Source organism: Prevotella sp. P6B4 (assembly GCF_000619985.1).
Lineage (GTDB): Bacteria > Bacteroidota > Bacteroidia > Bacteroidales > Bacteroidaceae > Prevotella.
The window spans coordinates 173014-284412 of record NZ_JHVE01000002.1 but is presented as its reverse complement, the minus strand read 5'-3'; the positions used below and the strand labels follow the sequence as shown (position 1 = coordinate 284412).

The following is a 111399-nucleotide window of genomic DNA, read 5'->3' as shown; positions in this document are numbered from 1 at the left end:
CATTGAGGGTCGTCATAGACGATGACGTTGATAGGGTGCAGGTGTAAAGACGGTGACGTCAAAGCCGAGCACTACTAATTGCCCGAGCTCTTTCGCTTCATGCTGATATTATCAGATGTAATCTAGTATCTGAAACAAACTTCTACGGAGGTTTCTTGTGTCGACAATGTCAATAACCTATATCAGGTGGTTATTGCAGTGGGGTCCCACCTCTTCCCATTCCGAACAGAGAAGTTAAGCCCACCTGCGCCGATGGTACTGCAATGCAATGCGGGAGAGTAGGAAGCCGCCGTCTTTTTATAACGAAGTAGGAATCACTTTCGAGTGGTTCCTATTTTTTTTGTTTTTTTTATTTGGTATTTTACTCGATTTGCACTATCTTTGCACTAATGAATCAAGTGAAAGGCTGTTTGGTTTGGTTTGGGCGTATTCATCGGTGCCGAGGGTTTGGTATCCAGTCGCCTACCGATTACTCGTTTGTTCGCTATGTGATAAACGAGCATTGGCCTTATTATGCCTATAAGCAACTGGTGGGCGATGATTGGCTTACCAGTAAACTGGGGCGCCTGTATTTCCGTCTGGCCAATTGGCGTCGGCCTTCTACGATGATGCCCGACTGTTACCAGCGTTATTGGCAGGCTGGTTGTCATCAAACGGTATTCGTACCTAATATTAATAAGGTAGAACTAGCCAGAATTACGATTGAGGACCAAGATGGATGGGAGGCTTTGCTATCTAAATGCAATCAGGATTCCGTGGTGGTTGTTGAAGGTATCTGGCGTGATTGGGTGCGCTGGCATGAGATAGAGTCAGATACAAGAACATCGGTAACCTTTGATCTCTATTACTGCGGTATTGTTTTCTTTGATAAAACAAGATATAAGCAAAACTATAAAATTAACTTCTAACTGTTTATGAGAATAACTAAAGTCTATACCCGAGGTGGCGATATGGGTAAAACATCGCTTGTAGGCGGTCAGCGTGTTTCAAAGGCCAGCGCACGGCTTGAGGCTTATGGAACCGTGGATGAACTGAGTAGTCATTTAGGTTTGTTGGCTTCAATGCTATCCGATGGTGAAGATAAGGAGATGATTATCCGCATCCAGAACTGTTTGTTTAATGTATGTACTAACTTAGCAACCGATCAGGAGCAGACCCCCCTATCCACCTCTGCACATCTTCCTGACGGAGAGATTGAAATGGTTGAGCAAAAGATAGACGATATCATGAAGTTGCTGCCCGAGAAACAGGGATTTGTTTTGCCTGGAGGGACACAGAAGGCAGCTCAGGCTCATGTGTGTCGTACGGTGTGTCGTCGAGCCGAACGTCGTATCGTTGCGCTGTCAGAAGTAGCAAAAATCAGCCCCGAAATATTGCAATATGTGAACAGATTGAGTGATTATCTCTTCGTTTTGGCAAAAAAAATAAATTTTAACGCAAATCAGAGTGAAATAGTATGGCAAAATGTTGGTAGATAGGAAATAATTGATTACTTTTGCGACCAAAATTAAAAGAATCAGTTAAACTAACAACTTGAATTATGTATTGGACACTTGAATTAGCTTCAAAATTAGAAGATGCGCCTTGGCCAGCAACCAAGGATGAGCTTATAGATTACGCTATCCGTTCTGGAGCTCCACTCGAAGTGTTGGAGAACCTGCAGGAGATTGAGGATGAAGGTGAGATGTACGAAAGCATCGAAGACATCTGGCCCGATTATCCTACCAAGGAAGATTTCCTGTTCAACGAGGATGAGTATTAAAGAAAAAATGAGGTTTGAATTTTCAAGCCTCATTTCTTCTTTGTAACCATATCGTGAAAGTACTCCCAGATGAATACCATAGACATCGTGTCGAGCTCGCAATAGCGCAGCAGGGCTTGTCGAAGGGCATCGTTCATGCCTTGGCCCTCGCAGAACATCAGCTTGTTGTAAGCTGTCAGGGCGGCACCACCGTTGGCCACTTCGAAGTCTGTATCATTGGTGGATAGCTGTTCCATTTGGTTCATATCTTCTTCACTCATGCCAATCAGTTCACCTACAGAAGGCAACTGGTGGTAAGGACTGTCTACGTGACCGTCGGCTTCTAGCTTAATCCATGCCAAAGGTTCCGTCTCTTTGATGTTGCAGCTTGGGATGATGGAGCCATAGATAGGCTGGCAGTACTTCTGTTTCAGATAGTCGCTACTGTTCAATACGGCTGGCAGAACCTGCTTGATGCTGTTGCTGCCATGCATCTCGTCCAACTGGTAGAAGTAGCGCTTGACCACCTGCAACAGATCCACCATGTCGCGTTCGCCCTGATACACCAGATTGTGGTTCTTGTCCTTTTCGTGGGTGATGCTACGGATGAAGGCAATCAACTCGTCCTTGTCTGGTTCGTCGCTATCGGCCAACTGACCAGCGATAGCACGCAGGATGCTGTTCTCGTGGGTGGCGTAACGGAAGATGGTGCCGTCGTCGTCCTTCAGCTGATGATACAGTTCGCGAACAAACTCGAAGTTGGGGAACTTCGACACGACTTCGTTCAGATACTGACCAGCATGTTTGATATTCCCATTTTGATCGATGGTGTGGTGCGAGAACTGAAAGGCCACCTGCTCGTAGGGCTTCATGCCATTGTAATAAGGTAGGGCTACGGCTGTGGTCTCGAAGTCAATCATGTGGAGTGGGTACTTCCACGTTGCCATTTCTGCGCGCAGACCGTCTACATCCAGATAGACGTTGCCATTCAGATGCTCTTTGAATCGGCTTAGGATGCCTTCGTTCTTCGTCTCCAAACCTATCTGCAGCCATTTGCGCTGGTAATCATCCAAGCCTGGCGCATCAGGTGTCTTCTCGTTATAGGGCTTCAGTTCCGTTTCGGTCAACTGGTCCATGAAGTATTTCCCCTCGCTCACCCATTTTCCACGATTGGTGCTCAGGCTACTGCCGTTCAGGGTGGCGATGAGCGGACGATGATCATAATCGTCTTCTGTTACCTGTGTCAGCCAACATTCACGCTTGCCATCCTTCTTGTCACTATCGGCTATACAATGGAACTCGCATTTCAAACACTTGCCAGCCAGTTCTATTGGTGCAGAACAACGATGGCCATTACAATAGAAATCGGCTGCCCAATGGATAAACGGCACAAAGCGCATCCCCATGCAGGTAGGATTCTTATCTGTTGTCTGCTCAGTGGTTTCGCCAGCAATGATGGTATCGCAGAGTTCATCCACATCGAAAGGTGTTACCACCTGCACCTTACTTTGGGCTATCCGTTGGCGAGCATCGGGCGCCATTACGGCCTCAGCACGACCTTGCTGGTTCTTCTCTATCTTGAACAGTTGGTTCAGACCATCGATATCTGCACGCTTGCTCTTGTCGGCCATCATCAGGAAAGCCTTGACGCTGTAGTCCTCGTTGGGATACAACTCTTTCAGGGCCTTGCACACCACATATTTCTGGAAAGCTACATCATAGACGTAGGGACGAATGCCGCTGGCTACGGCTCCCTTGGGCCTAGAACTGATAAAATTATCCGTTTCAGGATTCCACGACTTAGCCTTCACCTCTATCAGTTCGATACGGTTACCATCTTTCTTCAGGATATCCACACGCACAAACAGATTGCCGAAGCAGAAGGCCGCCTCAGCGATATTCACCTGGTCGCTTTGCATCAGTTCCTGTGTACGTTGCAGCGATTCCTCGTGCCCCATGATGTCCTCCATGTCACAGTCGTCTGGCACATCGCAATAGATCTTTGCCAGTTCACCCACCTGGAAACCGCCTTCAGCCAACGACTCCAAGAACTCGTCGTTGGCATTGGCGTTCTCATACTCGTCAGGCCGTCCGTAGTAATACAGCTTATGCGGACAGCTCAGCGCAATCTTAAACGCTGATTTGGTCAATAATCGAGAGCTGGTAGCAACCATGATGAGGGCCTTTTAACTTTATGAATACGTTCAGTCAGATTACCTATGTGGTATTTGATATCATTATCGCCAAGGCAGTACCAGTCGTCTTCGTCTTCATCGCTTGGTGCGTCGTAATTGATATGATTGCGGTATGTTCCATCTACATCGTCTGCTATCAGCTCAGTCAGCACCTCTTCCGTCGCATACACGATGGGGCCGGCTAATAGCGGATGGTTCTGCGCTAACCAAGGGAAGAAGTTCTCGTCGAGCGCCTCGTCGTTCATATCTCTTAATGGACCGTTTTCAAGAGCATTGCCATAGACATATACGAGTATCGGGAACAATTCTTCTGGCAACATGTCGAGGGTCACATCGTATTTCACACCATTGATGATCAGACTGACATCAAGCGCATCGATTTCCTGATAGCCCTCGTTGATATCCTCATCAACAAAAAACTCCTTCTCGTCGTCTTGCAGCGTGAATGTCAGCATATCCGTTGTGGGGTCTGCAGGTTTGCGACACCCTTCTTTCTCCATCTCATTGGCGTAAAGGGCAAAGAAGTTGGTTTTCAGTGCACGACTAATTCGCCTCAACAACACCGTATCCATCTCTCTGCGTCGTAGGATGTTATATACATTGGTTCTTGATTTGAAGATGCGCCTGCCCAACTCTCCATGGCTTACGCCCTGGCGCTTCATCTCTTCTTCAATGAGTTTTCCAATATTGATTTCCATAAGCGTTGTTGTTTTTAATTATTATTGTTGCAAAAGTAATCAATAAATACCAATCTGCCAAATTATTATCAAGAAAAAGGTATAGGTTTGACTATTGCTTCAATGGTGTTGATGACTTTGGTAAGTTTGTCAACATCGTCAGGATTGTATTTGCGGTCTTGTTCCAGAATGGCTTTCAGTCCTGTCAATGCATCGACAGGTTCCTCAAATGCCATCTTGTGCAAGTGTTCAGGTACTCTCTGGGGGGAATCTGGCATTGAAGCCTCGAGCAGATGATACAGGAACTTGTAGTATAGCATCATTCCCCAGTTGCCGCTTTCAACAGCAACACTGTGCTGATTGCGTACCTGTATCAAAGGAAGGTTACGAAACAAAAGGTCACTGATTTTTCTCTGTCTGTTGTCTTTTGTTGTAGAAAATTGATGTGCCATAATCTTAATTGTTTTTAAAGGGTTCAACTTAAATTTTCCGCTGCAAAGATACGACATTTTTAAATACCCTCCAATCAAAAAGTGTCAATGTTTTGAACAAGTATCGTCTACGTCACTTTAGGGTTGTTCCAACGTCATCTTACGCTGTTTCCGACGTCATCTACGACCCGTTCCGATGATAGTTTAGGGGGGTAAAGTATCATCGAAACAAGTGCAAAGTGCCATCGGAACGGGTGGAAGGAACGTCAGGAACGAGCTAAAAGTGACGTCAGTTGTGACATCGGTTACGGTTACAACTGTAACCATGTAACCTTTTTGTTGTTCAAGCACTAACCGTAAATGCGTAAAGCATTGTGTATTAGCTTGTTATAGTATTTTGGCTTATCTTTCATATCCTCTGCGGTTACATGGTTACACTTGTAACCGTAACCATTTTTGGGCCGACTTAATGCACGCAGCGATTCGTATCGGTTCTAACAAGGATGCGCATTAGTCCTTACAAGGGAAAAAACTAAGTGCAACAGGGAGAAACACGCCTTCTTACCATCGCTCGCCTATACCCAAACGTTCATGCGCCTATTCCCAAACCGTCGCGTGCCTATACCCGTTTTGAATCGTATTTCAAGGTATAGGCTCTCTAATTGGGAGCCCCATTGCTGTACGACGACGGAAAATTACATCAAATCTTTGGCTGTTCAACAAAAAGTTTGTATATTTGCGGTCGTATTACTATTTAACGATATTGCACTATGACGCAACTAACGGAATCGGAGCATAAGGCACAGATGGAAGATATGGCTCAGTTCGACGAACAGATGCCTTGCGTAGGAATCTTCTGGTACGATACGGAAGAGCACAACTTCTTTGGTGTCTGCAAACAAGAGCTGACGCCCAAGATGGTAGAGGATGCAGCCGAAAACGGTCTCCCCTTCATCAACTATCCCAAACTGCATCGTCAGATATGGGCCAAGGAATACTTCCGTGCACAGGCGACGCATGAGGAAACGAAATTCAAGGGTGACTATACGCAGATTCCTCGTGGCCGTGTGGCTTGGAACATCGATAAGTTCATCGTGCTCGTAGGCCATTGGGCCGATCCCATCCAGGACGAACTGACAGAACTGTTAGTGCAGGAGTTCTCGCTGCCCTACTTCGAGTTCGTTTATGACGAGCACTTAATTGAAGAACACCTAATTATGGAAGATAATGAATATTACCTAAAAAAGGAATTTATATCTTATTTAAAGAATGACAGAGAAGACAAATTAAGCCGACCAGATCAAAAAGCAGGCTATATTGTTTCGATAAGGAGAAATGTATTGGAGAAAATAGGTTGCGAAATACTTATTAATGACATTGAAAAAGCTTTTCAATATAAACGAAGCTATAATAAAGTTTTTGATGGATTAGGTGCTATCTATTCCTTTTTAAAAAAGCTGGTATGGATTAAGAATAATATGCAAAATAATGAAAAGATTACTACTTTTTTAAAAAAATATCAATTGAATGAAAATTCGATAAACAATTGGCCTTCGGTTATTGGTGACTATAAAATCTTTTTAGCCAATTATAGTGGTATAAAACCTAAGACCACAGAAAAATATAGGTATAATGTCACACTAACGGGTTGGAACGACGCTATTAAGAATCTCAAAGAGGAAGGAGATAAAATACTTTCAATAAAAGGTACCGATAGTTTGTTGTCAAAGTTTAAAGACGAAAAATCATTTATTAAGGAAGTGTTAAGTAATTCTTACTTTTTTTCGCCAAAACTAGCAATGTCAAGATTCAAAAAAATTGCAGAGGCTTTTAAAAAAGGTGAAGAATTATATGCTCGTAAAAGTACAGACGATAAGATACAAAAAAATAATTATTTTCTTTTTACGAGTGAAATTAACAATAGTACAAGCACAAAACAAATGCCCATTATTGTAGATAAAGACGGCAATACAAAGGTAAAGGAATTAATAAAAGATGAAACAGGGTATACGGTTAGTGCAGGATATGATTGCAATTTCCAGTATTGCATAATATCTCATATTTGGGGAGATGCTTTTGATCCCCGAAATTTTACAAATTATTGGAATCTTGCCATAGTTCCTGCATGGGCTAATTTCCTGTTAGACAAACAAGGCTCTCAAGACGACTTCACAAGAAAGTTCATCAACACCTTTAAAGCAATATGCATAGCTCATTACAATATGAAAAACATGAAATGGGCGGATATTGATAAGTCCTTTAATAATTTGCAACCTGATGGTCAGATAGAGACAGGTAGTTACACCATAAATGTGATAATGGGAAGAGGGAAAAAACAAGATTACGGCAAAATAGAGCAAACAACGATAACAATATGAAACTCCTCCTCGCAGCCCTCTCGCTCCTGCTGTCAATAGCCCTGATATGTAGCCCATTATACTTGGTCTATATTGGCTTCGTGGGTCCGAATGTCAGCTTTGGGGTGAGGGTGTTGCTCGTGGTGATAGGGCTGGTGCTTTGCCGATTGGTGAAGCCCATCTCTATCATCACGGGCAAGGATTGGAAGATATTTTAGAATCCAATCCTACGTATTTTCTTTTCCAATCGCTCTTGAGCATAATGGGTGATGTTGTCAAATATATAGACACTTAATCCTTTGCCTATAAAATAATAGTATGTACCTTTGCAGCCGATAATAGAAACGTTTAACTTAAAAACATTGGTATGATGGCAACAATTCTTATTGGTATCGAAATTAATCAGCAGTTAACCGATCTCGATTTTCAAATAGATCTGGCAGATGATGTTATTGAACAGATTGAGCGTAAGTACAAAAAGGCCCTCGAAGAATCTGGAATGGATGATGACGATTTTGGTCCAACTTATTATGAGCAACTGAAAAAAGAAGATAAGGAGTTAGCTGATAAAATTGAAGATGCTGCATGGGATACTTTATATTATTTATGGGAACAAGATTACATGGGTGATGATTCTCGTATTCAAGCCATGAGAATAGTGGATGAACAAGACGAAGAAGGAAACTGGTATCAGGATTTTGCTATCGGTAATAAATTTGATTTTGACCTTACTGATTTTCCAAGAATTGTATAAGAAGGTTTGTAAGGATTGGAATCTTTTTAGAATCCAATCCTACGTGCCTTCTTATCTAATCGCTCCTGGTCACAATGGGTGATGAGGGATTGCAGGTTGTCGGCTTCTGTGCCATGAAGGATGCTGTCGATGGCGTGGTGACGGGCGATGTTTTCTATTTGACCTCCGCTGAAGTCGTAACGGGCGGCTAATTGGCTGGCGGCATCCACAGAGAGCGAAGGAATCATGCTCTGCCAGATGTGCTGGCGGGCCTCGACGGAGGGCTTGTTGAACTTGATCTTATACAGAAAGCGGCGCTCGAAGGCCTTATCCATGTTCTGCTCCAGATTGGTGGTGGCGATGAGGATGCCATCAAGGGTCTCCATCTCCTGCAGGATGATGTTCTGGATGCTGTTCTCCATTTTATCCACACCCCGCTCAGCCATCTCCTGACGACGGTTGATGATGGCATCGGCCTCGTTGAACAGCAGGATAGGTGTGCGCTTACAGTCCTTTACCTTCTGACGATAGTCGTCAAACAGCGCCTTGATATTCTTCTCAGAATCGCCCACCCACTTGCTTTTAATCTCGCTGACGTTTACCTGCATGATATCACGACCGGTCTGACGAGCCAGCTGCAGCACAGTCTCTGTCTTACCTGTGCCTGGCGAGCCATAAAACAGACAGGTGAACCCACAGCGGAAGCCCTTGTCCTGCAAGCGCTGACGAATCTGCTGATAATGTTCCTCGTTCAGGAGTGAGGCCAGCTCTTCAACCTGATTCTCCACCTTTTCGTCGTAGAAGAGTTGTCGGCAGGTGATATCCTCGTGATGAGTCAATCCCTTGCGCAACACTTCCTCATCGTTGTTCTTGATGTTAAACTCGTTGAAGAGTGTCCGCTTGGCCTGCATCGTCAGGCTATAGGCCTCGCGATTGCCAAAGCCTCCGTCATGGGAAAACTCAATGAGCCCTTTTTCCTGCAGAGGATGCTTGTTGCCAGCCAACTGTTGACGGATGCACGACCATTGCTGACGATTGTTTATCAGCAGAAACATTTGGCGGTTTGAGATGTAATATTCGTTTTCATTGATTAGCTGGTCAGCAAAATACATCAGTAGCATCTGACTCACCTCGTCAAGGTTGTAGGTCTTCAGTTGCTTCACAAGGTGTAGATGGGGATTGCTGGAAAGAAGCGTGTTGAGGCGTCGCATCAAGGCTTCTGTTGACAGCTCATGCTCATCGTACTGGTCGAAAATTGTATTCACCTCGTTCATCAGATCTTCACTCGAAAGGTCTGTTAGTTTGGCTTCTTCGAGAGGTTCGTTTCTGTTGATGGCTTCCAGAACCTCGTAGGGCACACGATATGTGGGACGTCTGCCACTGCGATTGCATATCACATAGCCTCGCTCCTCAAGGGTATCGATATGTTTGAGGTAGGGCAACAGCTGGAGCGACGTACATCGGAGATGCTCTATAAAGTCCGTCATGTCGATGTGTAAATCAGCATAGTGGCCTACCAACAGCGCCAGCATCAATACGGCAGGTTCTTCGAGTTCCAGTCGCTTGCCAAGATATTCAAAAGGCTTCTCCAGATAGTAGAAGATACTATTGTCCAGGTTAGAGTTCCTTGTTTCCTGAATAATGGCTTCAATGGCTTTGAGTAGGGTGGGTTCCTCATTGCCAAAGGAGAACTGGTCTTCCAGTTCCTCGTCATCTTCGTTTGTAGCCGTCAGTTTTTCTACTAGTTCAGTTTCGCCAACCTTCTCAAAGGCTTCAATAATACTGGGGTGAATGTCGAATTTCTTATCCATAAGCATCCTTTCTTTAATTTAACATCTTTGTTTTCGGATGCAAAGGTAATGGAAAAGATTTAGATGGAATCGAAAAAAGTGTCAATCATTTAGACAGTGCTCGAAACTCTCTATTGACCAGACATTTGCCGCATTTCAGTGACCACTCGGCGATGATAGGAGAGGCTTGCCAAAGCTAGAAATTACTGGCACAATAATGGCACAGAGTAGCGTAATTCGCTGATACTTAGTATGTACTTTAATTTTCAACGAGGATGAGTATTGATCATTTAATTCGGCTAAGAAACCGCGTAACGAACTTAAAAAAGCAGCATGGAAAAATCGTTAAGATTTTCCATGCTGCTTTTTCGGTTATTTAAGTTCAAATATGGACTTGCGACAGGAATCAGGGAGGGGGAATTGGTCATGAAAATGTACATATATAGCAACAAATATGCAAAAAAATACAAAAAAGTTTGGATGAAAACAAAATATGTTGTATGTTTGCAAAATCAATGTTATAAGAATGACATTTAGCGTCAGAGAAAAATAACTGTAATAATTAGGCCTATGAAAAAGAAAAGTATTATTATCTTGTGTTCGGTTGTAGCGGTATGCGCCATTGGGTTGATTACCTCTCACTTTGTTGATTGGTCTGTAAATCATGACGAGGCAGATGGCAACATCGGCAAGGCTGCCCGATTCTCTCGTGAGCAAGTTTCCGAGAAACTTTCTAATATGGAAGAACTCCTTCAGACCGACTCAGCTTTCAAGGATGGTATTGTGGCAGCCCAGGTGGTGATGCAGACACGTGCCGCCCAGTTCGGCACGCTGGCTGACATGTCAAATGAGGCAGCCGGCAACATCCCTGCATTTGCCGAGGTGCTCAAGGAGATGAATGCCAACCGTGAGTTGGTGAACAACGTTGCCAATTCACTGGCAGAGTCAGCCGCTAACCTGAATGCCGCCCTTGATGGTGAGGAGTGCCCCGACTTGGCCCAGTCAACCATCAACGCCTCACTGGCATACACCACGCTGCAGAAGCAGAACAATTTGGCCACCCGTTTCATCGAGACCACCGACAAGTATTTAGAGACTGCTCAGGGCGATGACAAACTGAAGCTTGTCCGCGACCAATGGTTGGAGTACCAGCAGATGACTGCTGCCCTCGAGGGTGACAAGGCAAGTGCTGAGGCATTGGCCAAGAAGGGCAACCTGCTTAGTGCTGAAAAGGCTCTTGCAGCCGTGGAAAATCTTGATCTTAATGCTAAGATTGTCGTGCTGCAAAGCTGCGAGCTGGCCCAGAACATGAATGTTGAAACCAAACTGAGTAATGCTATTCCTCAGCAGACACTCGAGAGAATATGCTCAGTATTCCGTAATGCTGCAGAAGTTACTGTTAAGAGCGTAAACGACGGCCTGGCCCTGAATAATCAGGAGGTTGAGAAGATCTTCAGCAACGCCCTCGATGAGGCCATGAAGAACGCTTCAACTGAAGTTGTTGCCAGCATGCAGAAGTTCGGCTTAAACAATGTCCAGAAAATGGCTAATGCCCGGATAGTGGCTAATGCCCAAACATTGGCTAATGCCCAGATTATGAAGATTGGTAGTGCCAGCAATGTGATGTCTGCTTTCAACGCCGCATTAAATAATGCTGGAAAAATTCAAAACCTGAATCAGAACCAGAACTTCAGCCTCAACCAAACGATTGGCAACGTCATCAGTCAGACAGCAGCTGCAAGTAACAGTGAAAAGCTGAACGGCAAAAAGAAGAAAAGAAAAATTGATTCATGATATCGACGACGTACATGCGTAACAGGATTGCTGTTGTTCTGCTGTCATTGATTCCCTGCATATCCTGGGGGCAGACTCAGACTTATTTCCAATATAAGACGGACGAAGCCACGCTGGTGTTCTTCGACAAGAACCTCTCACGTTACATCCCTCACATGATACGCATGTACCAGAACGGCAAAGCACTTCATCAGCAGATATGGACCAGTGATTCCATCTATCAGCCAGAAGCGCCCTTGCTGTTATTGACAGACTGGGAAGACGACGGTAACGGCGGAGCAACGCCGTTACCGCGTTCTCTTATACAGATCGGCATGGCTCCGTTGAACATGTCGTATTACATCAACCCGTCGAGTGAACGATACCGTCAGCTGTTCAAGCACGAATATACGCACATCGTCATGACAGACAAGTACAATCGTCGCGACCTCAACTGGCGCCGCTTCTTCGGAACGAAGGTGGGCACCGACAACTCTCAACCCATCTCTGCCCTATGGAGCTACCTGAGCGTACCCCGTTGGTATGCGCCCCGTTGGTATCACGAGGGTATCGCCTGTTTCATGGAGACCTGGCTCGGCGGTGGCGTCGGACGTGCCTTAGGCGGCTACGACGAGATGTACTTCCGCAGTATCATCGACGGGGGCGACAAACTCTACTCTGTGGTGGGGCTGGAAACGGAAGGTTCCACGATGGATTTTCAGGTGGGCGCCAACGCCTATCTCTATGGCACCCGCTTCGTGAACTACCTCACCAAGACCTACGGCTACGAGAAGATGATCCAATTCTATAACAGAACGGCCGACAGTCGCACCTTTTTCGGAAAGCAGTTTAAGAAAGTCTATGGACAATCCCTCAGAAAAGTATGGAACGACTGGAAGGAGGACGAGAAGAAACATCAGGAAGAGAACCTTGCCGCCATCCGCCAATATCCTATCACAGAGACCAAGCCGCTAACCCAAGAGCCGCTGGGATCTGTGTCACCATTCGTCTATGACCCTGCTACCCAAAAGGCATACGCCGCCATGAATGCACCTGGCGACTTTGCACACATGACGGAGATCGACCTGCAGACAGGCGAGCAGAAGCGGCTGAACGACATCTACGGCATCCAGCTCTATGACCCTGCTTACGTAGCCCTCGACTGCAAAGGACAGCGACTCATCTATACATCGAACAACGCGAGGATGCGTGGCTTGGAGATCTATGACATCCAGCAGGAGAAGGTGGTGAAGAAAAAGAAGTTCCAGCGCATCAACAGTATTGTTTATGACAATACCCACGACTGCCTTTACGGCCTTTTCTCCAATGGCGGTACACAGTCGATTGTGCGCATGGACCGCGACTTAGAGAATCCTGAAGTGATCTATGCCTTCCCGTTTGGTGTCAGCGTGTTCGACACGGATATCAGTCACGACGGCAAATGGCTGTCGCTCACCAGTCAGGGCGACAACGGCGAGCACACGCTTCTGCTGTTTAATACCGAAGAACTGGCTAACGCCATCTTCAAGCCCGTGAAACTGATTACCTGGAAAGACAGCAACTTAGGACAGTTCCGCTTCTCACTCGACGACAAGTACCTGATTGGTAGCTCCTACTATACGGGTGTCTCCAACCTCTGGCAGATCAACTTAGAGACACGCGAGATGGAGATGCTTTCCAATACCGACATCGGCCTTTTTGCCCCATTGGAGATTACGCCCGGTCAGCTGTTGGCGCTCCAGTTCAAGCGCGACGGACTGCAACCCGTCCTGCTTTCCCGTGAGGTGGTGAAGGATGCCAATGCCGTGAAACTCTACGGTCAACTGGCATACGAGAACAATAGGGAGGCGATGGAACAGGTGGGTCTGCTCAGAGACTCACTGCCCAGGAAGAGCTTCGGCGATGTCTATAACAACATCACGTCCTACAATGTCTTTAAAGAGATGAAGTTCGCTGGGGCCTATCCTATCATCAGCGGTTTTACCGATTCCAAGGCGTGGAATCACATGACCCCCGTGTTGGGCTATCGCTTTAACGTGAACGACCCCGTAGGACTGAGCAGCATGAAACTGTCAGTCGGTCTCTCCCCTTGGAGTAACAACGCCTGGAAGAACAGATTCCATGTTGACTTCGACTGGAAATACTATTTCTGGAACCTCAAGGCAGCCTGGAACCATACAGACTTTTACGACCTCTTCGGTCCGATGCGAAAAAGCCGTAAGGGCTATGTGGTGCAACTGGCCTACGACTATTCCAACTCGCTGATTTCGCCGTACGACAAATCATGGGGCTTCTCGGTGGCTGCCTACGGCGACATGGATGCACTGCCCTTGTATCAGGAGATTGAGGTGCAGGATGTCAGGTCGATGCAGACGGCATCGGTTTACGGGAAGTGGTCAAAGACCCGCACCACATTGGGCGGCGTGATGAAAGAACAGGGCTACGAGCTGGGCATTGAAGGCTATGGCTATCTGGCTGACGGACGAGTCTATCCCTCTGTAGAGGCTACAGGTAACTTCGGCACACTGGTGCCCTTTGACAGAAACACCTCGTTCTGGCTCCGTACGGCAGCAGGTCATAACTTTGGCGACGAAGAGTCGGTGTTTGGCAATACCTATTTCGGTGGTTTCCGCAATAACTATGTTGATAATAGGAACGCCTTCCAATATCGTACATCCTTGGCGATGCCTGGTGCCGCCATCGATGCTATCTCAGCACACTCCTATGCCAAGGCAACGGCAGAGCTCAACCTGCGCCCGCTCCGCCTCAATAACTTCGGTGCCTTGTTCTGCTATCCGACGTGGATCCAGTGTTCATTCTTCGGGACGGGGCTCTCCGCATGGAATCCGAACTCATCACACAAGATGTATTACAGCACAGGTATCCAACTGACTACTGAACTGGTGTTCCTGAATTATCTCAAGACGACGTTATCCATCGGCTACGGGCATCTGTTTGCACCATCGGGATTCGATGGTGGAAGGCATGGTAATAATGAATTCATGATTTCACTCAAATTGTTGTAATGTTATTTGTTGCTGCCATCCTCCCGGTTGTCATCTACATCTTTATAGTCTATAAGATTGACAATTTCTCACTCATCAGCGTAAAGAATCTCTTCATGCAGGTGCTGTGCGGGATGGTGGCAGCATTGGTCTGTTTCGGCCTGTTCCAATTGACAGGGTCGATTCTCTCTGAGAACCAGTCTGAATTCTTCAATCCTGTTTGGGAAGAGATCGTCAAGGCCCTCCCACTCCTTTGGTTAGCCACCCGAAAGAAGATAGTATTCTTCATCGACAGTGTCATCTGCGGTGCTGCCGTAGGCGGTGGGTTCTCCATCCTTGAGAACCTGTTCTATCTCCTGTTGGGCAATGAAATGGGCATCGGCACCGTACTGTTCCGAGGCTTGGAGGTGGCATTGATTCACATGGGTTGCAGTGCTATCATTGCTGCCGGACTTATGCTGGCAGTTCGTATCATTGAACGTTCCCATTCTCGATTAAGCATCAAAAAGAGCGATATAGGAATGTCTATATTTCTGTTATTGGAAGCACCTGTGCTGCACGTGTTCCACAATACATTCCTTCTCAATCCCTTCTTACAGTTCATTTTCGTATTCGGCACCATGGGCGGTCTTCTGGTGTGGACTTATTACTACGATGTAGATATGATCCACCGTTGGATTGACAAAGGTCTCGACAAACAGCTCGCTTTGCTTGACTCCATCAAGAGCGGCCAGTTGGACAACACTCAAACAGGCATCTTCTTAGAGTCTATTAAAGAGAAATTTTCTCCTGAGGACTTTTTCGATATTATCTGTTATGTGCAATTGCATGTTGAGTTGTCGGTAGCAGCTAAGAGCAGGGTAATGATTAGGGAATCAGGTCTGGTGAAAGATCTTCCTTTGACGAAGGAAAACAAGGCATTAATTCTTTCTCAATACGAAGAATATAAACTTCTTGAGCAGAGGTTAGGTAAGGCTGCTAGAATGACCGTCGCCCCTATTGTGAAATATTATCCTGCTGATTTCAAAGCCCTCGAAGACCTTCGGACAGAATGCCAAATGTCATCAGATTATCCCGAACTGGGATAATCTCTCAACGAGTGCTCTCTGAGTGGCATCTGACCTTTATTTGCGCTGCAAAGTCAGGAATAAGTGGACATAGATGGGCGAAAAATGTGTCAATCTTACTGAAATTATTGTTTTATAACGTTTGAATTGTATAATACAAACGAGGATTCAACAAGAGTATAAGTGCTTGATTATCAGTGCTTACTGAAATGTATAAGTGTTAGGGGGCTTATACATTTTATATGTATTATAAGTGTGCGGAAGAAATACCCTAACTTTGCACCTGCATTCAGCTAATAAACAAAACAATTTATGACTAAAGATAAATGAAACGGATTTTATGCTTTTTTATGGCGGCTATGTCAGCCATCAACATGCAGGCTGCAATAGAGCCTGGAAAAACGTATCGCATTGTGTCAGCTAATAGAGAGGGTGCATCACTTTTCGTGAAGAATGCCTCCTTGGTCGACAAAGCAGAAGTGGTGATATGGACAAATACGGATGTGCCAGCCCAGCAGTGGACTGTATTGGATGCTGGTAATGGTGAGATGTTGTTTCGTAATGTCTATACAGGCAAGTATCTGGATGCCAGTAATATGTCGTTAACACAGCGTACAGAACCTTGCTCTTGGATGTTGGTGCCTATTGATGAGGCACAGAAGACCTATCAGCTGAAATTGCAGAAGAAATATCTGCGTGTGTTGACTACTACTGATGGCGCACAGCCCCTGACAGGAACTACTGCTCAGGGATGGCGCTTTGAGGAAGTCGAGCCTCAGAATACTTTCGATGTAGCGGCTCGACGCCGAATGATTGATGGATTTCTGGAGCAGTATGTGCAGTTTAAGGGGCAGAACTATCGCACCTTCATGAATGGAGGCTGGGGCGAGGCAGAGACGATGGAAGCTATACTGGACTGTTACGAAGCTACTAAGGAAGCGGAACTGCTGACACTGTATGAACAGTGTTACCGCTATATGCGCTATCATGTGGGAGCGAGCTGGAACGGTGGTACTGTGGTGAGTGGTTACGATTGGTTCGGCTATGATTTTAACGACGATGTGATGTGGCTCATCATTGCTGCTATCCGTGGCTACCAGAATACGGGCAAACAGATGTATCTCGACGATGCAAAACGAAATTTCGACCTGATTTACAGGCGTGCTTACTTAGGTTATGTAGGCATGTTGCGTTGGGCAGAGAACTCTGGCGACCGTAATGGCTCTAACTCTTGTATCAATGGTCCTGCAGAGGTGGCTGCTTGTTATATTGCAGCGGCTTCGGGTGATGAGAGTTATTATGAAAAAGCGCGTGAGTTGTATGAGAACCAGCGACAGTATCTGTTTAATACTGTCACAGGTCATGTTGATGATAGTGTGGTGTTCAATCCTGATAATAGTAAGGTGGTAAGCCGCAATACCTGGGCTTCGACCTACAACCAAGGTACGATGCTGGGGGCTGCAGTTCTGTTGTATCGCCATTATCAGGATAGTCGCTATAAACAGGATGCCGATCGTATTCTGGCTTTTGCAAAGCGTGAGTTATGTAATGAGTTTGGGGTGGTTCATGTATGTCAGAACGCTGATGGTGATTTCCAGGGTTTTAAAGGAATCCTGATGCGCTATGCAGGACTCTACGCCCGTGAGTTTCAGGATAAGGATACTCAGAAATGGCTTATTGGCAATGCATTCCATGCTTATAATAACCTGAACTCCCTCTCGTTTGGTCATTCTGCCTGGCAGACAAAAGCTGCCGAGAACCATCAGTATAATGGAGTAGATTATAGTTCGTCGGCCTGTGCCTTTGGTGCATCTACGGCTCTTTCGGCTGCTTGCGCGGTGCCACTCGACCATTATTATGGCGATGATACGGCGATGCGTGAGTTACCAACTATGGCTGGTAGCAATCAAGTTGGTTGCGATGCGCGATGGTACACGCTACAGGGAACGTCAGTAGAACATCCACAGTCGGGCAGACTTTATATTCATGGTGGGAAGAAACACCTCGTCAGACAATAATAACTAATATTATAGATTCAAATGAAAAGAATAGTTTTCAAACAATCAATCTTAGCAGTCATGTTATTGGCTGCATCGCAGGTTCACGCTTTTGATGCGAACACCTTGAGTTATAAATTATCCTTAAAACAGCCTGGTAACAAAGCTGTTGCATACCAGCTGACAAGAGATGGTAATCGCTTGTCAGCATCTGCTGAACTGCCTGTGACCATTACAGAAATGCAGGTGCCAGAAGGTAAGGATATGCGGCTTGTAGTAACGTTGAAGGCTAAGGAACGTGTATACTTTAACTTGGGTATCAGTGCTTCGACTGATTATCAGACGGATGACTGTGAGTTTTATCTGCCAGGCTTCTGGTATCATAAGAACCTGCGTTCGCCTCGTGAGGCACCTTCATTCCATACTTCGAAGAGTTGGAATTTTCGCGAGGACCGTCTGTCATCGCCTCTTACAGGTGTCTTTGACAGTCGCTCAGGTCGTTCGCTCACTGTACTGCGTCAACTGGAAGATTGTGCAGAAGTACTGACCACTCATCAGGAGGGTGAAATTATCTTAGGTGGACGCACCTCGATAGGCTATCTGGGTTTTGATAATGAGAGTGGACATGCCTCATTGACTTTTGGCTATCCTTGGGTTGAAACCCCAAAACGCTATATCCGCAAGCTTACATTGGTGAATCCTGCTACTACTTTTGCTTGTCTTGAAGCTGGCGAGCAACTGTCGTTAACATGGCTCATCCACGAGCATGAGGCCAAGGACTATGGACAGTTCGTGGCTGACACATGGAGCTATTGTATGGAGCGTATCAATCCGCAGCCTATTGATTCACCCTATTCGTCAGAACAGATGAAGGCGCAGTTGGCTAACTACTTCCGTCAGGCCTATGTGGATAAGTATGCCCTCAAATATCACTCTGGTTCCAATCTGCGTTGCGATGATTGCAAACCTGCCGATCATGTCACTCTGGGGTTCGTTGGCCGTGTCTTATTGAATGCCTTCAATTCATTGGAGTATGGTGAACAGACAGGGGAGAAAGTCTTGGTAGATATGGGGCAGGCCATCTTTGATAGTTGGCTGCAGCATGGAATCACTGCTAAAGGCTATTTTAAGGATGATATGCGCATCAGTCACGGAATTCCTCAGGATCAGGATTTTATTCATAGCATCCGTCAGCAGTCAGAGGCAGTCTATGCCGTGCTACACTATCTGACTTATGAGAAGAAACACGGACGTCAGCATAAGGACTGGGAACAAAAGATGCGTACGCTGCTCAATCAAATGCTACTGTTGCAGAAGGCTGATGGCAGTTTCCCTCGCAAATATCGTGATGATCATAGTGACGTTGATGCCTCGGGCGGTTCAACTCCCAGTGCCACTTCGACATTGGTGATGGGTTATAAGTATTTCGGCGATAAGCGTTATCTGAAGGCTGCTAAGCAGACTGTTGACTATTTGGAGAAGAATATCATCTCGAAGAGCGACTATTTTTCTTCTACCCTGGATGCTAATTGTGAGGATAAGGAAGCCGCTATCAGTGCTGTGACTGCCACCTATTATCTGGCCATGGTCACAAAGAAGCAGGAGCGTCAGCATTATATAGAACTCTGTCGCCAGGCTACCTACTTTGCGCTTTCATGGTATTATACGTGGGATGTGCCTTTTGCTAAAGGACAGATGTTGGGCGATCTCGGTTTCAAAAGTCGTGGGTGGAGTAATGTGTCGGTAGAGAATAACCATATCGATGTGTTCGTGTTTGAGTTGCCGCATATTGTCAAGTGGCTTGCTACCGAGACTGGTGAGAAGCACTTCGCGCAGATGTGTGGTGTTATTGAATCTTCGCTCTGCCAGTTGCTGCCAACTGAAGACCGTTTGTGTGGTATCGCTGTGCCAGGATTCTATCCAGAGGTGGTTCAACATACACATTGGGATTATGGACGGAACGGTAAAGGTTTCTATAACGACATTTTTGCTGCAGGATGGACGGTAGCATCTCTCTGGGAGCTATATTCACCCCAGCGAACGGTTAATTTCCTCAAGTAATAGTCCTATATTTCCGTTATACAACCCTATCAAGAGTAAAACTTATAACTATTTGATAATCAATATGTATTATCTGAAAGAGAGTAGATTGTGGGTTATACAAATCGTATTAATTGATGGATAATGAATATAACGAGCTAATTTTGCACCCGAAATCAATCTCAACTAACAAATAAAACAAAAGATGAACAAACAACTATCCAAATTCTGTCACTCCTGGTTACCTGCCGGTTCTGTGATGCTTTGCAGTCTGACAATGTTGATGGCTGCTCCTTTGTTGCCACAGGCTCCTGTCATGATGGCACAAGGCGTACAGACTAATCAGGTGACTGGTCTCGTTACCGATAAGCAGAAAGAACCGCTTATTGGTGTTACCGTAACATTGGTAGGTACTGAAACCCGTGCCATCACAGATGCTGATGGTATGTTCCGAATCACGGTACCTTCAAAAAACAGCGCTACGCTGGAATTCAATTATATTGGATTTGCCAGTAAGCAAGTCAAGGTGAATGGCTCTCGTCTTATCAATGTGATGTTGGAAGAGGAGACCAATGAGTTTACTGAAGTGGTGGTTACTGGTTATTCCAGTCAGAAGAAAGCATCTATCATCGGTGCTATCGAGACCATCCGCCCCTCTGAATTACAGTTTGGTTCTACGCGCACATTATCTAATAACCTGGCCGGTAAGTTGAGTGGTGTCATCGGTATCCAGCGCTCTGGTGAGCCTGGCTATGACGACTCTAACTTCTGGATTCGTGGTATCTCTACTTTCTCAGGCAGCAACAACCCTCTGATCCTGATTGATGGTGTGGAGCGCGACTTGAACAATGTGGATGTGGCAGAAATCGAATCGTTCTCTATCCTGAAGGATGCTTCGGCTTCAGCCATGTATGGTGTGCGTGGTGCTAATGGTGTGATTGTTATCACCACCAAGCGTGGTAAGATTGGCGCGCCACAGGTGAACTTCCATGTAGAGCATTCTATCAGCGAACCCACAAAGATGCCTAAGTTCATGAACGCGCCAGACTATATGACCTTGCTCAACGGCTTGGCTCAGCAGGATGGCGTGGCTTTGCCTTTCACACAGCTGCAGATCGACCGTACCCGTTCAGGCTACGATCCCGACCTCTATCCTAATGTGAACTGGATCGATGCTATCACAAAGGACTATTCATATGCTACACGTGGTAATCTGGATATCAGTGGTGGTTCTGACTTTTTGCGCTACTCTATTGTCGCTTCTTATTTCAAGGAGTCGGGTATCCTGGAGCAGGATAAAAGTCTGATTTTCGATAACTCAACCAACAACCAGCAGTTTAACCTGCGCACCAACATCGATATGGATGTGACAAAGACAACCATGCTCCGTGTGAACATCGGTGGCTATCTGAACCGTTTCAGGAAGCAGCGTTGTGATACTGATGGCGCTTTTGGTGAGGCTTTCCGCACCCTGCCTTTCGTACATCCTGCACGTTATAGCGATGGTGCTATCCCTGTTATCTCTTATCGTGCCAACCCATGGCGTACAGTAACACAGCAGGGTTACGACTTTATCACCTCAAGTAAGATCCAGACCTTGTTCAGCGTAGAACAGGACCTGAAGATGATCCTGCCAGGACTGAAGGCGAAGGCTTTGTTCAGCTTCGACCGTTGGAACCGTAGCCGTCGTAGCCGTACTGCTAAGCCTGCTACCGTGTTCCCTGCTACAGGTCGTGATGAGGAGGGTAACCTGATCTACTCTCAGCACGAGGCTGGTGACGAGTCATTAGGCAACGAACAGGGTAACGAATATGGTAATACACGCGTATACTTTGAGACCGACCTGATGTATAGCCAGCGTTTTGGTAAGACCGACATCGATGCCATGTTGCTCTACAACCAGCAGGCCTACGATGATGGTAGTATTCAGGATTATCGTAAGCAAGGTATTGCAGGTCGCTTGTCGGCAACCTACGATAACCGTTATGTGGCTGAGTTCAACTTCGGTTATAATGGCTCTGAGAACTTTGCTAAGGGCAAACGTTTCGGTTTCTTCCCCTCATTTGCTATCGGATGGCTGTTGAGCGAGGAGCACTTCATGGAGAAACTGAAGCCCATCTTCCACAAGATTAAGTTCCGTGCCAGCATCGGACAGGCCGGTGATGATAATATCGGTGGTCGTCGTTTTGCTTATCTGGGTACACTGCTCACTAATGAGCAAGGTTACATCTGGGGAACGAATGGTCAGCGCAACTATAACAGAGATGGTGCCAAAGGTATTACAGAGGGTGAGATTGGTGTTGACAACCTGACTTGGGAAACTGTGACTAAGAGCAACCTTGGTATTGAACTTGGTTTGTGGAACATGCTCGACCTGAACTTCGATATCTTTGGTGAGAAACGTAAGAATATCTTCATGCAGCGTAGCATCATACCAACACAGACCGGTTTCGTGAAAGCGCCTTGGGCTAACTTCGGTCAGGTGTCTAACCATGGCTTCGAGGCAACGCTCAACTTCCACAAACAGTGGAATAAGAATCTGTTTACCTCAGCCTATGGTAACTTCACCTATGCCAAGAACCGCGTGGATGAGAAGGATGAGCCCGAGGCTCTGAAGGGCACTCACCGTTCTGCTACAGGTCGCTCTATGAACGAACTCTGGGGCTTGAGAGCTGAGCGTCTGTTCACCTATGATGACTTTAACGCTGATGGTTCCCTGAAGGAGGGTATCCCTTCACAGGAGGGAGTGGGCGCAGCTGTACTCCATCCTGGTGATATCAAATACGTGGATGTGGATGAGGATGGTGTTATCACTGAGGCTGATGAGGGCTTCATTGGTGGTACCGAGGATCCACGTATCGTCTTCGGTTTTGGTGGTGTGATCAGCTACAAGAATGTGGACTTCAACTTCTTCTTCCAGGGAACAGGTGATATGTATCGTGTCATCGGTAACCAGCCTTACTTCCTGCCTGGTGGTGGTACCACAACCGAGGGTAATGCATACAGCTATAACATCAATGACCGCTGGACAGAGGATAATCAGGATGCTTATGCTTTCTGGCCACGCCTCACCTATGGTCCTAATGTGAACAACTACCGTCGCTCTACATGGTGGAAGAAAGATATGAGCTTCCTGCGTTGTAAGACGATTGAGGTGGGCTATACCTTCCCCAAGTCTTGGCTGCAGAATTTCTATGTGAAGAGCTGCCGTGTGTTTGTCAGCGGTAATAACCTGTTCTGTCTGTCGTCATTCAAACTGTGGGATCCTGAGTTGGGTACCAACGATGGTTTGAAATATCCAATGAACCGTTCTGTAATGTTCGGTCTTGACATTAACTTTTAGTTTATAGTTTATCGTTATGAAGAAAAAACTTCTATATATATTCTGCGCCCTTAGCGCAATCAGTGGCTCGTTAGTGTCATGTTCCGATTATCTTGACAAAGAGCCAGATACCGAGCTCACCACCGATATGGTGTTTGAGAACCGTGAAAAGGTCTATTCTTGGTTGGCCTATGTGTATAATGTAATCCATACGCCTGATAAATGGGCACTGACGTCTGACGGTTACGAGGTGTTTGCCGATGACCTCACACCCTCTAAGCGCTGGCAGCAGTGGGACTGGAGTAAGGTCATCCCCAAGATCTTCGGTCAGTGGACGATCAACTCACAGTGGGAGGGTAACTACTGGCAGATGATGCCCCGTTATATCCGTCATGGTTATATCTTCAATAATATGGTAAAGGCTATGCCTGACCACGATCTGCCCCAGCAGGAGGTGGATAACATGAAGAATGAGGTAAAATTCCTCACCGCCTATGGTTGGTGGCAGTTGGCTGAGACTTATGGTGGTATCCCCTTCAAGCCCGATTATATCGCACCAACCGATTTCAACCTCTCTGACCTGATGGTTGGTCAGTCTAAGTTTGATGATGTGGTTGACTATTGCGACAAGCAGATGCTGGAGGCAGCAATGGCATTGCCTGCAGTCTATGATGATCCTTCAAAGTATGGTCGCATCAATCGTATCATGGCACTCACTGTACGTTCACGAATGCTACTCTTCGCTGCCAGTCCGCTGGTTAATGGTAACCCTTGGTATAAGGAGTATGTAAACGATAAGGGCGAGCAGATCTTTAATCCTGAATACGATCCACAGAAGTGGGTACGTGCAGTCGATGCATTGAAACTCTGTATTGATGAGGCTGAGAAAGCCGGTTATGAGCTCTATACGGAGAAAGGTCCTAATGGTGACGTCGACCCCTTCATGAGTACCTATAATGTGCACATCAAACGTTGGAGTGAGGGTAACCACGAGATTACCTTCCCTGTCACCAAGGATAACAACTATAATTTCTTCCTCACGAAGGTGAGCGTGCGTGAGTACGGTGGCGGTAATGGTCTGGGTGTTTATCAGGGGCTTGTTGATGCCTTCTTCACCAAGAACGGTCTGCCTATCACCGATCCTAACTCTGGTTATGTAGAGGAGGGTATGTCAACGGCTGTTGATGACCGTTCGGATGTGACCAGCTGGGAGTTCGGAACTGGAAAACCTGGTGAGGTGACAGCTCGTGGTACTTATAACATGTACTGTAACCGTGAACCACGTTTCTACAATGCCGTTTCCTTCCATGGTGCTTGGCTGGCTGTTGGTAACCGTAAGTACAATTTCTTCTATAATGGTCGTGACAATGTACAGACCTCTTCACCTCATGATGCCCCACAGAATGGTTACCTGGCTCGTAAGAGTTTGAATGTACTCGATAATAATCTGACAGGTGCCATCACCCCACGTCAGGGCTTTACCTATCGTCTGGCTTTCACTTATCTGGACTATGCTGAAGCGGTGAACGAGTGCTATGATAATAGCGCATCGCGCCAGGAGGCGCTGAAATACCTGAACCGTATTCGTGTACGTGCCGGAGTGCGTCAGTATACCACAGATGATGTGACCGAGATGGATGAGAATTACATCCATGTCGATGATACCCAGGATGAGCTGCGTCGTGTGATCCGTGCTGAGCGTCGTGTAGAGCTCTGCTGTGAGAACAACCGCTGGTATGATATCCGTCGTTGGAAGGAGGCTGAGAACCTGCCTGAGATGTGCGGTGACTGCTATGGTATGAACTTCCAGGGCAGCAATGCCAACGAGTTCTTCAAGCGTACGGTCTTCCAGACACGTATCTGGAAGAAGCAGTACTACTGGATGCCAATCTATATCGATGAGTACGAGAAGAACCCCAACCTTCGTGAGGCACCGTTCTGGCTTAATAATTAATGATTAATAGTTTAAAGGAAAATAATATGAAGAAATATATATGGACCTTCAGTGCCTTATGCATGGGCTTGCTGCTGGGGTCATGTAATAAGGATCCAGAGTATTTTAGCCTGGAGACCTATCCCGATGAAATGCATATCAAGAGCTCTGTGGAGGAAATCGTGCTCAATAAGGGCATTGCTGATCAGGCGGCCGTAACCTTTACGTGGGATGCTGCGTCAAGTCCTCTCTCTGCTACTGATGAGGTGACCTATAAGATGTGTCTTTATCCCTCTACTCAGAAGGATAGCAAATCAGACTATATCGATCTGGGTACTAATCTTACATATTCGATTACACACGATGAGTTGAATACAATACTCTCTAAGTGGACGCTGCCTGGACAGGCACTGAAGGTGACGGCTCAGCTGCTGTCTGTTGTGCACAATGAGCAGCATTATGTAAAGCCAGAGGTTTCAACTGTAGAGTTCACCGTGACTGGTTATGAGAAATATCCACCCTATATCTATATGCATATGACCACTGATGGCGGACAGAAGGTGTCACAGCGTCTGGAACAGCGTCAGTTAGGTACAGGTATCTATGAGGCTACGCTTGATATGTCGCCTTGTAATTTCCACTTTGCTACAACCATCGATGCGGATTATCCTGCTTATGGTATGGCTGATGGCGGTGATGCAGAACAGATGGAGTACTTCACTGATGGTACGATCCGTGATTTCCGTTTCGATGGCATTGGTAAGCGTACGGTCATCGTGGACACCAATACAGGCTTCAACGACTGCCGTGTATTAGACATCGTACAGTTGCCCACACCAGGTCAGATATGGATCTGCGGTAATGGCTGCTCTGTAGGTTGGAATACCAATACCACCAACGGACGACTGGAGATGGTTGGTACGGCACGTGAGCCCTATTACTACGCATGGACAGGTGACTTCATCGCTGGCGGTGAGCTCAAGATCGGTGTAGGTGGCAGTTGGGGGGATCCATTCTTCTTCGCTCCAGAAAACAATGCTGATCCTTTGACCGATCATCGTTTGTCAACCTTCCGCTATCAAGATGATGGTGGCGATGTGAAATGGGTTCCTTCTGTCAGTGGAAGATATACGTTTACACTATGCCTGCTGGCCACAGATATGTGGACAAAATTTGAACCAGCAAATTAAGTTAATTGCAAATATAGTATGATAATTAAACCGTTTCTTTGCTTGATCCTGGCTGTATGCGCCTTTTCTGGCGCATACGCCGGTGATGGCTCAAAGACTTATCAGAATCCTGTAATCAATTACAGCTTGCCTGATCCTACAGTTATCAAGGCTGCTGATGGTTTCTTCTACCTGTATGCTACCGAGGATACGCATAATGTACCTATCTATCGTTCGAAGGACCTTGTGAATTGGCGTTTTGTCGGCACAGCTTTCAACGATAGGACTCGTCCGATGGACTACTGTCCTGGAGGAGGTATCTGGGCACCGGATATCAATTATGTTGGTGGTCAGTACGTGCTCTACTACTCAAAATCGGAATGGGGGAAAACTTGGGAGTGTGGTATTGGTGTGGCAGTCAGTGATCGCCCTAATGGCGGATTTCATGATGCTCATAAACTGTTTATCTCAAGTGAGGTTGGTATAGAAAACTGTATCGATCCTTTCTTTATTCAGGATGATGGTCATAATTACCTCTTCTGGGGATCATTCCACGATATCTATGGCGTGGAATTGACTGAGGACGGACTGGCTGTAAAAGAAGGATGTGTTCCAAAAAAGATTGCAGGCGGTCTGATAGAGGCCACCATGATTGTCAAGCATAATGGTTATTATTATCTGATTGGCTCTGCTGGTTCTTGTTGCGAAGGCGCTAACAGTACCTATCGTATGGTTGTCGCTCGTTCGCGTAACCTCTTTGGACCTTATGTTGACCGTAACGGACGTTCAGCTATCGGTGACAACTTCTCTATGTTGCTTGGCAAGAGTCCAGAAGTATATGGCCCGGGGCATTGCTCTGAGTTTGTGCAGGATGATGCTGGACAGACTTGGGTCCTCTATCATGGTTTTCAAGCCAGTGATGTGGATGCAGGACGTGTTACTTATCTGGATCGTGTGGAGTGGGGATCTGATGGCTGGCCGTATATTCAGAATCAGGAACCATCTACCGAAGCAGATGTTCCACTCTTTGGTGAAGCTGCTGGCGTAGAGAGTGTTACGGTAGATAATAACTATATCTTTATGCCAACAGAAAATCGTCAGCTGATCCGTGTCGATGCTCCTTTTGATGAAGCATTTAGCTGGCAGCTTATACAAATGAATGGTATGACAATGGGAAGAGGTAGTGCAAGTCGCACTGCCATCATAGATACAAGTCATATAGCAAGTGGTCCTTATTTCGTGAGACTCAGTGGAAAAACTGGTGTTAAGGTTGAGAAACTGATGAAGTTGTGACTCGTGCTGTTAGCATGTCAATAGGCACTTAGTGACTTTGAACAAGTCATTAATTGCCTATTGGTTTATTTCAGAGTTAATAATTGTTATAATTTGAATTGACATAGTGCTTTGTTAGTTTTTTATCTTTAACTTTGGCTGCAATTAACGAAAGTACTGACTAAATGAAAATTAAAAATCGTATACTAATATGTGTATTGGTATTGTTTGTTTTGCCTGTCCATGCCTCATTAGATAAAACGACTGCTGACTGGCTTGATAAACTTGATGCCAGTCTTGCCAAGCGCAGTTATTTTGAAAAACAGCGTATTGATCGTATTCAGAACCTAAAGGATGGCATGGCGAAAGCCCAAGCAGAGGGGCGTGAGTTTGCGCAGACATATGCCTTATTCGATGAATATAAAAGTTATCGCTATGATTCGGCAAGGCACTACGCCTATGTTTGTTTAGACATTGCTACCCGTCAACATCAGGACCAAGAAATAGCCCAGGCAAAGTTAGCTATTGCATTCTCCCTGATTTCGGCCGGAATATTGAGTGAGTCGCTTGATATTATCAAGACCATTGATAAAACACAGTTAAGTAGTGGTTTATTGAAGGACTACTACGAAATTAATAGTCAGTTATGGCGTAGCATGGCTGATTATGTGAAGGAAGATCCCTTCTATACAAAGTATATCACGTGGAGCAATGCCTATCTGGACTCTGTGAAACAGGTGGTCCCTTCAAATTCCTGCATATGGTGGTCTGTTACCGGTTCCCGGCAGATGCGTGACCATGAGTATCAAAAAGCACTCGCATCTTTTGAGAATGTGTTGAATGGTTGTGGCAATGATCTGCATCTGCGTGCTAAGACCATGGCAGAGATGGCATGGGCACATATTTGGCTTGAACATGAGGATAAGGCGATTGTTTATTTTGCTCAGTCTGCTATTGCCGATAATGAAACGGCTACCCGCGAAATTACTGCCCTTTATCATTTGTCGCGTTTGATATTCAAGAAGGGGGAACATGAACGAGCCAGTATCTATGTACATCAGGCCTTGGAAGATGTGAACTTCTATGGTACGAGACTAAGAAAGGTGGAAATCAACGATATCCTTCCCATTATTGAGCAAGATCGTTATGATATGATGCGTGGTCAGCGTAACTGGCTTTTTGTGGTATCGGGCCTGTTTATCATTTTGTTATTGGCTTGTTTGTGGAGTTACAGGACAATTCGTAGGAAGAATCAGAAACTGACTGAAGCCAGAGAGACGATTGCCGGACAGTTGGAACAGTTGAAACGTAGTAATCTGCAACTACAGGAAGACGCAAAAATTAAGAACGCCTATATAGGCCGTTCATTCTATACAAATGCTGAGTTTATCACCAAATTGGAGAAACTCTATATGGCAATTGATCGTAAGATTGCTACCCGACAGTATGAAGATCTGCGTTCGATGATGAAGTTATCGAATCTCAATAGTGAGCGTGAGAATATGTATGAAGCATTTGATCAGACATTCTTAAAGCTATTCCCCGATTTTGTGGAACGCTACAATGCTTTGTTTGAGGAAAGCGAACGCAAAATGCCCCCTAATAAGCATTCTTTGACTTCTGAGATGCGTATTTTTGCACTTATACGTTTGGGTATCAATGAAAGTGAAAGAATTGCCAAGTTCTTGGATTACTCCGTTCATACAGTTAATACTTATAAAACAAGAATAAAAAACCGTTCGTTGATTGATAATGAGCAGTTTGAGAGTGTGATTATGGAAATATAGCGGGTTGTTTGATATATATTTCTATTATACAAACAGACAATCTGGCAAAAAGGAAGTGGCTGATTATCAGTCACTTCCTTTTTGTATAAGATGATATTGATTATACTTTTACTTACTTTCTTCGTTAAATGCGTGATTAACCGTACCTTTGTCCGAGAAAATTTAAGAATAACTATTTTAATATGAAACGTATTTTTGCTTTTTTACTTGTTCTGTTTGGTCTGAACCCGGTGTGGGCTCAGAATCTGAATCCAATGGCGCACCCAGATGCCGTTGTTAGGTCAGGCAAGGCACGCTTTACAGTGTTAACTCCAGAGATGATTCGTATTCAGTATAGCGATCGTGCTCTTTTTGAAGATCGGGCTACCTTTGCAGTTGTTAATCGTCGTCTGCCAGTTCCTGAGTTTACAACTGAAAAGAAGGACGGTTATCTGGAGATTAAAACATCAGCTCTTACTCTTAAATATAAGATAGGTGGTGTCATTGATGGTCGTCATCCTTCTGCTGACGTGCTGAATATTAGTTTCAATCTAAATGGACGTCAGGTGTTGTGGTATCCTGGTAAGGATGACGCACTTAACCTGAAGGGAACAACCCGTACCCTTGACGGACAAATAGGTGACAATAAACGTCAGGAATTGGAGAACGGATTGTTGTCGCGAGCAGGTTGGAGTATCATTGACGAGTCACCATTGACCCGTCGTGGTGATGGATCAACCACTTTCGTTTTTGATAAACAGGTAGATGGTATTGACTGGGTGGCTGAACCTGTGGATAAGCAGGCTATCGATTGGTACTTCTTAGGTTATGGTCATCAGTACAAGAAAGCTTTGGGCGATTATGTGAAGGTGGCTGGACGCCAGCCAATGCCTCCTCTCTTTGTACTTGGTTATTGGTATAGCAAATATCAGCGTTATACTTCTGACGAATTCATGGAGATTGTCAATGATGTAAAACGATTCCATATCCCCATGGATGTGATGATCTTTGATATGGATTGGCATACAGAGGGGTGGACTGGTTGGACTTGGGACCGTACAGCCATACCCGATCCAGAGGGATTGATAGACTGGATGCATCAGAATGGTTTAAAGGTGTCACTGAATCTCCACCCTGCTGATGGTGTGGATGATGATGAGGATTACTTCGATAGTCTTCGTGTAGATATGGGACTGGATAAGCAGACCAAGGTAGTTCCTTGGAATCTAAGTGACGGACGATTCTACCACCATATGTTTAAAAACATCATCCGTGCTCGTGAGCGCCAAGGTGTTGACTTCTGGTGGCTTGACTGGCAACAGAACCTTACTAGCAAGTATGTAGATGGTTTGGGCGAGACTTTCTGGTGCAATCATGTATTCTATAATGATATGCGTTTGAATCGTCCTGATCGTCGTCCACTGATTTTCCATCGCTGGGGTGGATTAGGTAGCCATCGTTATCCTATAGGTTTCTCTGGTGACTCTTTCACAACCTATGGCACACTGGCTTGGCAACCATATTTTACCGCTACTGCATCAAATGTCGGCTTCGGCTATTGGGGGCATGACTTAGGCGGACACCAGCAGACGGGCGGTAATGATCCGGAAATTTATCTGCGTTGGATGCAGTTTGGTGTGTTCACACCAGTTTTCCGTACACATGCCACTAACTGGGAAGGTATTGAGCGCCGTATCTGGAAGTACGAGAATTTTCCTTCACTGCTTGAGACCGTGAAGTTGCGCTATGCATTAATGCCTTATATCTATACTGCAGCCCGTCAGGCTTACGATACCGGTGTCAGCTTGTGTCGTCCTCTGTACTATGAGTGGCCAGAAGCAAACAATGCCTATCTGTTTGAGGATGAGTATATGTTTGGTGACGATATCCTGGTTGCTCCTGTGGTAACTAAGCCAGAGAACGACGGCATGACTCCTCGTCGTATTTGGTTACCTGAGGGACGCTGGTTCGATGTTTGTAGAAATAAGGTGGTGACTGGTAATCGTATTTTTACCGATCGCTATGCTATGGAAGAGATTCCTTACTTCTTCCGTGCAGGTAGCGTCATCGTGAATAATCCTCCTATGATGAATCTAAATACTCGTCCTGACCGTTTGATATTGAAGGTGATTCCTGGTGGTAACGGCCAGACTTCACTTTACGAGGATGAGGGCGATACCGAAGGGTACAAGATGGGGGCTTATACAACTACCACCATCAGCCATGAGGGGAACTCGTTGATTATCCATCCACGTGTAGGCAATTTCCCAGGTATGCCAGAGGCTCGTTCCTATACGGTAGAGTTCCTTTCTGTCAATCGTCCTTCTGCTGTGAGCATTGACGGACGCCAGATAGATAGCGCTTCTTGGAACTATCAGGAGAAGAGTCGTGTGCTGACGGTGAATATACCTCGCACATTGTGCCAGAAGAAAACAACGGTGACAATTAAATAATGATAGCAGTATGAAAAAGATATGCATGATGATTGTGGGTCTGATTACATGTATGAACATGTTTGCCCAGCAGTATCAGGAACTATGGATTACAGGTTCTGCTGTTCCTGGTGGTACTCAGAAGTTAATAAAAGTAAGTGATAACGATTTTAAATATGCTGGACGACTGCAAGCTGGTGAACTACGTATTTCGACTGCAAAGAAGATGCGTAAGGGAGCCTGTTATCTGGCTCCGAATCAGCTTGATGCCAATATCGTTAACAAAGGAATAGGATACAGCGAATCAGTTGATGTGAAGAATGCAACTTGGCAGGTTGTTGTGAGTGAAGATCGTTACCGTTTCCATATTGATACGGAAAAAAAGCAGTTGCGTGGTGAATTGTTCCAACCATGGGGTGAGTTGTTCTTAGCAGGCGGTGCTACTGAGGTGGGCTGGAAGGCTGAAGGACATATGCTGCTGATGAAGCAGAGCATGGACAATCCTTGTGTATGGACCTGGGAGGGAGATTTGAAACAACATCCTGAGGTAGAGGAACCTGGTAGTTTCAAGTTCCAAGGGCAGGATCGTTGGCATCCCAAATCGATTCATCCTTATGTGCAGGGAACCGATATCTTAAAGGATGCGCGTTTCCGTACAGGAGGTCCTGATACGAAATGGACGCTTTCGCATGATGGACGTTATCGTATCAAGGTCGATCTGTTCAATGAAACTATAGAAGCTAAACTGGTGAAATAAAGTATTTGAAACATTATTCGTATTTAGTTAATTATTAGGAAGTATGACTGAAAGAATCAGTTTGTTCTTTGGATGTCTGGCCATTGTATCCACAGCAATGGCTCAGACAGCCTTCATGACCAATGATAGTGTGGCCGTTTTTTACCCGTCTCATTATGATGCCAAGCAGCACCAACCTTCTCCCATCTTCGAGCGTGAGCCGGCCACTGTAAACCCACTGACTACCAATTGGCCATTACATGTTGAGTTCAGTGAAAAAGGCGGTCGTAGTCAGGCGACAATCTCTGTGCCTGATGATGTGGATTTCTATGGAACAGGTGAAGTAACAGGTCCATTGCGTCGAAACGGTCGTACTATTGAATTATGGAATATCGATACTCCAGCCTATGGTACCGATGGCGGTTCTCATCTTTATCAGAGTCATCCTTGGGTTATGGGACTCCGAAAGGATGGTACTGCCTTTGGTATTATTGCCGATAATACCTGGCGACAGAAAATAACAACAGCAGACCATTTAGTGACTTTTGATAGCGAAGGCCCTGCTTTTCGTGTATTTGTCATTGAACGTGAAAGTCCGCAGGCGTTGATGCAGGCTTTGGTTAATTTGACTGGCAACATGTCGTTACCTCCTCTTTGGTCACTTGGCTATCATCAGTGTCGACATACTTATTATCCAGATAGTAAGGTGATGGAGATAGCCGACCAGCTTCGTCGTCATCGTATCCCCTCAGATGTGATATGGATGGATATAGATTATATGGATGGTTATCGTATCTTTACCTTCGATCCCAATGGTTTTGCCAACCCCAACAGACTGAACGACTATCTTCATCAGAACAACTTCAAGACGGTTTACATGATTGATCCGGGTGTCAAGGTGGAGAAAGGCTATTTCGTGGATGACCAGGGGACTGCCAGTGACTATTGGGTGAAAGACCGTAACGGCAAACCTTTTGAGGGTAATGTGTGGCCTGGTGCTTGTCACTTTCCCGATTTTACCCGTCCGGAAGTCCGTACATGGTGGGCTACACTTTATAAAGACTTTATGGCTAAAGGTGTTGATGGTGTTTGGAACGATATGAACGAACCTGCCGTATTCGATATGCCAGAGAATACGATGCCACGTGATAATCAGCACGACGGGGGCGAGGGGGTGACCGCAGGGGCACATCTGCGTTTTCATAACGTGTTCGGATTGAACATGGTACGTGCCAGTCGTCAGGGGCTGCTGTTGGCTAATCCGCAGAAGCGTCCTTTCATCCTGTCACGTTCAAACTTCTTAGGTGGACATCGTTATGCAGCCACTTGGACAGGAGACAACCTGTCAGCTCCCGACCACATGAAACTAAGCATCCCTATGTCGCTGACGCTTGGCCTTAGTGGACAACCTTTTAATGGACCAGATATTGGTGGATTCTGTGAAAATTCTAATGCAGAGTTAGTGGCACAGTGGACAGCTATAGGCGCCTATTTCCCCTTTGTTCGTAATCATAACACAAAGGGGACGATACCTCAAGAGCCATGGGCCTTTTCCCAAAAAGTACTGGATGTATGTCGCACAGCGATTAACCGTCGCTATATGTTGATGCCCTATATCTATACCTGTTTCCGTGAGGCTAGTATCAATGGTATGCCAGTCATGCGTCCGTTGTTTATGAATGATCCCAAGGATCTGAGTCTTCGCAGGGAGGATCGTGCATTCCTGTTGGGCGCTGACCTGATGGTTCGTCCACAGTGGGCAACAGAGGTGGTACAGCCCGATGGAGGTAGCTGGCAGAAGCTGACACTTGAGAATAATACGGATAGCTATCAGGCAGAATTACGTCAGCGTCCGGGTTCAATTATTCCTTTGGCAAATCTGGCTCAGAGCACGGCAGAAATACGTACTGATTCGTTGACTCTCTTGGTATGTGTTGACCGCAATGGCTTTGCAAAAGGACAGCTGTATGAGGATGAAGGCGATGGATTTGGCTATCAGAAAGGACAATATCGCCTTACTGAGATGAAAGCTGTGAAGGAAAAGAATGTCCTGAAGGTTACGCTCCGTCAAAAGGATGGCTTGATGTCACCAATCGATCGGAAAATCAGAATCGGTTATGTGTGTGGTGGCAAGGTGAAGTATAGTCCTTGGAAAACAGGTCGTGATATAACTATTTCCCTTTAATATTAACTTAATCTGTTTCTTATGAATAGAATTACTACTTCTTTATTGTTTACAATGCTTTTTTGCCTGACAAGTATCAGTGCATTTGCATTGGGATCTGTTGATGGCGTCTACCAGATTGGTAATGCCGATGAACTCTTGGCGTTTGCCCAAATAGTAAATACTGGGGGAAACGATGCTAAGGCTGTACTTACTGCTGATATTGACATGAGCGGTAAGACATGGACTCCTATAGGTGATGATGATCATCGTTTTGTTGGCACATTCGATGGCCAGTATCATATGATTGATCATCTTGTATTCGAGGGTACTGATAAGGTTGGTATCTTCGGTGTTGTCAGTGGTGGATGTATTATCAAGAATCTGACAGCTGGTCCAAACAACGTGATTAAAGGTAATAGCATGGTTGGCGGTATTGTAGGATGCTCTGCAGGTAGCGAATGGGTGACACTTGAGAATGTGGGTCATGAAGGCTATGTAGAGGGTACTGGCAATAACTGTTGTGCTTTCTTTGGCGTTGTAATGAATGGCGGCCCTGCTACCAGAATGATTAATTGCTATAATACGGGCAATATTAAGGCTGGAGGTGAAAGCGCTATCATTACCGGCTGGTTTGGTGGACATGGTAGTGTAGAGGTAAAGGGTTTCTGGAATACTGGTGAGATCCTTGCTGGAGGCGACAATGACAATAAGGCTTTGTGGCGAAACAATTCAGGAATCACCAAGGAGCGTATTTTCAATATTAACAACGATAATGGTGCAACCGTTATTGCTGATGGTGACTTGGCTTCTGGTAAGCTGGCTTTCCAGCTGAATGGTAATGCTGATGCCGGTGCATGGCGTCAGAATCTGGAAGGAAGCAACAAGGATGGGCAGCCAACCTTCAATCCAGCTCATGCCTTAGTATATGCCAATGGTGCTCTGCTGTGTGATGCGATTACTCCTAAGGAAGGGACAGAGGTGACATTCTCCAATCATGAAGGAAGTACTATTGATGATCACAACTATGTAGGTGGATTCTGCTCAGTATGTCATAAGATGCAGGACAATTTCTGCGAAGTGGTTGATGGTTTCTATATCATTAATGATGGTGATCAGCTGAACTGGTTTGCCTATAAAGTGAACCGAGGTGAAGGTGAGGCTAATGGTAAACTCACAGCCGATATTGACATGACAGATAAGGCATGGACACCTATTGGACAGGACGGAAAGGACTTTAAGGGACATTTCGATGGTCAAGGACATCGTATCATGAATCTGGTGACTAATGGCGATAAAAATAATCAGGCCCTTTTTGGTCAGGCTGTAGGTGGTGCTATCATTGAGAATGTGATTATCGACCAATCATGTATCATTCAAGGTAATGCTTTTACTGCAGGTATTTTAGGACATGTTTGGGGCGATGGCGTTATTATACGTAATTGCGGTAACGAGGCAGAAATCAATGGTACGGCACAGAATGCAGCAGGTATCTTGGGCTGCTCAGAGAAGATTGTACACATCTCCAACTGTTATAATACTGGTAATATTAATGGTTTACGAGAGAATGCAGGTATCTGCGCTTGGATGGGTTCGAATAATTCAACCATCAAGAACTGTTACAGTACCGGTATCATTGCTGATGGTCCTGGACTTTGGCGTAATGATGGAGTCAAAGGTGAAAACATGTATCAGATGGATGGTGACCAAGGTACTGCCTTCAGTTCCGAGCAGATGCAGAATGGCGAATTGGCTTACTTGCTCAATGGAAAACAGAGTGCTGAGGTTACATGGTATCAGGCAATCGGAACAGATGATCATCCACTACCTTTTGGAACTGCAGTTGTCTATGCTAATGGTGATTTGAAGTGCGATGGTATCACACCTGTAGCAGGTAGTAGTCTTACCTATAGCAATGCTGAAGGAGGTAATGTTGCAGCGCACTCATGGAATGGTAAAGGTTTCTGTTCAGAATGTCATACTGTTCAACCCGATTACCTGTCGCCGGTAGATGGCTGGTATGAATTGGGGCATGCTGACCATCTGAACTGGTTCGCATATTATGTAACCAAGTATGATCAGCATGTAGATGCTTGTCTGACAGCTGATATCGATATGAACCTCATCGAAGATTTCCCAGGTATTGGTGATGCAACTCATCCTTATGGTGGTACTTTCGATGGACAAGGACATGTTGTAAAGAATCTGATTATTGATATGCCTGACGAGGCGAGCGTGGGATTCTTCCGTGTCATCACTGCTGGAGCTGATATTGCCAACTTTACCATAGATAATAGTTGCTCTATCAGAGGTAAGAACTTTGTTGGTGCCTTTGTTGGTCAGTGTGTTGGTAATGGTGGTGTTATTCTGGAACAGCTGGGTAACGAGGCTGTTGTAACATCAACTGCACAGAATGCAGGTGCACTTATAGGCTGCAATACCTCAGGCGATATTTTACTTAATGTAGTAAACTGTTATAATGCAGGAGATATCACATCTGGCTGGGAAGCTGGCGGATTGTCAGGATGGTTGGGTAACGATGCCGTTGTAACAAATTGCTATAATATGGGAATGGTTACCAATGGTGAGTCGTTTGCGCGTGGTAACAATATACAGATTTCCAACTGTTTTGATCCTGTGACAGACTGGCCAGCTCTGCCAGTAAGTCCTATCGAGGATTTTACGAATGGCGTAATCTATCAGAAGTTGGCTGATGCTGCTCCTGGTATATGGTTCCTGAGCGCTGAAACAGAAGGTCATCCTGTACTATATAATACTGGTATATCTACTGGTATCGAAGCAATTCGTACGATTGATTTGTTGCAGAATGATGCTCCAATCTACGATTTGCAGGGTCATAAGGTATCATCAAAGACCATGCGTAAAGGAATCTATGTAAAGAATGGCAAGAAGTTTGTCGTGAAATAACAACTAATGAAGACATTACTCATTTCTCTGCTTCTGTTTGTCGGCATTCTAAATGGTGCGGCAGCAGAAGCAGATTCAAACCCACAAGCTAATCCCGAGGCAATAGTGACCTCGGGAAAAGCTCGTTTTACGGTGCTAACGCCGCGCATGATTCGAATTCAGTATAGTTCTTCGTCTAAATTCGAAGATCGTGCAACGTTTGCAGTGATTAATCGTAACCTTCCTGTGCCTGTTTTCTCAACCCGGGAGGAAGGTGGCTATCTGTATATTGAGACCGAAGCTCTGACATTGCGTTACAAGAAAAACACCATGATATCTTCTGTTCTTAAATCGCCCAATAACCTTTGTGTTACATTTAAACTCAACGGACGTGAGGTGGTTTGGTATCCGGGTAAGGAAGATGCGTTGAACTTGAAGGGTACACGCCGTACGCTGGATGGTGGCAGTGGCGATAATTATCGTGCTGATATGGAAGATGGTATTATCTCTCGTGCTGGTTGGGCTATCATTGATGAGTCGCCAGCCACAAAACGAGGTGATGGTTCTACTACATTTGCTTTCGACAAACAGGTCGACGGCATCGACTGGTTGGCTCAACCTGTTGATGCAAATGCCCTTGACTGGTATTTCATGGGTTATGGACATGATTATAAGGACGCCATAGGCGACTATATAAAGATAGCGGGGCGTCAACCGCTTCCTCCACTTTATGCGTTAGGTTACTGGTATAGTAAGTATCAGGCGTACACACAACAGGACTTTACCAGTCTGGTGTACGATATGAAAAAGAATGAGATCCCGCTCGATGTGATGATATTCGACATGGACTGGCATCTGAGCGGATGGACAGGCTGGACTTGGAACAAAAGTCTGATACCTAATCCACAAGGGTTGATCTCTTGGATGCATAATCAGGGAGTAAAAGTGAGTTTGAACTTGCATCCAGCCGATGGTGTGGCCAGCTATGAGGAGTATTTTAGTGAGATACAGTCGGATATGAAGATGACGGGCGACCGAGTACCATGGATGCTGGAGGATTCTACGTTTTATCGTTCTATGTTCAAGCACATCATTCGCAAGCGTGAACAACAGGGTGTTGACTTTTGGTGGCTTGACTGGCAGCAGAACCTGACAAGTGAATATACACAAGGTCTGAGTGAGACATTCTGGTGCAATCACGTGTTCTTTAATGATATGCGTGTGAACCGTCCGGAGCGTCGTCCTTTCATCTTCCATCGTTGGGGCGGTCTCGGAAGTCATCGTTACCCGTTAGGCTTTTCGGGTGATACCTATTCTACGTTTGGCTCACTGGCCTTCCAACCTTATTTCACCGCGACAGCATCGAATGTGTGTTTTGGCTATTGGGGGCACGATTTGGGTGGACATATCCAGATTGCTCCAACCAATCCGGAACTAATGCTGCGCTGGGTGCAGTATGGCGTATTCTCGCCCATCTTCCGTACCCATGGCTCCAGTCAGGCAGGTAACGAACGCAGAATATGGAAATATGAGAACTTCCCGTTGATGCTGGATTGTGTGAACCTGCGCTATCAACTCATGCCTTATATCTATACCGCCGCTCGCCAGGCTTATGATACTGGCATAAGTATATGCAGACCGCTCTATTATGAGTGGCCTGAGGAGAACGAAGCTTATCGTCAGGAAGGTGAATATATGTTTGGCGATGATATTCTGGTGTCGCCTGTTGTGACTCCTGTAGATGAGAGCGGAAAGGCTTTCCATAAGACGTGGTTGCCCGCAGGACAATGGTATGATGTATGCCGTCGGAAATTGGTACAAGGCCAGCAGATGGTGAGCGATAATTATACGGAGAGTGAGATACCTTATTTTATCAAAGCAGGTAGTATCATTGTTTGTAATCCGCTGATAGAAAACCTGAAGAAGCCAGTTCAACAGTTGTTGTTAAAGGTGGTTCCTGGTGCTAATGGCGAGACGACACTCTATGAGGATGCTGGTGATACACAGGACTATATCAACGGTGGATTTACCACTACGCATATCATCCAACATCGAACAGATGAGGCTATTGAGCTGACACTGGATCCTCGTCAGGGACAGTATGAAGGCATGCTTGCCGAGCGTGCTTATGAGATAGAACTGCTGCGGGAGGGAGCTCCTCAATCGGTGACAATCAATGGCGTGATGACATCCGATTGGCATGTGGATGAAACCACAGGTAGTCTGATTATCAGTGTTCCAGTAACAGCCTGCGATCAAAAACTCGTTATCAACATTGAGCGTGCCTCTACAGGTATTCACGAGCATAATGGTAAGTCTATTGCAAAGAAGATTTATTATGATCTGCGTGGAAACCAGTTATTGCGTGAACCTCATGGACCATATATCCTGCGTTGTATTTGGAGTGATGGCACGACAACCACACATAAACATATCAAATAAAGAATGATCATGCGTAATTTAGTTATACTATTCAGTCTATTAAGCATATTACTGCCGCAGGTGGCTTCTGCGCAGAACTTTGAAAGTTTGTGGGCCACAGGCAGTGCTGTGCCTGATGGACAGACCATCGAGTTGACCAAACGCCCAGATGGTCAGTACCGTTTTGCTGGTGCGTTGGTGAGTGGTGAACTGAAAGTGATGACCACTGAAACATTCGAGAAGGGAGTTACTCAGTTCCTGAAGCCGCAGCTTGTCGACTCTTATCTGATTAACAAGGGTATTACCTATCAATATACGAAAGATGAGACGCAGCCTGGGTGGGTAGTCTCGTTCTCGGAAGATGCGTATAGTTTTCTGGTTGATCCTGCTAACCGTAAGTTGACGGGCGAGTTGGTGTTCCCTTGGAACGAGATGCTGATAGCAGGTAGTGCCTTTGAAGGAGGCGCTAATGATGTGGAATGGAGTCGTGATGCCATGCTGTCGTTCGAACAGGATCGTGATAATCCTTATGTATTCACTTGGACTGGAGAGCTGGGTGTTTATAATGACGTGATAGAACCTGGTCGTTTTAAACTGGAAGGTCAGATGACGTGGGGACCACGCGAGTTTCATCCCTATCAGCAAGATGAGGACATCTTGCAATCTACGCAGATGCGAAAAGGTGGGGCCGATACCAAGTGGCGTGTCTCTCAGCATGGTGTTTATCGTATTGTGGTCGATGTGTTTCAGGAAACTTTCCATGCAGAACTCCTTTCGGGCACTCGTTCTGTTAATGATGGCTCGACCGAAATAGAGTCTGTAGATGCATTGGACAATACGGTGCCTTCTGTCATATACGATTTGAACGGTCAGATTCATCGCTCGTTAAGAAAGGGATTGAATCTGGTGCGTATGCCAGATGGGCAGGTCCGTAAAGTGATTGTCAGATAATAAATGACATGAATAAACGTTATAAATAAAAACATTCTATGATAAAAAGATTCTTTTTAGGGTTCTTTTTGTTGCAGGTCTGTATTCTGATTCAGGCCTCAACAGAAAGAATATCTTCTCCTGATGGGCATATCCGTCTGGAGGTCTGTACTGACGACACATTGCGTATGAGTGTGTTTTATGGCGAAGAACAAGTTATTGATAATAGTCCGTTGTGCTTGCTGGTACAGCAGGAGTGGTTAGGTGTTCGTCCGAAACTGAAGGGTGTTCGACGTCAGATAATAAACCGTCAGCTGCCGAACGTCATTCCTGTCAAGAATGCTGTAACCCATGATGAGGCTCAGGAGATGACGCTCCGTTTTGCTGGTCAGTATAGTGTGGCGTTCCGTGTCTATAATCATGGCATAGCTTACCGCTTTGTTCTTGATAAGAAAGGAAAGGTGGATGTTATTAGCGAACAGATGACGCTCCGTTTCCCTGCATCAACTATAGCACACCTCTCTAAGACGCGCAGTTTCTGGACTTCGTATGAGGAACCTTATACTCATGTGGCATTAGCTGACTATCAGGCACAGGATCAGATGAGCTATCTGCCGGTATTGCTGGAAACACAGCATGGTACTAAACTGTTATTATCAGAGAGTGATGTGCGCGACTATCCAGCTATGTTTGTCAAGAGTACGGGTAACAATGGATTGACATCTGTATTTCCCAAGGCGCCTGCAACATGGGAGCCCATAGGCGACCGTGGATTCAATGTTACTAAAGAGTCTCCTTTTATAGCTCGTATCGATGGTAAACGCACTCTTCCATGGCGATTCCTGGTGATTGGCGACGATGCCGCCGTTGCTACCAACGAGATGGAGCGCGTGTTGGGTGGTCAGTGTGAGTTAGCTGATGCCTCTTGGATTAAGCCGGGCAAGGTGAGCTGGGACTGGTGGAATCACTGGACTATCTGGAATGTGGATTTCGAGACAGGCATCAACAATCGTACCTACAAGTATTTTATAGATTTTGCTGCCCAATATGGTATTGAATATATTCTACTGGATGAAGGTTGGAACAAGGATGTCCGAGATCCGTTTACCACTCGCGATGAGATTGATGTCAAGGAGTTGGTTGACTATGGGCGCCAGCGGGGTGTGGGTGTTATCCTTTGGCTGGCTTGGCTCACTGTCGAGAACCACATGGATTTGATTAAGTACTATGCCGACATGGGTGTTCGTGGTTTGAAGATCGACTTCATGGATCATAGCGACCAGTGGATGGTGAACTTCTATGAGCGTGTGGCTCGTGAATGTGCCAAAAATCAGCTGATTGTTGACTTCCACGGTTCGTTTAAGCCTGCAGGACTTGAAATACGTTATCCAAACGTTATCTCGTACGAAGGTGTGCGTGGTTTGGAGAATGGCGCAGGGTGTCATCCTGATAATACTATCTGGTTACCGTTCATCCGTAATGCTGTGGGAGCAATGGACTTTACACCTGGTTCAATGGCTTCGGCCCAGCCAGAGGATAACCATGGCAGTGGTTCTCTGCCCATGGGCTCAGGTACGCGCGCTAATCAGATGGCTATGTATGTCTGCTTCGAGAGTGGACTCCAGATGTTGGCTGATAGCCCAACCCGTTATATGCGTGAGGATGAATGTACCCGATATATTGCCTCTGTTCCTACGACATGGGACGAGAGTCGTGTACTTTCTGCCAAGGCTGGCGACCATTACGTGGTGGCCCGTCGCAAAGGCAATAAGTGGTATGTTGGTGCTATGACAGGTGGAAAATCCCAACAGTTCTCTATCAGTCTTGACTTCCTGACTGGAGAAGGAAAACTGACTGGTTTCCGTGATGGACGCAATGCACACCGTATTGCTGTTGATTACCAGCGGTTCCAACAGCAGGTTTCATCTACTGATGTGTTAACGCTCCGTTTGGCTCGAAACGGAGGCTGGTGTTGTGTGATAGAACAATAACTAACTTAATAAACTTATGACAAGGAAATTCTTATCTATGGCTATGGCTGCATTGCTTTCATCAGGTGCAATGGCTCAGCCGGAGAAAAAAGCCTACATGGTAGCCGATGCCCATCTGGATACGCAGTGGAACTGGGATGTGCAGACTACCATCCGTGAGTATGTGAAGCATACCCTCGACCAGAACCTGATGCTGTTGAAGAAGTATCCTCATTATATCTTCAATTTCGAAGGTGCCGTCAAGTACAACTGGATGAAGGAGTACTATCCGCTGCAGTATGCAGAGTTGAAACATTATGTGGCCAATGGTCGTTGGCATCTTACTGGAAGTAGTTGGGATGCTAATGAAACCATCATTTGTTCGCCTGAGTCATGGCTGCGCAACATCCTGCTGGGACAGACCTTCTATCGTCAGGAGTTTAACACTGAGAGCACTGATGTGTTCCTGCCCGACTGCTTCGGCTTCGGTTACACCTTACCTACATTAGCGGCACATTGCGGCTTGATTGGTTTCTCTTCGCAGAAGTTAGTGTGGCGCACTAATCCTTTCTATGAAGGAGGCAAACGTTATCCTTATTCCATAGGCTTGTGGCAGGGTATCGATGGTAGTCGTATCATGATGGCCCATGGTTTTGGCTATGCTGAACGCTATCGTGATGAAGACCTGTCGCACAACCAGCAACTGCTTCGTGAGATAGGTGAAAGTCCGTTGAATCAGGCTTATCGTTATTATGGCACAGGTGATATTGGTGGCTCGCCCACCATCGCTTCTGTTCGTGGTGTCGAAAAGGGAATAGCAGGCAATGGCCCTATCAAGATTGTCAGTGCTACCAGTGATCAGCTTTATAAGGATTATCTGCCATTCGAAAAGCACCCGGAACTGCCGGTGTTCGATGGCGAGCTGCCTATGGATGTGCATGGAAATGGCTGTTATACCTCGCAGGCTGCTATGAAGCTGTATAACCGTCAGAATGAGCACTTAGGCGATGCTGCTGAGCGTTCGGCAGTCATGGCCGACTGGTTAGGTGTTGCCCACTATCCCTCAGCAACGATGACAGAGACATGGCAGCGTTTCATCTGGCACCAGTTCCATGATGACCTGACGGGTACCAGCATTCCACGTGCCTACGAGTTCTCTTGGAACGATGAACTCTTGTCGCTCAAGAAGTTCTCGGATGTGCTGACACATAGTGTATCTGGAGTAGCCCGTCAGTTGGATACCCGTGTAGCAGGACAGCCTGTGGTGGTGTATAATAATGAGACCACACCTGTTCGTTCTGTGGCTCAGGTGATACTGTCTGATGACCGCGATTATCGCGTGACTGATGCCAATGGCCGTCGTGTGGCTTCTCAGGTTGTGGAGCGTGATGGCCAGCGTGTGCTGCTGTTTGATGCTGATGTGCCAGCTACAGGTATGGCTGTCTATGCTATCAAGGCTGCGGGAAAGAAGAAAATGGCTACTGTTACTACAGGTCGTACCATCGAATCGTCGCGTTACAAGCTGACTGTCGATGCATATGGTGATGTGGTGTCGCTGATAGATAAGAACTGCAACCGTGAGATTGTGGCTTCGGGCAAGAGCCTCCGTTTGGTGGTGTTTGATGACTGCCGTTCTGAGGCATGGCCTGCCTGGGAGATTCAGAAGGCAACGCTCGATAAGGCACCTCTGCCCGTACACGAAGGTGTTGAGATATCAGTTGAGCCAGGAACACTGCGCCAGACATTAGTGATAAGAAAGAAATATGGTGAGTCGGATATCGTTCAGCGTATCCATCTTTATGAAGGCGCACTTGCTGACCGTATCGACTTCGAGAATGAGGTGGATTGGCGTTCGCTTAATGCCCTGCTGAAGGCAGAGTTCCCGCTGAGCGTCTCAAATAAGGAGGCTACCTACGATATCGGACTGGGTAGTGTGCGTCGTGGTAACAACCGCGATAACAGCTTTGAGGTGTATGCCCATGAATGGACAGACTTGACAAACCGTATGGGCAATTATGGCGTAACACTATTAAACGATTCGCGTTATGGCTGGGATAAACCCAATGACAATACTCTGCGTCTCTCGCTGTTGTATTCGCCCAAACCTGGTCGTAGCTATACTTATCAGGCCCGTCAGGACTTCGGACACCATGTGTTCACCTATAGCCTCGTTGGACATGAAGGTCCGCTTGATGCTGCCAATGCCGTTCGTCAGGCCGACCGTCTGAACAGTCCGTTGCGTACATTCTTTACCGATCGTCATGCTGGTTCATTGGGACGTCAGTTCTCGTTTGTGACTTCTGACAATGATTGTGTTGTGGTACGTGCCTTGAAACGTGCTGAGGTGAGTGATGAGTATGTGGTACGTGTTTACGAGATGGGTGGTCAGGGTGCCCAGAAGGCACGCCTCACCTTTGCTGCCGACATTGTGAAGGCTGTTGAGGCCGATGGAACAGAGCGTACACTGAAGCAGGCTGCGACTGACGGACGTTCGTTACTGGTCGACATTAAGCCTTATAGTGTTAAGACCTACAAGGTGGTGCTTGCCAAGCAGAAGCAGTCAGAACCAGATGTACTGCCTTTGGCGCTGGATTACGACCGTCATTGCTTCAGCTATAACGGCTTCCGTTCTTCTGGTAATTTCGAGGGGGGCTATAGCTATGCAGCAGAACTGTTGCCTGACGAAGGTATCACCGTGGGCGATCTTCCCTTCCGCTTTGGCGAAAAGGATGCTGCCAGTGGCGTGACCTGTAAGGGCCAGACTATCCAGCTGCCTGCTGGTAAGGATTATCGTCATCTGTATCTGTTGGTGGCTTCTGATCGCGACGACCGTCAGGCTGCCTTTACTGTAAATGGAAAACAGCAGACCGTCAGTGTACCTTATTATACTGGTTTTATTGGCCAGTGGGGGCACGATGGACAGACCACAGGCTATTTGAAGGATGCCGAGGTGGCATGGGTGGGTAGTCATCGCCATTCGGCCGAGGCTGACGAGCCCTATGAATTTACCTATATGTTCCGTGCATGTCTGGATATTCCAAAGGGTGTGCGTGAGATTACGCTGCCTGACGATGAGCATGTGGTAGTCTTTGCAGCTACCCTGGCTAACGATGCGGCTGAGGCTGTTGCTGCTGCACCGCTGTTCAAGACTTCTATTCTGCCTACAAAGCAGAATATGGCTTCATCGGTCCAGCCTCAGGTTAATCTGCTACGTGATGCTAAGATCATCGCTATGTCGGGTGAAGTGAACGAAGGCGAGCGTGCGGCTTTGCTGGTTGATGGCAATCCTAATACTAAGTGGTGCGACGCACAGGCTGCGCCAAACTTCGTAACTTTCGACTTTGGTCAGCCAACCACCATCAGCCGTTGGCGCCTGTTGAGTGCTGCTTGCGAGCAGTCGGCTTACATCACACGTACCTGTCTGCTTCAGGGTCGGAACAGCGAGACTGAAGAGTGGCAGACCTTGGATATGTTTGATGGTAATCGCAATAACTATACTGACCGCAACTTCGCACCTGCAACTGTGCGCTATCTGCGCCTTTTTGTCGTAGCACCTACACAGGGTCAGGATGCTGCAGCCCGCATCTATGAGATGGAGGTTTATTAATGATCTAACTGTTAAATAGTTATAATTCCTTGCAAAAACTTGGTACTTTGTAATACAAGGTACTAAGTTTTTGCTTATCTTTGCCGCAGAAATCTTTTAATTAGGCAAAGATATGAACATAGAAAATGCTAAATCACAGATGCGTAAGGGCATGCTTGAGTACTGCGTACTGCTGTTGCTTAAGCATCGTCCTTCGTATGCCAGTGACATCATCCAGCAGCTCAAGAATGCGGAACTGCTGGTGGTAGAGGGGACGCTTTATCCGCTACTGACCCGATTGAAGAACGACGGCCTGTTGCAATACGAGTGGCAAGAGTCAACCCAGGGGCCTCCCCGTAAGTACTACGCCTTGAGTAAAGAAGGCGAAAAGTTTCTCGAAGGACTTGATACAGCCTGGATGGAACTCTCGAACACCATTAATTATCTGAAGAATGTAACCCCAAAATTATTGGAAGTAAAGGATTGAAGAATTGAAAAATTAAAGTTATGAAAAAGAATATTACCATCAACCTGTGTGGGCGTCTGTTCCAGATAGACGAGGATGCCTACGAACTCTTGCAGCAGTACATCAACTCACTCCGTTCATCGTTTGGTAAGCAGGAGGGCGGCGATGAAATCGTGGATGATATCGAGAACCGTATCGCCGAACTCTTCGACGAGTTGCGTCAGCAAGGCATCGAGGCCATCACGATCGAGCATGTGAAGGAAATCATCACCCGTATCGGCAAACCCGAAGAGCTCACTGGCGAAGAGGGCAAAGAGGGCGAACAGCAGCACGATAGCAACGGCACCAACTGGGAGGAGAAAGCCCGCTCAGCAGGACAGAAGATATACGAGGATGTACGTGCACGTACCGCTGGAAAAAAACTGTATCGCAACCCCAAGGATAAAATGCTGGCAGGTGTCATGTCTGGTATTGCTGTATATACCAATACCGATCCTGTTATCTGGCGATTCCTGATGATATTGTTTACTTTGTGCTATGGCGTGGGAATCTTTATCTATCTGGTGTTGGCACTCGTCATTCCCGAAGCCAGAACACCTGAGCAGCTTTTGCAGATGGAAGGCAAGGATGTTACGCCACAAAACCTGGCCGATGTAGTGGTTGAAGGCAAGAACCAGCGCGTGCAGCATCCCAGCTTTCTGCGTCTGCTGTTCATCATCCTGATGAAGGTAGTTATCGCCTTTGCAGTTATCGTCTCACTCGTTGTGTGCATTGCCTTGACGTTCGGATTCTTTGGCGTGCTCATTGCTACGGTTAGTGCGATGGTACTGCCACTAAACAGTACCCTACCGTTCAGCCTCGGAGCAATGGGTCTGGAAGGCGCATGGGTTAGCAATCCCAAACTGCTCATCATCTTTGTAATCGCCCTGTTCCTGGTATTGCTCATACCCATCTATGCCATTATCCACATGGTACTCTCGCTCACTGGGAAAATCCGTCCTATGGGTGTTGTCCAGCGTATCGTAAACATCGTGCTTTGGGTTATCGCCGTGTGCATCGCAGTGCCCTTAGGTATCAGCATTGCCAATTATCATTATGACTATTACCAGGAGCGTTACCAAATCGATTATACTACAACCTATCAGGGTGTAAAAATGAACGAGGATGATGCCGATTTCCTGCGTAGTGGCAGCTGGAATCTGATAAAGGCTGAGAACTGCGATCATTATACGTATTATGGTATGGATGGCCAAGGGTATGATAACGCGCGTTTTATGGATGTGTTTAACGATAATTGCGAGGAGGTTTTCCAAGCCGAGCGTAAGGAAAAGGTTGAACCAGGCATTTACCAGCTTACATGCTATGCACGCGCCGAGGGGCCTGGCACCTTTATCTATGCCATGGGGAAGGAGAAACACCTACAGTCCATCCCCGTAAACGAAAACTCAGAAGACGAAATGGGATGGAAGCCCATCACCATCGATAGCATAGTAGTTGCTGGCGATTCGGTTGCCTATGGTATGTCATCGGATAAAGCGTTCACTGGCGAACCCTGCCGTGCTAAGTGGTTCTCGGCTATGGACTTTGAACTCACCCGTACAGGCGACCTGCCAAAGGGTAAGAAATAGCTGGATGAGGGTCAAATCTGCAGTTTTTTCGGCTGTGTGTAATAATGTGTAATGGATTTCTTGCAACTTTTGGGGATTTCTTCTACTTTTGCACCGTCCGGACAGACAAACAGATTGTTGAACCATTAACAGAAAACGAAAATGAAGAAAGTATTAGTAATGGCACTGATGGCACTCTTCGGACTCACCACGGTGAGCGCACAGAAGACCGTTGTAGCCAAGAAAAACCAGCAAGTATTCGATGTAGTAGAGCAGATGCCTGAGTATCCAGGCGGTATGGCTGCCATGGTCGAATATCTGAGTAAGAATGTGAAGTATCCAGCCGATGCTGAGAAGAAGAAGGTTGAAGGAAAGGTATTTGTAACCTTCGTGGTTGATACCGATGGCTCGATTACTGATGTGACCTTAATGAAAAAGGTGTTCCCATCGCTCGATGCCGAAGCTATGAGAGTCATCTCGGCTATGCCTAAATGGGTTCCTGGCAAGCAGAGAGGACAGGTTGTCAGAGTCAGATTCACCGTTCCTATTATGTTCCGCTTGAAATGATAACGATAGTTTATCTGATATTCTCTCTCTTTGTTGTGAGCTGCTCGCACGAGCAGTCTCACAACAAGCTACTCACCGAGGCAGAGCAGATAGTGGTGGAACAGCCTGATTCGGTGGTCAGAATGCTGGAGCCGTGTTGGGACGACACGACGCTTTCTGCCCCCGATCGTGCACTCTTTGGTCTGCTCTATACCGAGGCGCTGCATCGCAGCGGATTGTCGACCGAGTCGGACTCGCTGATTCTGACCAGTCGGCGCTATTACGAGCGAGAGAACGATAAACCGCGATTGGCGCGCGCCTTGCTGCACCACGCCATCGTGCTCTATAAACAGCAGCAAACCCACGAGGCGGTGCTCACCATGAAGCGTGCCGAGCAGTTGGCCGAGAAAGTTGACGACCCTATGTACAATTGCTATCTTTACTTTGTGCTGGGCGATATCAACGACAATGTGGGCAACTATCCCCAAACGCTCAAGTACTACAAGCAGGCTCTGAATGCCGCCCGCCAGTGCCATAAGGATGAGTGGATAGTGAGGGCGTTGAACAACATTGCCCAGACCTTCGATATGACAGGACGGATGGATAGTCTGCAATATTATACAGAGCAGGCCGAGCCCTATGCGCCGCATACCGATGGCGAGATACGTGCCACCTATCTCACTAATCAGGCCAGCTACCTGTTGCACATGGACAAGCGCCAGGAAGCCAAACAACTTCTGCTGAGGGCCCAGCAGACATCGCCTACCGACAGAGGTGCGAAACTGCTGGCCGATGTGTATCTGGCTGAAAAGGACACAGCCAGTGCCGCCCAGCAATGGTACTCGTTGCTCAACTCCTTCTCGCCCGATGTTGCCATCAGTTCGTATCGCAAACTGATTGGTTATCTGACTATGCGTGGTGAAAACAACCAAGCCGCCTTTTATAGCCTTCGACTCAACGAGGTGTATCACGACCTCTACAGCCGCGACGATACTGCCAGCATCATCGATCTGCAGGCCCAGTTCGACGAGCAGCAGAAGGAGCGCCAGCAGTATCGTATCACCATCATGCTGCTATCGGCCATCCTGTTGCTGATACTTGCTGCCATAGCAGCCATCTGGTACAGCAGGCGAAGGATTGACCGACTGAATGCGCGATTCCTGGAAAGCCAGCAGAAGTATGATCTGACCCGTAGCGAGCTGACCAGGATGCGCAAACAGAAAGAGCGCGAAGAGCGTGAAAACTCGGAAGAACTGAAGGCTGTTGTGGCGCGTATCCATGCTTCGGCCAACAAGGGGCGTGCCATATCCGACGACGATATGAATGAATTGGCACAGCGTGCCTACGCCCTCAATCCCAACCTACAGCTGTTGTTATCTGCGTTGAATGCCAAGGAGCAAGCCGTCTGTCTGCTCATTCGCCATAACTTCCTGCCCACGGAGATAGCCACGCTGACTATCTCGACGCCACAAACCATCACCAATACCCGTGTGAGATTGTTGAAGAAACTCTTTGGCGAGACAGGCGGCGCCAAGGATTTTGATACGAGGCTCAAGGAGTTTGAATAATTATCCTTAAGGACTGCAGGTACAACAGCCCTACTCTACAGGGGAAAAAGTTACGCTTTTGAAGGGCAAAAGTTACGGTTTTGAAGGGCAAAAGTTACGGTTTTGCTGATTGTTGGCGCCCGCGCATAATAATAAGCACGCCCGTGCTTATTATTGTGCACGGCCGTGCTTATTGATGTTGGCGGTCGGTCGCAACCGCTTTTTCAACGTTGGTTAGTCTTTGATGCTGTTCAGCAGGTCGAGCTTGCCATCGTTGACCAACTTAATAATCAGTTCACCGAAGAGCGTGTTCTGCCAGGCAAACCAGTCGCGGGTATAGTCGGTGGCATTGTCTTTATTGAAACTCTCGTGGATGAATCCCTTGCCGGCATCGGTCTTCATCAGCATCTCGATGCAGGCTTTAATCTCTGCGTCGTTCTGACTGGTGAAGGCTTTCATCATAATCGACATAGGCCAAGGCATATCGTAGCCGATGTGCGGACCGCCAATGCCCTCGCCAGCCTTGCCGCGGAAGAAGTAAGGATTATCCTCGCTCCATACAAATCGGCGGGTGTTCTGGTAGATTGGGTCGTTGATATCGACATCGCCCAGATAAGGCATAGCCAGCAGGCTGGGCACGTTGGCATCGTCCATCAGCACGCGATTGCCGAAACCATCCACCTCGTAGGCATAGATAGGACCATACTTGGGGTGCTGGTAGATGGCGTACTTCTGTAATGCCTCGCTCACCTCAGCAGCCAGCTGACTGCACTGCTTGGCCAGATCACTACGGTGGTTCACCTTCTCAAGCATCTCTGCTGCCTTGTTGAGAGAGGTGACAGCCATGAAGTTTGATGGAATCAGGAAGAGTAGGGTGGTGGCATCGTCAGACGGACGGAAGGTTGAGGCAATCAGTCCTACGGGTTTCACAGGTGCGCCCCATCCGCCATTGTTCACTGTGTCGAGGGCGCGATCGGTCTTGCGCAGGAACTGGTACGAGCCGCGTCCGTCCTTGCGCTGCTGATCGTGGAAGGTGCGCAGGATGTTCTGGATGGCCTTGATCCACTCATCACCCAGTACGCTGTTGTCGCCTGTGGTCAGCCAGTATTCGTACAGCAGGCGCAGTACGTAGCAGAGTGAGTCGATCTCCCACTTGCGCTCGTGCAGTTCTGGTTTCATGCCAGTGTCGCCCATCCACTCACCATCAGGACGAGGCTCTTTGTTGAAGGCGTTGGCATAAGGGTCGATGTTGATGCACTTGAGTTGGCGCAGAATGACGCCTGCCAGCATCTTCTTGAGTTTGGTGTCCTTGTTAGCCAGCTTGACGTATGGCCAAACCTGTGCGCCAGAGTCACGCAGCCACATGGCGTGGATATCGCCTGTATAGACGAATGTGTCAGGATTCCCCTCTGCATCCTCCTCATAGTGTACGGTTGTATCGAGTGTGTTGGGGAAGCAATTGGTGAACATCCAAGCCAATCGGGCGTTGGTAAGCAGACTGGCTATACGTTTGATCTCATCCTCTACAGCCTCAGAACGGAACAAACGCTCGGCCTCAGCCGGTCGGTTCGAGGGGCGTACGATGGCATCGGTCTTGCAAACCTCCTTCTTGGCTTTTACGGCCTTTATGGCAGGCTTGACCACTTCTGTTGAGAACGAGTAGGGCAGGCTTAATGCCTGAGTGCCTCGCTGGAGATTAGGCTTAGCAGCCATGCGGTAGTCGATACTGCCGCCAGCCAGCAGGTCACTATGTTTGATGTAGTTCTTATCGTAGGGCGCACCGTTTAGGAGCATCTCGCTGACGTAGCAGTTCTCTGCACTGTTGCCATCGGCACGGATCACTAATGTTTTGCCTTCAGGCAGATGCAGGGTTACACGCTTGAAGTATGGCGTACCAAGTGCATACTGACCAGAGCCAGGACATACAGGATAGAAACCAAGTGCCGAGAATACATACCAGGCTGATGTCTGTCCGTTGTCCTCATCGCCGCAATAGCCATCGGGCGTGGCCTGATACAGATGGTCCATCACCTGACGGACCCAATACTGAGCCTTCCAGGGTTCGCCTGCCCAGTCGTATAGGTATATCATGTGTTGGATGGGCTGGTTGCCGTGGGCATAGTTGCCCATGTTCATAATCTGCATCTCGCGTATCTCATGGATGACCGCACCATAATAGCTCTCGTCAAAAACGGGAGGTACGCTGAACACCGAGTCGAGCATAGCCACGAAGTTGTCCTTGCCACCCATCAGGCTCATCAATCCTGCAGGGTCGTGGAATACCGACCAGGTGTAGTGCCAGGCATTACCCTCGGTAAAGGCATCGCCCCACTTCAGCGGGTTGAAGGGACTCTGGAAGGTGCCGTCCTCGTTGCGGCCACGCATCAAACGGGTTTCTTTGTCGAATACCTTCTGGTAGTTCATGGCACGGTCCTTATAGGGCTTGAGCTCCTTCTTGGATTTACCGAGTGCCAATCCCAACTGATAGATACACCAGTCGTCGTAAGCATACTCTAAGGTACGTGCCACGCTCTCGTTGATGCCTACATTATAAGGCACATAGCCCAGGCGGTTATAGTATTCAAACCCCAGTCGGCCAGTGCTCGACACCTGTGGGTGAACGGCATTGGCGCCATGCTTTACAGCCTGCCAGAGCGCCTCTACGTCATAGCCGCGCATGCCTTTCAGATAGGCATCGGCCACGATGGATGCAGAGTTGTTGCCCACCATGCAGCCACGATGACCAGGACTGGCCCACTCGGGCAGGAATCCACTTTCCTTGTAGGTGTTTACCAGTCCTTCCTGCATCTGCTGGCTCATCTCCGGATAAACCAGATTGAGCAGTGGGAAGAGCGAACGGAAGGTGTCCCAGAAGCCTGTGTCGGTAAACAGTCGGCCTGCGTGTACTTTACCATCGAATGGGCTATAGTGTACAATCTCGCCAGCCTGGTTCACCTCGTGGAACGTGCGTGGGAAAAGTACCGAACGGTAAAGGCAAGAGTAGAAGGTGCGCAAATGATCTGTATTGGCGTCCTCAACCTCTAATCGTCCCAGGATGTTGTTCCAGCGTGTACGTGCCTCGCGGCATACGGTATCGAACGAACGACCAGCTACCTCTTTCAGGTTCTGTCGTGCCTGCTCTGCGCTGATGAATGATGAGGCCACACGCAGGGTTACCACCTCGCTACGTGCTGTCTGGAATCCGATTACGGCGCCGGCATGATTGCCTTCGAACTGGTGCTCGCCTACCTGAATCTTGCCATTGGCAACAGTAGAGATGAAAGTAAAAGGCTTGTCGCTCTCAATCACAAAGTAGTTTTTGAATCCTTCGGGTACGCCGCCGCTGTTCTTGGTGGTGTATCCCTCGATATGGCGATCGTCAATGATGCGAATTTTTGAACCCTTGTCGAAGGCATCTACTACGATACGTGATTTCTTCGAGTCAGGATAGGTGAATCGCATTACAGCTGCACGCTCTGTAGGCGTTACTTCAGCCGTGATATCATAATCGGCCAGATATACCTTATAATAATAGGGACGTGCCGTCTCTGCTTTGTGCGAAAACCAGGAGGCGCGCTTGTTCTCATCAAATACGGTGCCAATGGTGGGCATGATGGCAAACTGGCCGTAGTCATTGATCCAGGGCGAAGGCTGGTGTGTCTGCTTCAGACCACGTATCTTGCCTGCATCGTAAGTGTAGGACCATCCGTCGCCCATCTTGCCTGTCTGTGGCATCCAGAAGTTCATGCCCCAAGGCAGTGCGATAGCTGGGTAGGTGTTGCCAGTTGAGAGAGCGTGGTTGGACTGAGTGCCTACCAGCGTGTTGACGTAATCAACGGGGCTGGTAGCAGCCACAGCACTGCCCCCAAGGAGCAGTGCCACAGCCAAAAGACTCTTTCTGAGATTCTTTTTCATAACAAATTCATTACATCTTTACTTAACTAACAATCTCATCCAATAGCCACCAATGACCGAACGGGCTTTGAATCCTACCATCAGTCCGGTCTTGGTGTCGTGCCAGTCGCTGGTAGGAACACGCGAGCCAGTCTCGTCCATGTATTTGTAGATAGGCTCTACAAACTTCAGGAAGGTATCCTTGTCATTGGCCATAGCTGCACTCCACATAATCCAGTCGGTCTTGGTGTAGTCCTTACGGATGTCGAGTGGCAGACCATAGGTGTTCTGCTGCTTCAGGTAGTAGCTCACCTCGCGCTGCATCACCTCATTGCCAAACAGGTTGGTGTTCCACAGTTTGTCCCATATCATATTGTACTTCTGACTCCAGGTGTTATCGCGGTCGAAGGCCAACTTATAGTGGTCGCCCTCGCGAGCATCGGCCTCCCATTTCTTGGCCATCTGGCGGGCACGGTTCATATAGCGGTCGGCTGTAGCTGCATCGCCCTTCATGCGAGCCATAATAGCATAGCCTGCCACACCCATGATAGCCTTTACAGACAGGTTACAGTTGTGAGGCCAGTGACCGGCAAAGTCGTCGGTACACAATTGGTTCGAGGGATCCTGTCCGTTCTCTACCAGATAATCGGTCCACTGTGTCAGGATGTCCCAGTAGGGTTTTACATAATCGATGTTGCCATCCTGAATACACAGCTGGGCTGCCAGAGTCAGCATGTTTCCTGCCTCCTCGATAGGCATGTCGCCACCATAAACCTGACCGTTTGCGATGGGGTAGGTGCCCAGATCGTGTGCTGCAAAGGGCTTGGTCCAACGACCAGAACGACTATACTCGAAGATACTGGTCATCATGGCCTTCTGTAGGTCAGGATTGTAAGCCAGGAAAAGTGGTGCTGATGGATAGGTCAGGTCAACGGTGTTCACACAGCCGTTAGAGTTGTTCTCTTTTGAGAAGTACAGCAGATGACCCTCGTTGTCCTCGAACAGCTTATGTGCTGCCAATACATGACGATAGGCACCAGAGAGGATTTCTGCATAATGGGCATTACCCACACGGAAGGCATCGTCATAAATCTGCTTGTCCAGGGCACGACAACGCTCCATGATGCTTCGGTAATTGCGGTTCAGCTTGTTGAAAGCATCGAAGATATCAACCTTTCCCCCATGTGCCCAGTAGGCCTTATAGCGGTGGTACATATACTCAATGTCCTCTATCTCATCGTAGCCGATCAGTGAGAATGATGATTGAGGCTGCTGGTCCACCTTGCCGAAATCGTGCACATAAGCCAGTACGGGTATGTCGTTCTGCTTGTAGGCACGGATCAGGTTCTGACCGCAACTGAGCTGTCCCTTGTTGAGGAATCCGTCAATGATGTTATTGTAGGTGTCGAGCGAAACCTTTCCGTTGTAGTCGGCCACATACAGATATCCCCAGTCGATGCCGATGCCATCGCCCTTCTTGGCGAGAATGGGCTGGTCGATAGTACCTGTCTTGAGGTACTTTACGCCATCAACAGAGATTGCTGATGACTCTGTAGGCTGATGAGGCTTGTTGGTTGCGATAAGCGGGCTGGCCAGGAGAGCAAACTGTACATCGTGCTTCTTGCGGTCGAGACTCTTCACCTGATACGACACGTAGGATACGGGTGTAGAGAGCAGATCGAGGTCATCAATCAGCATGGGCGAAGTGAACACTACATCCAGTGCTACAGGACCACAGGTGAAAGCGTAGTAGGTCGAAGTGGCCATCACGTCAACGCTCTTCTGGATAGCTGTCTTCACAGAGTTGGTTTCAACACCCACGTTGGCATAGAGTCCAAAGTCGGCATAGGCACCGCCTGCGTTATTATAAACGTGGAATGCCATCACGTTGCGACCTTCGTGAAGCAGTCGCTTCTGCTGGGCGTTCAGGTGAACAGACTCTCCGAAAATAGCGTCCATGCGTCCCTTGCCGATCAAGGTACCGTTGATATATAGCTCGCAGGCATCATCATGAGAGAACAGGGCATAGAGGTCGCCACGCAGGTCTTCGGCTGTCAGGTTGATTTCGCGACGGATATAGATATCACTGTGCTCTTTCGACCAACCGGTCTTGATGTTGTCGCCGGCATTACCAAAGGCTGCCTGACCAGTGCGCCAGTTGTTGGCGGCAAAGTCGGGTGCCTGCCAACCATCGGCCTGTGGCTCTTCTGTGTATTTTGCCTCCCAGTTGACCTCGTCGCTCATAGGAGCCAATGCCTTAAGCAGTTTGTGCTCCTTGTCGCCCATGAAGCGATAGGTTGTACCATCGACTCTGAGCAGGCCCTCCAATGGCTTCTCGTCGCCTGTCCAGAGACGGGTACTGCCTTCGGTTAGCTTATCGTAAGGCGACCAAATAGAGAAGTAGGGGTCGTTAACTACGATAGGTACTGCTGGGAGTCGGAGTGATGTGGATTTGTAAGGTGAGAAGAACTCTGACTGGGCAATGGCGCTGGTTACAGCCAGCGCCATGCCTAATAAGGGAATTAATCTTTTATTCATATTTGTTTAATTATGTGTTATGGGATAATCACTTCCATGGGCTCACTATAGTTCCAACGGCGTGTGCCACTGCCTCGTGGAGTATCGTAGTTGATACGAGCGGCTGCACGCACAAACACATGATAGCCTGAGGGGATGGCTTGTCCGCTGGCAGAGCGGATAGTGATAGGCTTGCCCTCGAACTCGTCGAAGCTTTCGCCTGCATAGTTTATCTGATTTGACCAGCGCTGGTCGCGAGCGCGATAGCCTACGCTTGATGATGTTGAAACGAACAACTGGATATCGGTGACGTTGGTAAAGTCATCGCTATACCCGCCCATTGGCTCAACCATACTACGGAACTCGTCCTTGCTGATGGCGCGGGTCACCTTGACCTTGGCGGTAATCTGACCGTTGGATACCGATGGCGTCTCAACGAACTCCACCTTCAGGAAAGGATGGACTTCGAACTTCACTTGAGTGGTGCCAGAGATCTTGCCGTACCAGGTGTCGTCAGAAATGACTGTACCATCGTCGGTATCACGGTACACTGGTATAAACGGACCATCAATGCGAATATTGTACTCGCCGGCAAAAATCTTGGTATTGCGGAAGGTACCGTCAGGACGACAGTAGAAATCAGGGTTGTGATCTACATTGTCGCCATAGCTTAATTCGGTCAGGCGTACACGGATGCCTTCTGAACCCTGATCGGTTAGCACAGGGTCGCCGGTCTTGGCATCAACTACCACGCCTTCGATAGTCTCGCCAGGCTCTTTGTAGTTGTCTATCTCAAAGGCATCGCAGGCAGTCAGTGCGAAAGCCGCAAACAACAGGTAGGAATAATATCTGAATGTTTTCATTGTTTTTCTGTTTTTTATCATGATTAAATGTTATCTGTTAGGCTGCTGATCAATGACAGGACTCTTTGAAACCTCGCCACCAGGGATGGCAAAGTAGTAATCGATGGCATTGAACTCGCACTCGTTCTGTCCCAGATACTGGTAGTGATAGTCGAAGAAGTACTTACCCGACTGGGCCGACATGTAAGGATAAAGACCATGGAAACGATAGCGGCTGTTGTCGCTATATACATCTTTGTCGCGTGTGATACCCCAGAATCCGTCGCGGTTGTCGTAATCCTGTACACGCCAGCGACGCAGGTCGTACTTGGTCTTCTGTTCGAATGCTAACTCCTTACGGCGCTCCTTGCGTACGATGTTACGGCTCTTCTCATTAGAGGTTAAATCGGTAGCCAGAATATTGGCACCTGCACGTTCCTGAATGGCACGGATAACCTCTGTGGCTTCTGCCAGCATGTCAGCACCATCAGGTGAGTTCACACCTTGTAAGGAGAGCTCAACGGCAGCCTCGGCAAAGTTGAGCAGTACCTCGGCATAGCGCATCAGAATGAAATGCTGGTCGCACACTCCTTCGCCGCTACGGGCATCGCTGCCCTGATAGAGCCATTTACGAGAGTACATACCGCTGACGCCACCTTCAGCCCAGCTGTAGAAAGGACCATCGGCACCTGTAGCCTGAGTCTTGACACCTTTTACGTCGACCGTCTCGATGGTACCTTGGTTAGGACACATAAAGAGAGTCTTTGGCTTGTCTGTGTAAGCCTTGAGAGTCTGTGGACCCTTGCTGGCATTGCCATATGAATAGTCGGCACCAGGGTCGTTAGAGAATAAGGGTTTGATAGGTTCTGAGCCTGTGTAGATACCCTGGCGGATCTCGATAACCTTGCCACGGAATACGTCACCAGGTACGATGACCTGGGCACGCAGACGTGGCTCGGCATTCTTGAAGAAGTCGAATGGACTGTCATAGAGTACGTAGTTACCCTGTGCATCGGTGGTCTTGATGGAACCGTCAGCATTCACAGGGATGCCGTCGAATAATGAGATGAAATCGGCTGTAGGACAGGTGCCACCCGATAGTGGTGCATGGATAGTGCATGGTGTGTTGTATGAGTCGTAAGAGTGTACATAGGTAGGATAGCTGTACTCGCGGGTCTGGATGTTCTCTGGACTGTCTGAGTCGGAGAGCATGTTGACCATCGACTGCATGATAGCATCTTTGTTGCCGGCCTCCCAACCTTTCTTATAAAGTGAGTAGCGCCCACTATTGATAACCTCTTTGGCGGCTAAGTAGGCTTCCTTGAACCACTGGTTAGCCAGTTTGTTAGCCTGACTATCCTCGAAACCCATCACACGGATTCCAGTCTTTTGGCCAACACCAGTGAGATGACCTGTTACGGTCTGGTTGTACTTGGCCACACAAGCAGCATAGAGGGCTGCTTCCGACTTCCACGACAGGGCCACATATTTGTTGGCATAACCATCTTTCAGGCTGATTGGACCCATCAATTCGGCTGCTTTGTCGTAATCTGCCAGGATCTGCTTCCAAGTATCTTCCTCGCTCGAACGTGGCACCTCCAACTCGTCATTATCCGCATCGTAGTCGATAACCTTGGTAACCAGCGGTACACCTCCATAACGACGGGCCAAGGCATAGAATATTGTTGCACGGCAGTAATAAGCATCGCCCAAATACTGGTTGAGTGTAGGCTCAGGCAGACTGCTGGCTGTTGAAGGCAGGTCGCGGATAAGCTGATTGATTTCACGCAATGTTCTGAAGGCCTGACTCCAGTAGGGGTTACTCTCACTACGCCATGCGTTCATAAAACCTTCACGACCTACGCCCTCACCGATACCCTCGGTACCAAAACTGACGAGCCAGCCGTTGTGGGTGAAGCCTTCGCTGAAACGGTATTTGAAGTCCTCGAAGGGCATTTGACTATAAATGTTGGCAAAGTATATGTCGAGACCGGATTCATCGCCGAGTAACTGGTCCTTGGTTACCACATTGTTGGGGGGAACATCAAGGCCTACACATGAGTTAAACAGAAGGGCGATGCCGGCTGCCATGATGAATATTATCTTTTTCATATCTTATTCTTAACTAAATATGTACAACTTAGAATGACAATTGCAGACCAACGGTATAGGTCTTGTTCAGAGGATACAAACGGCCGAGGTCGCTGTCGGGATGCTCTGGATCAACGAACTTCACGCCTGTGAATGTGAGTAGGTTGTAAGCGTTGGCATATACGCGAAGCGACATGCCGTTCAGCGCTTTCAATTTAGGCAGCGTATAGCCCAACTCAACACTCTTCAAACGCAGATAGGCTGTGCTAACGCGATTGAACTCTGAATTGCCGATAGGATTGTGGTTGGTATAGGCATAGTAGCCGGATACCCATTCCTGTGTAGGATCCCATGGGTCGGCTGTTGGATCAACAGGATGCCAGCGATCCCAGAACTGTTCCAAGGTACCACCTGCTGCTGGTTCGTAACCCCAGATGCGATAGAGAGGCTCCTCGTAGCGCATGCTACCCATAGCTGATCCTTGGAAGAGAATGTTGATATCGAAATTACGCCAGTTAGCATCGATGTTGAATGAATAGTTCATCCATGGCGTCTGGTCGTATGCGAAAGGATGTTCATCAAGACCGTTGATTTCGCCGTCACCATTCCAGTCTTCATATTTGTAGTCACCAGGCAGTACGTCGCGTTCGTGATAGATATCATAGTTCCAGATATCTTCCCAACTGGTGAAACGACCTGCTGAAGTATAACCGAACTGTACACCCTGATAACGATTATTCAGGTTATCATGACGCCACTTATCGTAGCTGTTGGCATAAGTTGCATTCTGTACTGCTGTGAGGTATTTGTTACGTGTCAGACTAAAGATGCCCTTCAAGCCATAGCTAACTTCGCCGATATGGTTGCGATGAGTAATCTCAAGTTCAACACCAGCGTGCTGGTCACTATTGGCATTCAGCTGGGGGGCATCTGCACCAATTACTGTTGGGAAATCGCCTGGACGCATGTAAAGTCCTGTTCGCTTACGAATGAAGTAGTCGAAGGTGATACCCAGTTTGCCGTCCCATGCGGTGAAATCGAAACCGATATTAAAGCTCTTTGACTTGTACCAAGAGATAGCTTCGTTTGGCATGGCCTTGGGGGAGGCACCATAGATAAACTGGCCGCCGAACATCCAGCCTGGGGCGTAGCCGTTGTACCAACCTTTATTGCCATCGCCACTGCCACCTGAAGGATAAGAGTAGCCTGCTACCCAGTCGTATGAGGCGCCTGAGTCATCACCCATCTCACCATAGCTGGCACGAACCTTTAAGTTCTGGATGAAGTGTAGGAAGTTGAGGTTCTTGAAGAAAGGCTCCTCGCTGATGCGCCAACCGGCACTGGCTGATGGAAAGAATCCCCAGCGATGACCTGGTGCGAACTGCGAACTGCCGTCGTAACGGAACTGGCCTTCCAAGAGGTAACGATCGGCAAAGTTATAGTTCAGACGACCGATGAATGAGTTGTAGTTGGCGCTGTGGATATCACCAGCATTGGCATTACCTACTTGGCCCTCATCGATACCATTGAACAGATACGGGCTGTTGAAGGCTAAGTTGCGACGTGCATAAAAACCATCGTACACCTTCTGTTGTGTCTCGAGGCCAATCATGGCGCCTATGGTGTGTGAAGATATGGTGCGATGATAATTCAATGTAAACTGTGACAGTTTCTGTGTGTTATCATAATGCTCTTTACGAAGCTGTGCAGGTGAGCTGCCTGAGTAAACTTGCTGAATGTAACTATCTGTTACAGGGTCATAAGCGTACTGATTGTACTGGCGGCGATAGATGTCATTCTTGTCTATATGCAGATCGTATGAGTACATAGCTCTGGCGGTCAGACCTTTCAGAATGCTTACATACTGACCAAAATCGAAAGTCAAAGAACCTTGAGTGAGCATTTGGTAGCGCTTGTACTTCCTGTATCCGCTGATGTCGCTGGTCATCTCGGCAACGGCATTCTCGCCCAAATCCAGATTCTGATAGTTCAGCATGGTATGTTCTGGATCGGCATAAGCAGCTGCGAGTGGGCCCTGACGCCAGTAGTTACGGATGATGTCGGTGGTCGATGTATAAGGCGTGTTGCGGTTGTCTAACATACCGTTCATCTGGAGTTCAAAACTCAGACCCTTCACTATCTCAGCATTGATCTTAGAGGTGATATTGAACTTGTCGTAGTTCAGGTCGCCGCTCTTCAAGAAACCTTCCTGATAGAGGTATCCCATACTTACGAAATACTGCATCTTTTCAGATCCGCCACTGATGGTCATGTTGTGATTGGTTTCAGGGGCAGTCTCAGCAAAGATGAGCTTGTTCCAGTCTGTGCCCTGCTTGGTGCCGTTGCGATACTCGTCGATGGCTTCCTCGGTAAACATTGGAGAGCCGCCATCGATGTTGTTCTTCTTTAGCTCGTTCATCAAGGTCATGGCACGTACGGGGTCGAGCAGTTTGGGCATGCTCTTGGGCGCTTGGATGGTGAACGAACCATTGTAGCTTACCTGAGTCTTGCCTGCGCCACCTCTCTTGGTGGTTACCAGCAGTACGCCATTGGCTGCACGCAGACCATAGATGGCTGCTGAGGCATCTTTCAGTACAGAGATGTCTTCGATGTCGTTGGCGTTCATGCGTTGGAAATCCTCTACGGTGCGGGGAACACCATCGATAACAATCAGGGGAGCGCCGAGACCACGTACATCAAAGTTGTTTTTGTACGTTCCTGGCTCTGAACTCTGCTGCCAGACACGGACACCTGCGATACGGCCTGTTAACATATTCTGGGTGTTCTCGTTGTTGGTTTTCAGCATGTCCTTACCACGCAGTGCGCTCACGGAGCCAGTGATAGATCCACGCTTCTGGGTTCCATAACCTACTACGATGACATCGTTCAGTTCTGAAACGTCTTCTGTCATCTTGATGTTGATGGTTTTACGACCTTGTACATTCTGGCTGACTGCCTTCATACCGATATAGGCAAAATCGAGAGTGCCATTGTCGGCCACAGAAATCGAGTATTTACCATCGAAATCTGTTACTACTGCAGTCTTTGTGCCACGAAGGGTGACGGTTGCACCAATGACGGGTTCACTGTTTTGGTCGGTAACAGTACCCTTGACGGTGATGATACTCTGTGCTTGCAAACCCAACCCAAAGGCTGTCGAGAGCATCAGAAGCACGCATTTTTTAGTTAGGATATTCATATTGTTTTTGTTATATTAGTTATTACTGCAAATTTGATGCCACAAGCATGCCGTATTCCGAAGCGTATGCAAATGCTACGAGTGCGCGTACGTCATTCTGTGCCTGATTACTGCTCCAGCCGCCAGTGAGACCACGGGGCAGTGCGTTATTCTTAAGATAGTTGTCCCATGCGTAGTCGAGGTTTGTCTGAAAAGTTCCGACTCCCTCTTTTGCATCAACACCAATCTTTACTGCGTCCATCCAGCCACGCATTAATACATCGTCGAACCAACGGCTAAAGTTGCTGTAGGCATAATCCCAAGTGCCTTTGGAGTTCTTCTGTGGGAAATAGTTGAAAGTTGCTGTGTATAACTGACGTGTGTCGTTCAGATAACGTGCATCCTTGGTAATCCGGTAGAGGTCGGCGCCACCGCTAACCATAGTGCCGCTGTTATAGGTGAACTTTGTACCACTTGCCCCTGTGCTGGGGTTTGAAATACGGTACTGTACACCGTCAAATTCGTCGTAGCGGATATTGTTATTGGCGCCTACCATATCCAGATATACGCCATCGGAGGCACGAAGATTGTACTGTTGCCATTCGTAGATCTTCTTGGCCATCATCAGATAGTATTCGGATTTGTTGGCTGTGACATCCAACCGTTTTCCTTCGCCGTTAATGGTACGGTATGTCACCTTGTCAGCCTTGTCCTGATAGTATTCTGCCAACCATACGAGAGGTGAGATGAATGGCGCGTTACTGCAGGCGTGTTTTGTGCAATATGAAGGCCCCCATGTAATACCGCCTACCTCGGCACCCCATGTATTCTGCTTGCTATCAAGACACCAGTCCCAACCATCGAGTACATAGGCAGTCAGATATTCGGCCTTATCCAGATATTTTTGGTCGCCAGTGGCTTTCCACGAACGTAGAAGTTCGCGGATAATCCACTGTTGATCATCGTACACATTCTGGTCACCATCAACCTTTGCGCCTCCTTTCATGCCACCGCGATGTACACCATATACCGTCCATTCGTGGTTGTTGCGGGTAAAAGAGGTGAGTTTGAAGGTACCTGCGTAGTATTCTAACCCGTCATAGAGTTTCTCAAGTTGCGTTTTGTAGGTGCTTGCTGACCCTTGCTCGGCGTTCTTTCCTGCTTTGCTCAGGGCGGCATAGCCTTCCAGAATGCTATTGCAAGCTTCGATGGCCGCAGTGTAAGGCCATACGTCGGCTTCACCCGATGCTTTGTCTGTTGATGGGTTGTACATGTCTGCCATTTTCATGTCACCACTGATGTAGTGCTGCATGGCTGCATCGAAGAGGGTCGTAGCCCTGGTGAGATTACGTACACTTACATCGTTAGTGCCGATGGGCTGTGGTCTAACAGGGGTGTTAGGATCGTCAGACTGGAAATCATTGTTGCTGCCGCAACTTGCTGTGGTTGAAAGGGCAATGACCAGACTGACCATAGTTAGAATTTCTTTCTTCATTTTCTTATTCATATCATTTTTTAGTTCAAGTCGATATTATAGATAGTTACCTTATTCTCGTCGCTGTTTTCTTCGCCTTTGTATACAGCCAGAACCAGTGTGACGTTCTTTCCTTTATACGGTGAGAGGTCAAATACGAATTTTCCATAGTTCTCAGGATGACCTGTATCGCCGTTGAAATGACGGAACTTGATGGTGCCGTCAGGGCCTTCGCTCAGTTCTGATACCTGTGATTCGCTGTTGGGTTGCAAATATTTTACGTTCATATCATCGGTGATGGCGATGAGCTTGAAATAGGTAGAGTGACTGCCAAAGTTACGGGCTCGTAGGGTCAGCTTTTGGTTATTGTCATTGATGGCAAATTTGCTGTAAAGATAGCTTTCGGCTTTCGAGGTACTTACAATACCGTTGTCGCCTCGTGTCTTGATGGTGTAACCTTCATTTGTGAATACATCACAATCCTTGGTGATTGATGTGAGCCCCCAGAAAGCAGCCACGTGACCGGTCTTATTCCAGTCGCGGTAAGCCCATACGTACTCATCGCGGTCTTTACGTCCGTCGTAGGTGGTGATACCAGTGAACGACTGGCGTTCGTTTGGCATGGTGGCTCGTACCATCTCTTGGGTCAGGTGCAACTCTTCGAGTGCATCGTTGATAGGTGTACCAGGCAGCCAAGCTAAACCATTGACGGCTTCAGGAGCAAAGCTGATGCGACGCAATACAAGCTGAACCCATTCGCCAGAATAGTAGGTGCCAATGGCGATGACTACATCTTTGCCGATGTAGGCACTCAGGTCGAATGTGAAGTTCTTATAGCTACCATCTTGGAAAGATATGTTGTCGCCCAGCTTTTTAGCTTGTGGCTTGGCTTCACTCAGGTCCACTACAACTACGTTCCAGATGGCTGGTCCCTGATGAGTGCGCGCGAAAACGGTCAGGATTTTGTTATCCTCGGTGATGTGCTTTCTACCATATATAAAGGTGTTGAGATTGTCGTAATCCACACCGTTACTCTTGCTTTCGTCCACGCGCATAGTGGTTCCTTCATTCTGTTCCTCCCAGTTACCCATCATGTCGAGTGTACACATATAGTCCACACTCCAGTCAAATTGTGGATAATTGTCGGCATTACGTCCGCCACGATATTCATTATACATCCATGGGGTACAGGTTTTCAAATCGCCTAGAGTCAGACCTGGCAGAATTTCCTCACCACCTAGATTTATGTCTGGTAGTTGGGCAATACCATCGATGAAATCGTCGATTTTTACTTCCTTGCTCACAGGATTATAGTCGCCATAAGAGATGGTTACTGTATAATTGTCGAGTGGAAGTTGGGTAATGGTGTAGATACCTTCGCTGTTGGTGAGTACTGGATCTCCACCGATGGAAACACTGGCGCCTTCAAGTGGTTGCTTCCCATTCTGCGCATCAAGTACTCTACCGGTAATCTTGGCTGCTGCATAGCGCATACTGGTGCTGACGTTGGCTACACCGTCGTTCCATTGGTTGGGGGCTACCGTGCAACTCACGGTTTGGTAGTCTGTCTTACTGAATGTAATAATGTGTTTACCAATGGGTAAATCTTTCAGCAGATAACTACCTGAAGCATCGGTTGTGCTGCTGATGTCTACATCGTTTACACTGACGGTTACGCCTGATAGTGGGGCGTTTTGATCGTCAGTGATGATGCCACTTACGTCGCCATTGCCCAGGTTTGCACCATTGTTGTTCTCGTCGTTGCTGCAACTGATGTTGCTGAATGCCAAAAAACATACTCCTAAGAGATACGCAGTTAGTTGTTTGGCTTTGGTCTTCTGTTTCATTAATTCTTTAATTTAAATTTTAGTTATTAATAGGAAAAATTCGATGGCAAAAGTAATGGTGAGTAGATTAAATTACCGGTTAATTTGGGGTTAAACGGAGATTAAAAGTGTTAATCACTGGTATTTTTGTTGGTTTTCATATCAAAAATACTAATTTTGCAGTCACAATTTAAATAAGAAGATGTATAAGTTCTATCGATCCCTATTTTGGCTGTTAGCCATCATCCAATTTTCTGCATTGCAAGCTCAAGGCTTGCGATTCCTGAATCCGATTGATTCCATCAACGGTCGAACTTCATATTCGGTGTTTGGCGACGATGAGAAATTGTTTGTTCATCAGCTGACGATCAGATTTGATATGCAGATACCTCGTGTGCCCGAGGTTGGTTATATCCTGCATGTAGTGGATGAGAATCAGGGAGCGAATTATAACTTGTTTTACGATGGTCGCGGTAATGATTGGTTTGAGCTGAACGAAGAAGGTAAAACCACACTTATACGAAGTAATATCAATCGTCAGGCTCTTCTTGATAAAGGATGGGTGCCTTTTATGTTGACGTTCAATTTTGATAAGAAGGAGCTGAAGATGGTCATTGATGGCCATGTGACGCAGGCTAAGATTAATTCTATGCCAGCTTTCTTGTCACCCAAAATTGTGTTTGGAAGGTTTGATTATTTGATTGAAGTACCATCTGTTACCATTAAAAACCTGCAGGTGTTAGGAGCCGAAACGGATTATTTCTTTCCATTGTCTCAGAGCCGTAGCAATGATGTCTACGATCAGAACCAGCATAAAATAGGTTTTGTGGCTAATCCTTATTGGAGTATCAATGATTGTTATCACTGGAAAAAACTCAACGTGATGCATTTTCAGCATAATGCCGGTGCTACATATGACCCTCAGCGTCATCTGTTCTATGGCTATACTCGTGATACCTTATTAATATATAATAGCGATAGTCAAGCGACCAACTATCATGTATTTCAGACGCCTTGTCCAGTAGATATTAATCTGGGAATGAACTTTCTTGATAAGCGTACGAATAAGCTATATACTTATGAGGTGTTTAAATATGATAATCCTGCTGATCGACCACAGGATGAGGCTTCGATGGCCAGTCTTGATTTGAATACGCTTGAGTGGACGTCAGAATGTTTTACTCAGTTGCCTACACAGATGCACCATCATGGTTGCTTTCTCGATACATTGCGCAATCGGTTTTGTATCTTTGGTGGATTTGGAAGCATGCAGTATTTCCGCAATCTGCATAGCTATGATATAGCTGCTCATGAGTGGCAACCTGGCAAGCCTCTTTATGCATGTACGCCGCGCTATTTTACATCAATGGGTATCGATGCCCGTTCACGCTATGCTTATATCTTTGGTGGTATGGGTAATGAATCTGGAAATCAATCTATCGGGCGCCATTATCTGTATGATCTGTATCGCATCGATCTGCGTAACGACTCGGCACAGAAGTTGTGGACCATTGATTGGGGAAAGCGTCAACATTTGGTTCCTGTACGCAATTTGCTTATCATGGGGGATTATTTCTACACGTTGTGTTATCCAGAGGCGCTCTCTGAGTCTTATCTGCGCCTCTGCCGTTTTTCGTTGAAAGATGGTTGCATGGAGATGCTGGGCGACTCAATTCCTATTCACTCTGATAAGATTGCCACGAATGCCAACCTGTACTATGACCCTGTCGTCGATAAGTTCTTTGTGTGTGTACAAGAGTTTACTGATGATATCTCCTCAACGATATCGCTCTATTCTATCCAATTGCCAGTGCTGTCGGATGCTGAATTTGCTGAGATTTCAGAACTGCCTACTGATGCCCGCTGGTATCTGCTGGGGGGTGTTATTATATTGTTAGTGCTGGTTGTGGCGTGGTTGTTCTATCGCCGTCATCGTTTATACCGCAAGCAGATAGAGAATAACGAGATACACGACGTGGAGATACCGGAACATGTGCCTAACTCCATTTATCTTTTCGGAGCTTTTAGTGCTTTCGACCGTAAGAACCGCGATATTTCTTATCTGTTTACTGATAAGTTGCGTGAACTTACTTGTTTATTGTTGTGGTATCATAAGCAGGGCGGTTTGTCGTCAAAACGTATTGGTACCATTTTGTGGGGTGACAAACCTGCCGATAAGATCAAGAATTCACGGAGTGTTATTATGAATCATCTACGGAAAGTGCTTGAGGAACTGGACGGTATAGAATTAGAATACACAGATGGACTCTACCATTTTGTCATCAAGCAGTCTTTCTATTGCGATTATCTGACATGTTCGCATCTGGTGTTTACAGAGTCGTATACCGAACAGAGTCTATTAGGAATCCTGCGTCGTGGCAAGTTCTTGCAGACGCAGAGCCAACCTTCGCTCGATCAGTTTAAGTCGGAGACCGAGCGCATTCTGACACCTGTTATTCAGCGTATGATGCAACGTACTTACGAGAATAGCGAGTTGAAGCTGACGCTTTATCTGGCTGATGCGATGTTCCATATAGATCCCTATCATATCGAGTCATTCTCCTATAAAATGAAAGCCTTGAATCGATTGGGTAAGGTATATGAAGCGCAGGAAGTCTCTCGTGCGTTCCATGAGGAGTATATCAAAGCCTTCGGTGAAGACTTTACGATATAATAATTTGGAATGTTTTGCGTTATTAGTAATGTGAAACATTTCGGTATACTGATAACATCGCTTTTGTTCGTAGCGACAAGAACTTTTGCGCAATACGATGTGTCCTTCGCTCATTATTGGGCGATGGAACCGTCGTTTAATCCAGCAACGGTGGGTAAGGAGGCTAAACTGAATGTGACTGGCGCCTATGCCTTACAATTGGCTGGTTTTGAACATAATCCCAAGAGCATGTATGCTGCAGCAGACATGCCGTTCTATGCACTGGGGGCATATCACGGCGTAGGTTTGCAATTACTGAACGATGAGCTGGGTTTGTTTTCGCACAAACGTCTGAGTTTGCAGTATGCCTATCAGCGTCGGGTGCTGGGCGGAAAACTGAGTCTGGGCGTGCAGGCTGGCATGTTGAGCGAAACATTTGATGGCAGCAAACTGGAAGTGGAAGATCCTAATGATCCGGCATTCTCTTCTTCGTCGGTTAATGGTACGGGCTTTGATATCTCGGCAGGAGTATATTATCAGGCACGTAACTGGTATGTGGGTATGTCGGCTCTGCATCTCAATTCGCCGGTGGTGGAACTGGGAGAAACCAACGAATTAAGTATCGACGCAACGTATTATTTTACTGCCGGATACAATATTCAGCTGAATCATCCGTTTTTTAAAGTACAGACATCCGTATTGGGGCGTACTGATGGCGTGGCTTGGCGTGCCGACATAACAGGTCGACTGAAGTACGAGCACGATAAGAAAATGTTGTATGCGGGTTTAGCGTATAGTCCCACGAATTCGGTGACGGTACTGCTTGGTGGCCGATTTCATGGCATTCATTTGGGATATAGCTATGAGGTGTACACTTCACATATCAGTATCGGAAACGGCAGTCACGAGCTGTTTGTGGGATATCAGACAGAGTTGAATCTGTATAAAAAGGGCAGAAATCTGCATAAGAGTGTGAGATTACTATAGTAAGATAAAAAGGTAGATATGAAGAAATTGATAGGATTATGTACCGTAGCGGCCTTTATGCTGACCAGTTGCTTTGGTAGCAAGATGATGACGGCAAATGGTGGAGAGGTGACAGGTACAGGCGGCAAAGCCTTTACTGAACCGACTCCTTATGGTATGGTATTGGTAAAGCGTGGGCATCTGAAGATGGGTATCGAGCATCAGGATTCTCTATGGGGCAAGAAAACACCTCTTAGAGATATCTCTGTTGATGGATTCTGGATGGATGAAACGGAGGTGACCAATTCGAAGTATCGCCAGTTCGTAAACTATGTACGTGATTCGATTCTGCGAGAGCGTCTTTCAGAAATCGACGAGACCTATAAGACGGTGAAAACGGATAGGGAGGGAAATGAGATCTCGACTGTTCTAAACTGGAAGAAGCCTCTACCGCGTCGTCCCAATGAAGACGAGCAGGAGATTATCGATGGTATGTATGTGACTAATCCCGTGACTGGTGATAAGATGTTGGACTATCGTCAGTTGAACTATCGCTACGAGGTGTATGACTATACTGCTGCAGCTCTACGCCGTAATCGTCTGAATCCTCAGGAACGTAATCTGAATACAGATATCACCATCGACCCTGAGGAACAGGTGATGATATCGAAAGATACAGCCTATGTGGATGATGAGGGGCGTATTGTCCGTGAGAGCATCAACCGTCCGCTGACAGGTCCTTGGGATTTTCTGAATACTTATATTGTGAATGTGTTCCCTGATACCACTTGTTGGGTAAACGATTTCCCCAATGCCGACAACGAGATGTATCTGCGTTACTATTTCTCGAATCCTGCCTATAACGACTATCCCGTGGTGGGTGTTACCTGGGAACAGGCCAATGCCTATTGTGCTTGGCGTACCGATTACTTGCTGAAAGGGTTAGGGGCAGCAGCTCGATATGTGCAACGGTATCGTCTGCCAACAGAGGCTGAGTGGGAGTTCGCTGCACGTGGTAAAGATCAGAACGAGTTTCCTTGGGACAATGAGGCTGTGGCCAGCGGTAAGGGTTGTTTCTATGCTAATTTTAAACCTGACAATGGTAACTACACGAAGGATGGTAATCTGATAACCAGTCGGGTAGGAATCTATTCTGCCAATTCAAACGGACTTTATGATATGGCAGGTAACGTAGCCGAATGGACCAGCACTATCTATACTGAGGCTGGTGTTGAGGCTATGAACGATATCAACCCCACGTTGAAATACAATGCCGCCCAAGAGGACCCCTATCGCTTGAAACGTAAGAGCGTACGTGGCGGTTCGTGGAAGGATCCTGAGTCGTATATCCGTTCGGCATGGCGTACGGCGGAGTACCAGAATCAGCCACGTTCGTATATCGGATTCCGATGCGTGCGTAGTTTGGCCAACTCAACCAGCGAGCGTGCCAAGGCTGCTAAGGTGAAAGGTAAGAGGAAATAAACTAAAAATCAAGATAGTTATGACGATATACAGCAAATATAATATGATCTACCGCTTGCAGAAGTGGATGGACAGTGTGCCAGGTCAGACCTTTCTGAACTATGCCTATAGCTGGGGTGCATCGATTGTAATCTTAGGTACACTCTTTAAGTTGACCCATCTCGATGGTGCCGATTTCTTTTTGTTCCTCGGTATGGGTACAGAGGTGGTGGTGTTCTTCCTTTCTGCCTTTGATCGGCCTTTCGATAAGTCGACCGATGGCATGGAGCTGGATACACATGTTAATGTTAATGGTGAAGTGCCCGTAGTGAGCAAGGGAGGCAGTGCTACTGTAGTTGGCGGTAATGGTGGTACCATCATTATCAATGGAAACGGCGGAAGTTACGGTTCATCGACAGATAACCGTAATATATCAGCCCCGAAAGTTACGGATTCCTCATCGATGTCGCCAACTGCGGCTCAGCCCGTTGTGATGGGACAGCCAGAACTCGATGCGGCTACTTCGAGCTATGTTGAAGAGTTAAAGCATCTGACAGAAACGCTGTCAAAAGTGTCTGCCCAGAATGAGAAGCTGGCGCACGATTCAGAGGAGATGGAGAATCTGAACCGTACGCTGACAGGTATCTGCAAGGTTTACGAGATGCAGTTGAAGAGTGCCAGTTCGCAGATTGGTACTATCGATGATATCAACGAGCAGACCAAGAAGATGGCCGGGCAGATACAGGAGTTGAACCGCATTTATGCGCGTATGATCGAAGCCTTGCAGGTTCGCGCCTCAGTGGCCCCCTAAATAAATGGTAAATTGTAAATTGTCAAATTGTAAATAAAAACATGGCAATAAAGAAAAGACCTGTCTCTCCACGCCAGCGGATGATAAATCTGATGTACGTCGTCTTGATGGCTATGTTGGCGCTGAACGTCTCTAACGAGGTGCTCAACGGCTTTTCGATTGTGGAAGAAAGTCTGAACCGCACCACCAGCAACTCGTCGAAGGAGAATCTGGCTATCTATGAGACCTTTGAACAACAGATGAAGGCCAATCCGCAGAAGACCAAGGAGTGGTACGATAAAGCCCAGCTGGTGAAGCAGATGAGCGATTCTCTTTACAACTTTGCTGCCAGCCTGAAGCAGGCCATCGTGGTTGAGGCAGATGGAGAGGATGGCGATGTGAACAATATCCGTAATAAGGAAGATCAGGAGCCTGCCAGCAATGTAATGCTCTCGCCCACTAATGGTCAGGGACAGAAGCTATATCATGCCATAAACTCCTTCCGAGAGCGGATGCTGACAATGGTTACTGATGAAAAGCAGAAGAAGATAATTGCCAGCAACCTTACTACCGAAGTCCCTAAGCGCGCTATGGGTAAGAACTGGCAGGAATATATGTTCGAATCAATGCCTGCCGCAGCTGCTGTCACCTTGTTGTCGAAACTGCAGAGTGATGTTCGTTATGCAGAAGGCGAGGTATTACATAAATTGGTGCAGAATATCGATGTGAAAGATATCCGTGTGAACTTGCTCGATGCTTTTGTCATCCCCACTTCGAAGACCATCGTTAGAGGCGATCGTTTCTCGGCTCGTATCGTGATGGCGGCTGTTGACACTACTCAGGTTCCTAATATCTTTATCGGTGGACAGAAGGTAAACTTGCAGAATGGACTCTACGAAACCGTTTGTGGTAAAACAGGCGACTTTACTTTGAAGGGGTATATGGAGATGGTGAATGGTAATGGAGACCGTATCCGTCGTGAGTTCTCACAGGATTATACAGTTGTGGAACCTGGTGCTACAGTTTCGGCCGACCTGATGAATATGCTTTATGCCGGTTATGCCAATCCCATCAGCATCAGTGTACCAGGTGTGCCTTCAAATAAAGTTCAGGCTACTATGAGTAATGGAACATTGCAGGCTGTAGGTCCTGGTAAGTACATTGCCAAACCAGCCAAAATAGGTCAGAACGCTGTTATCACAGTGACTTCAACCAATACAGGTCGCCCTCAGCAAATGGGACAGTACACCTTCCGTGTGTGTAAGTTACCCGATCCAACACCTTATATCTCTATGAGCGATGAGCATGGTAATCCTACTCGCTATAAGGGTGGTGGTTTGGCTAAGGGACAACTTGTGGGTGTTGACCGTCTGGGAGCTGCTATCGATGATGGTATTCTTGATATCGCCTTCCGTGTGCAAAGCTTTGAGACCGTGTTCTTCGACAATATGGGTAATGCTGTGCCGTTGGCATCCGATGGTGCCCAGTTCTCGGCCCGTCAGAAGGATACCTTCCGCAAACTGGCCCGTAATCGCCGCTTCTATGTCTCAAGAGTTACTGTGGTCGGGCCTGATGGAATCACCCGTACGTTGACAAATCCTATGGAAGTGATTGTTAAGTAAGGGTAAAAAAGTAAAAGAGTAAAAAGGTAAATAAATATGTAATATGAAACAGAGTATGTTTAAGAATATCAGTTTAAAGGTTGTGGTAAAAGGTATTTTACTTTTTTACCTTTTTACCCTTTTACCTTTAACAGCTACCGCTCAGCCACCCCAGCGGCGTGCAGAACAGCAGGCTCAACAGCAGAAACAGCAGCGAAACGCTTCGAACGCCATGTCAATGCGCGCTCAGATATCTTTTCCTACAGCTGTTGAAATGCCCGAAGAGGTAGTTTGGCGACGTGATATCTATCGTGAGATATCGCTTGAGGATGATGCTAACGCAGGCCTTTATCATCCAGTAGAACCACAAGGACGTCAACTCAATCTGTTTACTTATATCTTCAAATTGGCGTTGAATGGCTATATTCCAGTTTTCGAGTATCCCACTGATGGCAGCGATGTGTTCTCAGCGACTACCAGAGCAGATATGAAGACTATTCTCGACAACTATCACATCTTCTACGAGGAACAGGATGGTCGTATCAAGGTTGATAACAGCGATATTCCTTCGGCAATGGTCAAGAAATACTATCTGAAGGAGAGCGCCTATTATGATCAAGCAAACTCGTCGTTACATATCAAGGTGCAGGCTTTATGTCCAATCATGATGGATGAGTTTGGCGGTGAAGCAACACAGTATCCGCTCTTCTGGGTTCGTTATAGTGATTTGGAACCTTATCTGAATCGTCAGACAGTGATGGCGAGTAATCTGAACAATGCAGCTCAGGTATCGATGGACGATTTCTTTACCATGAATATGTATCGTGGCAAGATATATAAGACCAACAATGCACAGGGTAAGACATTATTGCAGCTCTGTGATGGTGATACCACGAAGATGAGTGCAGAACAGAAACGTATCGAAGCAGAACTCGCAGCATTTAAAAAGACCGTCTTTGGTGATGCTGCCAAGCGCGACTCATTGGATAGCATTGCTGCCCAGAATGTTAAAGCTGCAGATAAGAAGGTGAAGGCTGCTAAGAATAAGCCTGCATCGAACAAAGGTGTGAAAGAGGTTAAACAGAAAACGTCGAAATCAGAAAAAGCCAGCAGTAGTAACAGCGGTGCCCGCGTTTCTGTACGACGTCAGAGGCATTAATGGCAGGAAATAGGGAATAATCATCGAAAAAATACGGCTATTTCCTTCTCTATTCCGACTTTTTTCGTAACTTTGCACCCATCGAGAGATTCATTAACAATTTAATCCGAATAAGTTATGAAGAAAATTTTTACTTTGGTAGTGCTGCTGGCAACGATGACCGTTGCTGCCAATGCACAGTTGAAGTTTGGTGTTAAGGGTGGTCTTAACCTGACAACCATGAAGTTTGATAATTCTGTAGCCGATAAGTCAAATCAGGCAGGTTTCTTTATCGGTCCGACTGTTAACTTTACCCTTCCCATCGTAGGTCTTGGTATCGATGCCTCTGCTTTGTATGATCAGCGTTCTGCCAAGTTGGAGAATGAGACCATGAAGCAGCAGTCTATTCAGGTTCCTGTTAATCTCCGTTATGGTTTTGGTTTAGGTAATACTGCCAGCATCTATCTCTTTGCTGGTCCTCAGTTCGGTTTTAATCTCGGCGATAAGAGTAATTCTGTTGAAGCTGTTAATAAGCAAGCCGCAGGCTGGACACTGAGAAGTTCTAACCTGAGTGCTAATGTAGGTCTTGGATTGATGCTGCTGAATCATTTGCAGGTATCAGCTAACTACAATATCGCTCTTGGTAAAACTGGTGATTTTGAAGTCGTAGAGGCTGTTGGCACTACTACATGGAATACTGTTACAGGCAAGACTAAGGCTAATGCTTGGCAGTTGTCTGTAGCTTATTTCTTCTAAGAATAGGATTTATAGCGGGTCTACGTCGAAGTAGATCTGTAATGACGTATAGCGCTTGTCTTGTAGCATCTGTTGCTGGGCAAGCGCTAAATATTTCCGTACATCAGCCATGTTGATGCCCAGTTCCAACTTCAATACAAGCTTTCGTATGGAGAGTGATTTTACTTTGGCAATGGCTGGCTTGTCGGGTCCAAGCACACGGGTAGAGAACCACTTGCGCAATCTACTCCCCATTTCGATGCTTGCAGTCTCGACTACTGCATCAGACCGATGCTTCAGGTAGACGTAGACCAAACGGTAATAAGGCGGATAGTGGAATTGTTGGCGTTCCGCTATCAGTGAGTTATACAAACTTGTATAGTCATTTTGTACTACCTGTTGGATAACTGGGAGTGTCGGTGATTTAGTTTGCAGAATTACCAGACCGCGCTTCCCCTTTCTGCCAGCTCGTCCACTTACTTGTGCCATCATCATATAGGCTTGTTCGTAGGCACGGAAATCAGGATAGTTTAGCAGATTGTCGGCATTGAGAATCCCCACCACCGACACTTTATCGAAGTCGAGTCCTTTAGAAATCATCTGTGTGCCAATCAACAGATTGGTACGCCATGACGAGAAATCGCTGATAATACGTTCGTAGGCATTACGGGTTCTGGTGGTATCGAGGTCCATGCGAGCGATGCGGGCCTCAGGGAAGATGTCGCGCAACTGATCCTCTATCTTCTCTGTGCCATAGCCTTTTGTCAGGAGTTCCTTGCTGCCACAGGCTGGACACTCGGTGGGAACCTGATAGGTATATCCGCAGTAGTGACAAGTCAACTGGTTCATGTTACGATGTAATGTAAGCGATACATCGCAATGCTGGCAATGAGGAACCCAACCACACTGCTTACACTCTATCATTGGCGCATAGCCACGACGGTTCTGGAAGAGGATGACCTGCTCACCACGTTCCAATGCTTCACGTGTCTTTGTCAATAACAAGGGGGAGAAGGGACCATTCATCATTTTGCGGTGCTGTAGATCCTTGATGTCAACCACCTGAATTTCTGGTAACTCTATACCTTTATATCTTTGGAAGAGTTCTACTAATCCATATTTCCCGCTTTTGGCATTATGATAGGTCTCGAGTGAGGGCGTGGCTGTTCCTAACAACGTCTTGGCACCATACATCTGTGCCAGCATGATAGCAGCCGAACGGGCATGATAACGGGGGGCTGGATCCTGTTGCTTATAAGACGAAACATGCTCCTCATCGATAATCACCAGTCCCAGATTCTGGAAAGGTAACAGTACGGCACTTCGGGCTCCCAGTATCACGTCGTAGGGATGCTGCGATAGCTGTTTCTGCCATATTTCCACGCGCTCGGCATCAGAGTATTTGCTGTGATAGATACCTAAACGATTGCCAAACACCCGTTGCAGTCGTTGCATCATCTGTACGGTGAGGGCAATCTCCGGCAACAGATAGAGCACTTGCTGATGCTTGTTCAAAGCCTGTTGTATCAGATGGATATAGATCTCAGTCTTTCCGCTTGAGGTGACGCCATGTAATAGCGTGACATTCTTCTGCAAAAACGAGAACTGAATCTGGTTATACGCCTCCTGTTGGACTTCGCTTAATGGTTTGATTAGCTCGGGATGTGGTTCGCCGCCGTAATTCAATCTTCCAACCTCTTTGTCGTATGTCTCAAGCAAGCCACGTTGTACCAGCGCATTCACTGATTGAAGTGTATGTCCCTGATTGATTAGCTCTTCGCGTGTAATCTCAAACTGTTCTTCGCCTGCACCTAACTGGTCCCATGCTGATAGTTCGAGATAATTCAGAAACGCCTTCAGTTGCTTGGGAGCTCGTTGTAGCATATCAATGGCAACATGCAAGGCTTGTTCATTGCGGAACTTGGACGACAGTTGGATATAGAGTTCTGTCTTGGGGCGGTAGCCGTCTTCGGCTTTCAATCCTGAAGGGAGAGCTGCTTTGTACACTTCGCCAATGGGCGACATGTAGTAGTCGGCAATCCATTGCCAAAGTTTCAGTTGATGGTCGGTGATGATGGGCTCGGCATCCATTACCTGACTGATGACCTTGACTTGATAGTCTTGTGGTTTATCATTGTGCAGACGTGCCACTATGGCAAGGTAGGTCTTGCTGCGTCCGAAAGTAACAAGCACGCGAACGCCCACCTTCAGCACCATGCCCTCTGGTACTGCATAGGTGAACAATCCCGCCAGGGGAACTGGCAATATCACATCTGCATATTTCATCAGTCGGCAAAGGTACACAAAAAAGCCGAATGCTCCAAACATTCGGCTCTATTTTCTTTAGTCTCTTCTGATTCTTAGAAATTCAGTTCGCAGCCAATACCGAGTACGCGGTTGGTACGGGTAAACGAATCACTAACCAATGGCTCGGTAGAGGTAACACGATCGTAGTGACCGTAGTTGGTCTGGAAGTAGGCAGCCTTCAGGGTTACCTTGTCGCTGGCCTTGTAGTTGAAACCCAAACCAATGCTGTAGCTGTTTACCACGAACGACATGTCGTTCATATACTCATCGGTGAGTTGGTAGCGTGTGAGCTGTGTACCACCGCTGATGGTGAGCTTGTTGGTCAGATCCCACTCGGCACCTGCCAGATACTCGTTGGTACCGCCGCCCAGCAGATCCTGCGTGTTGTTATACCATTTTACATCTTTATCATAGAAGTGGTGATAACCTAAGTTCAGACGGAAATCTTTTGAGATGTTCCACATTGCACCCAGAGCTAACTGGGCAGGAGAGTCTTCGTCAATCTTTTCTGCGTCCTTGAATTTATTCACAGCGGGAATCTCGCTGGCTTTGTTAACGGTCGACTCGTTTTTCATGTGGATCTCGGTCTTGGCCTCGTATTTGGCGGCAAAGTTGAACTTGCCTACCCGCCAGTCGATACCAATCACAGGAGCCACACCTACACTCGACTGGTTACAAAGCAGGTTTACACCCTCAGAATACTTCTGCAACTGATTGAGCGACTTATTGGTGTTGTCGAGTGTCTGGCTGGTTGCCTCTAATTGTGTCTTTTTGGCTGTCAGCTCTGCAGGAACAGGAGCACCCGCTGCCTCATATTGGGCTATACCCGCATTCACAGTTGCAATGCCATTGTTTACAGTTGTGATACCGCCTTCAACCATAGCAGTAGCTGTCTGAAGGAAACTACCGAAGTCAACATACTGATTACCGGTCTTTACCATAATATTACTGATCTTGGCCTTGTAGGTAGCTGTGCCATAGAGCACACGCAGACCTCCATATACAGAGAGGTTGGGGGTAATCTTATAGGCTGCGCCCAGTTGGAAACCAAAATAGTATTGACGTCCTTGCATGTAGCCATCCATGTCGTAACCAGAAACTCCAGGAGCAGTCTGACCTAAGGCTGTGGCCAATTGGTCGAGTCCACTGAGTTGCTGTGCAATACCGCCTACTACGCTTTCGAACGAGCCGAGTCCGTCGGCAAACTCACATGCGCCGCCACCGGCAGGTACTGAGAAGTTGAATTGCAAACTCCAGTTGCCTTTGTTGTAAGCGGCTTGGATAGAAGGAATGAATGGCGCGTCAGCGATACCCTCGAAAGTTTTGGTACTCTTACCATCGTTCTTCTTTCCCAAAGCAAAGAGTGGGTTGTTACACTCGATAGTACGAGTCTGGTGGGCATACTGCCAGTTGATACCGAGATAGAATCCTTCGGGCAGAAACGCTACACCAGCAGGGTTGCTATACACACCATCAAGACCAATGGCTGCATCTCGTGCAGGATTGCGCAAGAAATCGATACTCTGGTTGGTGTTGGTTAAGATGCCACCTGCTGTGGCTGTTGTTGTGGCTACTGTCAGCATCAGACTGGCAAGCAAGACATTAATCTTTTTCATCTTTTTAAAAAATTTTTTCAAAATCGGCTGCAAAGGTATATGGATTGTTTTAAAATCTTATGTTCCCGCACACAATGTTAACGTAGTTTAACGAAAATTGCACACAAACCTGCACAAATGTGCAAAAGTGTGCATGTTTTTGCACACTTTTAGGTGTAATTGTGCAAGTTTGCCTACTTCTTCAGCTCGGGATAGCTTACGCGGGTATGATAGATGGTCTTCAGTTTCTCTATCAGTACGGTCTTGGCATAGGCAATATCACGGAATGTGATAGGACATTCTTTGAAGTATCCCTCAGCAACTTGGGCGTCAATCAGTCTGTTTACCAGGTCGCGGATTGATTTCTCGGTGTAGTCGGGCAGTGAGCGTGATGCTGCTTCTACAGTATCAGCCATCATCAGGATGGCCTGTTCTTTAGTAAACGGATTGGGACCAGGATAAGTGAACAGTAAGTCGTCGACCTCCTCGTCAGGATGTTCGTTCTTGTATTGTACGTAGAAATACTTCGTTTTGCCTTGTCCATGATGGGTGGTGATAAACTCCTTAATCATGTTGGGAAGGTTGTACTTGTCGGCCAGTTTTGTGCCCTCTGTCACGTGGCTGATAATCATCTGTGCACTATCGATGTAGCTCATCTTCTCATGCGGATTTACACCTGATTGGTTCTCGGTAAAGTAGATAGGATTGCTGATCTTACCGATGTCGTGATAAAGCGCACCCGTACGTACCAATTGGCTTTTTGCACCAATCTTGTTAGCTATCTCGGCGGCGAGGTTACCTACCTGTATAGAGTGTTGGAAGGTGCCTGGGGCTACTTCACTCATCTTCCGGAGCAGCTCCTTGTTCATATCCGACAATTCAATTAGGGTGATGTTTGAAGTAAAGCCGAAAGCCTTCTCAATGACATAAAGCAAGGGGTAGGAGCAGAATAACAGTACGCCGTTGATGATCAGGTAGTTGTACTCGCTATAACTGATCTTGGAGAGGTCGTTGATGTGTATCCAGTCGAGTGCCAGATTTGTGAGTATGCCTGCTGCGGTGACAGAGACTGCAGTCCAGAACAGTTGAGAACGACTGGATAACTCACGCAAAGAGAAAATGGCCACCAGTCCTGATACCATTTCTACTGCAACAAACTCCAGCGGATACTGTAAGAAGCAGGCGCATGTCATAATCATCGTTGTATGTGCCATGAATGCCGTTCTTGAATCCATGAACACACGAATAAAGATAGGTACCATTGCAAAGGGCACGATGTAGACGTGAAGCACACTATGCTTGACCATCATCGATGCGATAATGGTGAAAAGTACAATCTCTGTGTACAGCATAGTGGTGGATCTGACCTTTTCGAAATAGTCTTTTCTGAACAGTGTCAGGAATATCGTGAAGCAGGTGATGAAGATGGTTGTAAACAGAATTTGTCCCATGATATTGAGACGTGTCTTTTCCTGATCTACATTCTGCCGCTCCATCTCTTTTTGGAATGACAATAGTTTGTTGTAGGTTTTCTCATCTACGATATCACCGCGGTCAATGATCTTCTCGCCTCGCTGAACCAGTCCGCTGGCCAGAGGAATGCTGTTGAGAATGTCGTTCAGACTAGCCTCGCTTCGTTCTTTGTCGTAGAGCAGATTGGGAGTGATATAATCGTTGAGATTGCATTTCTGTAGGATGTCTCGGTGCTTAGCCAGAGTCTGATCCTGGAAAATCTGCTCATAGGCCGCTACCACCGAGTATACTCTGCTAATCTGTATGCTGGTGGCATGCTTGCCGTTGACAATACGTACAAACTTCGAGGTGTCTTTACTGATCTTGGCATATTCCGAATTGCTCATGATGCCCTGTTCGTAAAGTCGGCGTAAACGGTTGGAAATGATGCTGATGTAATCGTTGTGCAATCCGGGGATGCCGTTTGAGTAGTCTTTAGAGAATTGGCGTAGTTGTCTGACAACAGTTTCTGGGTTCATGATGTAATACGGTTCGTATTGTTTCATCATGCTGTCGCGTTCAAGCTTTACAGCCTCGTCACTTTTGTAGATGGGGAAGTCGAATGGGGCTTTCAGGTCCGTATATATCCAAGGTCGGCCTTTTTCAATCTTGAAATTATTCTGACTGCTATGTGGCATCATCCATACGATGATGACAACGGTTACGAAGATTAGACCCAAACGAATCAAAAAATCGCGCCAAGTAAGGTCGTTTTTGATGTTAAAACTACTCATTTCTACGTATTTTATGCAATTATGGTGCAAAAATACGAAAAAACTCTCAAAATTTTTGTAACTTTGCACACAAATTTTAATTGATTATGTCAGAAAGAAGAGTTAGAGTACGTTTTGCGCCCAGTCCAACGGGTGCTTTGCACATTGGTGGTGTGCGCACAGCATTGTATAACTACCTGTTTGCCAAGCAGCATGGTGGTGATCTGGTTTTCCGTATCGAGGATACCGATAGTAACCGTTTCGTACCTGGTGCTGAGGAGTATATCATCGAGTCGTTCAAGTGGCTCGGTATCAAGTTTGATGAGGGTGTTAGCTTTGGTGGCGACAAAGGTCCGTATCGCCAGAGCGAACGTCGTGATATTTACAAGAAATACGTTCAGAAGCTGCTGGATGCCGATAAGGCTTATATTGCCTTCGATACCCCAGAGGAATTGGAGGCTAAGCGTGCTGAGATTCAGAACTTCCAGTACGACTGTCATACCCGCGGACAGATGCGTAACTCGCTGACCATGCCTAAGGAAGAGGTTGAGAAACTGATTGCCGAGGGTAAGCAGTATGTGGTTCGCTTCAAGGTTGAGGCAGGTCAGGAGATCCTGGTTAATGACCTGATTCGTGGCGAGGTCCGTGTGAAGAGTGATATCTGTGATGACAAGGTACTTTATAAGAGTGCCGACGAGTTGCCTACTTATCACCTGGCTAACATCGTTGACGACCATCTGATGGAAATCTCGCATGTGATCCGTGGTGAGGAGTGGTTACCTTCAGCTCCATTGCACGTCATGTTGTATCGTGCTTTCGGTTGGGAGGATACCATGCCTCAGTTTGCTCACCTGCCATTGCTGCTGAAGCCCGATGGTAAGGGTAAGTTGTCGAAGCGTGATGGCGACCGTCTGGGATTCCCTGTATTCCCACTGCTGTGGAAGGATCCTAAGAGTGGTGAGACCTCTCGCGGTTATCGTGAGGATGGCTATTTCCCTGAGGCTGTTATCAACTTCCTGGCTCTGCTTGGATGGAATCCTGGGACCGAGCAGGAAATCTTCTCACTCGATGAGCTGGTTCCTCTGTTCGATATCTCTAAGTGTTCAAAGGCTGGTGCCAAGTTCGCCTTCGAGAAGGCTGTTTGGTTCAACCACGAGTATATCCTCAAGAAGAGCAATGAGGAGATTGCTGCGCTCTTCGAGCCTATCGTGAAGGAGCACTGTCCTAACGAGACTTCAGAGCGTATCCTCAAGGTAACTGAGATGATGAAAGATCGTGTGTCGTTTGTTCACGAGATGTGGCCACTCTGCTCGTTCTTCTTCGAGGCTCCTACAGCCTACGATGAGAAGACTGCCAAGAAGCGTTGGAAGGAAGACTCTGCTCAGGTGATGACCGAACTGATCGGCGTACTTGAGGGTATCGACGACTTCTCGCTCGAGAATCAGGAGCAGATTGTTCATGCCTGGGTTGAACAGAAGGAGTATAAGTTGGGTAATGTAATGAACGCATGGCGACTCACGCTCGTTGGCGAGGGTAAGGGTCCTGGCATGTTCGATATCTCTGCCTTCTTAGGTAAGGAAGAGACCATTGCCAGAATGAAACGTGCGATTGAAGTACTGGGCTAATGATTTATAACCTTGTAATATATCTGTATCTTCTTGGAGTGGCTATTTATAGCCGCTTCAATGCGAAGGTACGAAAAATGTGGCGTGGCGAGCGCGAGGCTTTCAAGATTCTACGCGAAAAGGTAGATCCGAATGCCAAGTACGTGTGGTTCCATGCTGCCTCGCTGGGTGAGTTTGAGCAGGGACGCCCCTTGATGGAGCAGTTGCGCAAGGATCATCCTGAGTACAAGATTCTGCTCACGTTCTTCTCGCCCTCAGGCTATGAGGTGCGCAAGAACTACGAGGGTGCTGATATTATCACCTATCTGCCACTCGACACCATCACCAATGCGCGTCGCTTTCTGCGTACCATTCGTCCTGTGATGGCTTTCTTCATCAAGTACGAGTTCTGGTATAACTACCTGCACATTCTGAAGCATCGTGGTGTGCCTGTGTATAGTGTGTCGAGTATCTTCCGTCCTGAGCAGGTGTTCTTTAAGTGGTACGGTCGTCAGTACGGGCGTGTGCTTAATTGCTTCACGCATTTCTTCGTACAGAACGAGATCAGTAAGGAGTTGCTGGCCAAGATTGGTATCACCAACACCTCGGTGGTAGGCGACACCCGTTTCGACCGCGTGTTGCAGATTAAAGAGGCTGCCAAGCAACTGCCTATTGTTGAGGCATTTGTAAAAGATGCGCCACAGGTGTTCGTGGCTGGTTCGTCGTGGCCTCCCGATGAGGAAATCTTCATTAAGTATTTTAATGACCACAAGAACTGGAAACTGATTATCGCCCCTCATGTGATAGGTGAGGAACATCTCAAGCAGATTGAGAAACTGCTCGAAGGTCGCAAGGTCATCCGCTATACCGAGGCAGAGAAAATGGCCAATGGTCAATTGTCAATGGTCAATGACTACGAAGTTCTTATTATTAACTGCTTCGGCTTGCTGTCGAGCATCTATCACTATGGCCATGTGGCTTATGTCGGTGGAGGCTTTGGTGTTGGTATTCACAATTTGTTGGAGGCGGCAGTATGGGATGTGCCCGTATTCTTCGGCCCCAACAACCAGAAGTTCCAGGAGGCGCAGGGATTGAAGACCAACGGTGGCTTTGAGATTAGCAGCTACGAGGAGTTTGCGGCCCAGATGGACCGTTTTGCTACCGATGCTGCTTACCTGCAGGAGCAGGGTCAGAAGGCTGGACATTTTGTAAAAGGCCAGTCGGGTGCTACGCAGAAGGTGCTTTCGGCTGTGGCGCTGTAGTTACTTTTTAGCAAAACATGAAAACTATGTGGATGATACTGTTCCTCTTGTTGCCTTTCTTGGCCATTGGTTATCTGGCATGGCACATCTGGGTGATGTTGCCTGTGCATGCATGGCTCAAAGGGCTTGTTATCGCTGTTGGCGTATTGAGTTTTGTGATGTTATTCCTGAATTTCCGTCGCGCCTTTGATAGCATGCCTTTGTCTGTGGCTCGTTGGGCTTACGAGATTGGTACATCCTCATTGTTTGTGTTGCTTTATCTGGTGATGATTTTTCTGGTGCTCGATCTGGGCCGATTGACCCGTCTGGTACCCAAGTCATGGCTTTATCAAAACGGTTATACCGCTATCGGCATCCTGGTGCTGATGGTGGGCGTGTTTGTGTATGGCAGTCTGAATTATAATAATAAGGTACGCGTAGCCCTCGATTTGAAGTCGGAGAAACCGCTCGCAAAAGCGTATAAGATTGTGATGGCGAGCGATCTGCATATCGGCTATCACAATCCTCGTAAGGAACTGGCTCGTTGGGTGGATATGATGAATGCTGAACAGCCTGATCTCATCCTGATAGCAGGCGATATCATCGATGGTAGTATGCGTCCGGTTATGGAGGAACGGATGGCTGAGGAGTTCCGTCGTCTCAAAGCACCGGTATATGCCTGCCTAGGCAATCATGAGTTTTATGCTGGTGTGCCCGAGGCCCGACAGTTCTATCAGGATGCGGGCATCCATTTGCTGATTGATGAGTCGGCAGTGATCGATAGCAGCCTCGTCATCATCGGGCGTGATGACCGTACCAATATGCGCCGTAAGCCGGTTAAAGATCTGGTGAAAGTTCAGCGCTCCCAGCTCAATGTCCAAAGTCCATACACCATTGTGCTCGATCATCAGCCTTACAATCTGGACCGGGCGGAGGAGGCCGGTGTCGACTTCCAGTTGAGTGGTCATACCCATCGTGGACAGGTGTGGCCTGTCTCGTGGATCACGGATCATGTCTACGAGTGCTCGTGGGGCAGTCATCAGCGTGGCGCAACCCGCTATTATGTCTCATCGGGCATCGGTATCTGGGGCGGCAAGTTCCGTATTGGTACCCAGAGTGAATATGTGGTTGCTACATTACAGCAGGAAAAATGACAGCCAGGGAGATCATAGCCTATATGGAGTCGCTTCATGATGAGGCGCAGCGCAAGGTCCTGATGGGATTCTTCAAGACCGCTCCTGGGGAGTATGGCTATGGTGATGAGTTCCTGGGCTTGAAGGTGCCGCAGACCAAAGAGGTGGTGAAGGCTGTTGCGAAGGAGGTCACGCTGGATGTGATACCGGAGCTGTTGATGTCTAAGTGGCATGAAGTGCGCCTCTGCGGGCTGTTGATCTTAGTGACAAAGTTCGAGCGATATGCCACCAGACGACTCGAGACTGATGCAGAGGCTGTTCGTTGTCGTGATGAGATACTCTCCCTGTATCTGCGTTATGCGGAGCAGGCAAACAACTGGGACCTGGTGGACCTGTCAGCGCCTAAGATCCTGGGACATTGGTTGATGTTGCCAACCTTTCTCGGTGGTCAGGAAATGGCTGCTCATCAAACATACAAACGTAAGGTCTTGGATGAGTTGGCTGCAAGCTCTTGCTTATGGGAACAGCGCATGAGTATCGTCTGTTCGTGGAAGACCTCTCAGTTAGGTGATCCGTCATGGTGCTTGCGCTATGCGGAGGTTCATCTGCATCATCCGCACGATCTGATGCATAAGGCAGTAGGCTGGATGCTGCGTGAGATGGGTAAACGGGTGTCGATGGATCTGCTTCGCGATTTCCTCCGACAGCACGTTCATGAGATGCCGCGTACCATGCTTCGCTATGCGATAGAGAAGATGTCTGATCAGGAGCGTAAGTACTGGATGACGCTTGAATAAACAATAAAACCTCGCAAATCTGCGGGGTTTTATTGTTTTATTTGTTGTTTTGTTCCTCTAGGTAGAACTTGGCATATTCAACGTAGTGCTTGGCGTTGTCTGTCTGCCCTGGACGGACGGGCTTGATATACTTGGCAGGTACGCCGCCCCAAATCTCGCCGGCAGGTATCTTGGTGTTCTGCAGCACCAGGGCGCCAGCAGCCACGATGGCACCTTCGCCTATCTCACAACCGTCTAACAGGGTTGAACCCATACCTATCAGTGCGTTGTCGTGAATGGTGCAGGCATGAACGGTTACGTTGTGCCCAATGGTGACGTAGTTGCCGATTAGCGTGGGACCCGTCTCGTGTGTGACGTGTACACAACTGCCATCCTGGATATTGGTGCAGTTGCCGATGGTGATAGGGGCCACATCGCCACGAACCACCGCATTGAACCATACAGAGCAGTTGTCACCCAGCGTGACATCACCCACGATGGTGGCGTTCTCGCTAAAATAGCAATCTCGCCCCCATTTGGGAGCGAGACCGCGATATGTTTTGATAAGAGCCATACCGATTACAGGTTAGCGTTCTCAGTCTTCCAATCCTCAACAGCGGGGATGATACCAAGGCTGATGATCTCGTCGCGCATCTTCTGCAGGTGCTCGTAAGAAGCCTGGAGTGAAGCCATCTCCTCAGCTGTGCCCTCAGGCTCAGTGAAGTGTACACCGTCCTTGTCGATAACGGTAGGCATAGCCATCATTACATTCTTGAAACCGAATGCGTTTACATAGCAACCAGCAGGCCACTTGAAAGGCTCACCACCCATAGCACCCTCGATCATCTTTACAGCCTGATAAGCAGGGCTCTGGAATGAAGAACGGCCACGAAGCTTGATGATGTTGCTACCACCCTGAGTGGTCATGTGCTTGATCTCAGCCCAACGCTCGTCAGAGAGAGGGAGCTCAGAGAGAGGCTTGCCATCGATGAGAGCCTTGCTGGCGAATACTGCCATCTGCTCACCGTGACCACCGTAGGTGTAAGCGTTTGTAACCTTATCCTGCTGTACACCGAACTCCTGAGCCAGCTGCTGCTGCAGACGGGTTGAGTCGAGAGCTGCCAGAGAGGTCAGCTGGTTAGGCTTCAAACCTGAGTGAATCAGAGCTGTAAGAGCTGTTACGTCAGCGGGGTTGAAGATAACTACCACGTGCTTAACGTCTGGGCAGTACTTCTTGATGTTCTCACCGAAGTCGGCTGCGATCTGGCAGTTGCCTTTTAGCAGGTCCTCACGGGTCATACCCTCCTTACGTGGAGCGCCACCTGAAGAGATGATGTACTTAGCACCTGTGAAAGCCTCCTTAGGATCTACAGTGTAAGAAATGTTTGCACCTGGGAAAGCGCAGTGGCACATCTCATCATATACACCATGAACACCTGGCTCATAAATATCATACAAACAAATGTTGGGAGTCAAGCCCAGCATCAACACACTCTGTACCATGTTAGAGCCAATCATACCACCGGCACCAACAATCACCAATTTCTCGTTAGTTAAAAAAGCCATAATTGTATTTTTATTATTGTTATTTTTAAAGTGCTGCAAAGTTACGAAAAAAGACTCATATATAGTGGATTTTTATTATTAATCTGTGTTAATCGTATGATTTTCTGCCAGTTATTTCGTACCTTTGTAATCTCGAAATTACAAAACACGATGATGATGACTGTAAATGAAAGAATTGAAGCTCTTCGCGAGGTGATGAAACGTGAACACCTTGCTGCGTTTATATTCCCCAGTACCGATCCGCATCAGGGCGAATATGTGCCCGATCATTGGAAGGGGCGCGAGTTTATCAGTGGCTTTAACGGCTCGGCTGGTACAGCTGTGGTCACGATGACTTCAGCAGCCTTGTGGACCGATTCGCGTTATTTCATAGCTGCCGAGGAACAGTTACATGGCACTGAGTTCCAGCTGATGAAACTCAAGATGCCAGGCACGCCCACCATTGCTGATTGGATAGGTAGGGAGTGTGGTGCTGGTGCTGAGGTGGCTCTGGATGGTATGGTCAACTCGGCTAATGCCGTCAAAGAGCTGATTGCTGATCTTCGTCAACAGGGAGGTATCACGCTGCGTACTAATCTCGATCCTTTGGCGAAGATCTGGACTGATCGTCCTGCTATCCCAGAGAATGCTGTGGAGATTTTTCCTATGCGGTATGCAGGTGAGAGCTGTCATGACAAGATTGCCCGTATCCGCATGGCCTTGCGCGAAAAACATGCCGATGGTATGCTGATGTCGGCGCTCGATGATATTGCCTGGACGCTGAACCTGCGTGGCACCGATGTGCATTGCAATCCCGTGTTCGTAAGTTACTTGCTTATTTCGTCAAAAGAAGTTACCCTATATATAAATAAGGTGAAGCTTACACCTCAGGTTGAGGCTTATCTGCAAGCCGAAGGGGTAGGGGTGGCGCCTTACGAGGATGTGGTCAAAGGCTTGAAGGCATATTTCGAGTATAACATACTGCTCGATCCTGATGAGGTGAACTATACGCTTTACAAACAGGTTACCCGCGAGATAGTTGAGGCAGAATCGCCTGTCAAGCGGATGAAGACCGTAAAGAATGCTACTGAAATAGCAGGATTTAAATCGGCAATGCTGAAAGATGGCATTGCGATGGTAAAGTTCTTGTGCTGGCTGAAACCTGCTGTTGAGGCTGGCGGACAAACGGAGATTTCGATTGACCAGAAACTCACCTCGCTCCGTGCTGAACAGCCTCTTTATCGCGACATCTCTTTCGATACCATCGCTGGCTATCAGGCACATGGAGCCATTGTACATTATGAGGCTACGCCTGAGACCGATATTCCCTTGAAGCCCGAAGGCTTCCTGCTGTTGGATAGCGGTGCGCAGTATCTGGATGGTACTACCGACATCACCCGTACCATTGCCCTCGGCCCTTTAACTGAGGAGCAGAAGCGTGTTTACACCTTGGTGCTCAAAGGCCATATTCAGATTGAACTCTGTAAATTCCCCAGCGGTGCCAGTGGTACCCAGTTGGATGTGCTGGCTCGCGAGGCCATGTGGCGCGAAGGCTTGAACTATCTTCACGGCACAGGCCACGGTGTGGGCACCTATTTGAATGTACACGAGGGTCCTCACCAATTCCGTATGGAGTGGAAGCCTGCCCCATTAGTAGCAGGTATGACCATCACCGACGAGCCTGGTATCTATCTCGAAGGTAAGTTCGGTGTTCGTGTGGAGAACACCCTGCTGATTACGCCCTACATGGAAACCCAGTTTGGAGAGTTCCTGCAGTTCGAGAGTCTCACCCTATGCCCCATCGACACCACGCCTATCGTGAGAGAGATGATGTTAGACGAAGAAATCGCTTGGCTCAACCAGTATCACCAGCGTGTTTACGATACCCTGTCGCCCCATCTGACAGCCGAAGAAGCCGCCTGGCTGAAATCCGCTTGTGCCGCGATATAGTAGATATCGCTTTGTCTGAAAATGGATACGATTCGCCTATACGCGAATGGTTGTTTGCGTATAGGCGCACAGTCGTTTGGGTATAGGCGAATAATCGTTTGCGTATAGGCAAACAATAGATGAGTAGGCTTATTGTACCTGTTTAACTTACTGTTTGTACTTGTTAACCTTACTGCTTGTACCTTAAAACCTTAGGTGTGGTAGTATCAAAACATATGTTTTTGACTATCAGGAGGGTACGAAAACGCAAGAAATTACGTTTTATTTGATAAAAAACGTATAAAAACTTGGTAGTTTTGTAAAAAAGCTGTAACTTTGCACCCGCTTTTCGAGGCACTGGGCCCGGAAGCATTAAGTTTAACATAAATAATTTAAAGTAAAACAAATGATTATTGTACCAGTAAAAGAAGGCGAGAACATTGAGAAGGCTCTCAAGAAGTTCAAGAGAAAGTTCGAGAAGACAGGTGTTGTAAAGGAGCTGCGTCGTCGTCAGCAGTTTGACAAACCATCTGTACTGAAGCGCCTTAAGATGGAGCACGCTGTATACGTTCAGCAGCTTCGTACAAACGAGGAATAAAAAAGTTCCCCGAAAATTTGGTAGTTTCGAGAAATTTCCGTAAATTCGTACCCAAATACTAAAGGTTGCGATTTTATGATGATTAACCGGTTTCTGGACTACCTGCGCTACGAGCGGAATGCATCTCCGCAAACAGTGCAGACATACGAGGAAAGCCTGAGGGCATTTGAATCGTATCTGACTTTTAGGGATAATGATCTCTCTCTAGATTCGGCTGATACCGATCTGATCCGTGACTGGATGGAGAGTCTGATGGATAAAGGAAACTCTGCCTCAACGATTAACAAGAACTTGAGCGCACTGCGTTCCTTTTACCGCTTTGCCCTAAAGAGAAATCTGGTTAAGAAGGATCCGGCACATGCTGTGACGGGGCCAAAGAAATCAAAACCACTGCCGCAATTCCTTCGCGAAGGAGAGATGGATCGTCTGCTCGACGGTATGGAGTGGGGTAGCTCTTTTAATAATGTACGTGCGCGTACCATATTAATTCTATTCTACGAAGCCGGTTTGAGACGTTCGGAACTTGTAGGTCTGGATGATAAAGACGTGGATTTCGATGCGGCGCAATTGAAAGTAACGGGAAAAAGAAACAAGCAGCGTATCGTGCCTTTCGGGGCTGAGCTGGCCTCAGAGCTGCAGCGTTATCAGGCTGCGCGCCAGGAGGTGTTCGGTGAAACTGATGGTGCTTTGTTTCTGAGTGACAAAGGAGAGCGGATCTCGGGCGAACAGGTTTACCAGATTGTGCGAAAGTATCTGTCGATGGTTACCTCGCTGAAGAAGCGTTCGCCACATGTGCTGAGGCACACCTTTGCCACTGCCATGCTGAACAATGGTGCTGGGTTGGAGACGATCAAGAGTCTGCTGGGTCATGCCAGTGTTAGTACGACTGAGATTTATACCCACACTACGTTTGAGCAACTGAAACGAATTTATAAAGAGGCTCATCCGAGAGCCTGAACCCTTTTTATTAACTCTTTAAAAAATAGGAGGTAACTATGGAGATTTTGATTAAGTCGATTCACTTCGACGCTACCGAGAAGTTAGAGGCGTTCATCGAGAAGAAGGTCGCCAAGTTAGAAAAATCGTTTGAGGATATACAGAAAGTTGAGGTGCAGCTTAAAGTAGTCAAGCCCGCCACTGCTCAAAATAAGGAAGCAAGTCTTGAGGTTTTCGTTCCCGGAAACACGCTCTTTGTAGAGAAGACCTGCGACACTTTTGAGGAAGGAATCGACCTTTGCGTGGATTCGATGCGTGCTCAATTGACGAAATTCAAGGAAAAATTGAGAAATAGATAAAAAAAACTCGAAAAAGTTTTGGTAATTCAAAAATAAGTCGTAACTTTGCAGCCGTTTTCCGACAGGTCGTAAATCTGAAACAGAGAACGGCTGCTTAGAAAAGCCTCTTTAGCTCAGTTGGCCAGAGCACGTGATTTGTAATCTCGGGGTCGTTGGTTCGAATCCGACAAGAGGCTCAAGGAGAATCGGAGGATAGGCGTAAGCCAATTTTCCTCGAGGCTCAAAAGACAATCGGAGAATTTGGGTGTTTTCCAGAGTGGCCAAATGGGGCAGACTGTAAATCTGCTGTCTTTCGACTTCGGTGGTTCGAATCCATCAGCACCCACTCAAGAGATGTTTGCGGAAATAGCTCAGTTGATAGAGCACTAGCCTTCCAAGCTGGGGGTCGCGGGTTTGAGCCCCGTTTTCCGCTCAAAGAACATGCTGTAATAGCTCAGTGGTAGAGCACTTCCTTGGTAAGGAAGAGGTCCTGAGTTCAACTCTCAGTTACAGCTCTCTTGGTCTAGAAGGAGGAAACTGAAAATTCAGAATTAATAAACATTTAATAGACAAGTAAAATGGCAAAAGAGAATTTTGTGCGCACCAAACCGCACGTAAACATCGGTACTATCGGTCACGTTGACCACGGTAAGACAACTCTGACAGCTGCTATCACAACTGTGCTGGCTAAGGCTGGTCTCTCTGAGGTTAAGTCATTCGATCAGATTGACAACGCTCCCGAGGAGAAGGAGCGTGGTATCACTATTAACACCGCTCACGTTGAGTACGAGACAAAGACTCGTCACTACGCTCACGTTGACTGCCCAGGACACGCTGACTATGTAAAGAACATGGTAACTGGTGCTGCTCAGATGGACGGTGCTATTCTCGTAGTAGCTGCAACTGATGGTCCTATGCCTCAGACTCGTGAGCACGTTCTGCTCGCTCGTCAGGTAAACGTTCCACGTCTGGTTGTATTCCTGAACAAGTGTGATATGGTTGAGGACGAGGAGATGCTGGAGCTCGTTGAGATGGAGGTTCAGGAGATTCTTGCTCAGTATGAGTTCGAGGATGATACTCCAATTATCCGTGGTTCTGCTCTTGGTGCACTGAATGGTGTTGCTAAGTGGGAGGAGAAGGTAATGGAGTTGATGGATACCTGTGACACATGGATCCAGGAGCCACCACGCGCTACTGACAAGCCATTCCTGATGCCTGTTGAGGACGTATTCTCAATCACAGGTCGTGGTACTGTAGCTACTGGTCGTATCGAGACTGGTGTTATCCACGTAGGTGATGAGGTTGAGCTGCTCGGTCTTGGTGAGGACAAGAAGTCAGTTGTTACTGGCGTTGAGATGTTCCGCAAGATTCTTGATGAGGGTCAGGCTGGTGATAACGTAGGTCTGCTGCTCCGCGGTATCGACAAGAACGAGATCAAGCGTGGTATGGTACTCTGCCACCCAGGTCAGATTAAGCCATTCAAGAAGTTCAAGGCTTCTATCTACGTTCTGAAGAAGGAAGAGGGTGGTCGTCACACTCCATTCGGAAACAAGTATCGTCCTCAGTTCTACCTCCGCACCATGGACTGCACAGGTGAGATTTCACTGCCCGCAGGTGTTGAGATGGTAATGCCTGGTGATAACGTAGAGATCACTGTAGAGCTGATCTACGCTGTAGCTCTGAACCCAGGTCTGCGTTTCGCTATCCGTGAGGGTGGTCGCACAGTAGGTTCTGGTCAGATCACAGAGGTTTACGAGGACTAATCCTCTGAACCTTCCAGATAACTGGAATTCTAGTCACACTAGATAAAACCAAGCCCCCGTTTTCGGGCGGGGGCTTACTTACGGGAATAGCTCAGTTGGTAGAGCATCGGTCTCCAAAACCGAGGGTCGTGGGTTCGAGTCCTCCTTCCCGTGCTAAATAAGAAATAATATGTTTAAGAAGTTTATCGATTATTGCAAAGCTTGTTACGACGAGCTCGCACATAAGACAACATGGCCTTCTCGCAAAGAGTTGACTCACAGTGCAGTAGTGGTGCTTTCAGCATCGCTTATTATTGCTTTGGTAGTATGGGCTATGGACTTTGTGTTCAAGTCGGTAATGAGTATGGTTTATCCCGGTTAATATAACGCAAGAGAAATGGCTCAGTCAGGAATGAAATGGTACGTACTTCGCGCTGTTAGCGGTAAAGAGGCTAAGGTAAAAGAATACCTTGAGGCTCTGATGAAGCGTGACTCTTTCCTCCAGTCAAACGTAGGTCAGGTGTTACTGCCTACCGAGAAATATGCTCAGTTGCGTAACGGTAAACGTGTGGTAAAGGAAAAATTGTTCTTGCCTGGTTATGTGTTGGTAGAGGCTAACCTTCAGGGTGAGATGGCACACACGCTGCGCTTTATGCCTAATGTGTTAGGCTTCCTGGGTGGTCTGGATAATCCTACCCCCGTAAAGCAGAGTGATATTAACAGAATCCTTGGTAATGCCGAGGAGACGGAGATTAAGAGTGAAGAGATTGCTGTTCCTTACGCTGTGGATGAGGCAGTGAAGGTAACAGATGGACCTTTCAGCGGATTCAGTGGAATTATCGAAGAGGTGAATGCCGAGAAGCACAAGCTGAAAGTGATGGTTAAGATTTTCGGCCGCAAGACTCCCTTGGAGCTTGGGTATAATCAAGTGGAAAAGGAATAGGGTGGAATGTTACGGTTCGCCCGTTCTTATATACTGTTGATGGAGGCTTCCACTCCTGAGGCTTATATAACAAAATTCAATTAATAACAAACAGAAATGGCTAAAGAAGTTGCTGGATTAATCAAATTACAGATTAAAGGTGGCGCTGCGAATCCCTCACCTCCAGTAGGACCTGCACTGGGTTCTAAGGGAATCAATATTATGGGATTCTGCAAAGAGTTCAACGCCAGAACCCAGGATAAGGCAGGAAAGATTATTCCTGTTGTTATCACCTACTACACTGACAAGTCATTCTCTTTCGAGCTGAAGACTCCTCCCGCAGCTGTACAGCTGAAGGAAGCTGCTAAGCTGAAGAGCGGTTCTGCCGAGCCCAACCGTAAGAAGGTTGCCAAGGTAACTTGGGATCAGGTTCGCGCTATTGCCGAAGACAAGATGAAGGACTTGAACTGCTTTACCATCGAGTCGGCTATGAAGCTGATTGCAGGTACAGCGCGTAGTATGGGTATCACTGTAGAAGGGGAGTTCCCTGGTAAATAATTAATAACTTCAATTAAGACAATGAGTAAACTGACAAAAAATCAAAAGTTGGTCGCTGAGAAGGTTGAAGCAGGGAAAGCATACTCTTTGAAGGAAGCCGCCGCTCTGGTGAAGGAAATTACCACCACCAAGTTCGACGCTTCAGTAGATATCGATGTACGCTTGGGTGTTGATCCACGTAAGGCTAACCAGATGGTTCGTGGCGTTGTTTCGCTACCTAACGGAACTGGTAAGGTGACACGTGTGCTCGCTCTCTGTACTCCTGATCAGGAGGCTGCTGCTAAGGAAGCAGGTGCCGACTATGTTGGTCTCGATGAATATATCGAAAAGATCAAGGGCGGTTGGACAGATGTTGATGTTATCATCACAATGCCTTCTTGTATGGGTAAGCTCGGTCCTCTCGGCCGTGTGCTCGGTCCTCGTGGCCTGATGCCAAACCCCAAGAGTGGTACTGTTACTATGGATGTTGCTAAGGCAGTTAAGGAAGTTAAGCAGGGTAAGATTGACTTTAAGGTTGATAAGGCCGGTATCGTGCACACATCAATCGGTAAGATCAACTTCAACGCTGATCAGATCTTTGAGAATGCTAAGGAGTTCATCTCTACCATTATCAAGCTGAAGCCTGCCGCTGCTAAGGGTACATACATTAAGAGTATCTTCCTCTCAAGTACAATGAGCATGGGTATCAAGGTAGATCCTAAATCAGTTGAATAACTCGTTAAAAGATTAGACAAATGAAAAAGGAAGTAAAAGATACTATCATTGCAGAACTTGGTGAGAAGCTGAAGGCATATCCTCATTTCTATCTTGTTGACCTCGCCGGTCTCGATGCCGCTAAGACAAGCGAGCTCCGTGAGAAGTGCTTCAAGAGTGAGATTAAGTTGCTGATGGTGAAGAACACTCTTCTCCAGAAGGCATTCGAGGCTTCAGAAATCGATTTCTCTCCACTTTATGAGTGCTTGAAGGGTAACACAGCTGTTATGTTCGCACAGACAGCTAACGTTCCTGCTAAGCTGATCAAGGAGTACAAGAAGGAAGGTATCCCCGCCCTGAAGGGTGCATATGCTGAGGAGAGCTTCTTCGTAGGTGCTGACAAGCTTGATGAGCTCGTAGCAATCAAGAGCAAGAACGAACTGATCGCCGAGGTTGTAGCTCTGCTGCAGTCTCCTATCAAGAATGTTGTTTCTGGCTTGAACGCCGGTGGCAAGGTTCACGGTCTGCTTGACGCTATCGCTGAGCGTAACAAATAAGCGAAATAAGTAACATTAACATTAAAAACAATTAAAATTTTAAATAAAATGGCAGATATTAAAGCTATTGCAGAAGAGTTGGTAAATCTTACTGTAAAAGAAGTTAATGAGTTGGCAACTGTCCTGAAGGACGAGTATGGAATTGAGCCCGCCGCTGCAGCTGTTGCTGTTGCTGCTGGTCCTGCTGCAGCTGGTGCTGCTGATGCAGCTGAGGAGAAGACTTCATTCGACGTAGTTCTGAAGTCAGCCGGTGCTGCTAAACTGCAGGTTGTAAAGGCCGTTAAGGAGGCTTGTGGTCTTGGTCTGAAAGAGGCTAAGGATCTCGTAGACGGTGCTCCTGCTACCGTTAAGGAGGGTCTGAGCAAGGAAGAGGCTGAGAACCTGAAGAAGACCATCGAGGCCGCTGGTGCCGAGGTTGAGCTGAAGTAATCAGTTACAAACAAATAGCAATCGGTTAGGGACTCCCCAGTAGGGGGTTCCTAGCCTTTTTATTTAAATTATAATTTATGGCTTCAAAAATAATAGATAACAGAGTAAACTTTGGCAGCGTCAAAAATCCGATGCCATTCCCGGATTTCCTTGATGTGCAATTAAAGTCGTTCAAAGACTTCCTGCAGTTGGATACTCCGCCTGAGGAACGCAAGAATGACGGCTTGTATAAGGTGTTCGCTGAGAACTTCCCTATCACCGACACACGTAATAATTTCGTTCTTGAGTTCTTGGATTACTATATCGACCCGCCCCGTTACAGCATCGATGAGTGCTTGGAGCGCGGTCTGACATATAGCGTGCCCCTGAAGGCTAAGCTGAAACTGTATTGTACTGATCCGGATCATGAGGATTTCGGTACGGTGATTCAGGACGTGTTCCTGGGTCCCATCCCTTACATGACCGCTAATGGTACTTTCGTTATCAATGGAGCCGAGCGCGTAGTCGTTTCACAGTTGCACCGTTCACCTGGTGTGTTCTTCGGACAGAGCGTACATGCTAACGGTACCCTGCTGTATTCGGCACGTGTTATCCCATTCAAGGGTTCATGGATCGAGTTTGCTACCGACATCAATAATGTGATGTATGCATATATCGACCGTAAGAAGAAGTTGCCCGTAACAACACTGCTGCGTGCTATCGGTTTTGAGGCCGATAAGGACATCCTGCAGATCTTCAACCTGGCCGAGGAGGTTAAGGTTAACAAGAAGAGCCTGAAGGCTGTGATTGGCTGCAAGCTGGCTGCCCGCGTACTGAAGAGCTGGAACGAGGACTTCGTTGATGAGGATACTGGCGAGGTAGTATCAATCGAGCGTAACCAGATGATCATGGAGCGTGAGACTGAGATTACCGAGGAGAACATGATGGAGATTCTTGAGAGTGGCGCACAGACAATTCTGGTGCACAAGGATGCCTCTGTTGCTTCTGACTACAGCATCATCTTCAACACACTGGCCAAAGACCCATCAAACTCTGAGAAGGAGGCTGTGCTCTACATCTATCGTCAGTTGCGTAATGCTGACCCTGCCGATGATGCAAGTGCACGTGAGGTTATCCAGAACCTGTTCTTCTCTGACAAGCGTTACGATCTGGGTGATGTTGGTCGTTATCGTATCAACAAGAAGCTTGGTCTGAACACCGACATGGATGTTCGCGTACTGACCAAGGAGGATATTATTGAGATTATCAAGTATCTGATTCAGCTGGTTAACTCGAAGGCTACCGTCGATGATATCGACCACCTGTCAAACCGTCGCGTACGTACCGTTGGTGAGCAGCTGGCTAATCAGTTCTCTATAGGTCTGGCTCGTATGAGCCGTACCATCCGTGAGCGCATGAACGTTCGTGATAACGAGGTGTTTACACCAACCGATCTGATTAACGCCAAGACTATCTCGAGCGTTATCAACTCGTTCTTCGGTACTAACCCTCTGTCGCAGTTCATGGACCAGACCAACCCTCTGGCCGAGGTTACTCACAAGCGTCGTCTCTCTGCCCTGGGTCCTGGTGGTCTGTCTCGTGAGCGTGCCGGATTCGAGGTTCGTGACGTACACTATACACACTATGGTCGTCTGTGTCCTATTGAGAGCCCTGAGGGACCAAACATCGGTCTGATTTCGTCTCTGTGTGTATATGCTAAGATTAATGAGCTCGGATTCATCCAGACTCCTTACCGTAAGGTAGAGAATGGTGTGGCCGATCTGAGCGACAATGGTATTGTTTACCTGACAGCCGAAGAGGAGGCTGAGCACATCATCGGTCAGGGTAATGCACCTCTGAATGATGATGGTACATTTATCCGCTCGGTAGTTAAGTGTCGTCAGGATGCTGACTTCCCTGTTGTTCCACCTTCACAGGTTGACCTGATGGATGTATCGCCACAGCAGATTGCCTCTATCGCCGCTTCGCTGATTCCTTTCTTGGAGCACGACGATGCTCACCGTGCACTGATGGGATCAAACATGATGCGCCAGGCTGTACCTCTGCTTCACAACGAGGCTCCTATCGTAGGAACTGGTATTGAGAAGCAGGTTTGTGAAGATTCACGTACGATGGTTACCGCTGAGGGTGACGGTGTGATTGAGTATGTTGACGCAACCACTATCCGTATCCTCTACGATCGCACCGACGATGAGGAGTTCGTAAGCTTCGAGCCCGCTCTGAAGGAGTATCGCATTGCTAAGTTCCGTCGTACCAACCAGAATATGACCATCGACCTGCGTCCTATCTGTGAGAAGGGACAGCGTGTAAAGGCCGGTGATATCCTGACTGAGGGTTATGCTACTGAGGATGGTGAGTTGGCTCTGGGCCGCAACCTGCTGGTAGCCTATATGCCTTGGAAGGGTTACAACTATGAGGATGCTATCGTACTTAACGAGCGTATTGTTCGTGAGGACGTGCTTACCTCTGTACACGTGGATGAGTACTCACTCGATGTACGCGAGACCAAGCGTGGTGTTGAGGAGTTCACAGCTGATATTCCTAATGTCAGCGAGGAGGCAACCAAGGATCTGGACGACAACGGTGTAATCCGTGTTGGTGCCCGTGTTGAGCCAGGCGATATCCTGATTGGTAAGATTTCACCTAAGGGAGAGAGCGATCCTTCACCTGAGGAGAAGCTGCTCCGTGCTATCTTCGGTGACAAGGCCGGCGATGTGAAGGATTCTTCACTCAAGGCAAATCCATCACTGAGTGGTGTGATTATCGATAAGAAGATGTTCCAGCGCGCCATCAAGGACCGTAAGTCTAAGCAGCAGGATAAGATCGTGCTCGCTAAGATTGACGAGGAGTATGAGGCAAAGGTTGAGGACCTGAAGGATATCCTGATCGACAAGCTCCTCGAGCTGACTAAGGGTAAGACTTCACAGGGTGTGAAGGACTATACCGGTGCAGAGATCATCACCAAGGGTAGCAAGTTCACTGCTACTGCTCTGCGTAATCTGGAGTATGGTGATATCCAGATCAGCAACTGGACCAGCGATGAGCATAAGAATGGCTTGATTGCCAAGCTGATCATCAACTTCATGAAGAAGTACAAGGTGCTCGATGCTGAGATGAAGCGTAAGAAGTTTGCCATCACCATCGGTGACGAGCTGCCTAACGGCGTTCTCCAGATGGCTAAGGTATATGTTGCTAAGAAGCGTAAGATCGGCGTAGGTGATAAGCTTGCCGGACGTCACGGTAACAAGGGTATCGTTTCTAAGGTTGTTCGTCAGGAGGATATGCCATTCCTCGAGGATGGTCGTCCTGTAGACTTGGTACTGAACCCTCTGGGTGTGCCTTCTCGAATGAACCTCGGTCAGATCTTCGAGGCTATTCTGGGTGCTGCCGGTAAGCGTCTGGGTGTTAAGTTTGCTACACCTATCTTCGATGGTGCTAAGCTTGACGACCTGGCAGAGTGGACTGACAAGGCAGGTCTGCCACGTCTCTGCTCTACCCACCTTTATGACGGTGAGACCGGTGAGCGTTTCGACCAGCCTGCTACAGTAGGTATCACCTACTTCCTGAAGCTCGGTCACATGGTTGAGGATAAGATGCACGCCCGTTCAATCGGTCCGTACAGCTTGATTACCCAGCAGCCTCTTGGTGGTAAAGCCCAGTTCGGTGGACAGCGTTTCGGAGAGATGGAGGTTTGGGCCCTTGAGGCCTTCGGTGCTAGCCATGTGCTCCAGGAAATCCTGACTATCAAGTCTGATGATACCGTAGGACGTTCTAAGGCCTACGAAGCAATTGTGAAGGGTGAGCCGATGCCAACACCTGGTATCCCTGAATCTCTGAATGTGCTCTTGCACGAGTTGCGTGGTCTTGGTTTGAGTATCACACTTGATTAAAGGTAAATAAGTACAAACGAAAAAAGTAAAATTGACATATGGCTTTCAAGAAAGATTCAAAAATAAAGAATAATTTCACGAAGATTACCATCGGACTTGCTTCGCCCGAAGAGATCTTGGAGAGCAGCTTCGGTGAGGTTACCAAGCCTGAGACCATCAACTATCGTACCTATAAGCCTGAGCGCGATGGTTTGTTCTGCGAGCGCATCTTCGGTCCTACTAAGGACTATGAGTGTGCCTGCGGTAAGTACAAGCGCATCCGTTATAAAGGTATTGTCTGCGACCGTTGTGGTGTCGAGGTAACTGAGAAGAAGGTTCGTCGTGAGCGTTCTGGTCACATCGAGCTCGTTGTGCCCGTTGCTCATATCTGGTATTTCCGTAGTCTTCCTAATAAGATCGGTTATCTGCTTGGTCTGCCCACTAAGAAGCTCGATGCAGTTATCTACTACGAGCGCTACGTGGTAATCCAGCCAGGTGCGATGGCAGGTAGAAAGGACGCAGAGGGCAACGATGCCCTGGGTGCCAACCAGTACGACCTGCTGTCAGAAGATGAGTACACCGAAATCATTGAGAATCAGCTTTCGCCCGATAACGAATATCTGGATGATAGCGATCCTAATAAGTTCATCGCTAAGATGGGTGCTGAGGCCATCTACGATCTGCTGACTCGTATCGACCTCGATTCACTGTCGTACGAACTGCGTGACCGTGCCAACAGCGATTCATCAGTACAGCGTAAGAACGAGGCTCTGAAGCGTCTGCAGGTTGTTGAGGCCTTCCGCAGCAGTGTGGAGAAGGGTATCAACCGCCCAGAGTGGATGATCATGAAGATTATCCCTGTGACTCCTCCTGAGCTCCGTCCTCTGGTACCACTGGATGGTGGACGTTTCGCTACTTCTGACTTGAACGACCTCTATCGTCGCGTTATCATTCGTAACAACCGTTTGAAGCGTCTGATGGAGATCAAGGCTCCTGAAGTGATTCTCCGCAACGAGAAGCGTATGCTGCAGGAGGCTGTCGACTCACTCTTCGACAACTCTCGTAAGTCGAGCGCTGTGAAGAGCGATAGCAACCGTCCTCTGAAGTCACTCTCTGACTCGCTGAAAGGTAAGCAGGGACGTTTCCGTCAGAACCTGTTGGGTAAGCGTGTTGACTACTCAGCCCGTTCGGTTATCGTTGTAGGTCCTGAGCTGAAGATGGGTGAGTGCGGTCTGCCTAAGTTGATGGCTGCCGAGCTTTACAAGCCATTCATCATCCGTAAGCTCATCGAGCGCGGTATCGTGAAGACCGTAAAGAGCGCTAAGAAGATTGTTGACCGTCGTGAGCCGGTTATCTTTGATATCCTGGAGAATGTGATGAAGGGTCACCCCGTTCTGCTGAACCGTGCACCAACACTGCACCGTCTGGGTATCCAGGCTTTCCAGCCTAAGATGATTGAGGGTAAGGCTATCCAGCTCCACCCACTGGCTTGTACCGCGTTCAACGCCGACTTCGATGGTGACCAGATGGCTGTTCACCTCCCACTGAGTAATGAGGCTATCCTTGAGGCTCAGCTGCTCATGCTGCAGAGCCATAACATCCTGAACCCTGCCAATGGTGCACCTATCACCGTGCCTTCACAGGATATGGTGCTTGGTCTGTACTATATCACCAAGATCCGTCCAGGTGCCAAGGGTGAGGGTCTGACCTTCTACGGTCCAGAGGAGGCAATCATTGCTTACAACGAAGGTAAGTGTGAGCTGCATGCTCAGGTGAAGGTGGTTGTCGACGATATCGTTGACGGTAAGCCCGAGCGTCATATGGTAGAGACTTCTGTTGGTCGTGTCATTGTAAATGGCATCGTTCCAAAGGAGGTTGGCTATGTTAATAAGATTATCTCTAAGAAGAGTCTGCGCGACATCATCGCTGCTGTTATTAAGAATGTAGGTTTCGCTGAGGCTTGTGAGTTCCTTGATGGTATCAAGAACCTCGGTTACCGCATGGCTTATCTGGCAGGTCTGTCGTTCAACCTCGATGATATCATTATTCCTAAGGAGAAGGCAGAGCTGATTGCCAAGGGTAATGAGGAGGTTCAGCAGATTACTGACAACTATAACATGGGATTCATCACCGACAACGAGCGTTATAACCAGGTTATCGATACCTGGACCCACGTCAATAATGATATCGGTAACATCCTGCTGAAGCAGATGACCGAGGCCGACCAGGGATTCAACGCTGTATTCATGATGCTTGACTCTGGTGCCCGTGGTAGTAAGGACCAGATCAAACAGCTCTCTGGTATCCGTGGTCTGATGGCTAAGCCTCAGAAGGCAGGTGCCGAGGGACACCAGATTATTGAGAACCCAATCCTTTCTAACTTTAAGGAGGGTATGTCAGTGCTCGAGTACTTTATCTCTACTCACGGTGCTCGTAAGGGTCTGGCTGATACGGCCATGAAGACTGCCGACGCCGGATATCTGACACGTCGTCTGGTTGACGTATCTCACGATGTGATTATCACCGAGGAGGACTGTGGAACACTCCGTGGTCTGCAGTGCACCGCTCTGAAGAATGGCGATGAGGTTATCTCAAGTCTGTCTGAGCGTATCCTGGGTCGTGTATCTGTTCACGATGTCATCAATCCTAAGACTGGTGAGGTGATTGTAGAGGCCGGTGAGGAGATCACCGAGAGCATCGCCGACGCTATCGAGGCTTCTGATATCGAGACCGTTGAGATCCGTTCAGTGCTGACCTGTGAGTCGAAGAAGGGTGTCTGCATGAAGTGTTACGGACGTAACCTTGCTACCCGTCGCATGGTTCAGAAGGGTGAGGCTGTTGGTGTGATTGCTGCTCAGGCTATCGGTGAGCCAGGTACACAGCTGACACTTCGTACGTTCCACGCCGGTGGTGTGGCTGCCAACGCCGCTGCCAATGCCAGCATCGTATCTAAATATGAACGCGCCATGATCGAGCTCGAGGAGGTACGTACCGTACCATTCGACGAGGATGGTCGTGAGTGTCAGATGGTTGTCAGCCGTCTGGGTGAGATGCGCTTTGTTGATCCCAATACCAAGATCGTGCTCTCTACCGTTAACGTTCCTTACGGTTCTTCACTCTACTTCAGTCATGGCGACGAGGTTGCCAAGGGCGACAAGATCGCTCAGTGGGACCCATTCAACGCCGTTATCGTTACCGAGTATGCTGGTACCCTGAAGTTCAATGATGTGATCGAGGGTGTTACCTTCCGTGCTGAGACCGACGAAACAACTGGTCTGACTGAAAAGATCGTTACCGAGTCGCGTGACAAGCTGAAGGTGCCTACCTGTGATGTCATCGGTGCTGACGGTGAGGTCATCGGAACATATAACTTCCCTGTGGGTGGTCACGTAGTTGTTGAGGACGGTCAGACTGTTAAGACTGGTGAGACCCTTGTTAAGATTCCACGTGCAGCTGCTAAGGGTGGTGATATCACCGGAGGTCTGCCTCGTGTAACCGAGCTCTTCGAGGCTCGTAACCCATCTAACCCCGCAGTTGTATCTGAAATCGACGGTGAGGTCACCATGGGTAAGGTTAAGCGTGGTAACCGTGAGATCATTGTCACCTCTAAGACAGGTGAACAGCGTAAGTATCTCGTATCACTGTCTAAGCAGATCCTGGTACAGGAGCACGACGCCGTTCGTGCCGGTACTCCTCTGTCTGATGGTGTGATCACTCCTGGCGATATCCTCGCCATCAAGGGCCCCACCGCTGTTCAGGAGTATATCGTGAACGAGGTTCAGGACGTTTATCGTCTGCAGGGTGTAAAGATCAACGACAAGCACTTTGAGATCATCGTTCGTCAGATGATGCGTAAGGTACAGATCAACGAGCCTGGTGATACCTCATTCCTCGAGCAGGAGATTGTTGATAAGCTCGACTTCGCTGAGGAGAACGATCGTATCTGGGGTAAGAAGGTTGTTACCGATGCTGGTGACTCAGAGAACCTGCAGAAGGGTCAGATCGTTACCGCTCGTAAGCTGCGCGACGAGAACTCTATGCTGAAGCGTCGTGACCTCCGTCTGGTTCAGGTTCGTGATGCCGTTCCCGCTACATCTACCCAGATTCTGCAGGGTATCACCCGTGCTGCCCTCCAGACCAAGTCGTTCATGTCGGCTGCATCGTTCCAGGAGACCACTAAGGTGCTCAACGAGGCTGCTATCCGCGGTAAGGTCGACCACTTGGTAGGTATGAAGGAGAACGTAATCTGCGGTCACCTGATTCCTGCTGGTACTGGTCTGCGTGAGTTCGAGAAGATTGTTGTAGGCTCAAAGGAGGAATATGAGCGCATTCAGGCTAACCGCAAGAATGTTCTCGACTTCGCTGAGGAGACAATTCTCGAGGAGAAATAAGGACTTCCTTGTTCAGATATAATGCAAGAGTGCTGTAATCTGTTTACAGCACTCTTTTTTCTGTTTAATGGCAAGTTTTAATCTTAATAATTTCAAAAATAGTTATACTTTGTTAAATAGTGGCATCTGGTCGACTTTTTAACGATATAAGTTAGGTGGAATCGGAAAATAGTTGTACCTTTGCAGCCCGAAACGCCTATATTGAGCGAGATAGGGCGTATAAAGCGCTGATTATAAACAAAATAACATATATAAATTAAAAAAGTTAAGTATTATGCCTACAATTTCACAATTGGTAAGAAAAGGCAGAAAGGTAATTGTTGACAAGTCGAAGTCACCTGCTTTGGATAACTGTCCTCAGCGTCGTGGTGTCTGCGTACGTGTGTACACAACAACTCCTAAGAAGCCTAATTCGGCTATGCGTAAGGTAGCCCGTGTTCGTCTGACAAATCAGAAGGAAGTTAACTCTTACATCCCTGGAGAGGGACACAACCTGCAGGAGCACTCAATCGTGCTTGTTCGCGGTGGTCGTGTAAAGGACCTGCCAGGTGTACGTTATCACATCGTTCGTGGTACTCTTGATACCGCTGGTGTTGCTAACCGTACACAGCGTCGTTCAAAGTATGGTGCTAAGCGTCCTAAGGCTAAGAAGTAAATGACCGGAGATGGTCAGTCAGGCCAAAAAAGAAAAGAAATTTAATCCGTTTTGCTGGAGACTATGTTATAAGGTTGAGTAAATGTCCGAGCGAAGGACGTTGAAGAACAAGTAAGAACAGCCCTCAAGCAGAATTTTAATTCAAAAACAAAATGAGAAAAGCAAAACCCAAGAAGCGTGTGATCCTTCCCGATCCCGTATTCAACGACCAGAAGGTGTCTAAGTTTGTAAATCACCTGATGTTTGATGGTAAGAAGACCAAGTCGTACGAAATCTTCTACAATGCACTGGAGACAGTGAAGACCAAGATGAGCAATGAGGAGAAGTCTGCCCTTGATATCTGGAAGCAGGCTCTTGATAACATCACTCCACAGGTAGAGGTAAAGAGCCGCCGTATCGGTGGTGCTACTTTCCAGGTACCTACAGAAATCCGTCCTGACCGTAAGGAGAGCATTTCAATGAAGAACATGATTCAGTTCGCTCGCAAGCGTAGCGGTAAGTCAATGGCTGACAAGCTGGCTGCTGAGATTATGGATGCTTTCAACAACCAAGGTGGTGCCTACAAGCGTAAGGAGGATATGCACCGTATGGCTGAGGCTAACCGCGCATTTGCTCACTTCCGTTTCTAATTAATAAGGTAAGAAGTTAAAAGGATACAAAACAATGGCAAACCGCGATTTACATTTAACAAGAAATATCGGTATTATGGCTCACATCGATGCCGGTAAGACAACCACTTCTGAGCGTATCCTGTTCTACACAGGTAAGACTCATAAGATTGGTGAGGTACACGATGGAGCTGCTACCATGGACTGGATGGCTCAGGAGCAGGAGCGTGGTATTACTATCACATCTGCTGCTACCACCTGTAACTGGAACTACAACGGTAAGCAGTATAAGATCAACCTGATCGATACTCCGGGACACGTTGACTTTACCGCTGAGGTAGAGCGTTCACTGCGTGTGCTCGATGGAGCTGTTGCTACTTACTCTGCTGCCGACGGTGTTCAGCCTCAGTCTGAGACTGTATGGCGCCAGGCCGACAAGTACAACGTACCCCGTATCGGTTACGTTAACAAGATGGACCGTTCAGGTGCTGACTTCTTCGAGACAGTTCAGCAGATGAAGGACATCCTGGGTGCTAACCCTGTTGTTATCCAGGTGCCCATCGGTGCTGAGGAGAACTTCAAGGGTCTGGTTGACCTGATCAAGATGAAGGCTATCCTGTGGCACGATGAGACCATGGGTGCTGAGTACGATGTTGAAGATATCCCTGCCGACCTTGAGGCAGAGTGCGACGAGTGGCGTAACAAGCTGCTCGAGGCTGCCGCAGAGTACGACGAGGCTCTGATGGAGAAGTACTTCGACGATCCTAACTCAATCACTGAGGAGGAGATCATCGCAGCTATCCGTAAGGGTACTATCTCAATGGCTTGTACTCCTATGTTGCTCGGTTCTTCATATAAGAACAAGGGTGTACAGCCTCTGCTCGACTACGTATGTGCATTCCTGCCCGCACCTGTTGACGTAGAGGTTATTAAGGGTACTAACCCCGATACCGATGAGGAGGAAGATCGTAAGCCTTCTGAGGACGAGCCTACTTCGGCTCTGGCCTTTAAGATTGCTACCGACCCATACATGGGCCGTCTGGTATTCTTCCGTGTTTACTCTGGTAAGATTACTGCCGGTAGCTACGTTTACAACCCACGTTCGGGTAAGAAGGAGCGTATCAGCCGTCTGTTCCAGATGAACTCAAACAAGGAAATTCCTATGGAGAGCATCGACGCTGGTGATATCGGCGCAGGTGTAGGTTTCAAGGATATCCGCACTGGTGATACCCTCTGTTCTGAGGATGCACCTATCGTTCTGGAGTCAATGAGCTTCCCCGATACTGTGATCTCTATCGCAGTTGAGCCTAAGTCTCAGGCCGACGTTGCTAAGCTCGACAATGGTCTTGCTAAGCTGGCCGAAGAGGACCCAACATTCACCGTACGTACCGACGAGCAGAGTGGTCAGACCATTATCTCTGGTATGGGTGAGCTTCACCTCGATATCATTATCGACCGTCTGAAGCGTGAGTTCAAGGTTGAGTGTAACCAGGGTAAGCCTCAGGTTAACTACAAGGAGGCCATCACCAAGACTGTTAACCTCCGTGAGGTTTACAAGAAACAGTCGGGTGGTCGCGGTAAGTTCGCTGATATCATCGTAAACGTTGGTCCTGTTGACGACGATTGGGATATCGCTAAGGACGGCGGTCTGCAGTTCGTTAACGAGGTTAAGGGTGGTAACATTCCTAAGGAGTTCATCCCATCTATCCAGAAGGGATTCGAGAACGCTATGAAGAATGGTATCCTCGGTGGTTACCCAATGGATTCACTGAAGGTTACTGTACTCGACGGTTCGTTCCACCCCGTTGACTCTGACCAGCTCTCATTCGAGATCGCTGCTCTGCAGGCATACAAGAACGCATGTGCTCAGGCTAAGCCCGTACTGATGGAGCCTATCATGAAACTCGAGGTTGTAACACCTGAGGAGAACATGGGTGACGTTATCGGTGACCTGAACAAGCGTCGTGGCCAGGTAGAGGGTATGGAAGAGGCTCGTAGCGGTGCCCGTGTTGTTAAGGCTCAGGTGCCCCTGTCAGAGATGTTCGGTTATGTAACCGCTCTGCGTACCATCACTTCAGGTCGTGCTACCAGCTCAATGGAGTACGATCACCACGCTCCTCTGTCAAGCTCTATCGCTAAGACAGTTCTGGAGGAGGTTAAGGGCCGTGCCGACCTCGTATAAAGAAAACAAATGGGTGCTGCTGAGCAAATGACTCTTTAGCAGCACCCCCTTTTAAATAACAATTAAACAATTAAAACGACAATGAGTCAGAAAATTCGTATCAAGCTGAAGAGCTACGACCACAAACTCGTAGACAAGTCAGCCGAGAAGATTGTGAAGGCTGTTAAGGCCACAGGTGCTATCATCAGCGGTCCTATCCCCCTTCCTACACACAAGCGTATCTACACCGTTAACCGCTCTACCTTCGTTAACAAGAAGGCTCGTGAGCAGTTCCAGCTCTCAGACTACAAGCGTCTAATCGACATCTACAGCTCAACTGCTAAGACTGTTGATGCTCTGATGAAGCTCGAGCTCCCCAGCGGTGTTGAGGTTGAGATCAAGGTATAGTTTTTACTTTATCTGATTATAAAGCAGCGTATCTCTCAAGGATACGCTGTTTTTTTTTGTTTTGATAGCCTGAATAATCGTTAAAACGATAGTGAACTAATTAATTTAGTTTAAAAACTATAGCCTTTAGTTGCTTATAACGAAAACTTTTAGTTACTTTGCGCTCAAATTGTGATATCAACGAGTAGATTTATTGTTGAAACTTAAGGTAAACTATAGTGAATATGAAAAAGTTGACTAATAAGGAAAAGGAGATTATGGATCTGTATTGGCAGCATGGTCCGATGTTCGTCAAGGAACTCTTGGAGTACTACGACGAGCCGCGTCCGCACTTCAATACACTATCTACTATGGTTCGCATCCTGGAGAAAGAAGGTTATCTGGATCATAAACAGTTTGGTAATACCTATCAGTATTATCCTCTTATCACCGAAGCCGAATACGGACGTAAATCCATTGCCGGTGTGATCAAGAACTATTTCAATAACTCTTACCTGTCGGCTGTCTCTGCTTTCGTAAAGGAAGAGAAGATTTCCGTTGATGAACTTAAAGAACTTATCGATCAAATAGAAAGTAACAATGATTGAATTCCTGACCTATGACCTGAAGGTGGCTGCCCTCTTGGCGGTATTCTATATGTTCTACCGCCTGATGTTGGCTCGTGAAACCTTTCACCGCGTCAACCGCATCGTGCTCTTAGCAACAGCCGTGGCATCGTTTGTACTGCCCGTTTGTGTCATCACGATGCACGAAACAGTGGTTTTACAGTCTAAGCCTACTATCGCGTTCGGTGCTCTCTCCGCTGTGGCAGATGACTTACCATCCGAGATGCATGGATATACAACTTTACAGTTGGTTGTCGTAACCCTGTTCTTCATAGGTATGGCTGCCACACTTGCCCATACCCTTTGGTCGTTGTTCAGAATTGTTTCTTTGATACGTAAAAGCGAAAAGCATCCGCAGGATGATGGTACTATCATATGTGTGACTGATGCTCCCGATTTGGCACCATTCAGTTGGATGCAGTTTATCGTGATGAACCGTGGTGACTATGAGGAACAGAATGTGGCGATACTTACCCATGAGCGGGGGCATATCCGTCTTCATCACTCGTGGGACCTGCTCTTTGTCGATACCCTCACCGCTCTCCAATGGTTTAATCCTGCCATCTGGATGCTGCGCAGTGATCTGCGTGCCATCCACGAATACGAGGCCGACGGAGCCGTACTCTCTCAAGGGATTAATGCACGCCAGTATCAATACCTGTTAATAGCCAAGGCGGCAAACATCGGTGGCTACTCTCTTGCTAATGGTATCTCGCATAGTACCCTTAAAAACCGCATTGGCATGATGTTGCACGCTCAATCTCCCCGTCGTAGTCTGTTGAAGTTGCTCGCTCTGTTGCCAATCATTGGTGGCGTGCTTGCAGTGAATGCGGAGACCGTAACCGATTATGTATATGCCCAGCCGCAGAAGCAGATGCCTATCAAAAAAGGCAGGAAGAATACGGTCATTAATATTGGTGGTAAGAAAGTGCTACAGATAGTGGAAACTGACGAGAAGAAATCAGAGATTGCCGAAACACCAGCTATAGAGGAAACGGTTGAGCCAACATCTGGCAAGACTTACGATGTTGCAGAACAGATGCCGCAATTCCCTGGTGGCGCTTCAAAGCTTTTTGAGTATCTGGCAAGCAACATCCAGTATCCTGCTGAGGCTGAGAATGCTAATATCCAGGGGCGTGTCGTCGTTTCCTTTGTAGTAGAGAAGGATGGCAGAGTAACAGAGCCGCAGGTTAAAAAGTCTGTCGCACCCTCTCTCGATGCTGAAGCCCTCCGTGTTGTAGGTTCTATGCCCAAGTGGATACCTGGCAGACAGGATGGTGAAGCGGTTCGTGTGAAATACACCGTTCCCTTGAACTTCCGTCTTGAGTATGGTCCTTCTAAAGATGCTCTCGCAGAGAAGTCGGTTGCCTATGCGGCAGGTTACGAGGCTGGCAGGAAAGGACTCCATGAGCAGCGTTCTGAAAGGCCCTTAATCTATGTCGATGGTAAGGAGATGACGCTTGAGGAAGTGGGTAAGTTGGATCCTAAGTCTATCGACCACATGGATGTGCTGAAGGAGAAAACGGCCATTGAGAAATATGGTGAAAAGGCCAAAAACGGTGTAATCCTTATCAGTATAAAGAAAAAACAATAAAACTCTCTCTTAATCATGAAAATAGTGTTAACTATGATTGCCCTCGCCCTTTTGGCGGTTACACCTGCAAAGGGTGAGGGCTTAGATTCTCTTAAAATCTCCCTGCAGGCTGGCGACAGCTGTATGCAGCAGTATAACACCTTCGAAGCTCTGAAACACTATCAGAAAGCTTATGACTTGGCCAAGAAGAAAAGTCGGGAGAAGGCAGTAGAAAACCTAGCCCTTCCCCTTAAG

75 protein-coding genes, 5 tRNA genes, 2 rRNA genes and 1 pseudogene (1 of these 83 only partly in view) are annotated in these 111399 nt (G+C 47.4%); 66 read left to right on the top strand and 17 right to left on the bottom strand.

From position 1 onward, the window contains the following. The 5 genes from T491_RS0102355 to T491_RS0102335 all read left to right on the top strand — a co-directional run. Nucleotides 1-99 (top strand): 23S ribosomal RNA (locus T491_RS0102355); the annotation flags it as partial. Nucleotides 100-182: 83 nt separating this feature from the next. Beyond that, nucleotides 183-295, top strand: a 5S ribosomal RNA gene (rrf, locus tag T491_RS0102350). A gap of 94 nt (nt 296-389) precedes the next feature. After that, nucleotides 390-908: a hypothetical protein gene (locus tag T491_RS0102345; RefSeq protein WP_036915099.1), complete on the top strand. Its 519-nt coding sequence runs from the start codon at nt 390-392 to the stop codon at nt 906-908. Between the two features lie 6 nt (nt 909-914). Then, nucleotides 915-1478 carry a cob(I)yrinic acid a,c-diamide adenosyltransferase gene (locus tag T491_RS0102340; RefSeq protein ID WP_028902444.1) on the top strand — a complete coding sequence of 188 codons (564 nt, stop codon included), beginning with the start codon at nt 915-917 and terminating at the stop codon, nt 1476-1478. Nucleotides 1479-1540: 62 nt separating this feature from the next. Beyond that, nucleotides 1541-1762, top strand: a complete 222-nt coding sequence (locus T491_RS0102335; RefSeq protein ID WP_028902443.1) for a DUF2795 domain-containing protein — start codon at nt 1541-1543, stop codon at nt 1760-1762. A 29-nt stretch (nt 1763-1791) separates the two neighbouring features. Here T491_RS0102335 and T491_RS0102330 read toward each other — a convergent pair whose 3' ends face one another. From T491_RS0102330 to T491_RS0102320, 3 genes are all read right to left on the bottom strand, one after another. Beyond that, nucleotides 1792-3915, bottom strand: a complete 2124-nt coding sequence (locus tag T491_RS0102330) for a DUF2779 domain-containing protein (protein ID WP_036915098.1) — start codon at nt 3913-3915, stop codon at nt 1792-1794. Further along, on the bottom strand, nt 3888-4634 hold the full coding sequence (locus T491_RS17815) for a helix-turn-helix transcriptional regulator (RefSeq protein WP_197018777.1): 747 nt from the start codon (nt 4632-4634) through the stop codon (nt 3888-3890). Before T491_RS17815 ends, T491_RS0102330 begins: the two co-directional genes overlap by 28 nt. A 68-nt stretch (nt 4635-4702) precedes the next feature. Beyond that, a complete protein-coding gene (locus T491_RS0102320; protein WP_155949996.1) occupies nt 4703-5065 on the bottom strand; it encodes a hypothetical protein in 363 nt (120 codons plus the stop codon). A gap of 749 nt (nt 5066-5814) precedes the next feature. On the opposite strand from T491_RS0102320, the gene T491_RS0102315 reads away from it, so the two are divergent. From T491_RS0102315 to T491_RS0102310, 3 genes are all read left to right on the top strand, one after another. Next, nucleotides 5815-7422, top strand: a complete 1608-nt coding sequence (locus T491_RS0102315) for a hypothetical protein (RefSeq protein ID WP_028902440.1) — start codon at nt 5815-5817, stop codon at nt 7420-7422. Further along, complete coding sequence (locus T491_RS17575) at nt 7419-7619, top strand: hypothetical protein (protein ID WP_155949994.1); 201 nt, start codon at nt 7419-7421, stop codon at nt 7617-7619. The genes T491_RS0102315 and T491_RS17575 overlap by 4 nt, the downstream gene beginning before the upstream one ends. 149 nt (nt 7620-7768) lie before the next feature. Then, on the top strand, nt 7769-8155 hold the full coding sequence (locus T491_RS0102310) for a hypothetical protein (protein ID WP_028902439.1): 387 nt from the start codon (nt 7769-7771) through the stop codon (nt 8153-8155). A gap of 26 nt (nt 8156-8181) precedes the next feature. On the opposite strand, the gene T491_RS16880 is transcribed toward T491_RS0102310, so the two are convergent. After that, nucleotides 8182-9945, bottom strand: a complete 1764-nt coding sequence (locus T491_RS16880) for an ATP-binding protein (RefSeq protein WP_197018776.1) — start codon at nt 9943-9945, stop codon at nt 8182-8184. A 549-nt stretch (nt 9946-10494) separates the two neighbouring features. Between T491_RS16880 and T491_RS0102295 the strand changes: the two genes are divergently transcribed. The 22 genes from T491_RS0102295 (at nt 10495) to T491_RS0102190 (ending at nt 50601) form a co-directional block, all read left to right on the top strand. After that, nucleotides 10495-11718, top strand: coding sequence for a hypothetical protein (locus tag T491_RS0102295; protein ID WP_028902437.1), 1224 nt, complete (start codon nt 10495-10497; stop codon nt 11716-11718). Then, entirely contained in the window at nt 11715-14723 is a 3009-nt protein-coding gene (locus tag T491_RS0102290) for a hypothetical protein (RefSeq protein ID WP_155949993.1), read from the top strand. The genes T491_RS0102295 and T491_RS0102290 overlap by 4 nt, the downstream gene beginning before the upstream one ends. Then, the gene (locus T491_RS0102285) at nt 14723-15790 is read left to right on the top strand and encodes a PrsW family glutamic-type intramembrane protease (protein WP_028902435.1); all 1068 of its coding nucleotides are present in this window, start codon (nt 14723-14725) and stop codon (nt 15788-15790) included. Before T491_RS0102290 ends, T491_RS0102285 begins: the two co-directional genes overlap by 1 nt. A gap of 305 nt (nt 15791-16095) precedes the next feature. Further along, nucleotides 16096-17787 carry a glycoside hydrolase family 76 protein gene (locus tag T491_RS0102280; RefSeq protein ID WP_081773199.1) on the top strand — a complete coding sequence of 564 codons (1692 nt, stop codon included), beginning with the start codon at nt 16096-16098 and terminating at the stop codon, nt 17785-17787. 21 nt (nt 17788-17808) lie between these two features. Further along, on the top strand, nt 17809-19827 hold the full coding sequence (locus tag T491_RS0102275; RefSeq protein ID WP_028902433.1) for a hypothetical protein: 2019 nt from the start codon (nt 17809-17811) through the stop codon (nt 19825-19827). 262 nt (nt 19828-20089) lie between these two features. Further along, entirely contained in the window at nt 20090-23149 is a 3060-nt protein-coding gene (locus T491_RS0102270; protein WP_036915149.1) for a TonB-dependent receptor, read from the top strand. Between the two features lie 16 nt (nt 23150-23165). Further along, a complete protein-coding gene (locus T491_RS0102265; protein WP_028902431.1) occupies nt 23166-25082 on the top strand; it encodes a RagB/SusD family nutrient uptake outer membrane protein in 1917 nt (638 codons plus the stop codon). A gap of 26 nt (nt 25083-25108) precedes the next feature. Then, entirely contained in the window at nt 25109-26251 is a 1143-nt protein-coding gene (locus tag T491_RS0102260; RefSeq protein ID WP_028902430.1) for a SusE domain-containing protein, read from the top strand. Between the two features lie 18 nt (nt 26252-26269). Next, entirely contained in the window at nt 26270-27523 is a 1254-nt protein-coding gene (locus T491_RS0102255; RefSeq protein ID WP_028902429.1) for a family 43 glycosylhydrolase, read from the top strand. Between the two features lie 164 nt (nt 27524-27687). Then, a complete protein-coding gene (locus tag T491_RS0102250; RefSeq protein ID WP_028902428.1) occupies nt 27688-29289 on the top strand; it encodes a DUF6377 domain-containing protein in 1602 nt (533 codons plus the stop codon). A 182-nt stretch (nt 29290-29471) separates the two neighbouring features. Then, nucleotides 29472-31721 (top strand): glycoside hydrolase family 31 protein, encoded by a 2250-nt coding sequence (locus T491_RS0102245; RefSeq protein WP_028902427.1) that lies wholly within the window; start codon nt 29472-29474, stop codon nt 31719-31721. Nucleotides 31722-31731: 10 nt separating this feature from the next. Beyond that, entirely contained in the window at nt 31732-32457 is a 726-nt protein-coding gene (locus T491_RS0102240) for a SusF/SusE family outer membrane protein (protein ID WP_081773198.1), read from the top strand. A gap of 43 nt (nt 32458-32500) precedes the next feature. After that, a complete protein-coding gene (locus T491_RS0102235) occupies nt 32501-34621 on the top strand; it encodes a TIM-barrel domain-containing protein (RefSeq protein ID WP_028902425.1) in 2121 nt (706 codons plus the stop codon). 21 nt (nt 34622-34642) lie between these two features. Beyond that, the gene (locus tag T491_RS0102230; protein WP_155949992.1) at nt 34643-37528 is read left to right on the top strand and encodes a hypothetical protein; all 2886 of its coding nucleotides are present in this window, start codon (nt 34643-34645) and stop codon (nt 37526-37528) included. 6 nt (nt 37529-37534) lie between these two features. Further along, nucleotides 37535-39949 carry a glycoside hydrolase family 31 protein gene (locus T491_RS15490; protein WP_081773197.1) on the top strand — a complete coding sequence of 805 codons (2415 nt, stop codon included), beginning with the start codon at nt 37535-37537 and terminating at the stop codon, nt 39947-39949. 9 nt (nt 39950-39958) lie between these two features. Continuing rightward, nucleotides 39959-40879 (top strand): SusF/SusE family outer membrane protein, encoded by a 921-nt coding sequence (locus tag T491_RS0102220; RefSeq protein ID WP_197018775.1) that lies wholly within the window; start codon nt 39959-39961, stop codon nt 40877-40879. Between the two features lie 38 nt (nt 40880-40917). Continuing rightward, the gene (locus tag T491_RS0102215; protein ID WP_028902422.1) at nt 40918-42849 is read left to right on the top strand and encodes a glycoside hydrolase family 97 protein; all 1932 of its coding nucleotides are present in this window, start codon (nt 40918-40920) and stop codon (nt 42847-42849) included. A 16-nt stretch (nt 42850-42865) separates the two neighbouring features. Then, nucleotides 42866-46435 carry a glycoside hydrolase family 38 C-terminal domain-containing protein gene (locus T491_RS0102210; RefSeq protein ID WP_028902421.1) on the top strand — a complete coding sequence of 1190 codons (3570 nt, stop codon included), beginning with the start codon at nt 42866-42868 and terminating at the stop codon, nt 46433-46435. Between the two features lie 112 nt (nt 46436-46547). Then, nucleotides 46548-46901: a PadR family transcriptional regulator gene (locus T491_RS0102205; RefSeq protein ID WP_028902420.1), complete on the top strand. Its 354-nt coding sequence runs from the start codon at nt 46548-46550 to the stop codon at nt 46899-46901. Nucleotides 46902-46921: 20 nt separating this feature from the next. Next, nucleotides 46922-48508, top strand: a complete 1587-nt coding sequence (locus T491_RS0102200; protein WP_028902419.1) for a PspC domain-containing protein — start codon at nt 46922-46924, stop codon at nt 48506-48508. Nucleotides 48509-48649: 141 nt separating this feature from the next. After that, entirely contained in the window at nt 48650-49054 is a 405-nt protein-coding gene (locus T491_RS0102195; RefSeq protein WP_028902418.1) for an energy transducer TonB, read from the top strand. After that, nucleotides 49051-50601 carry a lipopolysaccharide assembly protein LapB gene (locus T491_RS0102190; RefSeq protein WP_155949991.1) on the top strand — a complete coding sequence of 517 codons (1551 nt, stop codon included), beginning with the start codon at nt 49051-49053 and terminating at the stop codon, nt 50599-50601. The genes T491_RS0102195 and T491_RS0102190 overlap by 4 nt, the downstream gene beginning before the upstream one ends. A 213-nt stretch (nt 50602-50814) precedes the next feature. On the opposite strand, the gene T491_RS17995 is transcribed toward T491_RS0102190, so the two are convergent. The 8 genes and pseudogenes from T491_RS17995 to T491_RS0102155 form a co-directional block, all read right to left on the bottom strand. Continuing rightward, the gene (locus T491_RS17995; RefSeq protein ID WP_369699735.1) at nt 50815-52224 is read right to left on the bottom strand and encodes a glycoside hydrolase family 125 protein; all 1410 of its coding nucleotides are present in this window, start codon (nt 52222-52224) and stop codon (nt 50815-50817) included. After that, nucleotides 52222-54495: pseudogene (locus T491_RS17990) on the bottom strand (GH92 family glycosyl hydrolase); the annotation flags it as partial. The pseudogene T491_RS17990 and the gene T491_RS17995, both read right to left, overlap by 3 nt. A gap of 18 nt (nt 54496-54513) precedes the next feature. After that, a complete protein-coding gene (locus T491_RS0102180) occupies nt 54514-57012 on the bottom strand; it encodes a glutaminase family protein (protein ID WP_028902416.1) in 2499 nt (832 codons plus the stop codon). A gap of 17 nt (nt 57013-57029) precedes the next feature. Next, nucleotides 57030-57854 (bottom strand): DUF3823 domain-containing protein, encoded by an 825-nt coding sequence (locus T491_RS0102175; RefSeq protein WP_028902415.1) that lies wholly within the window; start codon nt 57852-57854, stop codon nt 57030-57032. A 30-nt stretch (nt 57855-57884) separates the two neighbouring features. Next, nucleotides 57885-59945 (bottom strand): RagB/SusD family nutrient uptake outer membrane protein, encoded by a 2061-nt coding sequence (locus tag T491_RS0102170; protein WP_028902414.1) that lies wholly within the window; start codon nt 59943-59945, stop codon nt 57885-57887. Nucleotides 59946-59973: 28 nt separating this feature from the next. Then, a complete protein-coding gene (locus tag T491_RS0102165) occupies nt 59974-63123 on the bottom strand; it encodes a TonB-dependent receptor (RefSeq protein WP_028902413.1) in 3150 nt (1049 codons plus the stop codon). A gap of 22 nt (nt 63124-63145) precedes the next feature. Continuing rightward, nucleotides 63146-64597, bottom strand: coding sequence for a glycoside hydrolase family 76 protein (locus tag T491_RS0102160; RefSeq protein WP_197018773.1), 1452 nt, complete (start codon nt 64595-64597; stop codon nt 63146-63148). A 20-nt stretch (nt 64598-64617) separates the two neighbouring features. Beyond that, a complete protein-coding gene (locus T491_RS0102155; RefSeq protein WP_028902411.1) occupies nt 64618-66423 on the bottom strand; it encodes a carboxypeptidase regulatory-like domain-containing protein in 1806 nt (601 codons plus the stop codon). Between the two features lie 181 nt (nt 66424-66604). Between T491_RS0102155 and T491_RS0102150 the strand changes: the two genes are divergently transcribed. From T491_RS0102150 to T491_RS0102120, 7 genes are all read left to right on the top strand, one after another. Continuing rightward, the gene (locus T491_RS0102150) at nt 66605-69076 is read left to right on the top strand and encodes a hypothetical protein (protein ID WP_028902410.1); all 2472 of its coding nucleotides are present in this window, start codon (nt 66605-66607) and stop codon (nt 69074-69076) included. Nucleotides 69077-69106: 30 nt separating this feature from the next. Beyond that, nucleotides 69107-70042, top strand: a complete 936-nt coding sequence (locus tag T491_RS0102145) for a type IX secretion system membrane protein PorP/SprF (RefSeq protein WP_028902409.1) — start codon at nt 69107-69109, stop codon at nt 70040-70042. Nucleotides 70043-70060: 18 nt separating this feature from the next. Next, complete coding sequence (locus T491_RS0102140; RefSeq protein ID WP_028902408.1) at nt 70061-71503, top strand: SUMF1/EgtB/PvdO family nonheme iron enzyme; 1443 nt, start codon at nt 70061-70063, stop codon at nt 71501-71503. Nucleotides 71504-71522: 19 nt separating this feature from the next. Continuing rightward, the gene (gene gldL, locus T491_RS0102135; RefSeq protein ID WP_028902407.1) at nt 71523-72293 is read left to right on the top strand and encodes a gliding motility protein GldL; all 771 of its coding nucleotides are present in this window, start codon (nt 71523-71525) and stop codon (nt 72291-72293) included. Nucleotides 72294-72334: 41 nt separating this feature from the next. Further along, nucleotides 72335-73894: a gliding motility protein GldM gene (gldM, locus tag T491_RS0102130; RefSeq protein ID WP_028902406.1), complete on the top strand. Its 1560-nt coding sequence runs from the start codon at nt 72335-72337 to the stop codon at nt 73892-73894. Nucleotides 73895-73937: 43 nt separating this feature from the next. After that, on the top strand, nt 73938-75032 hold the full coding sequence (gldN, locus tag T491_RS0102125) for a gliding motility protein GldN (protein WP_231480159.1): 1095 nt from the start codon (nt 73938-73940) through the stop codon (nt 75030-75032). Between the two features lie 117 nt (nt 75033-75149). Beyond that, complete coding sequence (locus T491_RS0102120; protein ID WP_028902404.1) at nt 75150-75767, top strand: porin family protein; 618 nt, start codon at nt 75150-75152, stop codon at nt 75765-75767. Between the two features lie 9 nt (nt 75768-75776). Here the strand turns inward: T491_RS0102120 and priA are convergent, their stop codons facing one another. The 3 genes from priA to T491_RS0102105 all read right to left on the bottom strand — a co-directional run bounded on the left by priA (nt 75777) and on the right by T491_RS0102105 (nt 81894). Further along, the gene (gene priA / locus T491_RS0102115) at nt 75777-78032 is read right to left on the bottom strand and encodes a primosomal protein N' (RefSeq protein ID WP_028902403.1); all 2256 of its coding nucleotides are present in this window, start codon (nt 78030-78032) and stop codon (nt 75777-75779) included. Between the two features lie 74 nt (nt 78033-78106). Next, nucleotides 78107-79669: an OmpP1/FadL family transporter gene (locus T491_RS0102110; RefSeq protein WP_028902402.1), complete on the bottom strand. Its 1563-nt coding sequence runs from the start codon at nt 79667-79669 to the stop codon at nt 78107-78109. A 173-nt stretch (nt 79670-79842) separates the two neighbouring features. After that, nucleotides 79843-81894, bottom strand: coding sequence for an HD family phosphohydrolase (locus T491_RS0102105; RefSeq protein WP_028902401.1), 2052 nt, complete (start codon nt 81892-81894; stop codon nt 79843-79845). Nucleotides 81895-81980: 86 nt separating this feature from the next. Here T491_RS0102105 and gltX point away from each other — a divergent pair, with 86 nt between their 5' ends. From gltX to T491_RS0102085, 4 genes are read left to right on the top strand one after another with little or no spacing between them, the layout of a single operon-like run. Further along, complete coding sequence (gltX, locus tag T491_RS0102100; RefSeq protein WP_028902400.1) at nt 81981-83498, top strand: glutamate--tRNA ligase; 1518 nt, start codon at nt 81981-81983, stop codon at nt 83496-83498. Between the two features lie 2 nt (nt 83499-83500). Beyond that, entirely contained in the window at nt 83501-84739 is a 1239-nt protein-coding gene (locus tag T491_RS0102095) for a 3-deoxy-D-manno-octulosonic acid transferase (protein ID WP_028902399.1), read from the top strand. A gap of 17 nt (nt 84740-84756) precedes the next feature. After that, complete coding sequence (locus T491_RS0102090) at nt 84757-85872, top strand: metallophosphoesterase (RefSeq protein ID WP_028902398.1); 1116 nt, start codon at nt 84757-84759, stop codon at nt 85870-85872. After that, the gene (locus T491_RS0102085) at nt 85869-86648 is read left to right on the top strand and encodes a DNA alkylation repair protein (RefSeq protein WP_028902397.1); all 780 of its coding nucleotides are present in this window, start codon (nt 85869-85871) and stop codon (nt 86646-86648) included. The genes T491_RS0102090 and T491_RS0102085 overlap by 4 nt, the downstream gene beginning before the upstream one ends. Before the next feature lie 37 nt (nt 86649-86685). Here the strand turns inward: T491_RS0102085 and T491_RS0102080 are convergent, their stop codons facing one another. After that, nucleotides 86686-87201 (bottom strand): gamma carbonic anhydrase family protein, encoded by a 516-nt coding sequence (locus tag T491_RS0102080; RefSeq protein WP_028902396.1) that lies wholly within the window; start codon nt 87199-87201, stop codon nt 86686-86688. Between the two features lie 5 nt (nt 87202-87206). Continuing rightward, nucleotides 87207-88193, bottom strand: coding sequence for a malate dehydrogenase (locus tag T491_RS0102075; protein WP_028902395.1), 987 nt, complete (start codon nt 88191-88193; stop codon nt 87207-87209). 153 nt (nt 88194-88346) lie between these two features. On the opposite strand from T491_RS0102075, the gene T491_RS0102070 reads away from it, so the two are divergent. The 25 genes from T491_RS0102070 to T491_RS0101950 all read left to right on the top strand — a co-directional run. Beyond that, complete coding sequence (locus T491_RS0102070) at nt 88347-90122, top strand: aminopeptidase P family protein (protein WP_028902394.1); 1776 nt, start codon at nt 88347-88349, stop codon at nt 90120-90122. A 385-nt stretch (nt 90123-90507) separates the two neighbouring features. Further along, entirely contained in the window at nt 90508-90699 is a 192-nt protein-coding gene (gene rpsU / locus T491_RS0102065; protein WP_028902393.1) for a 30S ribosomal protein S21, read from the top strand. 75 nt (nt 90700-90774) lie between these two features. Further along, nucleotides 90775-91656: a site-specific tyrosine recombinase/integron integrase gene (gene xerA, locus T491_RS0102060; protein WP_028902392.1), complete on the top strand. Its 882-nt coding sequence runs from the start codon at nt 90775-90777 to the stop codon at nt 91654-91656. Between the two features lie 38 nt (nt 91657-91694). Beyond that, complete coding sequence (gene hpf / locus T491_RS0102055; RefSeq protein WP_028902391.1) at nt 91695-91994, top strand: ribosome hibernation-promoting factor, HPF/YfiA family; 300 nt, start codon at nt 91695-91697, stop codon at nt 91992-91994. 102 nt (nt 91995-92096) lie between these two features. Next, a tRNA-Thr gene (locus T491_RS0102050) sits at nt 92097-92170 on the top strand. 66 nt (nt 92171-92236) lie between these two features. Next, a tRNA-Tyr gene (locus T491_RS0102045) sits at nt 92237-92319 on the top strand. A 14-nt stretch (nt 92320-92333) separates the two neighbouring features. Next, nucleotides 92334-92406, top strand: a tRNA-Gly gene (locus tag T491_RS0102040). Between the two features lie 10 nt (nt 92407-92416). After that, nucleotides 92417-92488, top strand: a tRNA-Thr gene (locus T491_RS0102035). A 63-nt stretch (nt 92489-92551) separates the two neighbouring features. Beyond that, nucleotides 92552-93736 (top strand): elongation factor Tu, encoded by a 1185-nt coding sequence (tuf, locus tag T491_RS0102030; protein WP_028902390.1) that lies wholly within the window; start codon nt 92552-92554, stop codon nt 93734-93736. Between the two features lie 80 nt (nt 93737-93816). Next, nucleotides 93817-93889, top strand: a tRNA-Trp gene (locus T491_RS0102025). Between the two features lie 16 nt (nt 93890-93905). Further along, a complete protein-coding gene (secE, locus tag T491_RS0102020; protein WP_013063860.1) occupies nt 93906-94097 on the top strand; it encodes a preprotein translocase subunit SecE in 192 nt (63 codons plus the stop codon). A 15-nt stretch (nt 94098-94112) separates the two neighbouring features. Next, nucleotides 94113-94658 carry a transcription termination/antitermination protein NusG gene (gene nusG, locus T491_RS0102015; RefSeq protein WP_028902389.1) on the top strand — a complete coding sequence of 182 codons (546 nt, stop codon included), beginning with the start codon at nt 94113-94115 and terminating at the stop codon, nt 94656-94658. Between the two features lie 96 nt (nt 94659-94754). Beyond that, nucleotides 94755-95195, top strand: a complete 441-nt coding sequence (rplK, locus tag T491_RS0102010; RefSeq protein WP_028902388.1) for a 50S ribosomal protein L11 — start codon at nt 94755-94757, stop codon at nt 95193-95195. Between the two features lie 21 nt (nt 95196-95216). After that, nucleotides 95217-95909 (top strand): 50S ribosomal protein L1, encoded by a 693-nt coding sequence (rplA, locus tag T491_RS0102005; protein WP_028902387.1) that lies wholly within the window; start codon nt 95217-95219, stop codon nt 95907-95909. 20 nt (nt 95910-95929) lie between these two features. Continuing rightward, nucleotides 95930-96445, top strand: coding sequence for a 50S ribosomal protein L10 (gene rplJ / locus T491_RS0102000; RefSeq protein WP_028902386.1), 516 nt, complete (start codon nt 95930-95932; stop codon nt 96443-96445). A gap of 48 nt (nt 96446-96493) precedes the next feature. Beyond that, a complete protein-coding gene (rplL, locus tag T491_RS0101995) occupies nt 96494-96874 on the top strand; it encodes a 50S ribosomal protein L7/L12 (RefSeq protein WP_013063286.1) in 381 nt (126 codons plus the stop codon). A gap of 77 nt (nt 96875-96951) precedes the next feature. Further along, nucleotides 96952-100764 carry a DNA-directed RNA polymerase subunit beta gene (gene rpoB / locus T491_RS0101990; RefSeq protein ID WP_028902385.1) on the top strand — a complete coding sequence of 1271 codons (3813 nt, stop codon included), beginning with the start codon at nt 96952-96954 and terminating at the stop codon, nt 100762-100764. Between the two features lie 38 nt (nt 100765-100802). Next, complete coding sequence (gene rpoC / locus T491_RS0101985; RefSeq protein ID WP_028902384.1) at nt 100803-105134, top strand: DNA-directed RNA polymerase subunit beta'; 4332 nt, start codon at nt 100803-100805, stop codon at nt 105132-105134. A gap of 274 nt (nt 105135-105408) precedes the next feature. Continuing rightward, entirely contained in the window at nt 105409-105789 is a 381-nt protein-coding gene (gene rpsL, locus T491_RS0101980) for a 30S ribosomal protein S12 (RefSeq protein WP_013063973.1), read from the top strand. Nucleotides 105790-105941: 152 nt separating this feature from the next. Next, nucleotides 105942-106418 (top strand): 30S ribosomal protein S7, encoded by a 477-nt coding sequence (rpsG, locus tag T491_RS0101975; protein ID WP_028902383.1) that lies wholly within the window; start codon nt 105942-105944, stop codon nt 106416-106418. Nucleotides 106419-106452: 34 nt separating this feature from the next. Next, on the top strand, nt 106453-108579 hold the full coding sequence (fusA, locus tag T491_RS0101970; RefSeq protein ID WP_028902382.1) for an elongation factor G: 2127 nt from the start codon (nt 106453-106455) through the stop codon (nt 108577-108579). 81 nt (nt 108580-108660) lie between these two features. Beyond that, complete coding sequence (gene rpsJ / locus T491_RS0101965) at nt 108661-108966, top strand: 30S ribosomal protein S10 (RefSeq protein WP_013064715.1); 306 nt, start codon at nt 108661-108663, stop codon at nt 108964-108966. A 224-nt stretch (nt 108967-109190) separates the two neighbouring features. Continuing rightward, nucleotides 109191-109553 carry a BlaI/MecI/CopY family transcriptional regulator gene (locus tag T491_RS0101960; RefSeq protein WP_028902381.1) on the top strand — a complete coding sequence of 121 codons (363 nt, stop codon included), beginning with the start codon at nt 109191-109193 and terminating at the stop codon, nt 109551-109553. Further along, nucleotides 109546-111165 (top strand): M56 family metallopeptidase, encoded by a 1620-nt coding sequence (locus T491_RS0101955; RefSeq protein ID WP_028902380.1) that lies wholly within the window; start codon nt 109546-109548, stop codon nt 111163-111165. The genes T491_RS0101960 and T491_RS0101955 overlap by 8 nt, the downstream gene beginning before the upstream one ends. 15 nt (nt 111166-111180) lie before the next feature. Beyond that, nucleotides 111181-111399 carry the beginning of a lipopolysaccharide assembly protein LapB gene (locus tag T491_RS0101950; RefSeq protein ID WP_155949990.1) on the top strand. Its footprint extends 1014 nt past the window's final position, so the window shows 219 of its 1233 coding nt (coding positions 1-219); the start codon lies at nt 111181-111183; the stop codon falls past the right edge of the window.

Coding starts and splice junctions, on each gene's coding strand:
- T491_RS0102285 (WP_028902435.1), top strand. CDS start 14,723: ATGTTATTTGTTGCTGCCATCCTCCCGGTTGTCATCTACATCTTTATA.
- T491_RS15490 (WP_081773197.1), top strand. CDS start 37,535: ATGAAGACATTACTCATTTCTCTGCTTCTGTTTGTCGGCATTCTAAAT.
- gltX (WP_028902400.1), top strand. CDS start 81,981: ATGTCAGAAAGAAGAGTTAGAGTACGTTTTGCGCCCAGTCCAACGGGT.
- rpsJ (WP_013064715.1), top strand. CDS start 108,661: ATGAGTCAGAAAATTCGTATCAAGCTGAAGAGCTACGACCACAAACTC.
- T491_RS0102195 (WP_028902418.1), top strand. CDS start 48,650: ATGAAGAAAGTATTAGTAATGGCACTGATGGCACTCTTCGGACTCACC.
- T491_RS0102255 (WP_028902429.1), top strand. CDS start 26,270: ATGATAATTAAACCGTTTCTTTGCTTGATCCTGGCTGTATGCGCCTTT.
- T491_RS0102205 (WP_028902420.1), top strand. CDS start 46,548: ATGAACATAGAAAATGCTAAATCACAGATGCGTAAGGGCATGCTTGAG.
- T491_RS0101955 (WP_028902380.1), top strand. CDS start 109,546: ATGATTGAATTCCTGACCTATGACCTGAAGGTGGCTGCCCTCTTGGCG.
- T491_RS0102085 (WP_028902397.1), top strand. CDS start 85,869: ATGACAGCCAGGGAGATCATAGCCTATATGGAGTCGCTTCATGATGAG.
- rpsG (WP_028902383.1), top strand. CDS start 105,942: ATGAGAAAAGCAAAACCCAAGAAGCGTGTGATCCTTCCCGATCCCGTA.
- T491_RS0102075 (WP_028902395.1), bottom strand. CDS start 88,193: ATGGCTTTTTTAACTAACGAGAAATTGGTGATTGTTGGTGCCGGTGGT.
- rpoC (WP_028902384.1), top strand. CDS start 100,803: ATGGCTTTCAAGAAAGATTCAAAAATAAAGAATAATTTCACGAAGATT.
- T491_RS0102250 (WP_028902428.1), top strand. CDS start 27,688: ATGAAAATTAAAAATCGTATACTAATATGTGTATTGGTATTGTTTGTT.
- hpf (WP_028902391.1), top strand. CDS start 91,695: ATGGAGATTTTGATTAAGTCGATTCACTTCGACGCTACCGAGAAGTTA.
- T491_RS0102080 (WP_028902396.1), bottom strand. CDS start 87,201: ATGGCTCTTATCAAAACATATCGCGGTCTCGCTCCCAAATGGGGGCGA.
- T491_RS0102070 (WP_028902394.1), top strand. CDS start 88,347: ATGATGACTGTAAATGAAAGAATTGAAGCTCTTCGCGAGGTGATGAAA.
- xerA (WP_028902392.1), top strand. CDS start 90,775: ATGATGATTAACCGGTTTCTGGACTACCTGCGCTACGAGCGGAATGCA.
- T491_RS0102270 (WP_036915149.1), top strand. CDS start 20,090: ATGGCTGCTCCTTTGTTGCCACAGGCTCCTGTCATGATGGCACAAGGC.
- T491_RS0102200 (WP_028902419.1), top strand. CDS start 46,922: ATGAAAAAGAATATTACCATCAACCTGTGTGGGCGTCTGTTCCAGATA.
- T491_RS17575 (WP_155949994.1), top strand. CDS start 7,419: ATGAAACTCCTCCTCGCAGCCCTCTCGCTCCTGCTGTCAATAGCCCTG.
- priA (WP_028902403.1), bottom strand. CDS start 78,032: ATGAAATATGCAGATGTGATATTGCCAGTTCCCCTGGCGGGATTGTTC.
- T491_RS0102190 (WP_155949991.1), top strand. CDS start 49,051: ATGATAACGATAGTTTATCTGATATTCTCTCTCTTTGTTGTGAGCTGC.
- T491_RS0102150 (WP_028902410.1), top strand. CDS start 66,605: ATGTATAAGTTCTATCGATCCCTATTTTGGCTGTTAGCCATCATCCAA.
- T491_RS0102155 (WP_028902411.1), bottom strand. CDS start 66,423: ATGAAACAGAAGACCAAAGCCAAACAACTAACTGCGTATCTCTTAGGA.
- rpoB (WP_028902385.1), top strand. CDS start 96,952: ATGGCTTCAAAAATAATAGATAACAGAGTAAACTTTGGCAGCGTCAAA.
- T491_RS0102275 (WP_028902433.1), top strand. CDS start 17,809: ATGAAAAGAATAGTTTTCAAACAATCAATCTTAGCAGTCATGTTATTG.
- T491_RS0102330 (WP_036915098.1), bottom strand. CDS start 3,915: ATGGTTGCTACCAGCTCTCGATTATTGACCAAATCAGCGTTTAAGATT.
- gldN (WP_231480159.1), top strand. CDS start 73,938: ATGAAACAGAGTATGTTTAAGAATATCAGTTTAAAGGTTGTGGTAAAA.
- T491_RS0102110 (WP_028902402.1), bottom strand. CDS start 79,669: ATGAAAAAGATTAATGTCTTGCTTGCCAGTCTGATGCTGACAGTAGCC.
- T491_RS0102345 (WP_036915099.1), top strand. CDS start 390: ATGAATCAAGTGAAAGGCTGTTTGGTTTGGTTTGGGCGTATTCATCGG.
- T491_RS0102120 (WP_028902404.1), top strand. CDS start 75,150: ATGAAGAAAATTTTTACTTTGGTAGTGCTGCTGGCAACGATGACCGTT.
- T491_RS0102290 (WP_155949993.1), top strand. CDS start 11,715: ATGATATCGACGACGTACATGCGTAACAGGATTGCTGTTGTTCTGCTG.
- T491_RS0102160 (WP_197018773.1), bottom strand. CDS start 64,597: ATGAAGAAAGAAATTCTAACTATGGTCAGTCTGGTCATTGCCCTTTCA.
- rplJ (WP_028902386.1), top strand. CDS start 95,930: ATGAAAAAGGAAGTAAAAGATACTATCATTGCAGAACTTGGTGAGAAG.
- T491_RS0102265 (WP_028902431.1), top strand. CDS start 23,166: ATGAAGAAAAAACTTCTATATATATTCTGCGCCCTTAGCGCAATCAGT.
- T491_RS0102315 (WP_028902440.1), top strand. CDS start 5,815: ATGACGCAACTAACGGAATCGGAGCATAAGGCACAGATGGAAGATATG.
- rplA (WP_028902387.1), top strand. CDS start 95,217: ATGAGTAAACTGACAAAAAATCAAAAGTTGGTCGCTGAGAAGGTTGAA.
- T491_RS0102340 (WP_028902444.1), top strand. CDS start 915: ATGAGAATAACTAAAGTCTATACCCGAGGTGGCGATATGGGTAAAACA.
- T491_RS16880 (WP_197018776.1), bottom strand. CDS start 9,945: ATGGATAAGAAATTCGACATTCACCCCAGTATTATTGAAGCCTTTGAG.
- T491_RS0102105 (WP_028902401.1), bottom strand. CDS start 81,894: ATGAGTAGTTTTAACATCAAAAACGACCTTACTTGGCGCGATTTTTTG.
- gldL (WP_028902407.1), top strand. CDS start 71,523: ATGACGATATACAGCAAATATAATATGATCTACCGCTTGCAGAAGTGG.
- T491_RS17815 (WP_197018777.1), bottom strand. CDS start 4,634: ATGGAAATCAATATTGGAAAACTCATTGAAGAAGAGATGAAGCGCCAG.
- rpsU (WP_028902393.1), top strand. CDS start 90,508: ATGATTATTGTACCAGTAAAAGAAGGCGAGAACATTGAGAAGGCTCTC.
- rplL (WP_013063286.1), top strand. CDS start 96,494: ATGGCAGATATTAAAGCTATTGCAGAAGAGTTGGTAAATCTTACTGTA.
- T491_RS0102295 (WP_028902437.1), top strand. CDS start 10,495: ATGAAAAAGAAAAGTATTATTATCTTGTGTTCGGTTGTAGCGGTATGC.
- T491_RS0102260 (WP_028902430.1), top strand. CDS start 25,109: ATGAAGAAATATATATGGACCTTCAGTGCCTTATGCATGGGCTTGCTG.
- rpsL (WP_013063973.1), top strand. CDS start 105,409: ATGCCTACAATTTCACAATTGGTAAGAAAAGGCAGAAAGGTAATTGTT.
- rplK (WP_028902388.1), top strand. CDS start 94,755: ATGGCTAAAGAAGTTGCTGGATTAATCAAATTACAGATTAAAGGTGGC.
- T491_RS0102215 (WP_028902422.1), top strand. CDS start 40,918: ATGATAAAAAGATTCTTTTTAGGGTTCTTTTTGTTGCAGGTCTGTATT.
- T491_RS0102230 (WP_155949992.1), top strand. CDS start 34,643: ATGAATAGAATTACTACTTCTTTATTGTTTACAATGCTTTTTTGCCTG.
- T491_RS0102210 (WP_028902421.1), top strand. CDS start 42,866: ATGACAAGGAAATTCTTATCTATGGCTATGGCTGCATTGCTTTCATCA.
- T491_RS0102335 (WP_028902443.1), top strand. CDS start 1,541: ATGTATTGGACACTTGAATTAGCTTCAAAATTAGAAGATGCGCCTTGG.
- T491_RS0102170 (WP_028902414.1), bottom strand. CDS start 59,945: ATGAAAAAGATAATATTCATCATGGCAGCCGGCATCGCCCTTCTGTTT.
- T491_RS0102240 (WP_081773198.1), top strand. CDS start 31,732: ATGAAAAAGATATGCATGATGATTGTGGGTCTGATTACATGTATGAAC.
- T491_RS0102280 (WP_081773199.1), top strand. CDS start 16,096: ATGAAACGGATTTTATGCTTTTTTATGGCGGCTATGTCAGCCATCAAC.
- nusG (WP_028902389.1), top strand. CDS start 94,113: ATGGCTCAGTCAGGAATGAAATGGTACGTACTTCGCGCTGTTAGCGGT.
- fusA (WP_028902382.1), top strand. CDS start 106,453: ATGGCAAACCGCGATTTACATTTAACAAGAAATATCGGTATTATGGCT.
- T491_RS0102235 (WP_028902425.1), top strand. CDS start 32,501: ATGACTGAAAGAATCAGTTTGTTCTTTGGATGTCTGGCCATTGTATCC.
- T491_RS0102140 (WP_028902408.1), top strand. CDS start 70,061: ATGAAGAAATTGATAGGATTATGTACCGTAGCGGCCTTTATGCTGACC.
- T491_RS0102180 (WP_028902416.1), bottom strand. CDS start 57,012: ATGAATAAAAGATTAATTCCCTTATTAGGCATGGCGCTGGCTGTAACC.
- T491_RS0101960 (WP_028902381.1), top strand. CDS start 109,191: ATGAAAAAGTTGACTAATAAGGAAAAGGAGATTATGGATCTGTATTGG.
- T491_RS0102165 (WP_028902413.1), bottom strand. CDS start 63,123: ATGAATATCCTAACTAAAAAATGCGTGCTTCTGATGCTCTCGACAGCC.
- secE (WP_013063860.1), top strand. CDS start 93,906: ATGTTTAAGAAGTTTATCGATTATTGCAAAGCTTGTTACGACGAGCTC.
- T491_RS0102220 (WP_197018775.1), top strand. CDS start 39,959: ATGCGTAATTTAGTTATACTATTCAGTCTATTAAGCATATTACTGCCG.
- T491_RS0102320 (WP_155949996.1), bottom strand. CDS start 5,065: ATGGCACATCAATTTTCTACAACAAAAGACAACAGACAGAGAAAAATC.
- gldM (WP_028902406.1), top strand. CDS start 72,335: ATGGCAATAAAGAAAAGACCTGTCTCTCCACGCCAGCGGATGATAAAT.
- T491_RS0102245 (WP_028902427.1), top strand. CDS start 29,472: ATGAAACGTATTTTTGCTTTTTTACTTGTTCTGTTTGGTCTGAACCCG.
- T491_RS0102090 (WP_028902398.1), top strand. CDS start 84,757: ATGAAAACTATGTGGATGATACTGTTCCTCTTGTTGCCTTTCTTGGCC.
- T491_RS0102310 (WP_028902439.1), top strand. CDS start 7,769: ATGATGGCAACAATTCTTATTGGTATCGAAATTAATCAGCAGTTAACC.
- T491_RS0102175 (WP_028902415.1), bottom strand. CDS start 57,854: ATGAAAACATTCAGATATTATTCCTACCTGTTGTTTGCGGCTTTCGCA.
- tuf (WP_028902390.1), top strand. CDS start 92,552: ATGGCAAAAGAGAATTTTGTGCGCACCAAACCGCACGTAAACATCGGT.